This window comes from Actinomadura madurae, from assembly GCF_047130825.1.
GTDB lineage: Bacteria > Actinomycetota > Actinomycetes > Streptosporangiales > Streptosporangiaceae > Spirillospora > Spirillospora madurae.
In genome coordinates this window covers 8,761,986-8,874,653 of sequence record NZ_CP083237.1, presented here as the reverse complement: position 1 = coordinate 8,874,653, position 112,668 = coordinate 8,761,986, and the positions used below count along the sequence as shown (strand labels likewise).

The 112,668-nt window shown below is 71.9% G+C and carries 107 protein-coding genes and 4 pseudogenes (2 of these 111 running past the window's edge); 39 read left to right on the top strand and 72 right to left on the bottom strand.

The features are described from left to right. From K8Z49_RS41480 to K8Z49_RS41435, 10 genes are all read right to left on the bottom strand, one after another. Positions 1 to 1,237, bottom strand: partial view of a sugar ABC transporter ATP-binding protein gene (locus K8Z49_RS41480; protein ID WP_021597613.1) — the 5' portion only. Its footprint begins 281 nt before the window's first position; the window shows 1,237 of its 1,518 coding nt (coding positions 1-1,237); the start codon lies at positions 1,235 to 1,237; its stop codon lies off the left edge, out of view. A gap of 17 nt (positions 1,238 to 1,254) precedes the next feature. Beyond that, the gene (locus K8Z49_RS41475) at positions 1,255 to 2,442 is read right to left on the bottom strand and encodes an ROK family transcriptional regulator (RefSeq protein ID WP_021597612.1); all 1,188 of its coding nucleotides are present in this window, start codon (positions 2,440 to 2,442) and stop codon (positions 1,255 to 1,257) included. A gap of 207 nt (positions 2,443 to 2,649) precedes the next feature. Then, positions 2,650 to 3,258 (bottom strand): GTP-binding protein, encoded by a 609-nt coding sequence (locus K8Z49_RS41470; RefSeq protein WP_024936315.1) that lies wholly within the window; start codon positions 3,256 to 3,258, stop codon positions 2,650 to 2,652. Next, positions 3,239 to 3,634 carry a DUF742 domain-containing protein gene (locus K8Z49_RS41465; RefSeq protein ID WP_033333650.1) on the bottom strand — a complete coding sequence of 132 codons (396 nt, stop codon included), beginning with the start codon at positions 3,632 to 3,634 and terminating at the stop codon, positions 3,239 to 3,241. The genes K8Z49_RS41470 and K8Z49_RS41465 overlap by 20 nt, the downstream gene beginning before the upstream one ends. Position 3,635: 1 nt before the next feature. Beyond that, on the bottom strand, positions 3,636 to 4,079 hold the full coding sequence (locus tag K8Z49_RS41460; RefSeq protein ID WP_021597609.1) for a roadblock/LC7 domain-containing protein: 444 nt from the start codon (positions 4,077 to 4,079) through the stop codon (positions 3,636 to 3,638). Continuing rightward, positions 4,076 to 6,661, bottom strand: coding sequence for a nitrate- and nitrite sensing domain-containing protein (locus tag K8Z49_RS41455; protein ID WP_412521268.1), 2,586 nt, complete (start codon positions 6,659 to 6,661; stop codon positions 4,076 to 4,078). The genes K8Z49_RS41460 and K8Z49_RS41455 overlap by 4 nt, the downstream gene beginning before the upstream one ends. A gap of 117 nt (positions 6,662 to 6,778) precedes the next feature. Beyond that, a complete protein-coding gene (locus K8Z49_RS41450; RefSeq protein ID WP_021600262.1) occupies positions 6,779 to 7,453 on the bottom strand; it encodes a GTP-binding protein in 675 nt (224 codons plus the stop codon). After that, complete coding sequence (locus K8Z49_RS41445) at positions 7,434 to 7,817, bottom strand: DUF742 domain-containing protein (RefSeq protein WP_021600263.1); 384 nt, start codon at positions 7,815 to 7,817, stop codon at positions 7,434 to 7,436. The genes K8Z49_RS41450 and K8Z49_RS41445 overlap by 20 nt, the downstream gene beginning before the upstream one ends. A 3-nt stretch (positions 7,818 to 7,820) precedes the next feature. Continuing rightward, positions 7,821 to 8,264 (bottom strand): roadblock/LC7 domain-containing protein, encoded by a 444-nt coding sequence (locus K8Z49_RS41440; protein ID WP_081842652.1) that lies wholly within the window; start codon positions 8,262 to 8,264, stop codon positions 7,821 to 7,823. Further along, complete coding sequence (locus tag K8Z49_RS41435; protein ID WP_412516745.1) at positions 8,264 to 10,786, bottom strand: nitrate- and nitrite sensing domain-containing protein; 2,523 nt, start codon at positions 10,784 to 10,786, stop codon at positions 8,264 to 8,266. Before K8Z49_RS41435 ends, K8Z49_RS41440 begins: the two co-directional genes overlap by 1 nt. Before the next feature lie 349 nt (positions 10,787 to 11,135). On the opposite strand from K8Z49_RS41435, the gene K8Z49_RS41430 reads away from it, so the two are divergent. Further along, a complete protein-coding gene (locus K8Z49_RS41430; protein ID WP_024935427.1) occupies positions 11,136 to 11,978 on the top strand; it encodes a sirohydrochlorin chelatase in 843 nt (280 codons plus the stop codon). A 55-nt stretch (positions 11,979 to 12,033) separates the two neighbouring features. Here the strand turns inward: K8Z49_RS41430 and K8Z49_RS41425 are convergent, their stop codons facing one another. Both K8Z49_RS41425 and K8Z49_RS41420 read right to left on the bottom strand, forming a co-directional pair. Beyond that, entirely contained in the window at positions 12,034 to 12,831 is a 798-nt protein-coding gene (locus K8Z49_RS41425; protein ID WP_021598467.1) for an enoyl-CoA hydratase/isomerase family protein, read from the bottom strand. Positions 12,832 to 12,835: 4 nt separating this feature from the next. Continuing rightward, on the bottom strand, positions 12,836 to 13,738 hold the full coding sequence (locus K8Z49_RS41420; RefSeq protein WP_021598468.1) for an SDR family oxidoreductase: 903 nt from the start codon (positions 13,736 to 13,738) through the stop codon (positions 12,836 to 12,838). Between the two features lie 247 nt (positions 13,739 to 13,985). Here K8Z49_RS41420 and K8Z49_RS41415 point away from each other — a divergent pair, with 247 nt between their 5' ends. Then, positions 13,986 to 15,053 (top strand): hypothetical protein, encoded by a 1,068-nt coding sequence (locus K8Z49_RS41415; RefSeq protein WP_021598469.1) that lies wholly within the window; start codon positions 13,986 to 13,988, stop codon positions 15,051 to 15,053. A gap of 14 nt (positions 15,054 to 15,067) precedes the next feature. Here K8Z49_RS41415 and K8Z49_RS41410 read toward each other — a convergent pair whose 3' ends face one another. Next, positions 15,068 to 15,751 carry a DedA family protein gene (locus K8Z49_RS41410; RefSeq protein WP_075022134.1) on the bottom strand — a complete coding sequence of 228 codons (684 nt, stop codon included), beginning with the start codon at positions 15,749 to 15,751 and terminating at the stop codon, positions 15,068 to 15,070. A gap of 73 nt (positions 15,752 to 15,824) precedes the next feature. On the opposite strand from K8Z49_RS41410, the gene K8Z49_RS41405 reads away from it, so the two are divergent. The 5 genes from K8Z49_RS41405 to K8Z49_RS41385 all read left to right on the top strand — a co-directional run bounded on the left by K8Z49_RS41405 (position 15,825) and on the right by K8Z49_RS41385 (position 22,538). Beyond that, complete coding sequence (locus K8Z49_RS41405; protein ID WP_412516744.1) at positions 15,825 to 16,733, top strand: glutathione S-transferase family protein; 909 nt, start codon at positions 15,825 to 15,827, stop codon at positions 16,731 to 16,733. 61 nt (positions 16,734 to 16,794) lie between these two features. After that, a complete protein-coding gene (locus K8Z49_RS41400) occupies positions 16,795 to 17,466 on the top strand; it encodes an AIM24 family protein (RefSeq protein WP_021598472.1) in 672 nt (223 codons plus the stop codon). A gap of 185 nt (positions 17,467 to 17,651) precedes the next feature. Next, the gene (locus K8Z49_RS41395; protein ID WP_024935426.1) at positions 17,652 to 21,377 is read left to right on the top strand and encodes a multifunctional oxoglutarate decarboxylase/oxoglutarate dehydrogenase thiamine pyrophosphate-binding subunit/dihydrolipoyllysine-residue succinyltransferase subunit; all 3,726 of its coding nucleotides are present in this window, start codon (positions 17,652 to 17,654) and stop codon (positions 21,375 to 21,377) included. 67 nt (positions 21,378 to 21,444) lie between these two features. After that, positions 21,445 to 21,621 carry a DUF6104 family protein gene (locus tag K8Z49_RS41390; RefSeq protein ID WP_021596826.1) on the top strand — a complete coding sequence of 59 codons (177 nt, stop codon included), beginning with the start codon at positions 21,445 to 21,447 and terminating at the stop codon, positions 21,619 to 21,621. 59 nt (positions 21,622 to 21,680) lie between these two features. Further along, the gene (locus tag K8Z49_RS41385; RefSeq protein WP_021596827.1) at positions 21,681 to 22,538 is read left to right on the top strand and encodes a DUF4097 family beta strand repeat-containing protein; all 858 of its coding nucleotides are present in this window, start codon (positions 21,681 to 21,683) and stop codon (positions 22,536 to 22,538) included. A gap of 39 nt (positions 22,539 to 22,577) precedes the next feature. Here the strand turns inward: K8Z49_RS41385 and K8Z49_RS41380 are convergent, their stop codons facing one another. Further along, positions 22,578 to 23,774 carry an RNA-guided endonuclease InsQ/TnpB family protein gene (locus K8Z49_RS41380; RefSeq protein ID WP_412516743.1) on the bottom strand — a complete coding sequence of 399 codons (1,197 nt, stop codon included), beginning with the start codon at positions 23,772 to 23,774 and terminating at the stop codon, positions 22,578 to 22,580. 95 nt (positions 23,775 to 23,869) lie between these two features. Between K8Z49_RS41380 and K8Z49_RS41375 the strand changes: the two genes are divergently transcribed. Further along, entirely contained in the window at positions 23,870 to 24,589 is a 720-nt protein-coding gene (locus K8Z49_RS41375) for a PadR family transcriptional regulator (protein WP_021596829.1), read from the top strand. A 34-nt stretch (positions 24,590 to 24,623) separates the two neighbouring features. On the opposite strand, the gene K8Z49_RS41370 is transcribed toward K8Z49_RS41375, so the two are convergent. From K8Z49_RS41370 to K8Z49_RS41355, 4 genes are all read right to left on the bottom strand, one after another. After that, positions 24,624 to 25,592: a zinc-binding dehydrogenase gene (locus K8Z49_RS41370; protein ID WP_021596830.1), complete on the bottom strand. Its 969-nt coding sequence runs from the start codon at positions 25,590 to 25,592 to the stop codon at positions 24,624 to 24,626. Positions 25,593 to 25,657: 65 nt separating this feature from the next. Continuing rightward, positions 25,658 to 26,410 (bottom strand): amino acid ABC transporter ATP-binding protein, encoded by a 753-nt coding sequence (locus K8Z49_RS41365; protein WP_033331957.1) that lies wholly within the window; start codon positions 26,408 to 26,410, stop codon positions 25,658 to 25,660. A gap of 80 nt (positions 26,411 to 26,490) precedes the next feature. Beyond that, a complete protein-coding gene (locus tag K8Z49_RS41360; protein ID WP_021596832.1) occupies positions 26,491 to 27,402 on the bottom strand; it encodes an amino acid ABC transporter permease in 912 nt (303 codons plus the stop codon). Between the two features lie 4 nt (positions 27,403 to 27,406). Next, complete coding sequence (locus K8Z49_RS41355) at positions 27,407 to 28,315, bottom strand: ABC transporter substrate-binding protein (protein WP_021596833.1); 909 nt, start codon at positions 28,313 to 28,315, stop codon at positions 27,407 to 27,409. Between the two features lie 358 nt (positions 28,316 to 28,673). On the opposite strand from K8Z49_RS41355, the gene K8Z49_RS41350 reads away from it, so the two are divergent. From K8Z49_RS41350 to K8Z49_RS41340, 3 genes are all read left to right on the top strand, one after another. After that, positions 28,674 to 29,864, top strand: a complete 1,191-nt coding sequence (locus K8Z49_RS41350) for an NAD(P)-dependent malic enzyme (RefSeq protein WP_021596834.1) — start codon at positions 28,674 to 28,676, stop codon at positions 29,862 to 29,864. A gap of 440 nt (positions 29,865 to 30,304) precedes the next feature. Beyond that, positions 30,305 to 31,045 carry a protein-L-isoaspartate O-methyltransferase family protein gene (locus tag K8Z49_RS41345; RefSeq protein WP_024935424.1) on the top strand — a complete coding sequence of 247 codons (741 nt, stop codon included), beginning with the start codon at positions 30,305 to 30,307 and terminating at the stop codon, positions 31,043 to 31,045. A gap of 107 nt (positions 31,046 to 31,152) precedes the next feature. Continuing rightward, positions 31,153 to 31,677, top strand: coding sequence for a GNAT family N-acetyltransferase (locus K8Z49_RS41340; protein ID WP_412516742.1), 525 nt, complete (start codon positions 31,153 to 31,155; stop codon positions 31,675 to 31,677). 101 nt (positions 31,678 to 31,778) lie between these two features. Here K8Z49_RS41340 and K8Z49_RS41335 read toward each other — a convergent pair whose 3' ends face one another. From K8Z49_RS41335 to K8Z49_RS41310, 6 genes are all read right to left on the bottom strand, one after another. Beyond that, complete coding sequence (locus K8Z49_RS41335) at positions 31,779 to 32,435, bottom strand: response regulator transcription factor (RefSeq protein WP_021596837.1); 657 nt, start codon at positions 32,433 to 32,435, stop codon at positions 31,779 to 31,781. Beyond that, positions 32,432 to 33,577, bottom strand: coding sequence for a sensor histidine kinase (locus K8Z49_RS41330; protein ID WP_412516741.1), 1,146 nt, complete (start codon positions 33,575 to 33,577; stop codon positions 32,432 to 32,434). The genes K8Z49_RS41335 and K8Z49_RS41330 overlap by 4 nt, the downstream gene beginning before the upstream one ends. An 80-nt stretch (positions 33,578 to 33,657) precedes the next feature. Beyond that, positions 33,658 to 34,176: a hypothetical protein gene (locus K8Z49_RS41325; protein WP_412516740.1), complete on the bottom strand. Its 519-nt coding sequence runs from the start codon at positions 34,174 to 34,176 to the stop codon at positions 33,658 to 33,660. A gap of 128 nt (positions 34,177 to 34,304) precedes the next feature. Continuing rightward, positions 34,305 to 35,273, bottom strand: coding sequence for an ABC transporter permease subunit (locus tag K8Z49_RS41320; RefSeq protein WP_412516739.1), 969 nt, complete (start codon positions 35,271 to 35,273; stop codon positions 34,305 to 34,307). Then, positions 35,270 to 36,160, bottom strand: coding sequence for an ABC transporter ATP-binding protein (locus tag K8Z49_RS41315; RefSeq protein ID WP_111832299.1), 891 nt, complete (start codon positions 36,158 to 36,160; stop codon positions 35,270 to 35,272). The genes K8Z49_RS41320 and K8Z49_RS41315 overlap by 4 nt, the downstream gene beginning before the upstream one ends. A 96-nt stretch (positions 36,161 to 36,256) precedes the next feature. Continuing rightward, complete coding sequence (locus K8Z49_RS41310) at positions 36,257 to 36,646, bottom strand: ATP-binding protein (RefSeq protein WP_177287755.1); 390 nt, start codon at positions 36,644 to 36,646, stop codon at positions 36,257 to 36,259. Positions 36,647 to 36,766: 120 nt separating this feature from the next. On the opposite strand from K8Z49_RS41310, the gene K8Z49_RS41305 reads away from it, so the two are divergent. Continuing rightward, complete coding sequence (locus K8Z49_RS41305) at positions 36,767 to 37,624, top strand: helix-turn-helix domain-containing protein (RefSeq protein ID WP_412516738.1); 858 nt, start codon at positions 36,767 to 36,769, stop codon at positions 37,622 to 37,624. A gap of 4 nt (positions 37,625 to 37,628) precedes the next feature. Next, positions 37,629 to 37,748 (top strand): DUF397 domain-containing protein, encoded by a 120-nt coding sequence (locus K8Z49_RS41300; protein ID WP_412516737.1) that lies wholly within the window; start codon positions 37,629 to 37,631, stop codon positions 37,746 to 37,748. On the opposite strand, the gene sodX is transcribed toward K8Z49_RS41300, so the two are convergent. Further along, the gene (gene sodX, locus K8Z49_RS41295) at positions 37,745 to 38,131 is read right to left on the bottom strand and encodes a nickel-type superoxide dismutase maturation protease (protein ID WP_021596964.1); all 387 of its coding nucleotides are present in this window, start codon (positions 38,129 to 38,131) and stop codon (positions 37,745 to 37,747) included. The two genes, K8Z49_RS41300 and sodX, sit on opposite strands and share 4 nt — an antisense overlap. A gap of 185 nt (positions 38,132 to 38,316) precedes the next feature. On the opposite strand from sodX, the gene sodN reads away from it, so the two are divergent. Beyond that, positions 38,317 to 38,718, top strand: coding sequence for a superoxide dismutase, Ni (sodN, locus tag K8Z49_RS41290; RefSeq protein ID WP_024935419.1), 402 nt, complete (start codon positions 38,317 to 38,319; stop codon positions 38,716 to 38,718). 52 nt (positions 38,719 to 38,770) lie between these two features. Here sodN and K8Z49_RS41285 read toward each other — a convergent pair whose 3' ends face one another. The 12 genes from K8Z49_RS41285 to K8Z49_RS41230 all read right to left on the bottom strand — a co-directional run bounded on the left by K8Z49_RS41285 (position 38,771) and on the right by K8Z49_RS41230 (position 52,696). Then, positions 38,771 to 39,241, bottom strand: a complete 471-nt coding sequence (locus tag K8Z49_RS41285; protein WP_075022143.1) for a GNAT family N-acetyltransferase — start codon at positions 39,239 to 39,241, stop codon at positions 38,771 to 38,773. A gap of 10 nt (positions 39,242 to 39,251) precedes the next feature. Beyond that, on the bottom strand, positions 39,252 to 40,487 hold the full coding sequence (locus K8Z49_RS41280; RefSeq protein WP_412516736.1) for an enolase C-terminal domain-like protein: 1,236 nt from the start codon (positions 40,485 to 40,487) through the stop codon (positions 39,252 to 39,254). 17 nt (positions 40,488 to 40,504) lie between these two features. After that, complete coding sequence (locus K8Z49_RS41275; protein WP_412516735.1) at positions 40,505 to 43,579, bottom strand: glycoside hydrolase family 38 C-terminal domain-containing protein; 3,075 nt, start codon at positions 43,577 to 43,579, stop codon at positions 40,505 to 40,507. A gap of 30 nt (positions 43,580 to 43,609) precedes the next feature. Continuing rightward, positions 43,610 to 44,437, bottom strand: a complete 828-nt coding sequence (locus tag K8Z49_RS41270) for a carbohydrate ABC transporter permease (RefSeq protein ID WP_021596970.1) — start codon at positions 44,435 to 44,437, stop codon at positions 43,610 to 43,612. Continuing rightward, positions 44,434 to 45,357: a carbohydrate ABC transporter permease gene (locus K8Z49_RS41265; RefSeq protein WP_244938694.1), complete on the bottom strand. Its 924-nt coding sequence runs from the start codon at positions 45,355 to 45,357 to the stop codon at positions 44,434 to 44,436. Before K8Z49_RS41265 ends, K8Z49_RS41270 begins: the two co-directional genes overlap by 4 nt. Positions 45,358 to 45,406: 49 nt before the next feature. Further along, positions 45,407 to 46,678, bottom strand: a complete 1,272-nt coding sequence (locus K8Z49_RS41260) for an ABC transporter substrate-binding protein (RefSeq protein ID WP_111832300.1) — start codon at positions 46,676 to 46,678, stop codon at positions 45,407 to 45,409. 144 nt (positions 46,679 to 46,822) lie between these two features. Next, positions 46,823 to 47,539 (bottom strand): FadR/GntR family transcriptional regulator, encoded by a 717-nt coding sequence (locus K8Z49_RS41255; RefSeq protein ID WP_021596973.1) that lies wholly within the window; start codon positions 47,537 to 47,539, stop codon positions 46,823 to 46,825. Between the two features lie 32 nt (positions 47,540 to 47,571). Next, on the bottom strand, positions 47,572 to 48,525 hold the full coding sequence (locus K8Z49_RS41250) for an alpha/beta hydrolase (protein ID WP_063747770.1): 954 nt from the start codon (positions 48,523 to 48,525) through the stop codon (positions 47,572 to 47,574). Between the two features lie 134 nt (positions 48,526 to 48,659). Then, a complete protein-coding gene (locus K8Z49_RS41245) occupies positions 48,660 to 49,973 on the bottom strand; it encodes a DUF4185 domain-containing protein (RefSeq protein ID WP_412516734.1) in 1,314 nt (437 codons plus the stop codon). 115 nt (positions 49,974 to 50,088) lie between these two features. Then, positions 50,089 to 50,880 (bottom strand): SDR family NAD(P)-dependent oxidoreductase, encoded by a 792-nt coding sequence (locus K8Z49_RS41240; RefSeq protein ID WP_075022145.1) that lies wholly within the window; start codon positions 50,878 to 50,880, stop codon positions 50,089 to 50,091. Next, a complete protein-coding gene (locus tag K8Z49_RS41235; protein WP_075022146.1) occupies positions 50,877 to 51,923 on the bottom strand; it encodes a DUF4432 family protein in 1,047 nt (348 codons plus the stop codon). The genes K8Z49_RS41240 and K8Z49_RS41235 overlap by 4 nt, the downstream gene beginning before the upstream one ends. Then, complete coding sequence (locus K8Z49_RS41230) at positions 51,923 to 52,696, bottom strand: phytanoyl-CoA dioxygenase family protein (RefSeq protein ID WP_181663322.1); 774 nt, start codon at positions 52,694 to 52,696, stop codon at positions 51,923 to 51,925. The genes K8Z49_RS41235 and K8Z49_RS41230 overlap by 1 nt, the downstream gene beginning before the upstream one ends. Positions 52,697 to 52,788: 92 nt before the next feature. Between K8Z49_RS41230 and K8Z49_RS41225 the strand changes: the two genes are divergently transcribed. From K8Z49_RS41225 to K8Z49_RS41215, 3 genes are all read left to right on the top strand, one after another. Then, positions 52,789 to 53,727: a sugar kinase gene (locus K8Z49_RS41225; RefSeq protein WP_412516733.1), complete on the top strand. Its 939-nt coding sequence runs from the start codon at positions 52,789 to 52,791 to the stop codon at positions 53,725 to 53,727. 351 nt (positions 53,728 to 54,078) lie between these two features. After that, positions 54,079 to 54,507, top strand: a complete 429-nt coding sequence (locus tag K8Z49_RS41220; RefSeq protein ID WP_024935412.1) for an anti-sigma factor — start codon at positions 54,079 to 54,081, stop codon at positions 54,505 to 54,507. A gap of 65 nt (positions 54,508 to 54,572) precedes the next feature. After that, complete coding sequence (locus K8Z49_RS41215) at positions 54,573 to 55,331, top strand: RNA polymerase sigma factor SigF (protein ID WP_024935411.1); 759 nt, start codon at positions 54,573 to 54,575, stop codon at positions 55,329 to 55,331. A 62-nt stretch (positions 55,332 to 55,393) separates the two neighbouring features. On the opposite strand, the gene K8Z49_RS41210 is transcribed toward K8Z49_RS41215, so the two are convergent. After that, positions 55,394 to 55,942, bottom strand: coding sequence for a hypothetical protein (locus K8Z49_RS41210; protein ID WP_177287756.1), 549 nt, complete (start codon positions 55,940 to 55,942; stop codon positions 55,394 to 55,396). An 89-nt stretch (positions 55,943 to 56,031) separates the two neighbouring features. Here K8Z49_RS41210 and K8Z49_RS41205 point away from each other — a divergent pair, with 89 nt between their 5' ends. Together K8Z49_RS41205 and K8Z49_RS41200 are read left to right on the top strand one after the other, a co-directional pair. Then, complete coding sequence (locus tag K8Z49_RS41205; protein WP_024935410.1) at positions 56,032 to 56,973, top strand: diacylglycerol/lipid kinase family protein; 942 nt, start codon at positions 56,032 to 56,034, stop codon at positions 56,971 to 56,973. A gap of 292 nt (positions 56,974 to 57,265) precedes the next feature. Continuing rightward, the gene (locus tag K8Z49_RS41200; RefSeq protein ID WP_021598588.1) at positions 57,266 to 57,520 is read left to right on the top strand and encodes a WhiB family transcriptional regulator; all 255 of its coding nucleotides are present in this window, start codon (positions 57,266 to 57,268) and stop codon (positions 57,518 to 57,520) included. A 60-nt stretch (positions 57,521 to 57,580) separates the two neighbouring features. On the opposite strand, the gene K8Z49_RS41195 is transcribed toward K8Z49_RS41200, so the two are convergent. Then, on the bottom strand, positions 57,581 to 59,266 hold the full coding sequence (locus K8Z49_RS41195; RefSeq protein WP_024935409.1) for a sensor histidine kinase: 1,686 nt from the start codon (positions 59,264 to 59,266) through the stop codon (positions 57,581 to 57,583). Between the two features lie 75 nt (positions 59,267 to 59,341). On the opposite strand from K8Z49_RS41195, the gene K8Z49_RS41190 reads away from it, so the two are divergent. Further along, positions 59,342 to 60,517 carry an 8-amino-7-oxononanoate synthase gene (locus K8Z49_RS41190; protein ID WP_412516732.1) on the top strand — a complete coding sequence of 392 codons (1,176 nt, stop codon included), beginning with the start codon at positions 59,342 to 59,344 and terminating at the stop codon, positions 60,515 to 60,517. Between the two features lie 144 nt (positions 60,518 to 60,661). After that, a pseudogene (locus tag K8Z49_RS41185) lies at positions 60,662 to 61,359 on the top strand (GntR family transcriptional regulator). 230 nt (positions 61,360 to 61,589) lie between these two features. Here K8Z49_RS41185 and bioB read toward each other — a convergent pair. After that, positions 61,590 to 62,585, bottom strand: a complete 996-nt coding sequence (gene bioB / locus K8Z49_RS41180) for a biotin synthase BioB (RefSeq protein ID WP_250373674.1) — start codon at positions 62,583 to 62,585, stop codon at positions 61,590 to 61,592. Then, a complete protein-coding gene (gene bioD / locus K8Z49_RS41175) occupies positions 62,582 to 63,313 on the bottom strand; it encodes a dethiobiotin synthase (RefSeq protein WP_024935407.1) in 732 nt (243 codons plus the stop codon). The genes bioB and bioD overlap by 4 nt, the downstream gene beginning before the upstream one ends. A gap of 102 nt (positions 63,314 to 63,415) precedes the next feature. On the opposite strand from bioD, the gene K8Z49_RS41170 reads away from it, so the two are divergent. Continuing rightward, a complete protein-coding gene (locus K8Z49_RS41170; RefSeq protein ID WP_024935406.1) occupies positions 63,416 to 64,195 on the top strand; it encodes a hypothetical protein in 780 nt (259 codons plus the stop codon). Between the two features lie 52 nt (positions 64,196 to 64,247). Beyond that, positions 64,248 to 65,909, top strand: coding sequence for an acetolactate synthase (locus K8Z49_RS41165; RefSeq protein WP_021597367.1), 1,662 nt, complete (start codon positions 64,248 to 64,250; stop codon positions 65,907 to 65,909). A gap of 33 nt (positions 65,910 to 65,942) precedes the next feature. On the opposite strand, the gene K8Z49_RS41160 is transcribed toward K8Z49_RS41165, so the two are convergent. From K8Z49_RS41160 to K8Z49_RS41130, 7 genes are all read right to left on the bottom strand, one after another. Further along, positions 65,943 to 66,143 carry a hypothetical protein gene (locus K8Z49_RS41160; protein ID WP_235206428.1) on the bottom strand — a complete coding sequence of 67 codons (201 nt, stop codon included), beginning with the start codon at positions 66,141 to 66,143 and terminating at the stop codon, positions 65,943 to 65,945. A gap of 27 nt (positions 66,144 to 66,170) precedes the next feature. Next, positions 66,171 to 67,517: an acetyl/propionyl/methylcrotonyl-CoA carboxylase subunit alpha gene (locus K8Z49_RS41155; RefSeq protein WP_412516731.1), complete on the bottom strand. Its 1,347-nt coding sequence runs from the start codon at positions 67,515 to 67,517 to the stop codon at positions 66,171 to 66,173. 69 nt (positions 67,518 to 67,586) lie between these two features. Beyond that, on the bottom strand, positions 67,587 to 68,408 hold the full coding sequence (locus tag K8Z49_RS41150) for an SCO6745 family protein (RefSeq protein ID WP_024935404.1): 822 nt from the start codon (positions 68,406 to 68,408) through the stop codon (positions 67,587 to 67,589). A gap of 89 nt (positions 68,409 to 68,497) precedes the next feature. Then, on the bottom strand, positions 68,498 to 69,286 hold the full coding sequence (locus tag K8Z49_RS41145) for an XdhC family protein (protein ID WP_412516730.1): 789 nt from the start codon (positions 69,284 to 69,286) through the stop codon (positions 68,498 to 68,500). Beyond that, positions 69,283 to 71,667: an aerobic carbon-monoxide dehydrogenase large subunit gene (locus K8Z49_RS41140; RefSeq protein ID WP_412516729.1), complete on the bottom strand. Its 2,385-nt coding sequence runs from the start codon at positions 71,665 to 71,667 to the stop codon at positions 69,283 to 69,285. The genes K8Z49_RS41145 and K8Z49_RS41140 overlap by 4 nt, the downstream gene beginning before the upstream one ends. Next, on the bottom strand, positions 71,664 to 72,140 hold the full coding sequence (locus tag K8Z49_RS41135; protein WP_021597373.1) for a (2Fe-2S)-binding protein: 477 nt from the start codon (positions 72,138 to 72,140) through the stop codon (positions 71,664 to 71,666). The genes K8Z49_RS41140 and K8Z49_RS41135 overlap by 4 nt, the downstream gene beginning before the upstream one ends. Next, positions 72,137 to 73,003, bottom strand: a complete 867-nt coding sequence (locus tag K8Z49_RS41130) for an FAD binding domain-containing protein (RefSeq protein ID WP_021597374.1) — start codon at positions 73,001 to 73,003, stop codon at positions 72,137 to 72,139. Before K8Z49_RS41130 ends, K8Z49_RS41135 begins: the two co-directional genes overlap by 4 nt. A gap of 114 nt (positions 73,004 to 73,117) precedes the next feature. Between K8Z49_RS41130 and K8Z49_RS41125 the strand changes: the two genes are divergently transcribed. Continuing rightward, positions 73,118 to 74,041, top strand: a complete 924-nt coding sequence (locus tag K8Z49_RS41125; protein ID WP_111831873.1) for a LysR family transcriptional regulator — start codon at positions 73,118 to 73,120, stop codon at positions 74,039 to 74,041. A gap of 52 nt (positions 74,042 to 74,093) precedes the next feature. On the opposite strand, the gene fusA is transcribed toward K8Z49_RS41125, so the two are convergent. Together fusA and K8Z49_RS41115 are read right to left on the bottom strand one after the other, a co-directional pair. Then, entirely contained in the window at positions 74,094 to 76,103 is a 2,010-nt protein-coding gene (fusA, locus tag K8Z49_RS41120; RefSeq protein ID WP_412516728.1) for an elongation factor G, read from the bottom strand. A gap of 118 nt (positions 76,104 to 76,221) precedes the next feature. Continuing rightward, a complete protein-coding gene (locus K8Z49_RS41115; protein ID WP_021597377.1) occupies positions 76,222 to 76,842 on the bottom strand; it encodes a GntR family transcriptional regulator in 621 nt (206 codons plus the stop codon). A gap of 81 nt (positions 76,843 to 76,923) precedes the next feature. Between K8Z49_RS41115 and K8Z49_RS41110 the strand changes: the two genes are divergently transcribed. Continuing rightward, on the top strand, positions 76,924 to 77,685 hold the full coding sequence (locus K8Z49_RS41110) for a DUF1932 domain-containing protein (RefSeq protein ID WP_412516727.1): 762 nt from the start codon (positions 76,924 to 76,926) through the stop codon (positions 77,683 to 77,685). A 224-nt stretch (positions 77,686 to 77,909) separates the two neighbouring features. Here K8Z49_RS41110 and K8Z49_RS41105 read toward each other — a convergent pair whose 3' ends face one another. The 4 genes from K8Z49_RS41105 to K8Z49_RS41090 form a co-directional block, all read right to left on the bottom strand. Next, positions 77,910 to 78,953, bottom strand: a complete 1,044-nt coding sequence (locus K8Z49_RS41105; RefSeq protein ID WP_021595078.1) for a 4-oxalomesaconate tautomerase — start codon at positions 78,951 to 78,953, stop codon at positions 77,910 to 77,912. Further along, positions 78,950 to 79,648 (bottom strand): 4-carboxy-4-hydroxy-2-oxoadipate aldolase/oxaloacetate decarboxylase, encoded by a 699-nt coding sequence (locus K8Z49_RS41100; RefSeq protein ID WP_021595077.1) that lies wholly within the window; start codon positions 79,646 to 79,648, stop codon positions 78,950 to 78,952. The genes K8Z49_RS41105 and K8Z49_RS41100 overlap by 4 nt, the downstream gene beginning before the upstream one ends. After that, positions 79,645 to 80,385, bottom strand: a complete 741-nt coding sequence (locus K8Z49_RS41095) for a PIG-L deacetylase family protein (protein WP_024935403.1) — start codon at positions 80,383 to 80,385, stop codon at positions 79,645 to 79,647. The genes K8Z49_RS41100 and K8Z49_RS41095 overlap by 4 nt, the downstream gene beginning before the upstream one ends. 133 nt (positions 80,386 to 80,518) lie before the next feature. Further along, positions 80,519 to 81,727: a YncE family protein gene (locus tag K8Z49_RS41090; protein WP_412516726.1), complete on the bottom strand. Its 1,209-nt coding sequence runs from the start codon at positions 81,725 to 81,727 to the stop codon at positions 80,519 to 80,521. Between the two features lie 140 nt (positions 81,728 to 81,867). Between K8Z49_RS41090 and K8Z49_RS41085 the strand changes: the two genes are divergently transcribed. Then, the gene (locus tag K8Z49_RS41085; protein ID WP_412516725.1) at positions 81,868 to 82,551 is read left to right on the top strand and encodes a TetR/AcrR family transcriptional regulator; all 684 of its coding nucleotides are present in this window, start codon (positions 81,868 to 81,870) and stop codon (positions 82,549 to 82,551) included. Here K8Z49_RS41085 and K8Z49_RS41080 read toward each other — a convergent pair. The 8 genes from K8Z49_RS41080 to K8Z49_RS41045 all read right to left on the bottom strand — a co-directional run bounded on the left by K8Z49_RS41080 (position 82,478) and on the right by K8Z49_RS41045 (position 94,335). Further along, positions 82,478 to 83,323 (bottom strand): VOC family protein, encoded by an 846-nt coding sequence (locus K8Z49_RS41080; RefSeq protein WP_412516724.1) that lies wholly within the window; start codon positions 83,321 to 83,323, stop codon positions 82,478 to 82,480. The genes K8Z49_RS41085 and K8Z49_RS41080 overlap by 74 nt on opposite strands. Positions 83,324 to 83,421: 98 nt before the next feature. Next, positions 83,422 to 83,976, bottom strand: a complete 555-nt coding sequence (locus K8Z49_RS41075) for a hypothetical protein (RefSeq protein WP_075022159.1) — start codon at positions 83,974 to 83,976, stop codon at positions 83,422 to 83,424. Positions 83,977 to 83,983: 7 nt separating this feature from the next. Continuing rightward, positions 83,984 to 85,231, bottom strand: a complete 1,248-nt coding sequence (locus K8Z49_RS41070; RefSeq protein WP_021595071.1) for an alpha/beta hydrolase — start codon at positions 85,229 to 85,231, stop codon at positions 83,984 to 83,986. 133 nt (positions 85,232 to 85,364) lie between these two features. After that, positions 85,365 to 86,624 (bottom strand): TIGR02679 family protein, encoded by a 1,260-nt coding sequence (locus K8Z49_RS41065; RefSeq protein ID WP_412516723.1) that lies wholly within the window; start codon positions 86,622 to 86,624, stop codon positions 85,365 to 85,367. Further along, on the bottom strand, positions 86,621 to 90,676 hold the full coding sequence (locus tag K8Z49_RS41060) for a TIGR02680 family protein (protein ID WP_412516722.1): 4,056 nt from the start codon (positions 90,674 to 90,676) through the stop codon (positions 86,621 to 86,623). The genes K8Z49_RS41065 and K8Z49_RS41060 overlap by 4 nt, the downstream gene beginning before the upstream one ends. Continuing rightward, positions 90,673 to 91,857: a TIGR02678 family protein gene (locus tag K8Z49_RS41055; protein ID WP_412516721.1), complete on the bottom strand. Its 1,185-nt coding sequence runs from the start codon at positions 91,855 to 91,857 to the stop codon at positions 90,673 to 90,675. Before K8Z49_RS41055 ends, K8Z49_RS41060 begins: the two co-directional genes overlap by 4 nt. Then, entirely contained in the window at positions 91,854 to 93,395 is a 1,542-nt protein-coding gene (locus K8Z49_RS41050; RefSeq protein WP_412516720.1) for a TIGR02677 family protein, read from the bottom strand. Before K8Z49_RS41050 ends, K8Z49_RS41055 begins: the two co-directional genes overlap by 4 nt. Positions 93,396 to 93,498: 103 nt before the next feature. Further along, on the bottom strand, positions 93,499 to 94,335 hold the full coding sequence (locus tag K8Z49_RS41045) for a hypothetical protein (protein ID WP_412516719.1): 837 nt from the start codon (positions 94,333 to 94,335) through the stop codon (positions 93,499 to 93,501). Between the two features lie 404 nt (positions 94,336 to 94,739). On the opposite strand from K8Z49_RS41045, the gene K8Z49_RS41040 reads away from it, so the two are divergent. From K8Z49_RS41040 to K8Z49_RS41030, 3 genes and pseudogenes are all read left to right on the top strand, one after another. Further along, complete coding sequence (locus K8Z49_RS41040; RefSeq protein WP_412516718.1) at positions 94,740 to 95,009, top strand: hypothetical protein; 270 nt, start codon at positions 94,740 to 94,742, stop codon at positions 95,007 to 95,009. 326 nt (positions 95,010 to 95,335) lie between these two features. Beyond that, positions 95,336 to 95,673: pseudogene (locus tag K8Z49_RS41035) on the top strand (DUF7008 domain-containing protein). A gap of 163 nt (positions 95,674 to 95,836) precedes the next feature. Next, a pseudogene (locus K8Z49_RS41030) lies at positions 95,837 to 96,294 on the top strand (DUF7008 domain-containing protein). 14 nt (positions 96,295 to 96,308) lie between these two features. On the opposite strand, the gene K8Z49_RS41025 reads toward K8Z49_RS41030, so the two are convergent. From K8Z49_RS41025 to K8Z49_RS41015, 3 genes are read right to left on the bottom strand one after another with little or no spacing between them, the layout of a single operon-like run. Further along, positions 96,309 to 96,509, bottom strand: a complete 201-nt coding sequence (locus tag K8Z49_RS41025; RefSeq protein WP_075022162.1) for a hypothetical protein — start codon at positions 96,507 to 96,509, stop codon at positions 96,309 to 96,311. Continuing rightward, a complete protein-coding gene (locus K8Z49_RS41020) occupies positions 96,506 to 96,820 on the bottom strand; it encodes a hypothetical protein (RefSeq protein WP_412516717.1) in 315 nt (104 codons plus the stop codon). Before K8Z49_RS41020 ends, K8Z49_RS41025 begins: the two co-directional genes overlap by 4 nt. After that, on the bottom strand, positions 96,817 to 97,017 hold the full coding sequence (locus tag K8Z49_RS41015; RefSeq protein ID WP_143118561.1) for a hypothetical protein: 201 nt from the start codon (positions 97,015 to 97,017) through the stop codon (positions 96,817 to 96,819). The genes K8Z49_RS41020 and K8Z49_RS41015 overlap by 4 nt, the downstream gene beginning before the upstream one ends. Positions 97,018 to 97,222: 205 nt before the next feature. On the opposite strand from K8Z49_RS41015, the gene K8Z49_RS41010 reads away from it, so the two are divergent. Together K8Z49_RS41010 and K8Z49_RS41005 are read left to right on the top strand one after the other, a co-directional pair. Next, entirely contained in the window at positions 97,223 to 98,020 is a 798-nt protein-coding gene (locus K8Z49_RS41010) for a helix-turn-helix domain-containing protein (RefSeq protein ID WP_412516716.1), read from the top strand. Continuing rightward, positions 98,017 to 98,220: a DUF397 domain-containing protein gene (locus tag K8Z49_RS41005; RefSeq protein WP_021595060.1), complete on the top strand. Its 204-nt coding sequence runs from the start codon at positions 98,017 to 98,019 to the stop codon at positions 98,218 to 98,220. The genes K8Z49_RS41010 and K8Z49_RS41005 overlap by 4 nt, the downstream gene beginning before the upstream one ends. 488 nt (positions 98,221 to 98,708) lie before the next feature. On the opposite strand, the gene K8Z49_RS41000 is transcribed toward K8Z49_RS41005, so the two are convergent. Beyond that, a complete protein-coding gene (locus K8Z49_RS41000) occupies positions 98,709 to 100,037 on the bottom strand; it encodes a helix-turn-helix domain-containing protein (protein ID WP_412516715.1) in 1,329 nt (442 codons plus the stop codon). 66 nt (positions 100,038 to 100,103) lie between these two features. On the opposite strand from K8Z49_RS41000, the gene K8Z49_RS40995 reads away from it, so the two are divergent. The 4 genes from K8Z49_RS40995 (at position 100,104) to K8Z49_RS40980 (ending at position 104,057) form a co-directional block, all read left to right on the top strand. Then, a complete protein-coding gene (locus K8Z49_RS40995) occupies positions 100,104 to 100,541 on the top strand; it encodes a DUF397 domain-containing protein (RefSeq protein ID WP_412521265.1) in 438 nt (145 codons plus the stop codon). Between the two features lie 178 nt (positions 100,542 to 100,719). Beyond that, the gene (locus tag K8Z49_RS40990) at positions 100,720 to 101,073 is read left to right on the top strand and encodes a hypothetical protein (protein ID WP_024935399.1); all 354 of its coding nucleotides are present in this window, start codon (positions 100,720 to 100,722) and stop codon (positions 101,071 to 101,073) included. Continuing rightward, positions 101,070 to 103,466, top strand: a complete 2,397-nt coding sequence (locus tag K8Z49_RS40985; RefSeq protein ID WP_021595056.1) for an NB-ARC domain-containing protein — start codon at positions 101,070 to 101,072, stop codon at positions 103,464 to 103,466. Before K8Z49_RS40990 ends, K8Z49_RS40985 begins: the two co-directional genes overlap by 4 nt. 24 nt (positions 103,467 to 103,490) lie before the next feature. Further along, positions 103,491 to 104,057, top strand: coding sequence for a DEAD/DEAH box helicase (locus tag K8Z49_RS40980; RefSeq protein WP_412516714.1), 567 nt, complete (start codon positions 103,491 to 103,493; stop codon positions 104,055 to 104,057). A 6-nt stretch (positions 104,058 to 104,063) separates the two neighbouring features. On the opposite strand, the gene K8Z49_RS40975 is transcribed toward K8Z49_RS40980, so the two are convergent. Beyond that, a complete protein-coding gene (locus K8Z49_RS40975; protein ID WP_181663326.1) occupies positions 104,064 to 105,002 on the bottom strand; it encodes a helix-turn-helix transcriptional regulator in 939 nt (312 codons plus the stop codon). Positions 105,003 to 105,131: 129 nt separating this feature from the next. Here K8Z49_RS40975 and K8Z49_RS40970 point away from each other — a divergent pair, with 129 nt between their 5' ends. Next, a complete protein-coding gene (locus K8Z49_RS40970; protein ID WP_412516713.1) occupies positions 105,132 to 107,417 on the top strand; it encodes a PA domain-containing protein in 2,286 nt (761 codons plus the stop codon). An 83-nt stretch (positions 107,418 to 107,500) separates the two neighbouring features. Here the strand turns inward: K8Z49_RS40970 and K8Z49_RS40965 are convergent, their stop codons facing one another. The 5 genes and pseudogenes from K8Z49_RS40965 to K8Z49_RS40945 form a co-directional block, all read right to left on the bottom strand. Next, the gene (locus tag K8Z49_RS40965; RefSeq protein ID WP_021595052.1) at positions 107,501 to 107,983 is read right to left on the bottom strand and encodes a hypothetical protein; all 483 of its coding nucleotides are present in this window, start codon (positions 107,981 to 107,983) and stop codon (positions 107,501 to 107,503) included. Positions 107,984 to 108,328: 345 nt separating this feature from the next. Continuing rightward, positions 108,329 to 110,005: a serine/threonine-protein kinase gene (locus K8Z49_RS40960; RefSeq protein WP_412516712.1), complete on the bottom strand. Its 1,677-nt coding sequence runs from the start codon at positions 110,003 to 110,005 to the stop codon at positions 108,329 to 108,331. Between the two features lie 88 nt (positions 110,006 to 110,093). After that, complete coding sequence (locus K8Z49_RS40955; protein ID WP_021598729.1) at positions 110,094 to 111,062, bottom strand: TIGR03557 family F420-dependent LLM class oxidoreductase; 969 nt, start codon at positions 111,060 to 111,062, stop codon at positions 110,094 to 110,096. Position 111,063: 1 nt separating this feature from the next. Continuing rightward, complete coding sequence (locus K8Z49_RS40950; RefSeq protein WP_284454831.1) at positions 111,064 to 111,228, bottom strand: ferritin-like domain-containing protein; 165 nt, start codon at positions 111,226 to 111,228, stop codon at positions 111,064 to 111,066. 104 nt (positions 111,229 to 111,332) lie between these two features. After that, positions 111,333 to 111,443: pseudogene (locus tag K8Z49_RS40945) on the bottom strand (bacterioferritin); the annotation flags it as partial. A gap of 373 nt (positions 111,444 to 111,816) precedes the next feature. On the opposite strand from K8Z49_RS40945, the gene K8Z49_RS40940 reads away from it, so the two are divergent. From K8Z49_RS40940 to K8Z49_RS40930, 3 genes are all read left to right on the top strand, one after another. Then, the gene (locus K8Z49_RS40940) at positions 111,817 to 112,038 is read left to right on the top strand and encodes a hypothetical protein (RefSeq protein ID WP_021598731.1); all 222 of its coding nucleotides are present in this window, start codon (positions 111,817 to 111,819) and stop codon (positions 112,036 to 112,038) included. Between the two features lie 97 nt (positions 112,039 to 112,135). Beyond that, entirely contained in the window at positions 112,136 to 112,375 is a 240-nt protein-coding gene (locus tag K8Z49_RS40935; protein ID WP_021598732.1) for a hypothetical protein, read from the top strand. Further along, positions 112,372 to 112,668: the 5' portion of a hypothetical protein gene (locus tag K8Z49_RS40930; RefSeq protein ID WP_075022172.1), read on the top strand. It continues 1,053 nt past the right edge of the window; only the first 297 of its 1,350 coding nucleotides appear in the window; it begins with the start codon at positions 112,372 to 112,374; its stop codon lies off the right edge, out of view. Before K8Z49_RS40935 ends, K8Z49_RS40930 begins: the two co-directional genes overlap by 4 nt.

Sequence of the window (112,668 nt, the reverse complement as noted above, 5' to 3'; positions counted from 1 at the left end):
CCAGCACGACCTTCTGCTGGTTGCCGCCCGACAGCGTCACGACGGGGCGTCTCGGATCGGGCGGCCGGATGTCGAGCGCCTCGATCTGGCGGCGCACGTCGGCGACCTCGCGGCGGCGGTTGAGCCAGCCGAACGAGGCGTACCGGGTGAGCCCGGCGACGCTGACGTTCCCGGCGACGGTCTCGTTCATCAGCAGCGCCTGGCTCTTGCGCTCCTCCGGCGCCATGCCCATACCGTGCCGGACCGCCGCGCCGGTGTCGCCGGGACGGACGGGCCGCCCGTCGACGAGCACCCGCCCGCGGGCGGCCCGCCGGGCGCCGTAGACGGTCTCCAGGATCTCCGAGCGCCCGGAGCCGACGAGCCCGGCGAGGCCGACGATCTCGCCCGCGCGGACGGTGATCGACACGTCCTCGAAGGCGCCGGGCAGCGTGAGGTGCTCGACGCGGAGCACCTCCGGCCGGTCGTCCGCGGGCTCGGGCCGCTCCGGGAACACGTACTCCACGTCGCGCCCGGTCATCAGCGACACGATCTGGTCCGTCTTCGTCGTCCGCGCGGGCAGGCCGCCCGCGACGGACCTGCCGTCCTTCAGCACCGTGACCCGGTCGCCGATCTCGCGGATCTCCTCCAGGCGGTGCGAGATGTAGACGACGGCGACGCCGGCGGCGGTCAGCTCCCGGATGATGCGGAACAGGTTCCCGACCTCGTCGTGGGCGAGCGCGGCCGACGGCTCGTCCATCACGATGAGGCGGGCGTCGTGCGACAGGGCCCGGGCCATGCTGACGACCTGCTTGCCCGCGGCGGGCAGCCGCCCGACCTCGCGCCGCGGCGGGATCTCCCCGTGCCCGAGCCGCCCGAGCAGCTCGCGCGCCGCCCGCTCGGTCTCGGCGCGCCGGGTGAACCCGTAGGCCGCGCGCTCGTGGCCGAGGAAGATGTTATCGGCGACCGACAGGCCGTCCACCAGGTCGAGCTCCTGGTAGATGGTCGCGATCCCGGCCCGCATCGCGGCGGTCGGCCCGGCGAGCCGCACCGGCGCCCCGGCGAAGACGATCTCGCCCGCGTCGGGCTGGTGCGCACCGGCGAGCACCTTGATGAGCGTCGACTTCCCGGCGCCGTTCTGGCCGAGCAGGCAGTGCACCTCGCCGGGGCGGACGTCGAGGTCGACGCCGTCCAGCGCGCGGACGCCGGGGAACTGCTTGACGATTCCGCGCATCAGCAGCAGCGGTTCGGGCGTACCCATCGGGCCTCCTCGGGGGGTCAGGACGCGGAGAAGACGTGGTCGCTGATGAGGCGGGCGCCGCCGACCACGCCGGCCGCGCCGGCGAGCTCGGACAGCACGATCGGCAGGTTGCCGGTCGCGAGCGGCGCGGACCGGCGGTAGACGACGCTGCGGATCTCGGCGAGCAGCGCGTGGCCGAGGCCCGCGACGCCGCCCGCGATGATGACGAGGCCGGGGTTGAAGAAGCTGACCAGCCCGGCGAGCACCTGCCCGACGTGCCGGCCGCCCTCCCGGATGATCTGCACGGCGACCGGGTCGCCCGCGGCGGCCGCCTCGCCGACGTGCTCGGCCGTCAGCTCCCCGTGGGTCTCCAGCAGCGCGGCGAGCTGCGCGGACTCCCCCGACCGGGCCGCGGCCTCGGCGTCCCGGGCGAGCGCGGCGCCGCCGAAGTAGGCCTCCAGGCAGCCGGCGTTGCCGCAGGCGCAGATCGGCCCGTCGTCGTCGACGCGGATGTGCCCGATGTCCCCGGCGCTGCCGGACACGCCGCGGTAGATCGCGCCGTCCACCACGATGCCGCAGCCGATGCCGGTGCCGATCTTGACGAGCAGGAAGTCGTCCACCGCCCGGGCGAGCCCGGCGTGCAGCTCGCCAAGCGCCATCAGGTTCACGTCGTTGTCGACCAGCACCGGGCACCCGAGCTCCTGCCCGATCGCGTCCCGCACCGGGAACCGGTCCCAGCCCGGCATGATCGGCGGGACGACCGGCATGCCGTCGCGGAAGCTGACCGGCCCGGGGACCCCGATGCCCGTCCCGTGCACCTGCGGGATGAGCCCCTCGTCCCGGAGCTTGCCGAGCAGGTCCAGCGCCCGGTCGAGGACCACTGTCGCGCCCTGCCGGACGTCGCACTGCTCGCTGACGTGCCCGAGCACCTCCAGCGCGCCGTCGGTCACCGCGACGTCGATCGAGGTGGCGCCGATGTCGAAGGCGACGAACCGCAGGCTCGGCGCCAGCCGGACGATCCCGGACCGCCGCCCGCCGCGCGAGGCGGCCAGCCCCGCGCCCTCGACGAGCCCCAGCTCGACGAGCCGGTCCAGCTCGACGGCCAGCTTCGAGCGCGACAGCCGGACGACGTCGCCCAGCTCGGCGCGCGAGCGCGGGCCCTCGTCGCGCAGCAGCCGCAGCAGGCGTGCCTGATGCACGTTCTGCGGACGAGCCGACATGCGCATCACGCCGTCCTCTCGGGATCGCTCCCGGGGCCGTGTGACCCCGGTCTCATGGCCGAGACCGTAACCCGCTTTCGCCGCTTTGAGAAGACCTTTTCCCTAGATCATCCAGACTTTCTCCACCCAGAGGACAAAGTAACGAACAAGCAACGGCCCCGGCCACCGCGCGGAACGCGGCGGCCGGGGCCGTGAGAGGTTGAGGGGTTCGGGTTAGTAGCTGACCGTCTGGCGGCCTGCGGCCATGGTGCGCATGATGTGTTCGACGAGGGTGATGAGGACGCGCTTGGCGTCCTCGCGGTCGCGGACGTCGCAGGAGATGACCGGGATGTCGGGGGACAGGTCGAGCGCGTCGCGCACTTGGTCGGCGGAGTGCCGGCCCGCACCGTCGAACCGGTTCACGCCGATGATGAACGGGACGCCGCGGCGTTCGAAGTAGTCGACCGAGGCGAAGCAGTCGGCGAGGCGCCGGGTGTCGACCAGGACGACCGCGCCGAGCGCGCCCTTGGCCAACTCGTCCCACATGAACCAGAAGCGGTCCTGGCCCGGGGTGCCGAACACGAACAGCACCAGGCCGTTGGGCAGGGTGATCCGCCCGAAGTCCATGGCCACGGTCGTGGTCGTCTTGGACGCGACGGCGGTCGTGTCGTCGACCCCGATGCTCTTCTCGGTCAGCGCCTCCTCGGTGCGCAGCGGCCGGATCTCGCTCACCGCACTGACCAGGGTGGTCTTGCCGACACCGAAACCGCCGGCCACGAGGATCTTTACCGTCAGCGCCGAGTCGCCCTGATGGGCGGCCGGCTCAGAGCGCACGGATTCCATCGATCACTTCCTTGAGTACGCGCTCGCTGGGGAACTGCGCCACCGGCGCGGGTCGCCGGACCTGTATCAGCGAGTGGTCGAGCAGGTCACCGAGCAGGACACGGACGACCCCGAGGGGAAGTTCCAGATCCGACGCTATCTCGGCGACCGACAACGGGGTGCGGCAAAGCTCCAGGATCATGTCATGTTCTGGCTCCGGCGCCCATGGGTTCGCCGGAAGGGCATGGGCGTCGTCCGCGGGCTCCGGCGGGTCCGCGACGGCGATCAGCGCGACGAGGTCGAACTCGACCCCGTCGTAGTGCGTCCGGCCTCCGGTGAGGGCGTACGGGCGCACGACGGGGCCCGCCGCGTCGTCGTACCATCCCGCACCGCTCATCTCACCGGCCACCGGTCTCGGAGCCGACGCGCGGGTTCGCCGACAGGTGCTGGCCGACCCGGGAGACCAGCATCGCCATCTCGTAGGCGATGATGCCGAGGTCGGCGTCGGCGGCGGCGAGGACGGCGAGGCAGGCGCCCCGGCCGGCGGCGGTGACGAACAGGAACGAGGACTCCATCTCCACGATCGTCTGCCGGACGGGGCCGCCGCCGAACGACTCGCCCGCCCCCCGCGCGAGGCTCTGGAAGCTGGCGGCCACGGCGGACAGGTGATCGGACTCCTCGGCGGAGAGCCCGCTCGACGCGGCCATCCGCAGCCCGTCGCTCGACAGCACCACCGCGTTCTGGACCGGGGCGACGCGCTGCACGAGGCTGTCGAGCAGCCAGTTCAGCTCACCTCCGGCCGCGCCTGGGAGCTCGGCGCCGGAGTGCTGGGGCTGTGTCATGGGGTGTCGTCCTCCTGGTGAGGTGGGGTGTCGGCGGGGTCCGTGCCGGCCGCGTCCTGCCTGCCGCGCTGCCAGCCGCGCTGCATGGCGGACATCATCGATCGCATCGTCTCGGGCGAGCGGCCCGCGAGGTCCTCCGGTGCCTCGCCCGTGGGAACGGTCCCTTCCGGTGCGCCGCCGCCCTCCGGGGGCGGCACGTCCGTCGGGACGGGCGCGGCGAGCGGCACCGCCGGCTCGGGAGCGGGCGGCGGGGCGGCCGGTTCGTCCGGCGGGGCCTGGCCCCGCTCGGCGAGATGGGCGTCGACCCGCTGCTTGAGCTGGGGTGCCAGGTGGGTCTGCCGCCTGCGCTTCGGCAGGTCGCCGTCCTTCAGCGGCGGCGCGGGCTCGGGCGGCGCCTCTGCCCGCGCGGGTTCCGGCGCCGGGGGCGGGGGCTCCGCGGCGGGCGGTGCCGCCTCCGGGGGCAGGGGCTCGGCCTCGGCGACGAGCCGGACCACGCCGCCGGACTCGGCCGGGCCCGCCTCGACCGCCGCCCGGCCCGGCGCGGACAGCGCCGCGTTCTGGTCGGACAGCACCTCCATCGGCCCGGTGGAGCGGCGCACGGCGGATTCCGCCTCGGCGCTGTCCACGATGAGCGACCCGGGGATCAGCGCGATCGCGGTCGTCCCCCCGTACGGGGACGGGCGGAGCGTGACGGTGATGTCGTGCCGCTGGGCCAGCCGCGCGACGACGAACAGCCCGAGCTGGGCGCTGTCGGACGGGTCGAACTCGGGCGGGTTGGCGAGCCGCTCGTTGGCCGCGCGCAGCGCCTCCTCCGTCATCCCGAGGCCGCGGTCCTCCACCTCGATCGCGAACCCGCTGGCCACCGGGTGGCCGCTGACCCGCACCGGCGACTGCGGCGGCGAGAACGTGGTGGCGTTCTCCACCACCTCGGCGAGCAGGTGGATGACGTCGGCGACGGCGGAGCCGAGCAGCGCGATGCGCGGCAGCGGCTGCACCCGGACGCGCGGGTAGTCCTCGACCTCGGCGACCGCGCCGCGGACCACGTCCACCAGCGGGACGGGACGGCGCCAGCCGCGCCCGGCGCTTTTGCCGGCGAGGATCACCAGGCCCTCGGCGTGCCGCCGCATGCGGGTCGCGAGGTGGTCGAGGCGGAACAGGTCCGACAGCTCCGAGGGGTCCTCGGTGCGGCGCTCCATGCTGTCGAGCAGGCTGAGCTGCCGGTGCAGCAGCGCCTGGTTGCGGCGCGCGAGGTTGACGAACACCTCGCTGATCCCGCGCCGCGCCGCGACCTCGCCCTCGGCGGCGACCAGCACCGCCTCGCGGGCGCGGTCGAACGAGTCGGCGATCTGCCGGATCTCGGTGATGTGGTACTCGACGTCGGGAACGGGCTCGGGTTCGGGGGGACCGCCGGCGCGGATCTGCTCGGCGAGCATCGGCAGCCGCTTCCTGGTGAAGTCCACGACGCCGGCCGCGAGCGTGCGGCACTCGCGCAGCAGCCGCCGCGACACCCGCGCCGCGATCAGGGCCGACAGCAGGATGGCGAGCAGCCCGAGCCCGCCGGCGACGGCGAGCCGCCCGAACGTGTCGATGGCGACGCCCTGGGCACGGCCGACGACCTCGTCCAGGGTCCTGTTCTCGAACTTGTACAGGCGGCCGTTGGCGGTGTCGGCGACGGACCGCCACACGGCCGGCTCCAGGGTGCGGGGGCCGGAGCCGCGCGCGGCGCGTCCCGCTCCGGCGGCGCCGCCCTGCCCGGCGGGCGGGCGGGTCCGGCGCGCGGCGGCCCTGGCCGGCGGGTCGGCGCCGCCGATCACCTCGTCCTCCAGCCGGCGGAGCTGGATGAACTGCGGCGAGGCGACCAGCTTCTGGTAGCCGGCGCGGGCCTCCTCCGGCAGGTTCAGCGCGTTGTCGGCGTACAGCGTCCGCTGCGCCCCGACGAGCTGCGCGAACTCGCCGCGCTCGGCGGCGGTGATGCGGCCGGAGGCGAGCGCGCCGGTCAGCAGGGCGTCCTCGCGGTTCATGAACTCGCGGGCGCGGCCGACCGCGATGAGCGTGCGGGTGTCGGCGACGATCCGCCCGTCGCCGGGCGTCGCCGACAGGTAGACGGCGAAGGCCGCGTCGACGATGGCGTTGTAGCGCCGCAGCACGTGGGCGCGGTCGGCGACGCGCTCGTCCACGCTGCTGCGGATCCCCTCCAGGGCGCCGATCTGCTGCACGAGCGCGTCGATCCGCCGGACGGTCTCGGGCAGGATCGAGTCGCGCAGCCCCTCGTCCCGGCCTCCCGCGCGCACCTCCTCGGCCGCCTTGTCGGTGGCCTGCCGCTGCGTCCGCATCACCCCGAGGTCGACGGTCTGCGCGCCGCCGAGCTCCGCCGTCGACAGCCGCCGCTCCTTCTGCACGGCGTCGATGAGCCGCTGCGCGGGCAGCACCGTCTTCTCCTGGAACTTGCGGCTCTGCAGGAGCACGTGCGCGTCCCCGTAGGTGATCCCGGTGAGGAACGCCCACAGCGACGCGAGCGCCAGCAGCGGCACGACGACCAGCAGGCTGATCCTCGCCCGGATGGAGGAGAAACGGGGTCTCATCACGGCCGGCGGACCCTGCTCACCGGCGCGCGCGCCGGCGTCGCCTTCGGCATTGGGGGGCGGAACATGCGGGGGAAACCTCCCGATGCGTGGAGTACGGGGGTGTGCGGGAGCCTACTACGTCGCGGGTTCACGATGATCGAGGATCCGATCACCGTCCGCCACCTCCCCCGGATCGGATTCCTCGTCCGGCCAGGTCAGCACGTGCTCCATCAAAGCCACGAGCACTTCCTTCGACGATTCGCGGCGGCGGACGTCGCAGAGCACCACCGGAACGCCCGGGTCGAGGTCGAGCGCGATGGCGATGTCCTCGGCCCGGTGCGTGCGCCGCCCGCCGAAGCAGTTCACCGCCACCACGAACGGCAGGCCCCGGCGCTCGAAGTAGTCGATCGCCGGGAAGGAGTGCTTCAGCCGGCGGGTGTCGGCCAGCACGACGGCGCCGATCGCGCCGGACGCCAGCTCGTCCCACATGAACCAGAACCGCTCCTGGCCCGGGGTGCCGAACAGGTAGAGCAGCAGCTGGTCCGACAGGGTGATGCGGCCGAAGTCCATGGCGACCGTCGTGGTGCCCTTCGCGCCGACGCCGGAGACGTCGTCCACCCCGACGCCGCGGTCGGTCAGCGGCTCCTCGGTGTGCAGCGGCCGGATCTCGCTGATCGAGCCGACCATGGTGGTCTTGCCGACGCCGAACCCGCCGGCGATGAGGATCTTCGTCGTGACGAGCGGGCGGGCCGCGGCGCCGAAGGGCGTCCGGCCGGCGTCCGCGGTTCCCTCAGAGGGCGCGGAGGCCATTGAGCACCTCCCTCAGCACGCCCTTCGGGGGGCGGCGGCCCGCGGTGGCCGGCTGCGCCTCGGCGACCACCGCGACGAGTCCCTCGTCCCGCAGGTCGCCGAGCAGCACCCGGACGACGCCGATCGGCAGCCCGAGATCGGCGGCCAGGTCGACGACCGGCACGGGCCGCGCGCACCCGCGCAGCACCCGCGCGTGGTCGGGGCTGTAGCGCAGCCGGTCACCGGCGGGGACGCCGGTGGCCGACACCACCGCGATGAGCTCGAAGCCGGCGCCCTCGGGACGGGTCCGGCCCCGGGTCATCGCGTACGGTCGCACGACCGGACCGGCCTCCCGGTCCAGCCACCGTTCTGCCGGCGGGGTCATCGGTCAAAAGCCCCGCGACCCGGGCCCTCCGAACCCCTGGCCGCCCGGCTCGCCGGCGAACCGCGGGCTCGCCTGCAGATGCTGACCGACCCGCTTGACCAGGACCGCCATCTCGTAGGCGACGAGGCCGGCGTCGGCCTCCGCCTCCGCCAGCACGGCGAGGCAGGTGCCGTCGCCCGCGGCGGTCACGAACAGCAGCAGCGCGTCCATCTCGATGATGGTCTGCCGGACGTTGCCGCCCGCGAAGTGCCGGCCCGCGCCGCGGGCGAGGCTCTGCACGCCGGACGCCAGCGCGGACAGGTGCTCGGCGTCCTCGCGCGCCAGCTCGTTGGACGCGGCCACGGCCAGCCCGTCACGTGACAGGATCACCGCCTGCCGCACCGTCGTGACCCGCTCTGCGAAGTCGTTGAGCAGCCAGTTCAGCTCACCGGTCACGGTGTTGTGCATCATCGGGTTCCCTCATCCCCCACATCGGACGCGCGTCCGCGCCGCCATCCCTGCTGTATCGATGCCATCAGCGAGCGTGCCTCCTCGGGCGAGCGTGCGACACCCCCGGCCGTGACTCCGCCGATCCTGGGCGGTGCCGGGGGGCTCTTGCGCAGTTGCGGGGCCAGGTTCTCCTGCCTGACCCGGCGCGGCAGGCCCGCGTGGGTTCCCGCGGGCTGCCAGTCTTCGTCCTCCTCGCCGGGCCCGTCCGCGTCCGCCGGCTCGTCGTCCGGCGGAGGGACGGCGTCGTCCGACCAGGGGTTCGGGGCGGGACGCGGCGGGGAGGCTTGCGCCGGCCGGTCCGGCGCGCCCCATGGCACCGCGGGCCCGGTGAGCTCCGGCAGCGCGGGCGGCGCCTCCAGGTGGCCGCCGGCGCCCTCCAGGTGGCCTGGTGCGGCGGCGTCGCGCAGCGGGACGACCGCGTCGGCGCGGGGCGCGGGCACCAGCACCGCCTCCTCCACGTCCTCCTCGTCGAGGCCGTCGGTGACGGTGTCGAGCGGGGACCGCCCGTCGTCGGGTAGGGCGGCGTCCTCGCCGGGACCGGAGGCGGGCGGCAGCGTCCCGGCGACCATCTGCTCGGCCGGCACCACCAGCTCGTGCGGCAGCAGGACGATCGCCGTCACGCCCCCGTACGGGGACCGCTGCAGCGTCACCGAGATCTCGTGCCGGGCGGCGAGCCGCGCGACGACGAACAGGCCGAGCTGGTCGGTGTCGACCAGGTCGTACTCCGGCGGCTCGGCGAGCCTGCGGTTGGCCTCGGCGAGCAGCTCGGGCTTGACGCCGAGGCCGCGGTCCTCGATCTCGATGGCGAACCCGGTGCCGACCCGGTCGGCCATCACCCGGACCTCGGTGTTGGGCGGGGAGAACGCCGCGGCGTTCTCGATCAGCTCGGCCAGCAGGTGGATGACGTCGGTGACGGCGGCGCCGACCAGGCCGTCCTCGGTGTCGGTCAGGACCGTGGCCCGGGTGTAGTCCTCGATCTCCGAGACGGCGGCGCGCAGGACGTCGGCGATCCGCACGGGCTCCCGCCAGCCGCGGCCGGGGGTGGCGCCGGACAGGATGATCAGGCTCTCCGCGTGCCGCCGCATGCGGGTGGTGAGGTGGTCGATCCGGAAGAGGTCCTCCAGGTCGTCGGCCTCGGCGCGGCTCTCCAGGCCGTCCAGCATCGTCAGCTGGCGGTGCAGGAGCGACTGGTTGCGGCGGGCGATGTTGAGGAAGATGCGGCTGACGCCGGCGCGCAGCTCGGCCTGCCCGACGGCCGCGTCGACCGCGGTCCGCTGCACCTTGGCGAACGCGTCGGCGAGCCGGGCGACCTCGGTGGTGCGCCCGGACTCCAGGGGCGGCGCCTCCGCGGCGACGTCGACGGTCTCGTTGCGGCTCAGCCGCCGCACGACGTCCGGGAGCCGCTTGTCCGCGACCTCCTCCGCGGACCCGCGCAGCCCGACCAGCTCCCGGACGAACCCGCGCGCGAAGCGCAGCGACAGCAGCACCGAGGCGAGGATCGCCAGCAGGCCGAGGCCGCCGACGACGCCGAGCCGGATGTAGGCCTTCCGGCCGAGGTCGTCGGCGTGCTCGCCGGCGCGCTGGGAGTTGCCGAGCACCATCTTGTTGACCGACAGGACGAGCGGCTCCGCCGTCCGCTGCCAGTCGGCGGCCCGGACGGGGATCGGACGGCGCGGATCGGCGTCGGCGATCCGGTCCTCCATGGCCCTGAAGTTCTGGTACGCCGGGGCGGCGAAGACCTGCGCGGTGCCGGTCCGGTAGACGACGGGGTCGAGCAGGGAGCGCTGCTTGATCCACTGCTGGCGCTGCTCGCCGACCATCTCGGTGAACATCCGGTGCTCGGCGCGGCTCATCCGGCCCTTGGTGATGAACGCCGCCGCGACCAGCGCGTTCTCCCGCTGCAGCAGTTCCATCGCGCGGCCGGCGTGCCGGGTCGACAGGGTCCAGTTGTAGAGCTCGGAGTCGTCGATGACGACGAGCGCGTCGTAGAGCCGGTGCAGGTCGTCGACCATCGTGCTGTAGCCGTTGATCGCGGTCAGCCGGTCGATGGAGCGGGCGTCCACGGCGGCCCGGATCCCGCCGAGGCCGCCGAGCGCCCGCAGGACGTCGGTGACGCGGCTCTCCATCTCGGCGTCGGTGGCCTCGCGGGCGGCGGCCGAGGTGGCCTCGCGGCGGAAGTGCTCGACGGCCTCGTCCAGGCGGTTGCGCTGGGTCAGCAGGGCCGCGGGCGTGCCGCCCTCGGTGGAGCGCGGGCTGCTGAGGAACACGGCCGACGCCTGGCGCTCCCGGCCCAGCTCGACCAGGACGCCCTGCCCGCTCGGCGCGAACTTCCGGTCGAGCGTGTGGTACTTGCGCTGGGCGAGCGCGTCGCGCCCGGTGACGTTGGCGGCGTATCCCCACAGCGCCACGAGCGACAGCAGCGGCACCAGCAGCAGGGCGGCGACCTTCGAGCGGATCGACCGCGTACGGGGGGATTTCATGTGACCTCGAACGTTCCGGCACGGAGGGTCCCTGGATCATAAAGGCCGTCCGTAACGAACCCGCAACCCCTTTGGCGGCTTTCGGACGCATTGCCGCCATTCCGCGCCACCTGCGGCAATGCCCGCGGGCCAAGCGATCTTGAGGAACTGAGGGAGGAAGATAGCGGCAAATCCGGACAACTTACTTCATTTCCCCCTGTCCCTCGGGAGCATTGCGCCATACTCTGCTTCTTCACCCACCGCTCGCGTCGCGGCCGGCACGGGAAGGAGAGCGGCGATTCATACAGGCAACGACGACGGCCGGACCGGGAGGACGGTTCCCGGGCCGGAGGGCGTTACGATGCCCGCCGTGAGTCCCGAAAGCCAGGCACCCGAGGCACTGCCGTCGCGACGGCGCCGCACACCCCGCGGCGGCCGGCACCGCGGCGACGAATCCTTCCTGCTGCCCCCCGGATCCCCCACGCTCGTCCTGGCCGTCCCCGGTCCCGCCCGGCGCGCCGGCACCGAGGTCGCCGCCGAGCTCGCCCGGCTGGTCGAGATCGAGCACACCGGCCAGCCCGCGCGCGTCGCGCACCTGGAGGGCGACGAGGCCGGCCTGCACGGCGTCCTCGCCGGCCTGCGCCGGCAGGACGACGAGCTCGCCGCCGTGGTGGTACCGCTGTCCACCGGCCCCGACCGGGCCCTGGACGCCGCCGTGCACGCCGCCGTGGCGAACTCCCCCGTGCGCGCCGTCGCCGCCGAGCCGCTCGGCCCGCACCCGCTGATCGCCGAGGCCCTGCACGACCGCCTCGCCGACGCCGGCCTCGCCCGCGCCGACCGGATCAGGCTGATGACGATGGTGACCGCCGCGTCCGGCGTCATCATCGCCACGCCCGGCGACGCGACCGCCGTCCGGCAGGCCGAGGTCACCGGCGTCCTGCTCGCCTCGCGCCTCGCGGCCCCCGTCTTCACCGCCTCGCTGAACGACGAGTCGTCCGTCAAGGGCGCCGCCGAGCAGCTGCGCATGGCCGGCGCCACGTCGATCGCCGTCGCCCCGCACCTCATCGGCCCGGAGCAGGAGGCGGCCCTCGTCCCGGCCGCGGCCGCGATGGTGGGATCCGCCCACTCCGCCCCCCTGGGCGCCCACCCCGCGCTGGCCCGCCTGACCGCCCTCCGCTATGTCGAGGCGCTCTCCACGGCGCTGGCCGACTAGCCCTCCGCTCGCCGCTGCCGCGAGCCCAGGGGCCGGCCCTGGGCTCGCGCCGGCGTCAGCGGTTCTTGAATCGGGGCGTGCGCTTCTCAAGGGTGGCGGTCATGCCCTCTGCGAGGTCTTCGGTGAAGAAGGCCAGGGTCTGGACGGCCGTTTCCGCCTGGAGCTGCCGCCGGAGGCCTTGGACGTCCAGGGACGCGTTGAGCAGCTCCTTGGTGCGCCGCAGGCCGTAGGGCGACTTGGCGAGCAGTTCGTCGGCGAGGGCGTGGGCGGCGGCCAGGTCCCCGCCCTCGGGGGCGATCTCGGTGAGGAGGCCGAGCGCGTCGGCGCGGTCCGCGTCCAGGCGCTGGGCCCGGTAGGCGATCTCCGCGGCCTTCGCCGGGCCGACCAGCCGGGGCAGCAGCCACGACAGGCCGCAGTCGCCGGCCGACAGGCCGAGGTTCACGAACGGGACGACGAACCTCGTGGTCGGGTCGGCGACGCGCAGGTCGCCGGCCAGCGCCCAGGAGACGCCCATGCCCGCGACCGGGCCGTGCAGGGCGACGATCACCGGCTGCGGGATCTCCCGCAGCCGGGCGGTGACCTCGCCGCCGCGCGCGATGCCCCGGTAGAGCCGCTGCGCGCGGCCCTCGGCGGTCTCGCCGCCCGGGTCGCCGCCCTGGATGTCCATGCCCGAGCAGAAGCCGCGCCCCTCGCCGGTGAGCACGACCACCTGGGTGTCCGGGTCGCGCGCCAGCTCGTTGAGGACGTCGAGCATCTCCTCGGTCAGCGCCCCGTCGACGGCGTTCAGGCGCTCCGGGCGGGACAGGGCGATGGTGAGCACCCCGTCCCGCCGGTCGAGCTTGATCCCGCCCAACGGCTCAGGAGGTGAGCTGCTGGATCAGCGGGCCCATCTGCTCGCCCACGTTGCGGTACACGGTGAGCGGCTCGCCCGCGTTGATCGCGGTCCAGTTGTCCCGGACGTCCTCGACCGAGAGCGTCTCCTTCTGGCCGTAGCCGGGGCCCTCCGCCACGAGGATCTTCGCGATCCGGCCGCCGCCGACGGTGTAGACCTCGCCGGAGTCCTCGTTGGACTCGTGGACGAGGTAGGCGACGAGCGGGGTGACCTGCTCGACGCCGAGCTTCGCGGCGAAGTCGGCGGGGAGCAGGTCCTCGGTCATCCGCGTCCAGGCGACCGGCGCGATGGCGTTGGCCTTGATGTTGTACTTGGCGCCCTCGTGCGCGAGGGTCTTGGTGAACCCGACCAGGCCCATCTTCGCCGTGGAGTAGTTGGCCTGGCCGAAGTTGCCGAACAGGCCCGCCGGCGACGAGGTGTTCACGATGCGGCCGTAGCCCTGCTCGCGCAGGTGCGCCCACGCGGCGCTGGACACCAGGAACGAGCCGCGCAGGTGCACGGCGATCACCGCGTCGAACTCCTCCGCGCTCATGTTCTTGAACGACCTGTCGCGCAGGATGCCCGCGTTGTTGATGACGATGTCGACCTTGCCGAACGCGTCCAGGGCGGTCTGCACGATCGCCTGCGCGCCCTCGGGGGTCGCGACGTTGTCGGGGTTCGCGACGGCCTCGCCGCCGTTCTTGGTGATCTCGTCGACGACCTCCTGCGCGGGGCCGGCGGAGGCGCCGGCCCCGGACCGGTCGCCGCCGAGGTCGTTCACGACGACCTTGGCGCCGCGCGCGGCGAGCTCAAGCGCGTGCTGCCGGCCGAGGCCGTGGCCCGCCCCGGTCACGACCGCCACGCGGCCGTCGTAGCGCAGTTCCGACATCTCGTGTCTCCTCACATCGCACCGACTACGCCCCCAGGTAATCATCAAGGGGTTACCCAGTGGTACCAGTAAACCGAATCGCGCTCGGCCGCGACCCTCCGGGGTCACGCGTCCCGGCTGGACGCGAGGGCCGTCCTGCGTACGATGGGGCATGGGGGGAAGTTGCGCCGTATGCCGCATTCGGGCGGGGCGGCGGCGTAGTCTCCCCACTCATCGGAGCCGCAGGAGCAACGGAGGTCCTCTCTCGATGAGTTCCGCCGAGCCGTTCACGCCGTCCCCGCGCCGCTACCGCGTCGTGCAGTGGGCGACGGGCACGATCGGCCGCAGCGTGATCCGCGGCGTGATGGACCGCGACGACATGGAGCTCGCCGGCGCGTGGGTGCACACCCCGGCCAAGGTGGGCGCCGACGCCGGGGTCCTGGCCGGGCGCGCCCCGATCGGCGTCGCCGCGACCGGCGACCTCGACGACATCCTCGACCTGGACGCCGACTGCGTCATCTTCGCCGCGAGCCCCGTGCACGACCGGTTCGCCGAGCTGGACACGCTCTGCGCGCTGCTGTCGTCCGGCAAGAACCTGATCTCGCTGAGCGGCCTGGTCTACCCGCGGGCGCACGGACCGCACTTCGTGAACGAGCTGGAGCAGGCCTGCAAGCGGGGCGGCGTGTCCGTGCACGGCAGCGGCGTCAGCCACGGCTTCATGGCGGACGTGATGCCGCTGATGCTGGCGCGGCTGTCCCGGCGGATCACGCACGTCTACGCCCGCGAGTGCACCGACTTCGCCCGGCACCCGTCCTGGCGGATGGTCCACGGCATGCTCGGGTTCGGCAAGAACGAGGAGGCGTACCTGCGCTCCCTGCGGCCGAGGCGCGCCGCGATGCGGACGCTGTACTCCGAGAGCCTGCACCTGGTCGCCGCGGGCCTCGGCGTCGACCTCGACGAGATCGACGTGGACGCCGCCCACCGGCTCGCCCGCACCGACCTCGCCACCGCCGCCGGGCCGGTCCCGCGCGGCACGGTCGCCGCGGCCCGCTGGACGTTCAGCGGCATCGCCGCCGGCCGGCCCGTCATCACCCTGGAGATCGTGCACAAGGCGAACGCCGCGCGGATGTGCGGGGAGTGGGGGCGGCCCGGGTACTCGCTCCGCGTGGACGGCCGCCCGTCGCTCACGCTGGCGGCCGACCGGGACTGGGCCTCCGACGAGATCTCCGCGGCGACCGCGCACGCGCTGAACTCCGTCCCCGCCGTGTGCGCCGCCGAGCCCGGCATCCGGACGTACCTGGACCTGCCCATGATCAGCGGCCGGATGCACCTGTAGCTCCGGCACCGGGGTCACGGAAGAGTGCGCGCCGGCTCCGCTTCGGGCATGCCCGCCGCCGCCTCCGCCGCCTCCGCCGCGGCCTCCTCGCGGGCCTCCAGGCGGCGCTTGCGGACGCTCCACACGGCGAGCGCGACGACCGCCGCCACCGCCAGCCCGATCGCGAGGCCCCGCCCCGCGAGCTTGGCCGCGTGCTCGAACGCGGCGCCCGCGAAGAAGCCGCCGAGCGTGAACGTCACCACCCACGTCACGCCGCCGATGACGTTGAACAGCAGGAACGTCGGATACGGGAGCCGCGAGCTGCCCGCGAGCGCCGGCATGAGCGCCCGCAGCAGCGCGGTGAACCGCCCGATGAACACCGCGAACGCGCCGCGCCGGCGGATCAGGTCCTGCGCGCCCGCGACCTTGGCGCGGTGTCTTCGCATCACCTTGACGTCCAGCAGCCGCGGCCCGTACCGGCGCCCGACCTCGTAGCCGACCGAGTCGCCCGCGACCGCCGCGACCACCGCGATGGCGAGCAGCGCCCACAGGGACAGCACGTGCTGGCTCGCGAGGACGCCGCCGACCACGATCGCGGTCTCGCCGGGGAACACGAACCCGACGAACAGCGCCGCCTCGGCGAACACCAGCGCTGCGACGATCAGATAGATCATGGCGGGTGGGAGCCCGTCCACCAGGGCGTTGAACTGCTCGAGCATGGACCCCCGCATCCCGTTTGACATCGATCGCCGACGGTTATGGTAGCCGCGGGCGACTCGCGGAGGAGACGGCATGAGCGTGCAGGAGGTCGAGGGCGGCCGGTTCGTGCGGCAGCCCAACCGGTTCACCGAGCGGATCACCGCCGACGGGTCGAGCGGCCTGCCCGCCGAGCCCGGCCGGTACCGGCTGTTCGTCTCCTACGCCTGCCCGTGGGCGCACCGGACGCTGATCGTCCGCCGCCTGCTCGGCCTGGAGGACGCGATCTCCGTCGCGGTGGTCGACCCGATCCGGGACGAGCGCGGCTGGCGGTTCCCCGACCGCGACCCCGTCACCGGCGCCGTCTTCCTGTCGGAGCTGTACCTCGGCACCGACCCGTCCTTCGAGGGCCGCTACACCGTCCCGTGCATCTGGGACACGCGGACGGAACGCCTGGTCACCAACGACTTCCCGAACATCACCACGATGTTCGAGACCGAGTTCACCGCGTTGCACCGCCCCGGGGCGCCCGACCTGTACCCCGAGGGGCTCCGCCCGGAGATCGACGAGCTGAACGAGCTGGTGTACACGACGGTCAACAACGGCGTCTACAAGGCCGGGTTCGCCACCTCGCAGGACGCCTACGAGGAGGCCTTCGACGCGCTCTTCGACACCCTCGGCCGGCTGGAGGAGCGCCTCGCGTCCCGCCGGTACCTGTTCGGCGACGCCATCACCGAGGCCGATGTCCGCCTCTACCCGACGCTCGCGCGCTTCGACGCCGTCTACCACGGTCACTTCAAGTGCAACCTGCGGCGGCTGACCGACTACCCGAACCTGTGGGGCTACGCCCGTGACCTGTACTCGGTCCCCGCGTTCGGCGAGACGACGAACTTCGACCACATCAAGCGGCACTACTACGTGACGCAGCGCAACATCAACCCGTCGGGTGTCGTCCCGAAGGGGCCGCTCGTGGACTGGACCAGCCCGAACGACCGGGGACGTTGACGGCGTCCGCCTCGTTATGCTGACAAACCTCCAGTAATCCCACGAGAGGCACGACCCGACCATGCGCAGCCAGTTCTTCGGCAACCTCGATCAGGGGCAGCAGCTCCCCGGCCACTTCGCGCTCCAGAACTCCAAGATGCTCCGGATCCACCTGAACGGGGACGTGCTCGCCCGGCAAGGCTCCATGGTCGCCTTCCAGGGCCAGATGGAGTTCGACTACGAAGGCGCCGGCGGCATCGGCAAGTTCATGAAGAAGGCCCTGACCGGTGAGGGCGTCCCCACCATGCGCGTCAAGGGGCAGGGCCTGCTGTTCGTCGCCAACGACGCCGATGACATCCACCTGTTCTACCTGGAGAACGAGGGCATCACCGTCAACGGCAAGAACATCCTCGCCTACGACCCGCACCTGCAGTCCGACATCCAGCGGGTCCAGGGCGCCGGGATCGCCGCGGGCGGCCTGTTCAACACCACCCTCACCGGCACCGGCTGGGTGGCGCTCACCACGCACGGCACCCCTGTCATGCTCGACTGCGGCCGCGCCCCCACGTTCGCCGACGGCCAGTCCGCGGTCGCGTGGAGCACCAGCCTCCAGGTCGGCGTCAACCGCACCTTCAAGGCCGGGGCCCTGATCGGCCGGGGCAGCGGCGAGGCGATGCAGCTCGCCTACCAGGGCCAGGGCTTCGTCCTCATCCAGGCCAGCGAAGGCCCCACGGTCGCCCCGCACACGCACTGAGCACGCCGGTGACCGATCAGTTGATCTTGCCGAAGGCGCGGCTCCGCCTTCGGCGAGTTCAGCCAAGGTGACGGGCGCGCCCGAGAGGGTTACCACCGCGCTGGCGTGGCGCGGGGGCAAGTGCGAGTAGCCTTGTCTGCGTCTCAGAACCAACCTGCGAGCTGCGGAAGAGGGCGATCTCCGCCGTGTCGACAGAGTCGTCGCAAACAAGTGCCGACCCGAAGACCACAGATTTCGGCGCCAACGAATGGCTGGTCGACGAGCTGTACCAGAAGTACCTCGAAGACCCGAACAACGTTGACGAAGCCTGGTGGAACTTCTTCGCTGACTACCAGCCGGACAGCCGGCCCACGTCCGCGACCCCCGCGTCCCCCCAGGCGCCCGCCGACAGCGCGGCCCCGCAGGCCGGCAACGGCACCGCGGCCGCACCGCCGACACCGCAGCGGCCGGTGACGCCGCCGAAGGCGACCGACGGCAAGGCCCCGGCCGCCAAGGCCCCCGCGCCGAAGGCCGACAGGCCGGCCCCGCCGCCGGTCCCCGCGGGCGCGGAGGAGGTCCGGCTGCGCGGCGTCGCCGCCCGGACGGCCACCAACATGGAGGCCAGCCTCGGCGTGCCGACGGCGACGAGCGTGCGGGCCGTCCCGGCGAAGCTGCTGATCGACAACCGCATCGTCATCAACAACCACCTCAAGCGCGGCCGCGGCGGCAAGGTCTCGTTCACGCACCTGATCGGTTACGCGATCGTCAAGGCGCTCACCTCGATGCCGGAGATGAACGCCGCGTTCACCGAGGTGGACGGCAAGCCGGTGCTGGTCCGCCCCGAGCACGTCAACTTCGGCCTGGCGATCGACCTGCAGAAGAGCGACGGCTCGCGGCAGCTCGTGGTGCCGAGCGTCAAGGCCGCCGAGACGCTGGACTTCCGCCAGTTCTGGGCCGCCTACGAGGAGATCGTCCGCAAGGCCCGCGGCGGCAAGCTCACCCTGGAGGACTTCCAGGGCACCACGATCAGCCTCACCAACCCGGGCACGATCGGCACGGTCCACTCGGTTCCGCGGCTGATGCCCGGCCAGGGCACGATCATCGGCGTGGGCGCCATGGAGTACCCGGCCGAGTTCGCGGGCGCGTCCGGCGAGACCCTGTCGCGCATGGGGATCAGCAAGGTCATGACGCTGACCTCCACCTACGACCACCGGATCATCCAGGGCGCGCAGTCCGGCGACTTCCTGCGCCGCATCCACCAGCTGCTCCTCGGCGAGGACGGCTTCTACGACGAGATCTTCGAGGCGCTGCGCATCCCGTACGAGCCGGTGCGCTGGGTCAAGGACATCTCCGCCACGCACGAGGACGACGTCGCCAAGGTCGCCCGCGTGCACGAGCTGATCCACGCCTACCGGGTCCGCGGCCACCTGATGGCCGACACCGACCCGCTGGAGTACAAGCAGCGCCGCCACCCCGACCTCGACATCCTCAAGCACGGCCTCACCCTGTGGGACCTGGAGCGCGAGTTCGCGACCGGCGGGTTCGGCGGCAAGCCGACGATGAAGCTGCGCGAGATCCTCGGCGTGCTGCGGATGGCGTACTGCCGGACGGTCGGCATCGAGTACATGCACATCCAGGACCCGGAGGAGCGCGCCTGGATCCAGGAGCGCGTGGAGGTCCCGCACGACAAGCCGTCGCGCGAGGAGCAGCTGCACGTGCTCCGCCGCCTGAACAGCGCCGAGGCGTTCGAGACGTTCCTGCAGACCAAGTTCGTCGGGCAGAAGCGGTTCTCGCTGGAGGGCGGCGAGTCCGTCATCCCGCTGCTGGACTCGGTGATCTCGGCGGCGGCGAAGGACAGCCTCGACGAGGTCGTCATCGGCATGGCGCACCGCGGCCGGCTGAACGTCCTCGCCAACATCGTCGGCAAGTCCTACGGGCAGATATTCGGCGAGTTCGAGGGCAACCTCGACCCGCGCAGCGCGCAGGGCTCCGGCGACGTGAAGTACCACCTCGGCGCGTCCGGCGACTTCGTCGCGAGCGACGGCTCCAAGATCCACACCGAGCTGGTCGCGAACCCGTCCCACCTGGAGACGGTCGACCCGGTGCTGGAGGGCGTCGTCCGCGCCAAGCAGGACCTGCTGGACGTCGGCGAGGCCGGGTTCAGCGTGCTGCCGGTGCTCATCCACGGCGACGCCGCGTTCGCCGGGCAGGGCGTGGTGGCCGAGACGCTGAACCTGTCGCAGCTGCGCGGCTACCGCACCGGCGGCACCGTGCACGTGATCATCAACAACCAGGTGGGCTTCACGACCGCCCCCGAGTACTCGCGGTCCAGCGTGTACTCCACGGACGTGGCCCGGATGATCCAGGCGCCGATCTTCCACGTCAACGGCGACGACCCGGAGGCGTGCGCGCGGGTGGCGCGGCTGGCGTTCGAGTACCGGCAGACGTTCAAGAAGGACGTCGTCATCGACATGGTCTGCTACCGGCGGCGCGGCCACAACGAGGGCGAGAACCCCTCGTTCACGCAGCCGCTCATGTACGACCTGATCGACGCGAAGCGGTCGGTGCGCAAGCTGTACACCGAGGCGCTGATCGGCCGGGGCGACATCACGGTCGAGGAGGCCGAGCAGGCGCTGCGCGACTACCAGGAGCAGCTGGAGCGGGCCTTCACCGAGACCCGCGAGGCCGTGAAGAAGCCCCTGGAGCCGGGCTCGGTCGTGAAGCCGGACGTCGAGGAGCGCATCCCGATCGACCACGGCAAGGCCGGGTCGGCGATCCCGCAGGAGACCGTCAAGCGGCTCATCGAGTCGCAGGTCGCCCTGCCGGAGGGGTTCACCCCGCACCCGCGGCTCCAGCCGATCCTGCAGCGCCGCGCCCAGATGATCGAGGACGACGCGATCGACTGGGCGACCGGCGAGCTGCTGGCGATGGGCTCGCTGCTGATCGACGGCCACCCGGTGCGGCTCGTCGGGCAGGACACCCGGCGCGGCACGTTCGGCCAGCGGCACGCGGTCCTGGTCGACCGCAAGACGGGCGAGGAGTACACGCCGCTCAAGCAGTTCGGGCAGGGCGTGTCGAAGTTCTACGTCCACGACTCGCTGCTCAGCGAGTACGCGGCGATGGGCTTCGAGTACGGCTACTCGATGACCCGCCCGGACGCGCTGGTCTGCTGGGAGGCCCAGTTCGGCGACTTCGCCAACGGCGCCCAGTCGGTGGTGGACGAGTACATCTCCTCCGGCGAGCAGAAGTGGGGCCAGCACTCCGGCGTCGTGCTGCTGCTGCCGCACGGCTACGAGGGCCAGGGGCCCGACCACTCGTCCGCGCGGATCGAGCGGTACCTGCAGCTGTGCGCGCAGGACAACATGACGGTGGTGTACCCGACCACCCCGGCGAACTACTTCCACCTGCTGCGCTGGCAGGTGCTGTCCAACCGGCACAAGCCGCTGGTCGTGTTCACGCCGAAGTCGCTGCTGCGGCTGAAGGCGGCGACGTCCCCGGTCGCGCAGGTCACCGCCGGCGCGTTCCAGCCGGTCATCCCGGAGAGCGACCCGGCGATCGACCCGGCGGGCGTGCGGCGGGTGCTGCTCACCACCGGCAAGATCTACTACGACGTGGTGAAGGCCCGGGAGGCCGCGGGCGCGAACGACACCGCCGTGGTCCGGATCGAGCGGCTGTACCCGCCGCCCGTGGACGAGATCAAGGCGGAGCTGGCCAAGTACCCGGCGGACGCCGAGGTCGTCTTCGTGCAGGACGAACCGGCGAACATGGGCGCCTGGCCGTTCATGGCGCTGAAGCTGCCGCACCACATCGAGGGGCTGCGGATGTCGCGGGTCTCGCGCCCGGCGTCCTCGTCCCCGGCGGTGGGCTCGGCGAAGCTGCACCAGGCGGAGCAGGAGGCACTGCTGGCCCGGCTGTTCGGCGAACAGAAATAGGACGCGACGATCCGAGGGCTCCGGTGCGCCGCGCCGGGGCCTTCGGCGTCCATGGAGAGAGAACGCCATGTACTTCACGGATCGGGGCATCGAGGAGCTGACGGACCGGCGCGGTCCGGAGGAGGTCAGCCTGGCGTGGCTGGCGGACCGGCTGCGGGAGTTCGTCGACCTGAACCCCGAGTTCGAGACGCCGGTCGACCGCCTCGCGACCTGGCTGGCCCGGCTCGACGACGACGAGGACTGACCCCCGGTAAACGCGATACATCTTGACTTTCAGATGACGCGACATATCGTGTTTACTGGATGTGGGTCCGCTCCGACGAAGGGCACATCGCGATGTCGCGCTGGACGATCGACGAACCGACCACCCTGGACTTCGACGGCGTGGTCGCGCTGCGGGTCACGCTGATCGCGGGCAGCGTCTCGGTGCTCGCCTCCGCCGAGCGGCCGTCCATCATGGTCGGCGACGTCGAGGGCCCGCCGCTGGTCGTCACGCACGAGGCCGGCATGCTCACCGTCACCCACGAGAAGCTGTGGGAGGGCGTGCTGAGCTGGCTGCGCACCAACCGGGTCCGCGCGGCGATCACGGTCACCGTCCCGCACGACTGCCCCGTCACGCTGAACCTGGTGTCGGCGGACGCGGTCGTGACCGGCACGACGTCCCGCACGTCCATCAAGAGCGCCTCCGGCGATGTGACCCTGGACGGGGTGGCGGGCAAGGTCGACGCCAACACCGTGTCCGGCGACATCGAGGCGCAGGGGCTGGACGGCCGGGTGTCGTTCACGTCGGTCTCCGGCGACCTGTCGCTGGCCGGCGCGTCCGTGGACCACCTGGCGGCCCGCGCCGTCAGCGGCCGCATCGCCGCCGACCTCAGCCTCGGCGGCGACGGCGGGGTGGACGTCAACACGGTCTCGGGCGAGGTGGCGCTGCGCGTCCCCGAGTCCACGAACGCGCAGATCACGCTGAACTCCGCCGCCGGGCAGATCGACTCGTCCTTCCCCGAGCTGTCCCGGCAGGAGCGCACCGTCTCGCGCAGCGCCTCAGGCAAGATCGGCGACGGCTCGGGCCGCATCACGGTCAACACGGTCTCCGGCCGCATCACCCTGCTCGGCCGCGACGACGACGCCCCCGAGATCACCACACCCCGAATGGAGAATTGACATCCTCCCCCACCCGGAAGCAGGGGATTTCAACCGTTCCTACGCTGGGAGGGGGTCCGGTTGAGGTTCGCGGTTCACAGCCCCGCCCGTCGGCTGGAGGGCTCCCCGCGCTGCCACCGTGCGTCCCACGGCGGTCGTTCGGATGTTGCATGCGGCATTGACGTCGGCGTTGGCCCGATGCCCGCAGGCCACACACCGGAAGACCGCTTGGCTCTTGCGGTTGTCCGGGGCGCGGTGCCCGCAGGCATGGCAGGTCTGCGAGGTGTAGCGCGGATCGACCTTGACGACGCGTCCGGGCGCCTTGTGCTGCAGCCGTGTCACCAGCCGTCCCCAGCCGTTGGCGAGGATCGCCCGGTTGAGTCCGGCCTTCTGCGCAACACCCGTGCCAGGGGCGCCGACGGTGCCGCGCGCCGAGCGGGTCATGGCGCGCACATTCAAGTTCTCGACCGCGATGACGTCGAAGCCCGCGGCGAGGCGGGTGGTGGTCTGCTCCACCCAGTCGCGGCGCCGGTCGGCCTCCCGCGCCTTGAGGCGGGCAATGGCCGCTTTGAGAGGGACGCGGCGGGTCGACCCCCGGCGGGCGCGGGCCAAGCGCCGTTGCAGCCTGCGGAGCCGCTCGGCCTCCCGGACGGTGAGGCCGGGCGCACGCAGCTGGTCACCGGTCGACAACGCCGCCGACACGGTCACCCCTCGGTCCACACCCACCACGGCTCCGTTGCCCGGCGCCGGGATCGGGGCCGGGACGTGCGCGAACGCCACGTGCCAGCGCCCGGCGCGATCACGGGTCACCCGGTACGACTTCACCCCGTCGGGGACGGGGCGGGACCAGCGAAACCGCACCCACCCCACCTTCGGGATCTTCACTTCGCCCGTCTTGCGGGACAGGCGCCGCACATCGGCGGGCTTGACCGCGACGATCCGGAAACCCTCATGGAGGCCGGCTTTACGCCACGTCGGCCGCCCATGCGTGCGGGCGAAGAAGTTCGCCATGGCTTGGGCGAAGTCCTTGAGCGCCTGCTGCTGAACGATCACCGATCCGGCGCGCAGCCACGCGAACGCGGCCCGGGCCTCGGTGAGCTGGCGGCACTGCTCGGCGAATCCTGGCGCGCCCTTGCGGCCGGGCGTCCAGTGCCGGTGCTGCTCGACGGCGAGGTTCCACACGTACCGAGCGTGCCCGCAATGTTCCAGCAGCCCGGCCTCCTGGGCGGACGTCAGCTGCAGACGGTAACGGGACACGCACAAGAAGCTAGCGGAGAGGACCGACAGAACATGACCAGACGGAGGACCTCCCTCCTTACCCTGAAGGACGGGGCTCCGGCCCCAGAAGATCGGTGAGCCCCGTCTTCGGCCACGGTCGCCTGCGGCTCTACCTGCTGAAGCTGCTGGAGGAGAGCCCGCGGCACGGGTACGAGGTGATCCGGCTCCTGCAGGACCGGTTCCTCGGCGTCTACTCGCCCTCCCCCGGCACCATCTACCCGCGGCTGGCCCGGCTGGAGGCCGAGGGGCTGGTCACGCACGAGGTGATCAAGGGCAAGAAGGTGTACTCGCTGACCGACAAGGGCCGCGAGGAGCTGGAGCGCCGGATGGACGAGCTGGCCGACCTGGAGGAGGAGATCGCCGCGTCGGCCCAGGAGTTCGCCCGCGGCGTGCAGGAGGACGTCCGGCAGACCGTCCGGTCGCTGCGCGAGGAGCTGACGCAGGCCGCGCGGACGATGCGCGACCAGGGAAAGGCCACGTCCAAGGAGGCGTGGAAGGAGACAACCCATCGGCAGAAGGACGAGTGGCGCCGGCAGAAGGAGTACTGGCGCGAGCAGAAACAGGCGTGGAAGGAGGAGTGGCGGCAGAACTGGGACGACGCCTGGAAGACGGCGACCGGCACCCGCGAGGACGTCGCCCGCCTCAAGCTGGAGCGCCTGCTGCGCCGGTTCGTCGAGGACGTCCGCAAGAACGCCAAGAAGTCGGATCTGGACGACGACGACCTCGCCGCCGCGCAGGACGTCCTGGACGAGGCGTGCGAACGGCTGAGCGTGATCTTCCGCCGGGAGCCGTGACCCGCGCCGGAGCGGGGGCCACGGCCCCGCGGCGTCACGGGGTGAAGATGATTTTGCCGAAGAGGTCGCCTTCCGCCATCGCGGCGAAGCCCTCCCGGGCCCGGTCCAGCGGGAGCGTCCGGTCGATCAGCGGCCGGGTGCCCGTCTTGACCAGGAACCGCGCGAGCCGCTCCAGCTGGTCGCGGGTCCCCATGGTGGACCCGATCGCCTGCACCTGCAGGAAGAACAGCCGGTTCAGCTGCGCCGGCGGCATCTGGCCGCTGGTGGCGCCGGACACCACGACCCGCCCGCCGGGCCGCACCGACCTCATCGAGTGCGACCAGGTCGCCTGCCCGACGGTCTCGATCACGGCGTCCACCCGCTCGGGCAGCCGCGCGCCCGGCTCGAACACGGCGTCCGCGCCGAGTTCCTGCGCGCGCTTGCGCTTGGCCTCGCTGCGGCTGGTCGCGTAGACGCGGAAGCCGGCGGCGGACGCCAGCGAGATCGCGGCGGTCGCGACCCCGCCGCCCGCGCCCTGCACGAGGACGGACGCGCCGGGCTCCAGCCCCGCCTTGTCGAACAGCATCCGGTAGGCGGTGAGCCACGCGGTCGGCAGGCAGGCCGCCTCCGCGAAGGACAGCTCGGCCGGCTTCGGGACGAGGTTGCGGCGCGGCACCGCGACCTTCTCCGCCATCGTGCCCGGGTGGACCTCCGACAGCAGCGACCGCTTCGGGTCGAGGGTCTCGTCGCCGCCGCCGCGGGCCGGGTCGCCGATGACCGCGTGGACGATGACCTCGTTGCCGTCCTCGTCCACCCCGGCCGCGTCGCAGCCGAGGATCATCGGGAGCCGGTCCGCGGGCATGCCGACGCCCTTCAGGGACCACAGGTCATGGTGGTTGAGCGCGGTCGCCTTCACCGTGACGGTCGTCCAGCCGTCCGGTACCTCGGGGTCGGGCATCTCCCCCAGCGTGAGCCCGTCCAGCGGATTGTCTGTGTCGATCTGCGTGGCCGTGACAGCGAACATGAACGCACACTAGCCGTCCGGACGGCGCGCAAACGGCCCGCCCCCAGGCGAAGGGGCGGGCCGCGTCACAGGACCTTGGACAGGAAGTCCTGCGTACGCCGGTGCCGCGGGTTGGTCAGCACCTCCCGCGGCGTGCCCTCCTCGACGACGACACCGCCGTCCATGAAGACCAGCGAGTCGCCGACCTCGCGGGCGAACCCCATCTCGTGGGTGACCACGACCATGGTCATGCCGTCGAGGGCGAGCTGCTTCATGACCTCCAGGACCTCGCCGACGAGCTCGGGGTCGAGCGCGGACGTCGGCTCGTCGAACAGCATCAGCGCGGGTTCCATGGCGAGCGCCCGCGCGATCGCCACCCGCTGCTGCTGCCCGCCGGACAGCTGCGCCGGGTAGCTCCGCACCTTGTCGCCGAGGCCGACCCGGGTCAGCAGCGCCACGGCCCGCTCCCGGACCTCCGCCTTCGGCTGCTTCTTGACCCGGCAGGGCGCCTCCATGACGTTCTCCAGCGCCGTCATGTGCGGGAACAGGTTGAACCGCTGGAACACCATGCCGATCTCGCGGCGCTGCGCGGCGACCTCCCGGTCGCGCAGCTCGTACAGCTTGCCGCCCGACTCCCGGTAGCCGACCAGGTGGCCGTTCACCCACAGCCGGCCCGCGTTGATCTTCTCCAGGTGGTTGATGCACCGCAGGAACGTCGACTTCCCGGACCCGGACGGCCCGACGACGCACATCACCTCGCCCGGCTTGACCTCCAGGTTGATGCCCTTCAGCACCTCCAGGCGCCCGAACGACTTGTGCACCTCCTCGGCCTTCACCATCAGGCCGCCGCTCTCGGACGCGGGCGGGGGCGCCCCGGGGTCCTTGGAGAGGGAGTCGCTCACGATGTCCTCACCTCCGCTCACGGGGCACCGCCTCCGGCGCGGAAGCGGAGCCGCTGCCTGGCTTCGGCCCCCTTGCTGGTGCCCTTGCTGTAGTGCCGCTCCAGGTAGTACTGCCCGATCATCATCACCGAGGAGATGAGCAGGTACCACAGGCAGGCCATCACCAGCATCGGAATGATCTTGTAGGTGGTGGCGTAGATGGTCTGGGCGGTGAAGGTCAGCTCGGAGTACGGCACGGCCGCGACCAGCGAGGTGTTCTTCAGCATCGAGATCGACTCGTTGCCGGTCGGCGGGACGATCACGCGCATCGCCTGCGGCAGCACGATCCGCCGCATGGTCTGCATCCTGGACATGCCGAGGGCGCTCGCGGCCTCCTGCTGCCCCTCGTCCACCGAAAGGATCCCGGCCCGGACGATCTCCGCCATGTAGGCGGCCTCGTTCAGGATCAGGCCCAGCGAGGCCGCGATGGCGGCGTTGACCAGCTCCTGCGTCTTCCACGTCTCGAACTCGGGCCCGAACGGGATGCCGATCCCGACGGTCGGGAACAGGGTGCCGATCGCGCCCCAGATGAGCAGCTGGGTGTACAGCGGGGTGCCGCGGAAGAACCACAGGTACACCCAGGCCGCCCCGCTGAGCAGCGGGTTGGCCGACAGCCGCATCAGCGCCAGCACGATGCCGAGCACGATGCCGCCGACCATCGCGGCCAGGGTGAGCCAGACGGTGTTGCGGACGCCCTTGAGGACCGGGTCGGAGTACAGGTACTTCCACTGCTCCGACCATTCGAGCGCGTTGCTGGTCAGCAGGAAGTTGATGAACATCGCGACCAGCACCAGGATGACGGCCGCGCCCAGCCAGCGGCCCGGATGCCGGACGGGGACGGCCTTGATCGCTTCAGGCCGTCCCTTACCGGCGTCGTTGTCGACCGTCATGCGATCAGCTCTGCGCGGCGTTGATCGCCGGCTCGGTGATCGCGCCGCTCTCCACCCCGGCGTCGGTGAGGATCTTCTTGTAGGTGCCGTCGGCGATGAGGGCCTTCAGCGCGCCCTGCAGGGCCTCCTTGAACTGCCCGGAGTTCTTGCCGATCGCGTAGCCGTACGGCGCGGTGTCGTACACCTGGCCGAGGATCTGCAGCTTCCCGCCGGTCTTCTTCACCGCGTCGCCGACGATCGGGGAGTCGGCGGCCATGCCGTCCACCTTGCCCGCGACGAGGTCGTTGTTGACCTCGGTCTGCTGCTTGCGGACGACGGCCTTGATGGCCGGCTTGCCCGCGTCGGTGCACTTCTTGCTGCGCGCCTTGAGGTCGTCGACCTGCACGGTGCCCTGCTGGACGCCGATGCTCTTCCCGCACGCGTCGTCGGGGTTGACGCCCTTCGGGTTGCCCTTGAGCGCCGCCCAGGACGTCCCGGCGGAGTAGTAGGTGACGAAGTCGACGGCGCCCTCGCGCTCCTTGGTGTCGGTGAAGGAGGAGACGCCGGCCTCGTACTTGCCGGACTGGACGCCCGGGATGATCGTGTCGAAGCCCGCGTTGCTGTACTGGGTCTTCAGGCCGAGCTTGGCCGCGACGGCGTCGAACAACTCGACGTCCCAGCCGACGATCTTCTGGGAGGCGGGGTCGACCGACTCGTTGGGCGGGTAGGACGCGTCCGTGCCGATCGTGATCTTGCCATCGCTCTTGATCGCGGCCGGGACCATGGCCGCGAGCTTGCTGTCCACACTGGTGTTCGAGGCCCCGGAGTCGTTGGAGTCGCCCGAGTCGTCGCCACAGGCCGAGAGGGCGAGGGCGCCCGTCAGCACGAGCGCGCCCGCCGCAACGGCGTGACGGCGCAGAGAACCGGTGATCACGGGTCCCCCTTCGATGGTTGCGTCGGATCCGTGGAGATCCGAAGGTCAGGTGCACATTTTGGCGCACAAGGTCCCTGATCTGGATAAAGGGTCCGAAACAATCACGCAACGAGGAAGCTCCGGATCGGTACGGACCTGGCGTCCAGCCCCAACACGGAGCAATCGGTCGGCCACGTGTGGGCACGGTCACGTGATGGTCACCACCACCCCGGCCCCAGGGGCGGCCGGACGCCGTGTGGCACAATCGGACAACGGGTGACCCCCGTGCGTCGCGAGATGACCACCAGGTGACGGCCACCACACCACCACCACCGCGGCGGCATCGCAAGAAAGCCAACTTTCACTGACAGGGGTCGCTGTGGCTGCTGAGCCCATTCAAACCGAACCGCCCTCACTGGACGAGGATCCGGCCTTTCCGCTGCACCGCGGCGGCAAGCTTGAGATGCGGTCGACCATTCCCGTCCGCAACAAGGACGACCTTTCGCTGGCCTACACCCCGGGCGTCGCCCGCGTGTGCACCGCGATCGCCGAGAACCCCGACCTGGCCTACGACTACACCTGGACGTCCAAGGTCGTTGCCGTCGTCACCGACGGCACCGCCGTGCTCGGCCTCGGCGACATCGGCCCCGCCGCGTCCATGCCGGTCATGGAGGGCAAGTCCCTGCTCTTCAAGGAGTTCGCCGACGTCGACTCCGTGCCGATCGCGCTGAACTGCACGGACGTGGACGAGATCGTCGACACGGTCAGCCGGATGGCGCCGAGCTTCGGCGGCATCAACCTGGAGGACATCAGCGCCCCCCGCTGCTTCGAGATCGAGGACCGGCTGCGGGCCGCGCTCGACATCCCGGTCTTCCACGACGACCAGCACGGCACCGCGATCGTCGTGCTCGCCGCGCTCACCAACGCCGCCCGGCACGTCGGCAGGCCGCTGTCGGAGCTGCGCGCGGTCGTGGCGGGCGCGGGCGCGTCCGGCATCGCCGTCTCGCAGATGCTGATCGAGGGCGGCATCGGCGACATCGCCCTGTCCGACAGCAAGGGCCTGATCTACGAGGGACGCGACGGCCTGAACCCGATCAAGGAGCGCATCGCCTCGATCACCAACCGGTCGCATCTCAAGGGCTCCACCGAGGAGGCGCTGCGCGGCGCCGACGTCTTCATCGGCCTGTCCGGCAGCACCGTCCACGAGTCGTGCGTCGCCACGATGTCGGAGAACGCGATCGTCTTCGCCCTCTCCAACCCGACCCCCGAGGTCCACCCGGAGATCGCGCGCCGGCACGCCAAGGTCGTCGCGACCGGCCGCAGCGACTTCCCGAACCAGATCAACAACGTGCTGGCGTTCCCCGGCATCTTCCGCGGCGCGCTGGACGTCCGGGCCCACTCCATCACCGAGGGCATGAAGCTGGCGGCGGCCAACGCCCTCGCCGGCATCGTCGGCGACGACCTGACCGCCGACTACGTCATCCCCGGCCCCTTCGACGACCGCGTCGCCCCGGCCGTCTCCACCGCCGTGGCAGACCAGGCCCGCAAGGAAGGCGTCGCCCGCATCTGACCCACGAGCGGCCCGTGCTCCGCAGCGAGCACGGGCCGCCGGGCCGTCAGACGGTGAAGAGCCGCCGCCCCCTCCCTGAGCCGGGCCGATTCCGGTCGCGGCTCCGTCACGACCGCCACCTCACCTCTCCCGCACCAAGATTTCCAGCCTCCGTGTCGCGTCGATTCATGGGATTCAGTGCGAGACCAAAGGCTAGGGCCGCTTACCAGGCCCCATACCGTCGCATGACTCGCTCTGCAACGACCTCGCTGATAATCACACTCCGTTGACCATGCGGTGCTTACCGTTATCTCGACTGACGAATCGGTGAGGTGATTTATGGGTAAGCACGGCAAACCGGTCCAGTGCACGGGCTGCAACGGATCAGGGAAGCAAGACCAGTGGGACGACGGGAAGAAAAAAGAGGTGACGTGTCCCCTCTGCAACGGTTCGGGGCAGGCGTGAACAGGGCCGACTTCATCCCCGAGCGGATCTGGATACGACCGGAAGGAGAGCAGCTACGGCCGCTCGACCGTGCGGACGATCCGGAGTTGTGGGCGGAGCACGTTGCCGCTGAGGAGTCGGTGGTCACCCAGGTCAGCAAGGACGCGAACGGCATGCTCTGGCCGACCTCCTCGTCCTCGGCCCTCCACACCATGCGGCAGATGGTCGATGCGGCAGCGCTGGAGCCGGACCTGAACGTGCTGGAGATCGGCACCGGCACCGGCTACAACGCAGCGCTCATGGCCGACCTCGGCGTCCGCGTCACCACGATGGAGATCGACCCGGAACTGGCCGCCGCCGCATCGGCCGCACTGGAGCGGACGGGCTTCGCCGACCGGGTCACTGTCATCACCCGTGACGGCGAGCGGGGCGCATCCGAGCAAGCACCCTTCGACCGCGTGATCGTAACAGCAGCGGCTCGCACGATCCCGTACACGTGGGTCGAGCAGACTCGCGATGGTGGCCGTCTCGTGGTCCCCTACTCGGGCCCCGAATGCGCGGGGGCGCTCCTCGTGCTCGATGTCGCGGGAGGGACGGCGACCGGACGCGCGGTAGGCGACGCGTTCTTCATGCCGCTGCGGGGTCAGAAGCAGCCGCAATCGGTACTCCGGGCAGAGCGCGCACCCGACGCACGTCGCAGGCTCCGCATCACCGTCACCCAGACCGGCCAGAACGTCGCCTTGGTCCCCACCACGTAAGAAGGCCGTGGCCGACCAGGCCCGCAAGGAAGGCGTCGCCCGCATCTGACACCCACCGGCCCGTGCTCCCCTCAGAGCACGGGCCGGCGAGTGGCATCCTGCGGGCCATGGAACTGAGAACCCGACGGCTCCTGCTACGCGAGTTCCACACCGGTGACCACGCGGCGGTCCACGCCTTCGCCAGCGACGCCGAGGTGACGCGCTACACCGACTGGGGCCCCAACAGCCCGCAGGACACCACCACGTTCCTCGCCGAGGTCGTGCAGGACTCCAACGCCCTCCCCCGCCACAGGTTCGGGCTCGCCGTGGTCGAGCAGGAGCACGGCACGCTCATCGGATCGATCGAACTCCGGGTCACCAGTACTTCCCATCGACGTGGAGAGTTGGGCTACGTCCTGCACCGCCAATGGTGGGGACTCGGGTATGCCGGCGAAGCCGCCACCGCCCTGCTCGGCTTCGGATTCGACGACCTGGGCCTGCGCAAGATCTCGGCCACCTGCAACCCCGCCAACGCCGCGTCGGTCCGCGTCCTGACCAAGATCGGCATGCGCCGCGAGGGTCATCTACGCGACCACCTTCATCTGCGGGGCCGATGGCACGATCGCCTGCTCTACGCGGCCCTGTCCCGATAGCCACGCACCCACCGTTCTCCGGCGGGATCATCGGACGCCCGTCGCCGGCGTCCCACACCTCCACGACCCGCCGCGGAATACGGGCCGGTGGCCGTGCGGCGTCATGACGGGTCGACGAGGTGGTTCTCCCACGCCCAGGTGACGATTCCGACGCGGTTGCGGACCTCTAGTTTGGCCTGGATGCCCGACAGATGGCTCTTGACGGTGCTGAGGGAGATGAACAACTCCGCGGCGATCTCCTGATTGGTGCGGCCGCGCGCCAGGGCCCGGACGACCTGGAGTTCGCGGTCCGACAGGGGCGGGGGCCGCTCGGCGCGCGGCGGTGCCGAGGCGGCCGTCAGGTGGCGCAGCAGCCGGACGGTGACGGAAGGCGAGACCAGCGCCTCACCGTTGTGGGCGGCACGGACCGCCTCGACGAGCAGGGCGGGCCCGGCGTCCTTGAGGACGAAGCCGACGGCCCCGCCGCGCAGCGCGCCGTACACGTACTCGTCCAGGTCGAAGGTGGTGACCACGACGACCCGCATCGGGTCGGGCACCCGCGGTCCGGCCAGCGCGCGGGTCACGTCGATGCCGTCGAGCCGGGGCATCCTGATGTCCACCAGGCACACGTCCGGGCGCAGCCGTCGCGCCAGGGCGACCGCATCGGCCCCGTCGGACGCCTCGCCGACGACGCTGATGTCGGGCTGGTCCTCCAGGATCAGCCGCAGCCCGCGGCGCACCATCGCCTGGTCGTCGGCGAGCAGGACCGAGATGGTCATCGGGGCTCCCCGGTGGGGACGGGCAGGGTCGCCAGCACGGACCAGCCGGCGCCGGGCCTCGGCCCGGCCCGCAGCGTGCCGCCGAGCGCCTCGACGCGTTCGCGCATGCCGATCAGGCCGTACCCGCCGCGCTGGGGATGCCGGGCCTGGGTCGCCGGTGCGTCGTCGGCGATCTCGACGGTGACGCACTGCGCCCCCTGCCCGACGGTGACCGTGACGGACCGGGCCGTGGGGGCGTGCCGCAGGACGTTCGTCAGGGCCTCCTGGGCGACGCGGTACACGGTGTTGGTCACCTCAGGCGGCCACTCGTCACCGTCCGGAATGCTCAGCCGCACCTCCCGGCCCCGCCCGCGGAAACGCTCCACCAGAGCGTCCAGGCCCTCCGGCCCGGGGGACGCCGGCGCCGCGTCGCCGGTGTCGCGCAGCAGCCCAACGACCCGTCGCATCGCGGCCAGGGCGTCGGTCCCCGCGGCCTCCAACTCGCCGAGGTACCCGCTCACCTGCTCCGGGTCACGCCGCGCGACCACCTGGGCGCCCTGCGCCTGAAGCAGCATGCCCGTGATGTGGTGGGCCACGACGTCGTGCAGTTCCCGGGCCAGCTCCAGCCGCTCCGCCCTCCGTACCTCCTCGGCGGACGCGCGCGCCCGGGCGTCCAGGACCCGCAGCGACAGCCCGGCGCCGACGGCGACCAGCCAGACCAGGCCGTCCAGCGCCGTCACCGCCGCGAGGCCGCCGGACGGCGGCCCGGCGGCGAACTGACCGGCGATGATCAGTGCCGGCCCGGCGCCCGCGACCGCGGCGGCCCGGACCGGCGCGAGGGTCCGGAGCGCGGAACCGGTCAGCACGGCCAGCCCCAGCGTCATGGCCGGGCTGGGCTCGGCGGGGAGATCGAGGCCGGCCAGGCCGGTGGCCACGATGGCCGCCGCCGCAAGACCGAGCCCCGCGACCGCCGCCCGGAGCGGCCTGCGCAGCCCCAGCAGCGCCGGGAGGCACACCGCCGCCGCGGAGACGCTGCCCGGCACCCAGTACCAGGCACCCCAGGTCTGCGCGATGGCGGCGGCCTGCACGGCGATCGCCGCGAGGAACACGGCGCCGAGCCCGGCCATGGAGACGCCCCGGACCCATCCACCCGGAACGGTCACGCCGGTCAGGCTATCGATGCTCTGTCCGGAGTCACACGCGGACGGATCCTCGCCCGGCGCGTCTTGGGCGCGTCCCGCCCCTACCACGGTGGCCGCCCGGTCGGCGACGCCCCGGCGCCCGGGGTGCTGGACCGCCGCCGGACGAGGTCGGCCGCGCGCAGCAGCGCCCCCGCGACGAACCCCCCGGCCACCAGCAGCGTGGCCAGGGTCATCAGGCCGCTGAGCCCGGCGAACCAGCCGAGCGCGGTCACCGCGACGCCGCCCGCGGCGACGGCGACCGCCGACGGTACCGGCAGCGATCTGAGCGCGGAGCCGACGAGCACGGCCAGGGCCAGCGCCGTCATGGGCGACGGCTCCTGCGGCAGGTCGGCCGCGTGGAACACTCCCACGGCACCGGCCGTCACGGCCAGGCCCGCGACCGCGGGCCACGCCCCCCGCCGCCCGCGCAGCAGCGCCAGCCCGCACACCACCGCCGAGACGGCGGTGGTGCAGATCCAGTAGGCACCGCCCCAGCTGACGAGGAGCATGTACGCCGTGAAGGCGATGCCCAGGGCGAACACCACGCCCAACCCCGCATTGACCAGCAGGTCCGGCCTCACTGGAGACCCACTGGCATCATTCTGATGGCCGTTGGCAAGCGACATTGAGGGACCTCGGTATCGGGAGTGGTGGCCGTGTCAGGCACGCCTGACGCGGCGCAGGGCGATGACGCTGAGGAACGCGCCGGTCAGCAGATAGAGCCCCGTCTCGGCAAGCTGGAACGACCAGTAGCGGCCGCCGGGCTGGTACTCGACGTCAACGTGCAGATCGAGCGCGGACAGGCACACCGCGGCGTCACCGAACGTGCCGCCCGCGCCGGTCTTCGGCGGGGTGTCGAGACACTCGTTGAACGCCTTCTCGCTGAGCGTCCGCCCGTCCCGGGTGCGCAGCGGGCTGTCTCGCTGATCCACGCGTCGGGGGCTCCGGGCACCTGCAGGCCGCCGACGACGGGGGCCCCGGTGATGCTGCCCAGGCTCCTGGCCTGGTTGATGGCCTGCGCGGTCATCGGCAGGGTCGTCTTCTCCGGCGGCATGAGGTGCGGCCGGACCAGGTTCGGCACCGTGAACTGGACGACGAGGAAGACGGCGCCTGTGACGGCCATCGCGGGCAGCGTCCGGCGCACGAACAGGCCGACGGTGGTGCCGAGGGCGAAGGCAAGGAAGGCGTAGCCGATCGGTGCGATGTTGCGCGCCCCGAACTCCACCGTCCCGAACCGGTCGGAGGCGACCTGGTCGTACGGGGAGGCCGCCCAGGTGAGCAGGAGGCCCGCCGCGCCCGCCACGACCATCGCGGCAAGGCCGACGAACGCCATCCTGCCGATCAGCCAGCGGCGGCGGGTCACGCTCTGGTTCCACACCAGCCGGTGGGTGCCGAGCTCCAGTTCCCGGGCGATCAGCGGCGCCCCCCAGAACGCGCCGATCACCACCGGGATCAGCCCGAGTCCGGCGGCCAGGAACAGCAGCGTGTTCCGGTAGGTGCCCTGGAACTGGATCTCGGCTTGGGCGCAGGCGGCGGCGTCGCCGCACCGGGACCGGTAGGCGTCGTGAGCGTCCCGGATGTCCATGCCGAGATACAGCAGGTAGCCGGCGATCAACACGAGTCCGGCGGCACCGGCGAGCGCCTGGAAGCGGAACTGCCGCCAGTTCAACCAGATCATCGTGCTTCCTCGCCTGCCATGGCGACGGGCGCGTTCGCCCGGGACATGTACGCGAGCACCAGCTCTTCGAGCGTGACCGGCCGGGTTCGGTACGGGAGCTCCGAGGGCGGGAGACCGGTGCGCACCATCGCGCCGCCGTGCTCCGCCCGGACGACCTCGACACCCGCGGGCGGCCGGCCGGGATCGCCGTGCGGCGCGACCAGCCGGTGATGGCGGGCCAGCAGTTCGCGGACGTCACCGGCGACCTGGATCCGCGCGCCGCACAGCACGATGAGGTAGTCGCAGACCTGCTCGATGTCACCGAGCAGGTGCGAGGACAGCACGGCGCTGGCGCCGAGTTCCGCGACGAACTCCATCAGGTTCGCCAGGAATCCCTGGCGCGCCAGCGGGTCCAGCGCGGCGGCCGGCTCGTCGAAGATCAGCAGTTCGGGGCGCTTGGCGGCGGCGATCGTCAGCGCCAGCTGCGCGCGCTGCCCGCCGGACAGCCGTCCGGCCTTCTGGCCCGGGCTCAGCCCGACCTGCGCGATGCGCCGCTCGGCCAGCCCCTGGTCCCATGACGGGTTCAAGTGCGCGCCCAGGCGCAGATGGTCGGACACGCTGAACGAGGGGTACACCGGAGTGTTCTGCGCCACGAAGCCGACCCTGGCCAGGTGCGCGGCGCTCGCCGCCGGCCTGGAGCCCAGAACGCGCAGCGAGCCCGACGTCGGCTCCAGAAGCCCGCAGGCCAGATTCAGCAGTGTCGACTTGCCGGCCCCGTTCGGACCCACCAGCCCCACGACGCGACCGGCTGGAATGCGCAGATCGACTCCGCTCAGCGCCCGCCGGCGACCGTACCTTTTTGTCAATCCCTCTGCCTGCAGCACGGGGACCGGATCTTCATGTGCCATGACGACATCGTCGGTACCGGCGCCGCCCCAGATCACCGGCCCAAAGCACGGTTCGCTCCGACGGCCGTCGTACTTTCGGCCGGTTTCGCCCGGCCGTCAGAGGAGTTTCGCCCAGGTGACCTTGCCGCCCTCGTTCAGGGGGCGGACGCCCCACGCTCTGACCAGCTCGGCCATGAGCATCAGGCCGCGGCCGGTCGTCGCCGCGTGGTTCTCCGGCGGGATCATCGGGCGCCCGTCCCCGGCGTCCCACACCTCCACGATCGGATGCCCGTCGCGCTCGTCGCGGAACAGCCGCACGATGATCGGCCCCTCCCCGTGCTTGAAGCTGTTCGTGACCAGCTCGCACACCACGAGCCGCGCGACGTAGTCGTCATCGATCCCCCACTCGGCGAACCGCTCGGCGAGAAACCGCCGCGCCAGCCAAGGCGCACGATCAGTCGGATCGAGGACGAGTGTGGGGACCTCGGGGGCCATGGCAGTAGGCATCGGCAAGACCTTCGGCATCGCGAGCTGTGTGTGAACCACGACACAGAGTCACACCACGACGCTAGATTTGGGCATGTACAGAACGCATCCGCGACAACACGGAACGCGAGGTCACCCCCCATGACCACGAACGCCTCGCCGGATCCCAAGACCGGACTCTGGGCCTTCACCGCCTACTACCTGCGCTTCTGCCGCAATCAACGTGGCCTGTCGGGCGAGGCCGTGGGACGCCTCATCAACGCCAGCAAAGCGACCGTTTCACGCATCGAGAACGGCGTGGACCGCCTGGACGGAAGCCGCGCCGCCCTCCTGGACAGGGCCTGGGAGACCGGCGGCCTCTTCACCCTCTTGGTCTGGTACGCCAGCATCGGCCACGACCCGCAATGGCTCGCGGAGCTCAGGACCTTCGAACAGCGAGCCCGAATCATCCGGGTCTTCGAACCCCTCCTGTTCTCCGGTCTCCTCCAGACCGAGGAGTACGCCCGAGCCCTGTTCACCGGCGGCGGCATGCCCGACCCCGAGCCGTTCGTCAAGGAGCGGATGGAACGGCAGGACGTCCTCGACCGGGCCTTCGTCATGGTCCTGCTCAGTGAGGCCGCACTGCGGTGGCCGGTGGGCAACCCCCAGATCATGCGGGAGCAGCTCGCACATGTCCTCGAAATAGCGAAGCGCCCGAACGTCGTCCTCCGAGTGATCCCGCGGACCTTCGAGACGGGCGCCTACCCGGGCCTGGACGGCGGTCTGAAACTCGTCACAGGTGACACCTTCGGAGAAGTGGCCTATACCGAATCGAGTGGAGGCGGGCGGCTTGTATCGTCACCGACAGAGGTCGCGGAGTACGCGATCCTGTTCGCGCGGATCAGCGCGAAGGCTCTTCCGGAGCATCGGACCAAAGAGCTGGTCGAGCAGGCGATGGAGGCGTTCGGTGACGACGACGTGGCGCAAGAGCAGTCACAGCGGAACCCAGGGCGGAAGTGACTGTGTGGAAGTCGGCCGCCTCCCCCGGGCGATCGCCTTCCGGGACTCCAAGGACCCCGACGGGCCCAAGCTGGCCGTCAGCCGTGGTGCCTTCGCGGCGCTGGTCGCGGAACTGAAGCGCTAGCGGCCCACCCGGGGGCGAGGCCAGTAGCGCGCGATCACCCTGCCCTTGATGAGGGCGTCGGGGACGGGGCCGAAGTCCCAGCTGTCGCGGCGGCCTCGGGCGCGCTGGTTGTCGCTTTCCAGCCACCAGCCGTCGCCGGAGCGGTGCGTGACGCGTTTGACGATCAGCAGGTCGCGGCGCTCCGGGTGCTCGGCGACCACGACGGCGCCGGGGGCGGGGCGGGCGCCGGTGTGGACGATGAGCCAGTCCCCCGGGCGCAGGCCCGGGAGCATCGAGTCTCCGGTGACCTCCACGGTCCGCAGCCTCCGGGCCGCGGCCAGCGCGCACACGGCCGCGCCGGCGAGGACCCAGAGGACGGGGTGGCGGGGGGTCCGGATCCGCATGATCCTCCTTGCTGGCCCGCATACTTCGGCGGGCGGCGGTCACAACCACTGCTGGAAGGGTTCCGGACCGCTGCCGGTCCGGGTCTTAGGCCGAAATACCGAGTGCCCTGGCCGGACGGGCCCAGGGGCACAAGAGTAATGTCGGTGACCTGAGCATGATCCGCAACGAGGGAAGGGATTCGCAGGTGTTGCTCAAGCTTCTGCGCCCGAGGACGACGGTCTCCGCGCACTGCGACCTGCCGTGTGGTGTCTACGACCCGGCGCAGGCCCGGATCGAGGCCGAGTCGGTCAAGGCGATCGCCGAGAAGTACGCGGCGAACGAGGACCCCGAGTTCCGCGCCCGGGCGATTCTGATCAAGGAGCAGCGCTCGGAGCTGGTCAAGCACCACCTGTGGGTGCTGTGGACCGACTACTTCAAGCCGCCGCACTTCGAGAAGTACCCCCAGCTCCACCAGCTGTTCAACGAGGCGACCAAGCTGGCCGGGGCCGGCGGCACCAAGGGCAGCATGGACGTCAAGGTGGCCGAGGAGCTGCTCGCCAAGATCAGCGAAATCGACAAGATCTTCTGGGAGACCAAGCAGGGCTGACCTGCACTGGTGACCGCGAGGGCCGTCCGGTTCCGGCGGCCCTCGCGGCATGTCAGGAGCGGGCGGCCTTGGTGAGGGCGTCGCCGGTCAGGCGGTAGACCGTCCACTCGTCCTGGGGGCGGGCGCCGAGGGCTTCGTAGAAGCCGATCGCGGGCGTGTTCCAGTTGAGGACGGCCCATTCGACGCGTTCGTAGCCTCGGTCGTCGGCGATGCGGGTCAGCTCGGTGAGGAGGGCCTTGCCGTGGCCGCCGCCGCGGCACTCGGGGTCGACGAAGAGGTCTTCCAGGTAGATGCCGTGGGTGCCGTTCCAGGTGGAGAACGTGAGGAACCACACGGCGAACCCGACGACCCGTCCGTCGTGTTCGGCGACGTGGGCGAAGACCTTGGGGTCGTCGCCGAAGAGGCGCTCGCGCAGCTGGTCCTCGGTGACCTTCACCTCGTGCAGGGCGCGCTCGTAGTCGGCCAGCTCCCGGATCAGCCGCAGGATGGCCGGGACGTCGTCAGGGGTCGCGTAGCGGATCACAGCAGGCAGGCTAATCGAGCGGCGCCAGTGCCGCGTCCGGGTCGGCCCACCGGTCGTTGGGGACGAGCGGGTACCAGCCCGGCCGGCCCGGGTCGCGGTCGTAGGCGTAGCCGCCCAGCCCCTTGTACAGCTCGGCGTACTCGGCGAGCTTGTCACGATCCAACCGGACGCCTAGGCCGGGGCCGGACGGCACCGCGATCCTGCCGTCCGCGTACCGCATCAGGCCGCCCTCGATCACGTCGTCGGCGAGGTGGTGGTAGTGCGCGTCGGCGGCGTAGGTGAGGTTGGGCAGGACGGCGCCGAGGTGCAGCATGGTGGCGAGCTGGATGCCGAGTTCGCCGGACGAGTGGACGGCGACGCCGATCTGGAACGTCTCGCACACGCCGGCGGCCTTCACGCACGGCCGGATGCCGCCCCAGAACGTGGTGTCGAGCAGGACGACGTCCGCGCTGCGGCGCAGGACGTTGGCGGCGAGCTGCTCGAAGTTGACGACGACGGTGTTGGTGGCGAGGGGGATGTTCACGCGTTCGCGGACGAGCCGGAGCCCCTCCAGGCCGAGGACGGGGTCTTCGAGATAGTCGTTGGGGAGGTCCTCGATCGCCTTCCCGAAGCGGAGGCCCTCCTCCAGTGACAGCACGGAGTTCGGGTCGTAGCGGAACCGGTCGTCGGGGAACGCCGCGGCGAGGGCCTTGTAGCACTCCAGCTCGTGGCCGGGCGGGAAGACGCCGCCTTTCAGCTTGTGGACGGAGAAGCCGTGCGCGTCCTTGAGCGCGCGGGCGTGCTCGACGAGCTGCTCGGGGGTGCGGACCTCGGTGGAACCGCCGGCGCCCGGGTAGCGGTAGAAGAGGTAGGACGCGAACGGGACCGAGTCGCGGATGCGGCCGCCGAGCAGGTCGTGCACCGGGACGCCGAGGTGCTGCCCGACGAGGTCGAGGCAGGCGAACTCGATGGCGGCGAGCATCTGGGTGCGGTTGTTGTAGAGGCTCGCCGTCGGGTTGGCGATCTTGAAGCGGAGCGTCTCCAGCGCGAACGGGTCGTGCCCCTCCAGGTGCGGGGCGAGGGCCTCGAACGCGGCCTCGGCGCTCTGCCCGCCGCCGCCCATCTCGCCGAGCCCGACGAGGCCGTTGTCGGCCTCGACCTCCACGATCGTCCGGACGAAGCGGCCCCAGTGGGCGCCGTTGCTGTGCAGGAGCGGCGCCTCCAGCGGCACGGTGACCGTGGTGGCGCGGATGCCTGTGATCTTCATGTGTCCCCGATCCGTGGTCAACGCCGAACCGTGACGGTGGCGACGCCGCACGCGGGCAGCCGTACCGTCATCGTGCCGTCCCGGACGGGCAGGTCCGCCGGGTCGCGCTCCAGGCCGCCGCTCAGCCGCGCGCTGGTCACGCCGGGCATGTGCAGGTCCGTCTCGACCGCGCCGGACGCGAGCGACTGGAGCCGGACGGCCAGGCCGTCGCCGTCGCGGGCGCGCCCGACGGAGGTGACGAGGACGTCCGGGTCATCGACGCGCAGGAACGTCCCGGACGCGGCCGGGGACGCGGTGCCGGTGGCGAGGGTGGCGACGAACGGGTCGGTGAGGCCGGCGGCGGTGCGGGCGCCGAGCCGGCGGCCGGACCCGGCGGCCGCCGACGCGAACGCGTACCGGAAGGTGGTCTCGCCCTGCTGCTGGGACGGGAAGTTGGTGTCCCAGATGTTGTTCAGGGCCCAGGAGTAGACGGTGCCGTCCTCGTTGTCGAGGGTCGGCGGGAACGGCGCGTAGGGCATGTGGATGGAGCCGAACTGGACGAGCGGCGCCTCCAGCGTCGCCCACGCGACGGTGATGTCGGGGTCCTCGAACGCGACCCAGTGCCGGATGGGCCGCATGTGCTCGGCCGATCCCGGCACGCTCGGGACGGCGGTGCCGCCGACGCCGCCGGTGAGCTCCCAGGCTGCGGGCGGCCCGTCCACGGCGAACGGGAACGCGAAGAACACCGCCTCCTTGACCGCGGTCGGCTGCTTGCCGAGCTGGTAGCGGACGTCCACACGCGGCACGCCCGCGTACAGGTCGATCGTGGTGCGCAGCCAGTCGACGCCCTTGCCGTGCAGTTCGACGACGAGGCGTTCACCGGCCGGGGTGCGCTCGCACCTGGTGACCGTCGCGTGGGTGGCGATGGCCCGGTCGCCGAGCATCGTCTTGTCGTGGACGAGCATGTGCCCGGACATGTGGTTGAAGTGCGGCGCGGTCGCGTACCGGTCGTAGACGTACTGGCCGAACCCGGCGGCGGCGTCGGCGTTCACGAGCTCGCGGCCGGTCGTCTTGTCGAAGACCGAGCCGATGTGGCCTTCCTTGAGGTCGTAGGTCACGCGGTAGAACTCGTTCTCGATCGTCCCCTCGATGCCGAGGTCGACGGGCTCGGGCGCCCGCTCCGCCGATCGGACGACGTCGACGCGGACGTGCCCGTGGCCGGGGACGTCCGGCAGCACCGCCTCCAGGTGGCGGCCGATGGGGCGGGTCGGCCACTCGTCGGGGTCGACCTCCTCCTCGCGGTGCGGGACGGGCTCGCCGGTGCGGGCGTCCACGAGCGTGATCGGGACGTCCACGGCGACGACGTCGCGGGGCAGGAACGCGCGGGCGACGTCGGTGCGGGCGGCCGTGCCCGGGTTGACGACGAGGAAGGAGGCGAGCGCGTCCGGTGCCGCTCCGAAGGTGTCGCCGAGCCGCCGCGCGCCGGCCTGGAGCAGGTCGAGCGCGTCGTCGTGGGCCTGGTAGCCGACCTGGGACTTGCGGGTCCACTGGAGGCCGCCCGAGTCGGTGCCCTCCTCGGCGTCCTCCCACGGGTTGGCGGCGCCCCAGGTGTGCTCGTCGAACAGGGCGGCCAGGTCGTAGGCGTGGTCGATGGCCTCCGGCGCGCCGGTCCGGTCGCCGCCGCGCTCGTCGGCGAGGGCGTGCAGGGTCTCGGCGGACCGCAGGATGTTCTGCGCCCGCCGGACGTAGCCGAGCGGGCGGGCGCCGGAGCCGAGGCCGTCGGCCCACCAGTCGGTCCAGTCGCCCTCGTGGACCTGGAGCCGGTCGCCGTGGTGCTCCTCGACGTAGTCGAAGAAGTCGGCGTTGGTGGCCATCCGCAGCCGCGGGTAGGCCCATGTCGCGTTCCACCGGTGCGCGATGTCGGCGGGGACGATGGACGGCCCGGCGTTGTCGGCGTGGGCGCCCTGGACGCGCAGGTGGACGGCGTCCAGGAAGTCGGGGTCCTTGGCGGCGCCGACCTGGCCGGGCGCGGCGTACCAGCCGAAGGTGCCGGGCCCGTAGGGGTAGGGGCGGTCGGCGAGGGAGCCGAGGTAGCGGGGCAGCAGGTCCTCGGCGAGGTCATAGCCGTCGACGAGGCCGACGGTGTTGCCCTCCATGTAGGCCATGCCGTGGGGGGTGTCGGTGAACCAGACCAGCAGCTCGCCGCCGCCCGGGGACCGCCAGCGGAAGGGCCGGGCGAGCCGGTCGCCACCCGTGATGTACGGGACGGACCGCCCCGCCCAGTTGTGCGCGGCGGCGAGGTACCGAACGCCTGCCGCGTTGAGGGCGTCGACCGTCCCGGCGACCGCGCCGGGGATGTCGGTGTGCATGGCGGACCGGACCTCGATGCCGTACTTGTGCCGCAGGTCCTCGACGAAGCGGAGCTGCCGGTACAGCTCCTCCGTCGAGCACGCCTCCGTGTGCAGCTGCATCGGGAACGCGGTGACCTCGATGTTCCCCGCCCGGACCCGCTCGGTGAACTCGGCGACCTGGTCGTCGGAACGGGTCGCGAGCCAGCGCAGCGCCGGCATCGACGACTCGACCGACCAGCGGAACCGCGCGTCGTCCGGCCACCCGTCGGTCTCCCGCGCCAGCCGCAGCGCCGCGTCCAGGTAGTCGAGGTGGTGGCGCAGGACGGTGCCCTGCGTGTCGGTGTAGCCGATGTCGAGGTGCGAGTGGTGGACGACGAAGACGTTCCACTTGCGCTGCGGGGTGATGTCGAGGGGGGCGGCGCCGACGAGGCCGTCCGCGTCCCGGACCTCCAGGGTGACGCGGCGCGTCCCGTCCACCTCGGGGACGAGCAGCGTCAGCGTCTCGCCCTCCCCCGTCGCGGACGCCAGCACGGCGTCGCCGTCCTTGAGGGCGACGTCGACCCGCCCGCCGCCGGACAGGGTCAGCCGGACGGCCTGCCGCAGCGCGCCGTCCCCGTCCCGCTTGAACAGCGGCAGCACGGCGGCGCGGACGGACAGCCCGCGCACGGCGAGCACCTCGGCGGACGTGTCCTCGCGCAGCGCGGCGCGGATCCCGTCATAGTCGGGCGAACCGAGGCTCGCCTGAAGCAGACGACTCGTCATTTCTAATGGGTGCTCTTTCTGTGGGGAGCGTCAGAACTGGGCGAGGGTGAGGCCGCGGGTGAACAGGCGTTGGGTGGCGAGGAACAGGACGACGGTCGGGAGCGAGACGACCAGGCCGGCCGCCAGGGCGATCGGAACGGGGGTTCCGGCGTAGACGTCGGTGGTCAGCGCGGACAGCTCGGCCCACACCGGCCGGACGGTCTCCGACTGGGAGAGCGTCAGGCCGAACAGCAGGTCGTTCCAGACGAAGGTGAACTCCAGGATGAACACGGCGGCGAGGGCCGCCGCCGACAGCGGCAGGTAGATCCGCCAGAAGATCCGGAACGTGGACGCGCCGTCCAGCCGCGCCGCCTCGAAGATCGACACGGCGACGTTGCCGAAGAAGTTGCGCATCACCAGCGCCGCCAGCGGCACGTTGATCGCCGAGTAGACGACGATCAGCCCGAGCTGGTTGTCGTAGAGCGACACCTTGCTGTAGCCGACGAACAGCGGGACGAGCAGCATCTGGAACGGCACGACGGTCCCGGCGAAGATCACGATGAACCAGGCGAAGCCGTGCCTGAGCCGCAGCACCACGATCGCGTATCCGGCGAGCGCGCCCATGAGGACGGCGAGCGCGGGCGAGACGACGCTGTAGAGCAGGGTGCTGAGCAGCGTGTCGCCGACGGCCGTCCGGTCCCACGCCTCGGCGATGTTGCCGAACAGGCCGATCGAGGACGGCGGCTTCACGGCGTCCGACGGGTCGTAGTCGCCGGCCGGGCGCAGCGCGTTCGCGACGATCAGGTACGTGGGGAACAGCCACACGACCCCCAGCACCGCCAGCACGAGCCGTCTGGCGTTGAGCGTCAGCCGGTTCACCGGGCCTCCTCCCTGCCGACTTGCCGCCGCAGGTACACGTACGACGCCAGGCCGGTGATCGTGGTGAGCAGCACCGCGACCGCCGAGCCGTAGCCGTACTCGTTGGCGACGAAGACGTCCCGGTACATGGTCACGGCGAGGGTCTCGGACGACCGGCCGGGCCCGCCCTGCGTCATCACCCACACGATGTCGAAGTTCTTCAGCCCGGCGACGAGCGCGAGGCCGAGCACGACCGTGGTGATCGGGCGCATCAGCGGCCAGATGACGTGCCGGAACATCGCCCATCCGGACGCGCCGTCGATGCGGGCGGCCTCGATCGGGCCCCTCGGGATCGACTGCAGGCCGACGACGAACAGCAGCATGTTGACGCCGAGCTGCTGCCACGCCCACACGACGATCATGGCGATGGTGTTGCGCGGGCCGTCCTGGAGGAACGCGGTGTCGCCGCCGGGCATCCCGAGGAACGTGAGGATCTGGTTCGCCATCCCGTCCGGCTGCAGGATGAAGCCCCAGATCACGCCGAGGCCGGCGCCCGACATCGCGTACGGCAGCAGGAACGGCAGCCGGAACCAGGCACCGCCCTTGAGGTCGTAGGACAGAACGGCGACGAGCAGCCCGAGCCCCACCGGCAGCACGACGGTGCCGACGACCCACAGCAGCGTGTTGCGGATCGACGTGACGAGCGCGTCGTCCTCGATGAGGCGCCGGTAGTTGTCCAGCCCCGTGAACTCGGGGGACGCGAGCCCGTCGTAGCTGGTGAAGCTCAGGTACGCCGTCCACAGGAACGGCAGGTAGAGCAGGACGGCGACGAACAGCACCGCCGGCGAGACGTAGACGTGCCGGAACCGGCCGTGCAGGGCGAACGCCTTCCCGGGCCGGTCGCCGCGCCCGCCGCGGCGACCGGTGCCCGAGGCCTTCACCACCGTGAGCCTCGGACGTTCGGCAGTGGCCTTGTGCGACATGGAGGGGTCAGCTTCCGGCCTTGTGGTTCTTCCAGTAGTCCTCGTTCGCCTTCTGGATGGTCTTGAGGACGTCCATGTAGGTCTCCGGCTTGTTGAGGAACTTGTCGAACCCGCTGAGCGCCTCGGTGAGGACGGGCGCCGGCGCGGCCTCGAAGTAGCGCAGGACGAGCCGGTTCCCGCCCGACGCGGCCTCCTTGGTGACCTTGTCCAGCTCGGGGTCGGCGACCTTCACCTTCGGGTTGCCGGACACGTCGCCGCGGGCGTTCGCCCACTTCTCCTGCGCGGTGGGCGTGATCCACCACTTGAGGTACTTGGTGCTGGCGTCCGGGTCGGGCGCCTTGCGCAGCGAGCACAGCGGGCCGCTCTCGAACACCAGCGACCGCTTCGGCAGTGCCGGGTTCACGTTGGGGATGAAGAAGAACCCGTAGTCCTCGCCCTGCTTGAGGCCGCGCTGGGTCATGCTCGTGTTGAACCACGTGCCGTTGATGACCATGGCGGCCTTGCCCGACTTGAAGTGGTCGGCGGGGTCGGCCTTGTCGCCCGGCTCGGTGAAGTAGCCGGCGTCGATCATCGACTTCCAGCGCTCCATGACCTTCACGACGCCGGGGTCGGTGTAGGACGCCTGGCCCTTCGACAGCCGCTCGTACAGGTCGGGGTCGGTGCCGGCGAGGATCTGCTCGAACCAGGCGAAGGAGAACAGCGACGTCGGCGTCGTCTGGTGGAAGGGCACCTGGCCCTTCGACTTCAGCGTCTGCGCGGTCTTCTCCAGCTCCGCCCACGTCGTCGGCGGCTTCAGGTCGTACTCGGCGAAGATCTTCTTGTTGTAGAACATCCCCCAGTACGCGGTGTTCAGCGGGACGCAGTACTGCTTGCCGCCGACCGTGTAGTAGGTCTTCAGGTCCTCGGTGAGGTCGCCGCTCTTGATGGCGTCCCGCCAGATCGCGGTGGTCTCGGCGACCTGGTTCTGCTTGACGATCTCCTCAAGGCGCCCGCCGGTCGTCCAGGTGAACAGGTCGGGCTTGACCTTGGTGCGGAACGAGGTCTTGATGAACGCCGTGTAGGTCGGCTCGTCGGTGTAGCCGACGGGCGTCATGCCGAGCCCGGTCTGCTGCTTGCCGAGGGCGGCCATCTGCTCGAAGAAGGGCTTCCAGGCGCCCTTGTCGTTGTACAGCTTGAGCTCGGACTTGCTCCCGCCGGAGTCGCCGGACCCGCAGCCGGCGGCGAGCAGCAGCGCGCTCACGGTGAGCGCGGTCGCCCGCAGTCGCGTGGACGGCACCATGGTGGCCTCCTTCATCGGGCGTCGTCGCCCGATCGGGGTGTCGAAGGATGTCGAAGGATGTCGAGGATCAGGAATCGGCTGGGTCGGGGAAAAGGGTGAACCGGCCGCGCGGCCTGTGGCCGGGCGGCGGGGGGGCGGCTCGGCTCAGGTGAGCCGCTGCTCGATCACGTGTTTGATGTCGGCGAGGTGCGACCGCATGAGGGACTCGGCCTCCTCCTCGGCGCCCGCCTCGATGGCGGCGAGGATCGCGGTGTGCTCCTCGAAGTCGCGGACGCGGTCGTCGAAGATCCGCTGTATCTCGCGCTGCTCGGACGCGTGCACGGTCAGCAGCGAGTCGATGACCTCGCAGAGGACGGAGTTGCCCGCGACCCCGGCGACCTCGCGGTGGAAGGTCATGTTGGTCTTGTGCAGGCGCGCCTCGGCGTCGCGCGCCTGCGCCCCCTGCGCGTCGCCGAGGTCCGCGCCCGCCCGGTCGAGGATGGCGCGGAGCAGGTCGACGTCGGCGGGGCCGGACAGCCGGGCGGCGCGGCCGGCCAGCGGCGGCTCGATGAGCAGCCGGGCGTCCAGCAGCTGGAGCAGCCGGTCGGCCTCCAGCTCCCCGACGTTGGGGTTGGGGATCACCACCCGTTCGAGGTCGGCGCCCACGTAGATCCCGGAGCCGTGCCGGAGCTGGATCGCCCCGGTCGCCTCCAGCCGGCGCAGGGCCTCGCGCAGCGTCGGGGTGGTCACCGCGAAGCGCTGCGACAGCTCGCGCGCCGACGGCAGCCGGTCGCCGGGGCGCAGGCCGTCCGACCTGATCAGCTCCAGCATCCGCTCCGTGAGCGCGTCCGCCAGGCTCGGCCGGGCCACATCCTGGGACATCGACACCTCGTTCCGCCAAGAAGTAAAGTCATCTAATCACTTAGCGACTGGGCTGTCCAGCCTCCGGTGAGACATCTCCGCAGGACGGCGCGCTCCTCCTCGAACGCGAGCCGTCCCAGCCGCGCCGACATGATGCCGTCGAAACCGTGGCAGGCGCCCGGCACATGGTGAAGCTCAGTGGGGACGCCCGCGCCGATCAGGCGGTGCGCGTGGGTGAGCCCCTCGTCCCGCAGCGGGTCGTACTCGGGCACCAGCACGTAGGCCCGCGGCAGGCCCGACAGGTCCTCGGCCCGCGCGGGCGCCGCGTAGGCCGGGACGGCCGTCCGGCCGCCCAGGTAGTGGCGCCACATGTGCTCGACGTCGGTGCGGTTGAACAGCGGCGGCCGGGTGAACGTCCGCATCGACGGGGTGTCCATCCGGTCGTCCAGGACGGGGTAGAGCAGCATCTGGAAGACGAGCGGGGGGCCGCCCTCGTCCCGCGCCCGCAGCGCCACGGCCGCGGCCAGCGCGCCGCCCGCGCTGCCGCCGCCCACCGCGACGCGCTCCGGGTCGCCGCCGAACTCGCCCGCGTGCTCGTGCGCCCACACCGTGGCCGCGTAGCAGTCGTCGAACCCCGCCGGGAACGGATGCTCGGGCGCGAGCCGGTAGCCGGCGGACACGACCGCGATGCCGTCCTCTGCGGCGAACGTCACGCACCGCTCGTGCTCGTTGTCGAGGGACCCGGTGACGAACCCGCCGCCGTGGAAGTAGACGAGCACGGGCACGGGACCGGACGCCTCACGCGGCCGGTACACGCGCACCGGGACCGGCGGCGCACCGGGCGGCCCCGGGATCGTCCTGTCCTGGATGTGCACGCCGTCGTCGTCGGCCGGACGGGACAGGGCGGAGACCAGGTCGCGCATGGCGGCGCGCGCCTTGAGCGGATCCTCCAGGCCGACGTAGGGCATGCCGGCGACCGCGGCGGCCAGTTCGGCGTCCAGGGTCATGGTCCGGACCTCCTGCTGTCGTGGACGCTGTGTCGTGGACGGGGACGCGCCCCCGGGCGGGAGGTCCCGGGGGCGCGTGGGAAGCGGTACCGCCGTGGACGGAACGGCGATTCCGCTGCTTCAGGGCCTCCCCGTCAGCCGGAGACCGGGAGGTTGATGTAACGCGCCCGGTAGATGGTCACGTCGCGGTAGTTGTCGTTCGCCGGGCCCTTGGTGGCGTCCAGGCTGTTGACGTTGTACGAGATCACCAGGTTGCCGCCGGACGACAGCGACGCGTGCTGGTGCGCGTTGTAGGTGAAGACGTCCGGGTCGCCGTAGGAGCCGAACGGCCCGGTCTCGGGCGTCCGGTAGACGGTCTGCTCACCGGTGAACGGGCCGTCCGCCGAGCACGACAGCAGGACGTCGATCTCGGCGCCGAACGCGATGCTCGCGTCCTGGTTGACCATCACGTAGTGCGAGCCGCGCCTGGCGACGCTGAACTCGTTCGACACGCCGCTCATCAGCCGCGCCGAGGCCATCTCCGAGGTGGACCAGCCGCCGGCCGTCCGGTACTCCCACGCCCCGCGCAGGTCGGTGCCGTCCACGCGGGCGATGTGCAGGTACTTGGTGTTCACCTGCGTGTCGGGATCGGTGTAGTCCTCGGTGCCGTAGATGTAGGTGTGGCCGCCGTCCCGGAGCAGCGCCGACCCCCACTGGACGCCGGACGCCGACGGCATCGCCTTCACCTGGGTCGGCGCGGACAGGTTGCCGGCGGAGAAGCGGGCGAGGACGTTGTCCTTGAACTTCATGTCCCACCCGGTGCCGTTGTTCGGGTCCGGGTCGTAGTACTCGCGGTAGAGCTGCTGCACCTCCGAGCCGCTCTGGGTGAGGTCGCCCGCCCAGTACCAGTGGGCCGCCTGCGCGGGCGGCATGACCGCCTTCGGGGCGGCTGCCGTCCCGCCGTGCACGGTGGTGAGCGCGCCGCCCGTCCCCTGGACGACGAACGAGTTGTTGAGGAACGGGGTCGTCCCGCCCTCCTCGATCACGACCGGGCGGGAGCCGTCGGCGTTGACCCGGCCGAGGAAGGTGTCGGAGTAGGCGTAGACGATGCGCCCGTCCGACAGCTTCAGCGAGTACGTGGTGTCGGCGCCGGTCCAGTCGTCGAGGAGGGCGTTGCTGTTGCCGTAGGACGTGAACTTGCCGTTGAGCGCGGCGTTCTGCGTGGCGGTGCCGAACGTCGGCGGGGCGTGCCCGGAACAGGTGGGCGCGTCCGCCTCGGCCGCGTGGCCCTTGCCCCGGGCCTTTTCATGGCCGGCGCCATAGCTGGGGCCGTGCCCGTGGGTGTCGGCCGCCGCCGGGACGGCGGGGGCGGCGAGGAGCAGCGCGGAAGCGAGGGCGGCGGCGCGCGACCACCTCCGGGCGTGAAGGCGAGAGGGCCGTTCGGTTGACGAGGGACGGGACTCCTGCATGGAAACCTCCGCGAGCACGCGGCGAACCTGACGGATGGGGTGGGCGGTTCGCACGGGGCTCGTGCGTCCCACATCATGAGTCATCAAATGACTTGTTGTCTAGATCTTTTCCGGTCTAGGTCTCGGGAAGTGCGGCCGGGTTCCGCGCCAGCAGGCCCCCGTCCACGCGGTGCTCGGCGCCGGTCACGAAGGACGACCGCGGCCCGGCGAGGAACGCCACCACCTCCGCGACCTCGTCCGCCGTCGCGACGCGCCCCAGCGGATGGGCCCGCCCCCATTCCTCGACCTGCGCGTCCTGCCCCTTCTCCCCGCGGAACAGGTCGGCGGCCCAGCGCAGCATCGGCGTGTCCACCGACCCCGGGCAGACCACGTTCGCGCGGATGCCGTCGGCGGCGTGGTCGAGCGCCATCGCCCGCGTCAGCGCGTTGATCGCGGCCTTGCTCGCGCTGTAGGCGGCGACCCGGTCCTGGGACACGAACGCCTGCACCGACGACATCGTGACGATCGTCCCGCCGCCCCTCCGGCGCAGCTCGGGCACCGCCGCGCGGCAGGCGAGGAAGACGCCCTTCACGTTGACGCCGAGCACCTCGTCCCACAGCTCCTCGGACGTCTCCTCGACCGTCCCGTACCGCTGCACGCCCGCGCACGTCACCAGCACGTCGAGGCCCCCGTACCGGGACACGGCGTCCGCGACCAGCCCGTCCATCGCCGCCGCGGCCGTCACGTCGGCGACGGTCCCGGCGACCTCCAGACCGTCCGCGCGCAGTTCACGCTCCGCCCGCCCAACGTCACCAAGCCCGCAGAACACGACCGAGGCCCCATCGCGTGCGAGCCGTTCCACCACGGCCCGGCCGATCCCGAGGGACCCGCCGGTCACCACCGCGACCTTGCCTTCGAACTCCGTCATAGCTCCCCTCCGATGACCCCCGCGCGCAGCCACAGGCTCCGCCGGGCATGCGGTCCGAGCCTGAGCGCGCTCCCGTTGGCCGCCGCGGCGGCCAGCCCGTCCGTCGGATACCCGGCGAACGGCTCCAGGCCCACCACGTAGGCGCGGCCCCACCACGGATGCCCGCTGGTCGCGCCGAGCTCCTGCCACAGCCACAGGTGCGGCAGGACGGCCACGTCCCAGCGCACCCGCATGCCGAGGCCGTCCGGGTCGACGACCTCGTAGCGCCCCTCCTCCAGGCCGGTGACGTAGACGATGTCGCTCGGCGCACCACGGTCCGGGACGACACCGAGGTCGACGGTCCCGCCCCCGTCCGCCGGCACGTGCGGCCACGCGTACGGCCCGCCGGCCCGGACCCGCCGCCCGCCCGGCGCGATCGCCGTCTCGTGCGGGACGACCCGGGCGCCGTCCGGCAGCCTGATCCGGTGCCCGGGACGCAGGAAGGGCGCGCCGAACACGATGTGGTGCCCCCACATCGCGTCCAGCGGCACCCCCGACTCGTTGACCAGCTCCTCCTCGACGACCAACTCCGCCTCGCCGGACCGCAGCCGGAACGTCTTGGCCACCCGCAGCGGCATCCGCCGCGCCCGCACGGTCAGCCGGGCCGCCACCTCCCCGGCGTCGTCGGCCACGACGGCGACGTCCCACGGCAGCCCCGCCACCTCGCCGTGCTGCGCGAACGCGGCGCCCCGGTAGGTGCTGGGCGCGCCGCCGTTCGGCAGCACCTCCTGCCAGCCGCCCTCGTAGGAGTCGAGGAACAGGGCGGTGTCGTCGGCCGCTCCCCCGGCCACGTCGCGCGGGTCGCGCGGCCCGTCCGGCGACAGCCACACGAAGTCCATGTCGCGCGGCTTGTAGCAGAACTCCGCGACGTCGCCGCCCTTGCCCGCGAGGACGGTCACCCGCAGCAGCTCGTTCTCCAGCACCACCGCGTCGATGCCGGCCCAGGCGGTCTCGTGGACGCGAGCGCCCCAGTTCCGGGACGGCCGGTGCCTGCGGGCGCCCATCAGCTCCAGTTCTCCGCGCCGCTGAAGGCGAAGTGCTCCCCGGGGACGTAGGCGGGCCGCGGTTGGTACTCGTTCACACCCGGCTCGCCGCGCAGCAGCAGCGCGGACGGCCACGGCGACGGCTCCTCGGTGATCCTGGTCGAGGTCGGGATGTACCGGATGGTCAGCCCGCAGCGCCGGTAGGGCGAGTCGTTGGCGTTGCTGCCGTGCATGATGTTCGGGTGGTGGACCTCGACGTCGCCGGGTTCGAGGACCAGGTCCACGGCCCGCGACTCGTCGACGCCGGCCGCGCTCTCCACGCCGAAGACGGCCCCGGCGTCCTCGCGCTCGCGGACCTCGTGCAGGTCCTCCTTGTGACTGCCGGGGATGACGCGCAGACAGCCGTTCTCCGGCGTCGAGCGGTCGACGGCCAGCCACAGCGTCACCACGCGCATCGGATCGAGCGGCCAGAACGCGCCGTCCTGGTGCCAGAGAACGGCCTTGCCCGTGTAGGGCGGCTTGGAGATGTAGGCGGACGCGAACAGCGCGATGTCGGGGCCGATGAACCGCTCGGCCACGTCGAGCAGCCGATCATCGGACACGAGCCGGACCCAGAACGGGTCCTTGGCGACCAGCTCCGTGGACAGATCCTCGCCGCTCCGCTCGGGATACCGCCGCTGCAACCACCGGACGTGCTGGTCCGCCTCGGCGATCAGCGCGGGGTCCAGCACGTTCTCGAAGATCGCGTACCCGTCCTCGTCATAGCCTCGCATCGGGTCCTCGTGCATGGGCATCCCTTCTCCGTGAAGCGCGACATTCCGAAGTCTTAGTCATCAGATGACTTGCTGTCTAGATGTATCGTCGCCCGGGACAGAGAGGAATCGCCGTGCGCACCCTGGACAGTCCGCGTCCCCGTCCCGCCCGCATCGCCCTGATCGGCGAGTGCATGGTCGAGCTCAGCCACGTCTCCGCGGACCGGCTCGCGCTCGGCTACGCCGGTGACGTCTTCAACACCGCCGCGTACCTGGCCAGGAGCGCGTCCCCCGGCACCGCCGACGTCCAGTTCGTCACGCTCGTCGGCGACGACCCGTACAGCACCCAGATGAGGGCCGCGTGGGCGGCCCACGGAGTCGGCTCCGACCACACCCGCGCCGTCCCCGGCGGCCGGGCAGGCCTCTACCTCATCCGCACCGACGCAGACGGCGAGCGGACGTTCCACTACTACCGCTCCCAATCAGCGGCCCGAGGGCTCTTCGGCCCCGCCCACCCCCTGGAACTCGACGAAGCCATCGCGGCCCACGACCTCGTCTACCTCTCCGGCATCACCCTCTCGATCCTGCCCCCCGAAGCCCGCGGGCGCCTGCTGACCGTCCTGGACGAGACCCGCCGGCGCGGCGGCCTGGTCGCCTTCGACGGCAACTACCGCCCGGCGGGCTGGCCGTCCCCCGAAGCCGCCGCGTCCGCCATGCGGGCCGTCCTGGCCCGCACCGACGTGGCCCTGCCCACCCTCACCGACGACCGCGCCGTCTTCGGCGACGAGACCCCCACCGACGCCATCAAACGCCTCCGCGAAGCCGGCGTAACCGAGATCGCCGTCAAGCTGGGCGCCCAGGGCAGCGTGATCGCCGACCCCACCACCGAGGAACACGTCCCCGCCCTCCCCGCCGTAAAGGTGATCGACACCACCGCCGCCGGCGACGCCTACAACGGCGCCTACCTGGCCTCCCGCCTGTCAGGAACGTCCCGCCGCAAAGCCGCCGAAGAAGCAACCACCCTGGCCGCCAAGGTAATAACCCACCGAGGAGCCCTACTCCCGACCACCTGACCGGAACGGACGCACCACCAGCACCCCCCGTTCCGCACGAACCCCAACCACCACCGCTACCCCGCAACAACCCCAATGGTTGCGATCGCGTCCGAAGGCAGGTTCAAGCGAAGCGAGAACCTGATCGCGAAGCGAGCCGCAAGGCGAGTCGGAGCGATGCAGCGATCGCCCGCAGTGCCCGACGATGGAGGGCCGCCAGGCCCGAAGGAGGAGGGCACTGCAATAAACACAGGAGGGCGCCCAGCGCCCGAAGGAGGAGAGAAATGCCAGCAAACACCGCGCCGGAGTCTCGTAGCACGTCGTCTAGGCGGTAGTTTCGAAGGCAGCGGGACCATCCTGCGAGGGAGTGACGTGACCGAGGAAACCGCTGCAATGCCGGCAAGTACGAAGCTGTCCGTCCGCGACGTGGTGACGGTGAGGCTGCCCGCCGCGAGCGCCTACCTGTCCGTGCTGCGGACCGCTACCGCGGGGCTGGCGGCCAGGCTGGACTTCACGCTGGACGAGATAGAGGACCTGCGCATCGCCGTCGACGAGGCGTGCGCGATGCTGCTCGCGCAGGCGGTGCCAGGTACGGATCTGACCTGCGAGTTCGAGTTGACCGGTGACGCGATGCGGATCTCCGTGTCGGTCCTCACGGTGGACGGCGAGGAGCCCAGCCGCGACACGTTCGCCTGGACCGTCCTGTCGTCGCTCGCCGGTGAGGTCGACGCCCGGGTGGGCGCCGACGACCGGGTCACGGTGACACTGCAGAAGCGGCGCGGTGCGGCGGGGGCCCCGTGACGGAGAAGACGACCACGGAGCAGACGACCGTCGCCGGCGCGAGTACCGAGCGGTCGGAGAGCGCCGTGCCCGACCGGGCGCGGGCGCGCGCCCTGTTCGAGCGGCTCACCGAGCTCCCGGAGGGCGACCCGGAGCGCCAGCGCATCCGCGACCAACTCGTGGAGCTGCACCTGCCGCTGGTGGAGTACCTCGCCCGCCGGTTCCGCAACAGGGGCGAATGGCTGGACGACCTGATCCAGGTCGCCACCATCGGCCTGATCAAGTCGATCGACCGGTTCGACCTGGAGCGCGGTGTGGAGTTCTCCACCTACGCCACGCCCACGATCGTCGGTGAGATCAAGCGGCACTTCCGCGACAAGGGCTGGGCGGTGCGGGTCCCGCGCCGGCTCCAGGAGCTGAAGCTGTCGCTGACGAAGGCGATCAGCGATCTCGCCCAGCGCGAGGGCCGCGCGCCGACGGTCAGCGAGCTGGCCGCGCACCTGCAGATGAGCGAGGAGGAGGTGCTGGAGGGCCTGGAGTCGGCGAACGCCTACTCCACGGTGTCCCTCGACGCCCCCGACTCCGGCGACGAGGACGCCCCCGCGGTGGCCGACTCGCTCGGCATGGTGGACGAGTCGCTGGAGGGCGTGGAGTACCGCGAGTCCCTCAAGCCACTGCTGGAGAAGCTTCCGGCGCGCGAGAAGAAGATCCTGCTGCTGCGGTTCTTCGGCAACATGACGCAGTCGCAGATCGCCGCCGAGCTCGGCATCTCCCAGATGCACGTGTCCCGGCTGCTCGCCCGCACGCTGGCGCAGCTCCGGGAGGGCCTGACCGCCGACGAGTGAGGGCGGGCGAGGAACGTCACGAGGGCCCCGGAGCGTTCTCCGGGGCCCTCGGCCGTTTCCGGTCAGTCCTTGGTGGGCTGCTCTTTCAGGCGGTCCTTGAGGCGCTGCCCGAGGGAGCGCGGCTCCTTCGCGTCCGTCTCGTCCGCGGCGGGCGCCTTCCCCGCCTTCGACGCGGTGGCCGGGACGGCGGGCTCACCGCCCTCTCCGTCCTTCTCCTCGTCCCCGTCCTCGTCGTGGTCGTAGACGAGCCAGGCGGTGCTCGGCGGGCTGAGGACGGCGATCAGCGCGAGGACGGCGACGACCGCCATCGGGAGCGCGATCGCGGGACGGTCGCTCTGCCACAGCGACCAGGCGATCGGCAGCGCGAACAGCTGGGTCAGCACCGTGGGGGCGCGGCTCCACTGGTCGGCGCGCAGCAGGCCGCGGGCGCACGCCAGCATGCCGAGCCCGCCGGCGAGCGCGAGGACGGTGACCCCGATCGCGCTGGCCGGGTCGACGGCGGCTCCGACGGCGGTCTCGACGCCGGTGAAGACCCCGAAGCCGGCGGCGGCGAGCCCCTCCGCGGCCTCGAGGGCGGCGGCGGCCCGCACGGTGAAGGGACGCTTGGTCACACCCCGAAACCCTACTCGCACCCGGCCGCGGCCCGTCCCGGAGGGAAAGGGCCGCCGAACGCGTCCGGAACGATCGATACCCTGGCGCCGTGCGCGCTGTGCTCATCGCCAACCCCAAGGCGACCTCCACCTCCCGGCGGGCCCGCGACATCCTGATGCGGGCCTTCACCGGCGACCTCGACCTCGTCCTCGCCGAGACCGGCCACCGCGGCCACGCGACCGAACTGGCCCGGCAGGCCGCGGTGGACGGCTACGACGTCGTGATCGCGCTCGGCGGCGACGGGACGGTCAACGAGGCGGTGAACGGGCTGCTCGCCGAGGGGCCGTCCCCGGACCTGCCGGCGCTGGCGGTGCTGCCGTCCGGGAGCGCGAACGTGTTCGCCCGCGCGCTCGGCCTGCCCGACGACCCGATCGGCTCGACGAAGGCGGTGCTGGAGGCGCTGCGGGCCGGGCGGCACCGGACGGTCGGGCTCGGCACGGCCCGCCACCCGGGCGGCACCGAGCGGTACTTCACGTTCTGCGCGGGGGTGGGGCTCGACGCGGAGGTCGTCCGGGAGGTGGAGCGGCGGCGCGCGGCCGGGGTCCGGGCCGACCCGTCGCTGTACGTGCGCACGGCCGTCCGCCATTTCTTCTCCGGCACCGACCGGCGGCGTCCCGCGCTGACTTTGGAGCAGCCGGGCCGCCCGCCGAAATCGGGGCTGTTCCTGGCGTTCATCTCCAATACGTCGCCGTGGACTTTCATGGGCCGGCTGCCGGTGAATCCGAGTCCGAAGGCGAACTTCTCTCGAGGCCTGGACGTGTTCGGGATGCGTTCCCTGGAGGTGGGCCCGACGGTCGGGGCGCTGGCCCAGATGCTGACCGCGCGGCACCGCCCCGTGCAGGGTAGGCAGGTGGTGAACGTGCACGACGCGGCGGAGGTCACCCTGTGCGCCGACCGCCCGGTGGCCTTCCAACTCGACGGCGACTACCTCGGCGAGCACAGGAGCGTGACGTTCCGATCGGTCCCGAAGGCGATCCGCATCGTCATTTGAGGACGGCGGCGTCGCAAGGTGAGAGCCAAGTAACACGGTCGTCCCGCGTATGTGACACATGCGACACCCATACTTTGAGAATCCTTTCTCAAAGGTCTTGCGCCGTCCGGTACCCCCTGACACGCTCGAAGTGCGCCGATCGACAGAGGGCCCCAACGCCGTAGGTCCCCTGCTCGCAGCGCCGCCGAACAACCACCCCTGGACCTGGCCACCGCCACCCCGGGCGTTCGCGACATGTGAAACCGTTCACAAGTGTGGTGTGTCTCCACCACCTGACGAAGGAGTGGACCGCATGGACTGGCGCCACCGCGCAGCCTGCCGTGACGTGGACCCCGAGCTGTTCTTCCCCATCGGCAACACCGGGCCCGCGATCCTGCAGATCGAGGAGGCCAAGCAGGTGTGCCGGCGTTGCGACGTCAGCGACGCCTGCCTCCGCTGGGCGCTGGAGTCCGGCCAGGACTCGGGCGTCTGGGGCGGCATGGGCGAGGACGAGCGCCGCGCCCTGAAGCGCCGGGCGTCCCGCGCGCGCACCCGCGCCCGCATCTGAACTTCCTGTTCCAAGCGCAGTAACGGCTCGCGCCGTACTGATGACATCGGCCCCGGCCCCTCAGTTCCGGCCGGGGCCGTGGTGATGGTCCAGGGGGATGTCGACGACGACCTCGGTGCCGCCGCCGGGGCGCGGGCGGAAGTCGAGACGGCCGCCGAGCTCCCCGACGATCAGCGTCCGGACGATCTGCAGGCCCAGGCTGTTGCTGCTCTCCACGTCGAAGTCCTCCGGCAGCCCCACGCCGTCGTCGGCGACGATCGTCACGAGGCGCCGCCCCACCGGGGGCGCGTCGCCGGACGCCCGGGGCCCGTCGCCGCCGGTGGTCCGGGGCTCGTCCGCGCCGGGCGCGGGCCACTCGCCCCAGACCGGGACGCCGCCCGGGTCGCGGGGCGTCTCGCCCTCGCCGTAGCGGTGCGCGACGACCTCCAGCGTCCCGAACCGGTGGGTGAGCCCGTGTTCGAGGGCGTTCTGCAGCAGCTCGGTGAGCGCCATCGCCAGCGGGGTCGCGACCTCGGCGGGCAGGACGCCGAAGCTGCCGGTGCGCTTCGGCGCCACCTTCGTCTCCGGCGTGGACACCTCCCCCGCCATCGTGATCACCCGGTCGGCGATGTCGTCGAAGTCGATCAGCTCGTCGGGGGTGTGCGACAGCGTCTCGTGCACGATCGCGATGGACCCCACGCGCCGGACGGCCTCGTCCAGCGCGGCCCGCCCCTCCGGGATGCGCAGCCGGCGGGCCTGCAGCCGCAGCAGCGCGGCGACCGTCTGCAGGTTGTTCTTCACCCGGTGGTGGATCTCCCGGATGGTGGCGTCCTTGGTCATCAGCTCCCGGTCCCGCCACCGCAGCTCGGTGACGTCCCGGCACAGCACCACCGCGCCGATCCGCGTCCCGCCGACGACCAGCGGGATCGTCCGCAGCTGCATGACCGACCCGCGCGACTCGACCTCCACCTCGCGCGGCGCCCGGCCGGACAGCACGACGCTGAGCGCCTCCTCCATCGGCTCGCCGGTGTCGCACAGGTCGGCGGTGACCTGCCCGAGCGCCTCGCCGACCAGGTCCGCGGGGAAGCCGAGCCGCCGGTACGCCGACTGCGCGTTCGGGCTCGCGTAGGTGACCTTTCCGGCCCGGTCCAGCCGCATCAGCCCGTCACCGACGCGCGGCGAGCGGACCAGGTTCGGCTCCTCGCCCGGCACCGGGAACCGCCCCTCGGAGATCATCGTGGCGAGGTCGCTGGCGCTCTGCAGGTAGGTCAGCTCCAGCCGGGACGGCGTGCGCGCCGAGCTGAGGTTCGTGCTGCGCTGGATCACCCCGAGCACCTTGGCGCCGCGCCGGACCGGGATCGACTCCTCCCGGACCGGGATGCCGCTGCCCCACTCCGGGTCGCCCTCCCGCACGATCCGGCGCTCCCGCCACGCGACGTCGATCAGCTTGCGCCGCTCCGTCCGGACGACCTTGCCGACGAGGTCCTCCGGGTAGGCGGTCGGGCCGGTCGTCGGGCGCATCTGCGCGATCGCCACCCAGCCGGGGACGACCTCCCCGGTGTCGAGGGCGGGCCGCTTGCCGCGGCCGGGACGCGACGTCCCGTCGGCGGGCAGCGCGTCCGCCGACCGCAGCGGCACCCACAGCAGCAGGTCCGCGAACGACAGGTCGGCCAGCAGCTGCCAGTCCGAGACCAGCGCGTGCAGCCACTCCAGATCGGTGTCGGTCAGATCGGTGTGATCGCGGACCAGATCGGTCAAGGTAGGCACGCGACCATCATCGCCCATCGTTCCTGGTGCGGGGGCGGGTGCCCCGCGCCCCGCGCGACCTGGCAGGATCCACGCATGACCGCAGGAGCAGACCCCCTGGCGCGGCTCCGGGACGCGGCCGCGCGGCGCGCCGAAGCCGGGCTGCGCCGCACGCTGCGCCCCCGCCCCCGCCCCCGCCCCGACGGGCTCACCGACCTGGCGTCCAACGACTACCTGGGCCTCGCCGGCGACCCCCGGCTGGCCGAGGGCGCGGCGGCCGCCGCCCGCGCGTGGGGCACCGGCTCCACCGGATCGCGCCTGGTCACCGGGACGACCGAGCTGCACGCCGAGCTGGACCGCCGGCTCGCCGCGTTCACCGGGAGCGCCGCCGGCCTGGTGTTCTCCTCCGGCTTCCTGGCCAACCTCGGCGCCGTCACCGCCCTCGCCGGCCCCGGCACGCTCGTGCTGTCCGACCAGGTCAACCACGCCTCGATCGTGGACGCGTGCCGGCTGTCGCGGGCCCGCGTCGTGATCGTCCCGCACCGGGACACCGCCGCCGTCGAGCAGGCCCTCGCCGAGCGCGAGGAGGACGACGCCCTCGTGGTCACCGACGCGGTGTTCTCCGTGGACGGCGACCTGGCCCCGCTGGCCGCCCTGCACGCGGCCGTCCGGGCGCACGGCGCGCTGCTCGTGATCGACGAGGCGCACGCGCTCGGCGTCGTCGGCGACGGCGGCCGGGGCGCCGCGCACGCGGCCGGGCTCGCCGGCGAACCCGACGTGGTCCTCACCCTCACCCTGTCCAAGTCGCTCGGCTCCCAGGGCGGCGCGGTGCTCGGCGCCCCGGAGGTGATCGACACGCTCGTCGACACCGGGCGGTCGTTCATCTTCGACACCGGGCTGAACCCGCCGGCCGCCGGCGCCGCGCTCGCCGCGCTGGACGTCCTCGAATCCGAGCCGGGGCTGCCGGGCCGCGCGCGCGACCGCGCGATCCGGCTGGCGGAGCTCGCGGCCGGTTCCGGCCTGGAGACCACCGACCCGGCCGCGGCCGTGGTCCCGGTGTTCCTGGGCGAGCCGCAGGCCGCCGTCCGGGCCGCCGCGATCTGCGCTGAGCACGGTCTCCGCGTCGGATGCTTCCGTCCGCCGTCCGTCCCGAAGGGCCGCGCGTGCCTCCGCCTCACCGCCCGCGCCACCCTCGGCGAGGCCGACCTCACACGCCTCCGGGCGGCCCTGGCCGAAGTGGCGTGTTCTACCGCCCGTAGTCTTCACACATAACATCGGGAGAACCCGTGATGAACGTGAGGAGATGCCGTGACGGAGGTCAGGGGCGGGCCCCGGCACGGGGGCGGATTCGAGCACGGGTACGACCGGACGTCGCTCGGCGACCTCGGTAAGCGCCACCCGAACCAGGCACCCCGGATCCCCAAGTACTACAAGCTCAAAGAGCTGCTGGTCGAGCTCATCCAGTCGCTGCCGGCCGGCAGCCCGCTGCCGCCCGAGCGGACGCTCGCCGAGAGGTACGAGACGTCCCGCACCACCGTGCGCCAGGCCCTCGCCGAACTCGTCGTCGAAGGACGCCTCCAGCGCATCCAGGGCAAGGGCACCTTCGTCGCCAAGCCGAAGGTCGCGCAGGAGCTCCAGCTCGTCAGCTACACCGAGGACATGCGGCACCACGGCCTGCGCCCCCGAGACCCGCATCCTGGAGGCCGGCTACGTCAGCGCCGACGAGCGGCTGGCCACCCTCCTCTGCATCCGTCCGGGCGGGCGCGTCCTGCGCGTCCACCGGCTCCGCCTCGCCGACGGCGAGCCCATGTCGATCGACACGTCCCACCTCCCGGCCCGCCGCTTCCCCGGCCTGCGCCGCGAGCTCCCCCGCCACCACTCCCCTGTACGAGACGCTCGCCACCGCCTACGACGTCCACCTCACCGAGGCGGAGGAGACGATCGAGACCGTCCTCGCCACCCCGCACGACGCCCAGCTCCTGGGCGTGGACGTCGGCCTGCCGATGCTCCTCCTTTCCCGCCACGCCTTCGACACCACGGGCCAGCCGGTCGAGTGGGCCCAGTCCCTCTACCGGGGCGACCGCTACAAGTTCATCACCCGCCTCAGCCGCTGACCTCCGCGCGAGCCGGAGCTTTCGACCACAGTTTCGAAGGATCCGGCTACGCTGGGTGCACCCCTTCTCTACGGCGACCGCGAGCAGTCCGTGAGGGAGGAGTCACTCGACGTGAAAGTCCTGACAGACGAAGAATGGGATTTCGGAGAGCCGATCCACCTGCCCGAGCCGTTCGACATCGAGATCGACACCGGTCGCTGGAGGCCGTGGAAAGCGTGACCGGCTCTGTCCTAGAGGGTCTGGCTGAGGGCCTTGATGGGCATCTGGAGGTCGGTCAGGAGGTCCAGGTCCTTCTGGGCGGGGCGGCCTAGGGTGGTGAGGTAGTTGCCGACGATGATGGCGTTGATGCCGCCGAGCATGCCGTCGCGGGTGCCGAGGTCGCCGAGGGTGAGCTCGCGGCCTCCGGCGTAGCGGAGGATCGTGCGGGGCAGGGCGAGCCGGAACGCGGCGATCGTCTTCAGCGCCTCCGTGCCCTCGACCAGCGGGCGGTCGGCGAACGGGGTGCCGGGCCGGGGCGCGAGGAAGTTCAGCGGGACCTCGTCGGGTTCCAGCTCGGCGAGCTGCGCGGCGAACTCGGCGCGCTGCTCGACGGACTCGCCCATGCCGACGATGCCGCCGCAGCACACCTCCATGCCGGCGTCCTTGACCATGCGGAGGGTGTCCCAGCGCTCCTCCCACGTGTGCGTGGTGACCACGCTGGGGAAGTGGGAGCGGGCCGTCTCCAGGTTGTGGTTGTAGCGGTGGACGCCCATCGCGGCCAGCTCGTCCACCTGCTCCTGCGTGAGCATGCCGAGCGAGCACGCGATGTTGATCTCGACGGCGTCGTTGATCGCCTTGACGCCCTCGCGGACCTGCGCCATGAGCCGCTCGTCCGGGCCGCGGACGGCGGCGACGATGCAGAACTCGGTCGCGCCGGTCTTCGCGGTCTCCCGCGCCGCCTCGACGAGGTCCGGGATGTTCAGCCACACCGACCGGACGGGCGACTCGAACGTGCCGGACTGCGAGCAGAAGTGGCAGTCCTCCGGGCAGCCGCCCGTCTTCAGCGACACGATGCCCTCGACCTCGACCTCCGGGCCGCACCAGCGCATCCGGACGTCGTGGGCGAGCGCGAGCAGGTCCTGCAGCCGGTCGTCCGGCAGGGTCAGCGCCTCCAGGACCTGCTCCCGGGACAGGCCCCGGCCTTCCTCCAGCACCTGGCGGCGGGCGATGTCGAGGATGTCGGTCACGTGTTCTCCTTGTCGGGGCCGAAGCCGTCGCGGAACGCGGCGGCGTCGAAGCCGCCGCCGAACGAGGGGGCCAGGCCGCGGTGCGCGACCGGCAGGAACTCCGCCGGGTCCAGCGCGCCCGCGCCCGCGGGCAGCGCGCCCGCCAGCGGGCGGGCCGCGATGGTCTCCAGGTCGCGGATGTTGCTGCGCATGGCGAGGTCCGGGTCGTCCGGCCAGGCGCCGATCACCACCCCGGCGAGCTGCACGCCGCGGTGCGCCATCGCCTCCAGGGTGAGCGCGGTGTGGTTGAGGGTGCCGAGGTCGGGGCGGGCCACGACGACCACGGCGGCGCCGAGCCAGCGCGCCAGGTCCGCGATCGTCGTCCCCTCGTCGTCGTAGCGGACGAGCAGCCCGCCCGCGCCCTCCACCAGCACCAGCCGGCGGCTCGCCGCGAGGTCCCGGACGCGCTCGGCCACGTCCGGCAGCCGGACGGGCGGGACCCCGGCCCGGCGCGCGGCGGCGGCCGGGGACAGCGGATCGGGGAACCGGGCGAACTCGTGCACGTCGTCCAGGCCGGCGAGGCGCCGCACCTCGTCCAGGTCGCCGGGATCGGCGTCGCCGGCGCCCGTCTGGCCGGGCTTGACGACGGCGACCGACGCGCCGCGCGCGGCGGCGACCGTGGCCAGAGCCGCGGTCACGACGGTCTTCCCCACGCCCGTGCAGGTCCCGGAGACAACGAGAACGCTCACAACGCGGCACCCTAGCGCGGGGCCCCGGACCGGCCCGCCGCCGGACCCCTCACTTCTCCGGCACGGGCGGAACCCGGGGCGGCGGCGGGGCGTCCAACCGTCATGGCCGGTCCGCACACACGCTCCCACCGGACGCCGGCACTCGCCTGCGCGGCCCTCGCGGCCTGCGCGGCGCTCACCGCGTGCGGGGACGACGGCTCCGGCACCGCCGGGCCCTCGCCCTCGTCGCCCGGCGCCTCGTCCCCCGCCAAGGACTCCCCCGCCGGTGAGCGGCTCGTCCTGCGGCGGCGGCAGACCGGGGGCATCGCGGGCCTCGGCGGCCCGGGAAGCGTCCCCGAGTTCTCCCTCTACTCCACCGGACGCGCCGTCGTCTCCTCCCAGGGCCGGCTGACCGAGTACCGCCTGAAGCCGGACGCGCTGAGGCGGCTGCTGGACGAGGCCCGCGCCGCCGGGCTCGGCCGCTCGCACACGGTCGGCTCCGACCGGATCGCCGACGCGATCATCACCGTGGTCGGGATGGGCGGCGCGACGACCCGGATCATCCAGCCCGAGTCGCAGGCCGGGCCGGAGGCGCGGTTCCTCAAGAGGCTCGACCCGGCCGGCTGGCCCGCGGCCGACCAGGCCGCCGAGCCGCGGCCGTACGCGCCGGAGAGGACGGCCGTCCTCGCCGGCCCGACGACGGGCGGCGGCACCGTCAAGACGTGGCCGCTGGACCCGCTCGGCAAGGGCGCCCAGGTGGCGGGCGCCATCTGCACGCTGGCCCCGCCGAAGAGGATCCCCGCCACCGGGCCCGACATCGCCTGGCGCAGCGAGGGCGAGACCTACTCGGTCCGCCTCCGTCCCCTGCTCCCGGGCGAGTCGTCCTGCCGGGACCTCGCCTGATCGGAACCGCCGCCCTCTGGGCAGCCAAACGACCGCTTGTTACCGTGCGTGCATGAGCGCTCGGCACGGCGGTGACACGGCCATCGCGGAGATCCGCGGGCACGGCGTCGACACGATGTTCACCCTCTCGGGCGGGCACGTGTTCCCGCTCTACGACGGCGCCGTCGGCGAGAACGGCGCCGGAACCGCCGCGGCCGCCGTCCCGCGGATCGTGGACGTCCGGCACGAGCAGACGGCCGTGTTCGCGGCGGAGGCGACGGCCCGGCTCACCCGCCGCACCGGGCTCGCCGTCCTGACGGCCGGGCCGGGCGTCACCAACGGCGTCAGCGGGATCACCACGGCCTGGTTCAACGGGTCCCCCGTCGTCGTCCTCGGCGGCCGGGCGCCGCTCGGGCGGTGGGGGTCGGGCGCGCTCCAGGAGCTCGACCAGCCGCCGATCCTCGCCCCGGTCACCAAGCTCGCGATGACCGCCCGCGGGCCGGACACGCTCGCCGCCGACGTGGCCCGCGCCTTCACGACGGCCGCCGCGCCGCACCGCGGCCCGGTCTTCCTCGACGTCCACATGGACCACCTCTTCGGCCCTGCCGGGCGGGACGCCGCGCGGCGGCCGGCCGAGCCGCCGGAGCGGCCCGCCGACCCCGACGCGCTCGCCCGCGTCGCCGGGCTGCTCAAGGCGGCGCGGCGGCCGGTCCTCGTCCTCGGCTCGGACGTGTGGATGGACGGTGCCGACGAGGCCGCCCGCGCGTTCGCCGAGGAGCTGCGGCTGCCGGTGGTCGCCAACGGGCAGGGCCGCGGCGTCCTGCCGGCCGGGCACGAGCTGCTCGTCACCCGCGCCCGGGGCACCGCGTTCGGCGACGCCGACCTCGTCATCGTCGCGGGGACGCCGCTGGACTTCCGCCTCGGCTACGGCTCGTTCGGCGACGGGACCGCCAAGGTCGTCCATCTCGCGGACGCGCCGTCGGCCCTCGCCGCCCACGTCCGGCCGGCCGCGTCCGCCGCGGGCGACCTGTCGCTCGTCTTCGGGAGCCTGGCCGCGGCCTGCGCGAAGGCGGGCGTCTCCCCCGCCGGATACGCGCCCTGGCGGGACGGCCTGCGCGACGCGACCTGCGCCGCCATCGCCGAGGACGTCGACCTGCTCACCTCCGACGCCGACCCGATCCACCCCCTGCGCGTCTACGGGGAGCTGTCGAAGATCCTCGACGACGACGCCGTGGTGATCGGGGACGGCGGCGACTTCGTCTCCTACGCGGGCAGGTACGTCGAGCCGCGGCGGCCCGGCGGCTGGCTCGACCCGGGCCCGTACGGGTGCCTCGGCACCGGCCTCGGCTACGCGATCGCGGCCCGCCTCGCCCGGCCGTCCGCCCAGGTCGTGCTGCTGCTCGGCGACGGCGCCGCGGGGCTGTCGCTGATGGACGCCGACAGCCTGGTCCGGCACGGCCTGCCGGTCGTGATGATCGTGGGCAACAACGGCTCCTGGGGGCTGGAGAAGCACCCGATGCGGATGCTCTACGGCTACGACGTGGCCGCCGACCTCCAGCCGCACTGCCGCTACGACGAGGTGGTCCGCGCGCTCGGCGGCGCCGGCGAGCTGGTCACCCGCCCGGACGAGGTCGGCCCGGCGCTGCGGCGCGCGTTCGACTCCGGCGTTCCGTACCTGGTGAACGTCGCGACCGATCCCGAGGTCTCCTACCCCCGCAAGACCACCGGTGTCTGACCGGGGCGCCGCGCTCGCGGCGGCGCCGGCGTCCTAGGACGCGTCCTGCAGCGCGCCGTGCCGCGAGCAGCGGGCCGTCCAGCCGAGCGGCGTGACCTGGACGATCATGCGGCGGCGGCAGTGCGCGCAGTAGCGGGGCGGCTCCATCTCGCGGGCGGCGCGGCAGGACGCGTGGGCGCCCTCGGCGGCGGGCTCGCCGCAGCGGTCGCAGTACACGGGCTCGTCTCGGGGCACGGCGCCACTCTACGACGAGCCGGCGCTCTACGACGGGCCGGTCGGGCGCATGCGGCCGACGATCCCGGTGTCGTAGGTCCCGTCCGCGAACCCGGGGACGCCGAGCAGCTCGCGCAGGAAGGGCAGGTTCGTCGGCGGGCCCTCGATGCGGAACGCGTCGAGGGCGGCCCCGGCGCGGGCGAGCGCGTGGCCGCGGTCGTCGCCGTGGACGGTCAGCTTGGCGAGCAGGGGGTGGTAGTGCGCCGTGACGGTGTTGCCCTCGGCGTACCCGGTGTCGATGCGGATGCCGTCGCCGGCGGGCTCCTCCCACACCTTGATCTCGCCGGAGCCGGGGCGGAACTCCCGCGGGTCCTCGGCGTGGACGCGGAACGCGACGGCGTGGCCGCGCGGCGTCGCGTCCGTGAACGAGACGGGCTCCCCGGCGGCGATGCGGAACTGCTGCTCGACGAGGTCGATGCCGGTGACCATCTCGGTGACGACGTGCCCGGACGGCAGCCGGGTGCTCATCTCCAGGAACGCGAAGTCCTGCGCGGCGGGGTCGACGAGGAACTCGACGCTGCCCGCGCCCCGGTAGCCGACGGCCTCGCCCGCGCGGGCGGCGGCGGCCAGCAGGCGGTCGCGGAGGGCGGGGGTGACGCCCGGCGACGGCGTCTCCTCGACGATCTTCTGGTACCGGCGCTGGACGGAGCAGTCGCGCTCGCCGAGCGCGAGGACCGCGCCGTCCGCGAGGCCGAGGATCTGCACCTCGATGTGCAGGGCGCCCGGGACGTACCGCTCCAGGAGCACCGCGCCGTGGCCGAAGACGCGGTCGGCGGCGGCGCGGGCCGTCTCGTAGGCGGGGCGCAGGCCCGCGGCGTCGTGCGCGACGGCCAGGCCGAGGCCGCCGTCGCCCGCGGCGGGCTTCACCATGACGGGGTAGCCGATCCGCTCGGCCTCCTCGGCCGCGGTGCCGGCGTCCGGGACCGGTTCCCAGCCGGCGGGCCCGACGGGGACGCCCGCCTCCCGCATCAGGTTCCGGGAGTTGATCTTGTCGCTCATCCGGGCGATGGCGAGCGGCGGCGGGCCGGCCCAGACCAGGCCGGCGTCCGTGACCTGCCGGGCGAACGCGGCGCTCTCGGCGAGGACGCCGTCGCCGGGATGGATCGCCTGCGCGTTCGTCCGGCGCGCGGCCTCCAGGATCGCGGCGGCGTTGAGGTAGCTGCGAGCCGGGTCGGCGGGCCCGATCAGGACGGCCTCGTCGGCCTCCGCGACGAACGGCAACCCCTCGTCGGCGTCGGAGTGCACCGCGATGGCCTTGAGCCCCATCGCGCGGGCGGTCCGCACGATCCGTCCGGCGATCTCCCCGCGGTTCGCCACGAGCACGGACTCGAACACTTGCGGACACCCCTAGCGCGCCAGACGACCCGATCGGCGCGAGCCTAGCGGAGACCCTCCGGCGGCGCGCTAGGAGAGGCTGAAGAGGCCGCCGTCCACGACGGCCCTGCCGAAGGGGCGGGCCAGTTCGGCGAGGCGCTCGCAGCCGTCCTCGCCCAGGGCGGCGTAGGCGGGGAGCGCGAGCGCGTCGGTGCGGTCCTCGATGCGCTGGCGGAAGGCCTCGCCCTCGGGGCTGAGGGACTCGCCGTCGAGCAGGCCGCGCCCGCGGAGGCTCTCGGCGGTCGCCTCCCATTCCTCGGCGGGCCACGCGCGGGTCGCCGTCAGGAACTTCTTGGGCATGGTGCCGGTGGCCACGTGCAGGACGAGGGCCTCGACCGGGGTGACGCCCTCCGTGGTGAGGACGGCGATGTGCCCGTCCCCGCGGAACTCGCGCAGGAGGGTCTGCGCCCACCAGAGCTGCAGGATCGGCTCGTCCGGCCAGGGCAGTGCCGCGTGCGCCGCGTAGAGGGGCCTGCCCTGGGCGTGGTCGCCGGCGGCCTCGGCCGCGCGGCGGGCCAGGGAGACGGTCTCCTCCAGGCCGGGGAGCCGGTCGACGCCGCCGCGGCGGAGGGCGGCGGCGGCCGCGTCCGCCCGGGCGTCGAGCACCTGCTCGGGGGACGCCTTCTCCCAGGCGGCGGGGATGGCCGCGCGGACGACGTCGGGGTTGAAGTTGTAGAACGTCGCGATGACGACCTCGGCGGAGGCGCGCCCGAAGGCCGCCGCGCGGGACGCGAAGTAGGCGGTCCGGGCGTCCAGGCCGAGGGCGCCGTACCGCTCCGGCGCCTCCGGAACGAAGTAGATCATCGAGTGGACCGGTTCCAGCCGCCGCCATGCCTGCCGTGCCGCTCGCATCCGCCGCCTCCGTCTCTCACCGGGAGCCCGGGCGGCAGGAATGTACCGACCGGTCGGAATGCGAACCTAATTCTAGGCGTGCGCGGCCGTCAACCTCCGTGGTGGCAGCACTCCCCCGTCTCGGCCGACGACACCTCCACCGGCGACACCTCCACCGGGGACACCCGCTGCGCGGGGCGCTCCGCGCGGGGACGCAGCGAGAGGATCTCCGCGAGCACCGACAGCGCGATCTCGGGTGCGGTGCGGGCGCCGATGTCCAGCCCCGCCGGGGTGTGGACCCGCTCGCCGCCCTCCAGGTCCGCGGTCACCGCGGCGCCCCGCTTCCGGCTGGCGATCAGGCCGACGTAGGGGACGGCGGCGTCCAGCGCGGCCCGCAGGACGGCCTCCTCGTCGCGCCCGTGGGTGGCGACCACGACCGCCGCCGCGTCCGGCGACGGCGGGTCGGCCGTCCCCGCCGGGCGGGCGTCGAACCCGGCCGCCCGCCCCACCTCGGTCAGCGCACGCGCGACCGGCCCGTCGCCGTAGACGTTGATCAGCGCGGGCGGGATCACCGCTTCGAGGAACACGTCGACCGTCCCGCCGGACAGGCACGGGTTGCTCACCGTCACCATCCCCTCCAGAGGCGCTGTGTCCGCGGCGGGCGTGATGCGCAGCAGGGTCGACCGGCCCGACCGGAGCAGCTGGAGCGCCTGGTCGCGCACGGCCGACTCGGCGCAGTGGCCTCCGACGAACCCCTCCATCGTCCCGTCCGGCAGGACGAGCGCCCGGTCGCCGGTCTTCGCGCTCGTCGGGCGCTCCGCCCGCACGACCGTGGCGAGGACGTACGGCGTCCGCTCGCCGCGCAGCCGCTCCGCCAGTTCCGCGTTCTCGTTCATCATGGGATCGCCAGGTCAGTGCGGAACGGGCGCCCCTGGATGACGCGCCAGACGTTCGCCGGGGTGAGCGGCATGTCGGCGTGCCGGACGCCGTAGGGCGCGAGCGCGTCCACGACCGCGTTGACGATCGCGGCGGGCGAGCCGACGGTCGCGGACTCGCCGACGCCCTTCGCGCCGAGCGGGTGGTGCGGCGAGGGCGTGACGGTCTCGCCGAGCTCCCACGACGGGCACTCCATCGAGGTGGGCAGCAGGTAGTCCATGAACGAGGCGCCGAGGTGGTTGCCGTCCTCGTCGAACGCCATGACCTGCATGAGCGCCATCCCGACGCCGTCGGCGAGCCCGCCGTGCACCTGCCCCTCGACGATCATCGGGTTGATCCGGACGCCGCAGTCGTCGACCGCGACGAACCGGCGGACGGTGACCTTGCCCGTTCCCGGGTCGACGTCCACGACGGCGATGTAGGCGCCGAACGGGTAGGTGAGGTTGGGCGGGTTGTAGACGGTCGTCGCGTCGAGATGCCCCTCGACCCCCTCCGGGAGTTCGAGGCTGCCGTGCGCGGCCATCGCGATCTCCTGGATGGTGGCCCCGGACGACGGGTCGCCGCGCACGATCCAGCGTCCCGGCGTCCACTCCAGGTCCTCCGGGGCGGCCTCCAGCATCGCGCCCGCGACGATCCGGGCCCGCTCGCGCACCTTCCGCGCGACGACCGCCGTCGCCGCGCCGGACACCGGCGTCGACCGCGACCCGTAGGTGCCGAGGCCGAACGGCGTCTGGTCGGTGTCGCCGTGGACGACCTCGACGTCGTCCACCGGCATGCCCAGCTCCTCCGCCACGATCTGCGCGAACGTCGTCTCGTGCCCCTGGCCCTGCGTCTGGACGGAGATGCGCAGCACCGCCTTCCCGGTCGGGTGGACGCGCAGCTCGGCGCCGTCGGCCATGCCGAGCCCGAGGATGTCCATGTGCTTGCGCGGCCCGGCGCCGACGGCCTCGGTGAAGAAGCTGATGCCGATGCCCATCAGCGGCCCGTCGCCCCTCTCGCGCCGGTCGGCCTGCTCCGCGCGCAGCTTGTCATAGCCCGCGATGTCGAGGGCTTTGCGCAGGGTGCGCGGGTAGTCGCCGGAGTTGTACTCCCAGCCGGTGGCCGTGGAATACGGGAACTGGTCGGCGCGCAGCAGGTTGCGCAGCCGCAGCTCCGCCGGGTCGGTGTCCAGCTCGGCCGCCAGCACGTCGATCATCCGCTCGACCAGGTAGGCGGCCTCGGTGATGCGGAACGAGCACGCGTAGGCGACGCCGCCGGGCGCCTTGTTGGTGTAGACGCCGGTGACGGCGCAGTGCGCGGCCTCGATGTCGTAGGAACCGGTGAACACGTGGAAGAACCCGGCCGGGAACTTGGTCGGCTGCGCGGTGCCGTTGAAGGCGCCGTGGTCGGCGAGCACCTTCACGCGCAGGCCGCGGATGCGCCCGTCCCGCGTCGCGGCGATCTCGCCCCGCATGTGGTAGTCGCGGGCGAAGGAGGTCGTCATCAGGTTCTCCGACCGGTCCTCCATCCATTTGACCGGGCGGCCGGTGACGATCGACCCGACGATGGCGCATACGTAGCCCGGGTAGATGCCGACCTTGTTGCCGAAGCCGCCGCCGATGTCGGGCGAGACGACCCGGATCTTGTGCTCGGGCAGCCCGGCGACGAGCGCGTAGACGGTGCGGTGCGCGTGCGGGGCCTGGGTCGTGGTGTGGACGGTGAGCTTGCCGGTCACCTTGTCCATGTCCGCGACGATCCCGCACGTCTCCAGCGGCGCCGGATGGACCCGCGGGTACAGGACGTCCTGGGCGACGACCACCTCGGCCTCGTCGAAGACGCGGGCGGTCTCGTCCGCGTCGCCCGCCTCCCAGTCGAAGATGCGGTTGTCGGCGCGGCCCTCCACGTCGTCGCGGATGAGCGGGGCGCCGTCGTCCAGCGCCTCGCGGGCGTCGATCACCGGGGGCAGCGCCTCGTAGTCGACGTCGATGAGCTCCAGCGCGTCCCGCGCCGCGTAGTGCGACTCGGCGACGACGAACGCGACCTCCTGGCCCTGGAACCGCACCTTGTCGGTCGCGAGGACCGCCTGCACGTCGCCGGACAGCGTCGGCATCCACGCGAGGTTCAGCCGGGCCAGCGTCTCGCCGGTGATCACCGCCCTGACCTGCGGGTGCGCCTCAGCCGCCGTGGTGTCGACGGAGACGAGCCGGGCGTGCGCGTGAGGGCTGCGCAGCACCGCCCCGTACAGCATCCCCGGCAGCTTGATGTCGTCGACGTAGGTGCCCTTGCCCCGGATGAACCGGGCGTCCTCCTTGCGCGGCACCCTGCCGAACCCGCGGTGCCCGTTCTCGCTCACGACCTCGCTCATGACGTCACTTCCCGGGAGGAGTGCTCGGCGGCCCACCGGACGGACCGGACGATGTTCTCGTAGCCGGTGCACCGGCAGATCTGGCCCGACACCGCCTCGCGGATCTCCGCCTCGGACGGGTCGGGGCTGTGGTCGAGGAGCCACCGCGACGTCATCAGCATCCCCGGCGTGCAGAACCCGCACTGGAGGCCGTGGCACTCGCTGAAGCCCTTCTGGACGGGGTCCAGTTCCCCGTCCCGCTCCAGGCCCTCCACGGTGCGGACCTCCTTGCCGGACGCCATCACCGCCAGGACCGTGCACGACTTCACCGGCACCCCGTCCAGCCACACGACGCAGGCGCCGCAGTTGGACGTGTCGCACCCCCAGTGCGTCCCGGTGAGGTCCAGTTCGTCCCGCAGGAAGTGGACGAGCAGCAGCCGCGGCTCGACGTCGTGGGTGTACGGCTGCCCGTTGACCGTCACGGTGATGTTCACGGCAGGCACCTCTCGTAGGCGCGGCGCAGCGCGCGGGTGGTCAGCTCCCCGGCCAGGTGGCGCTTGTAGTCGGCGGGGCCCCGCTGGTCGGACCCGGGGTCGCAGTGCTCGGCGGCCACCCGCCCCGCCTCGGCGAAGACCTCCTCGGACGGGACGGCGCCGCGCAGCACGTCCTCCGCCTCCGCGGCGGTGAAGTGCTCCGCCCGCACGGCCGTCAGGCCGATCCCGGCCTCGGCGATCCGCCCGTCCGCCAGCCTCAGCACGGCGCCCGCGGCGGCGAGCGGCCAGTCCCCCACCCGCCGCTCGACCTTGACGTAGGCGCTCGAACCTCCGGGGCGGATCGGCACCCGGAGCTCGGTCAGCAGTTCGCCGGGCTCCACGACCGTCTCGTACGGGCCGGTGTGGAACTCCCGGACCGGCACCACCCGCTCCCCGTCCGGGCCCCTGATCACCGCCGACGCCCGCAGCGCGGCGAACGCCGCCGCCAGGTCCTCGGACGGGTCGGCCTGGCAGAGCGAGCCGCCGACCGTCCCCCGGTTGCGCACCACCGGGTCGGCGATCACCCGTTCCGCGTCGTGCAGGATCGGGAAGTGCTCCCCCGCGACGGCGGAGCCCAGCAGCTCGGCGTGCCGGACGAGCGCGCCCACGCACAGGGCGTCGCCCTCGATCCGGATGCGGGCCAGCTCCGCCACGTCGTTGATGTCGACCAGGGCCTCGGGCTGCGCCAGGCGCAGCTTCATCATCGGGAGCAGGCTGTGGCCGCCCGCCAGGACCCTCGCCTCGTCGCCGTGGCGCGCCAGCAGCGCCAGCGCCTCCTCGACGGTCGTCGCCTTCGCGTACTCGAAGTTCGCGGGAACCTGCACGGCGTCCCCCTCGGAGTGGGATGTGACGAGATTCTCACTCCGCCCGCATCCAGGGACAACAGCCGGATAAGCGAAGGGTTAACGCGGGCCGCCCGGAGGTCCAGACTGGGCGGTATGACGCTGACGCAGCTCGGCGCTTTCGTCCTCGTCGCCCGGCTCGGCTCGGTTAAGGAGGCCGCGCGGGCGCTGAACGTGAGCGAGCCCGCCGTGTCGCAGGCGCTCGCCGCGCTGCGCCAGCACCTCGGCGACCCGCTGCTGGTCCGCGGGCCCGGCGGGATGACGCTGACCGAGGGCGGCGCGCGCCTGCTGCCGATCGCGTCGCAGATGGTGGTGCTCGGCGCGGAGGCGGAGGGCGCGGTCCGCGCGGCCCGGGGCGCGCCCGAGGCGCTGCGGGTCGTCGCCGTCCCCGCCATCGCCGAGTTCGTCGCGACCCCGCTGCTGGACGCGTTCGCCGCCCGCTCGTCCCGTCCCGTCGAGGGCAGCGCGGGCGTCGTCGCCGGGCGCGAGATGCCCGTCCTGCTGCACAACCGCCTCGCCGACGTCGCCCTCGGGCCCCGCCTCGCCGACGACCCGGGCCTCGTCAGCGAGCCCGTCTACCGCGCCGCCCTGGTCGCCGTGGGCACGGTCCCCGCCCCGCGCCCGCTGTGGCTGGTCGACCCGTCCGGCACCGACCCGGGCAGCGAGACCGCGCGGCTGCTGCGCCGGCTGAAGGTGCCCGAGGACAGGATCCGGGTCTACCCCAACCAGACCGCGGCCTGGGCCGCCGCAGCGGACGGCGACGGCCTCGCGATCGCCCTCGCCCATCTGGTCGCGCCGCGCGTCCAGCGCGGCGAGCTGCACGTCATCGCGACCCCCGCGACCCCGCTGGAGATCCGCTGGCACGCCACGACGCTGGCGCCGGACCGCCGGCCGCCGCCGGCCGGGGTGTTCCGCCGGTTCCTGGCGACCGCCGAGGCGCTGCACATCATGCGCTCCCCGGGCTCGGGCGTGCCGCCGTCCCGCTTCCGCCCGCCGGTCTACGTGACCATCTGGAGCTGACCGGGGCCGCACCTCGGTACGGCCCCGGTCGCGCCTCAGCCCCGGTCGGGCCTCAGCCGGCCGCGATGACGGTCTCGGCGACCGCCGGCGGGACCTCGGCGTAGGCGGCGAACCGCATGGTGAACACGCCGCGGCCCGACGTCGTCCCGCGCAGGTGCCCGACGTAGCCGAACATCTCCGCCAGCGGGACGAGGGCCTGGACGGTCCACGCGCCCGCGCGCTCGCCGGTCCCCTCGATCCGGCCCCGGCGGGAGTTGAGATCGCCGATCACCGCGCCCAGGTACTCCTCGGGGGTGATGACCTCGACGGCCATCACCGGTTCGAGCAGCGCCGGGGACGCGCGCCGGACCGCCTCCCGGAACGCCAGCGAACCGGCGATCTTGAAGGCGAGCTCGGACGAGTCGACCGGGTGGAAGTCGCCGTCCAGGAGGGTGACGCGCACGCCGGTCATCTCGTGCCCGGCGAGCACGCCGGTCTGCATCGCCTCCTGGCAGCCCGCGTCCACGGACGGGATGAACTCCTTCGGGATCCGCCCGCCGGTGACCCGGTTGACGAACTCGTACCCGTCCTCGATGGGCTCGACGGAGATCTGCACCTTCGCGTACTGGCCCTTGCCTCCCGACTGCTTGCGGTGCGTCAGGTCGACCCGCTCCACCGCCCGGCGGACGGTCTCGCGGTAGGCGACCCGCGGACGGCCGACATTGGCCTCGACGCCGTACTCCTCCTTCATGCGGTCGATGAGGATCTCCAGGTGGAGCTCGCCCATGCCGCCGATGACGGTCTGCCCGTCCTCGTCGTGGACCTGGAACGACGGGTCCTCCTCCGAGAGCCGCTGGACGGCGGCGCCCAGCCGTTCCACGTCGGCCTTGGACCTCGGCTCGATCGCGACCTCGATCACCGGGGCCGGGAAGTCCATGGACTCCAGGACCACCGGATGGGCGGCGTCGCACAGCGTCTCGCCGGTGGTGGTCTGCTTCAGGCCCATGACGGCGACGATGTCGCCCGCCCCGGCCGAGGCGATCTCCTCCCGCGCGTCCGCGTGCATGCGGTAGATCTTGCCGATCCGCTCCTTGCGCTCCTTCACGCTGTTCAGCACCTGCGCGCCCGCCACGAGACGCCCGGAGTAGATCCGGACGAACGTGAGCCGGCCCAGGTGCCGGTCGGCCATGATCTTGAAGGCGAGCGCGGCCAGCGGCCGGTCGTCCGAGACGTCCTGCACGTCCAGCGGTGACGGCAGGTACCGCACGACCGCGTCGAGCAGGGGCTGGACGCCCTTGTTCTTGAACGCGCTCCCGCACAGCACCGGGGTGACGGCGGACGCGACCGTGAGCCGCCGGACGGCCGCGTGCAGCTGCTCCTCGGACGGCTCCGTGCCGGCCAGGTACAGCTCCATGGCCTCCTCGTCGCGCTCGGCGACCGTCTCGATGAGCGCGGCCCGCCACGCGCGGACGTCCTCGGCCATGCCCGGCGGGACGCCGGTGACCGCGTACTCCCCGTCCGACCAGACGCGGGCGCGCTCGGAGACGAGGTCGACGACCCCGGCGAACCCGGCCTCGGCGCCGATCGGCAGCTGCATGACCAGCGGGACGGCCCCGAGCCGCTCCCTGATCATGCCGACGCAGCGCGCGAAGTCCGCGCCCGCCCGGTCGAGCTTGTTGACGAAGCAGATCCGCGGCACGCCGTACCGGTCGGCCTGGCGCCACACCGTCTCCGACTGCGGCTCGACGCCCGCGACGCCGTCGAACACGGCCACGGCGCCGTCGAGCACGCGCAGGCAGCGTTCGACCTCGATGGTGAAGTCGACGTGGCCCGGCGTGTCGATCAGGTTGATGGTGTGCCCGTCCCAGTGGCAGGTCGTGGCCGCGGACGTGATGGTGATGCCGTGGTCGCGCTCCTGCTTCATGAAGTCCAGCGCCGTGTTGCCGTGGTGGACCTCGCCGATGCGGTGCGACACGCCGGTGAAGAAGAGGATGCGCTCGGCGGTCGTCGTCTTCCCGGCGTCGATGTGCGCCATGATCCCGATGTTGCGGACCTTGGTCAGAGCAAGGGTCGTGGTTGTCATCGGGGATCCTCCTCTTCTCTCTGATGACGACCGCCGCCGGGCAAGATCGCCCTGTGCGGCACCGTGACCGTAACGGCCGGGAGAGGAGGACCGCGAAGGGTTTTCCGCTACGGCGCCGCTACGGGGCTATCTCGCGGAGCGTCTCGATGACGCTGCGGAGGTGGGCGCGGGCCGCCTCCTCGGCGGCGGCGGGGTCGCGGGCGGCGATGGCGTCGATGATGTCCAGGTGCTGCGGGAGGGAGACCTGGGGCCGGCCGGGGTGCATGGCCAGCCGGAACTGGTGCCGGACGTTCTGGGCGCGCAGCCGCTCCAGCACCTCCGACGCCGTGGCCTGGCCGCTGACCTCGCGGACGCGGCTGTGCAGGCGCTCGTTGAGCCGGGAGTAGCCGAGCACGTCGCCGGACGCGACCGCGGTCCGCATCGCCTCGCCGATCTCCTGGAGGGCGGCGACGTCGGCCGGGGTGGCGCGCTCGGCGGCCTTGGCGGCGCACAGCCCCTCGATCACCATCCGCACCTCGGAGATCTCCACGGCCTCCTCCAGGGACACGGCGCGGACGCGGGCGCCGCGGTTCTGGACGCGCTCGATCAGGCCCTCGTTGGCGAGCTCGACGAGCGCCGCCCGCACGCCGGCGCGGCTCGCGGCGAACCGCTCGGACAGGTCGGCCTCGATCAGCCGCTGGTTCGGGACGAACTCGCCGCTCAGGATCGCCTCGCGGATCCCGGCCACCACGTCGCTCACGGGGTCCCCCAGATTGTCGCCAATTTTGTCGCTGATCTAGGGTAGCCGGTGACGCGGATGCCGGACGCGAGGGAGGGACGCATGACGGTCATCGCCGTACTGGGGCTCGGTGAGGCGGGCGGCGCGATCGCGCGCGACCTCGTGGCGGCGGGGGCGGTCGTGCGCGGCTACGACCCGCTCGTCGCGGCGTCCGGCGGGATCGTCCAGGCCGGAAGCGAGAGGGAGGCCGCGTCCGGCTCCGACCTCGTGCTGAGCGTCAACAGCGCGCACGACGCGGTCGCGGCCTTCAAGGCCGGGATCGGCGGGGTCGGGGACGGCGCGGTCTGGGCGGACCTGAACACCGGGTCGCCGGGCCTGAAGCGGGAGCTGGACGGCATCGCCCGGCAGGGCGGCGTCCCGTTCGCCGACGTCGCGATCATGGCGCCGGTGCCCGGCCGCGGGCTGCGCACGCCGATGCTGGCCGCCGGGGACGGCGCCGCCCGCGCCGCCGCCCTGCTCGGCCCGCTCGGCGCCCGCGTCGAGGTCATGGACGCCGAGGCCGGCGCGGCCGCGGGCCGCAAGCTGCTCCGCAGCGTGTTCTTCAAGGGGCTCGCCGGGTCGGTCGTCGAGGCACTGGAGGCGGCGCGGGCGGCCGGCTGCGAGGACTGGCTGCGCGGCAACATCGTCGAGGAGCTGTCCGCGGCCGGCGAGCACACCGTGGACCGGCTCGTGGACGGGACGTACAAGCACGCCGTCCGCCGCGCCGCCGAGATGGAGGCCGCGGCGACCATGCTGGACGAGCTCGACGTCCCGCCCACCATGGCCGCGGCCAGCCGCGACCTGCTGAGGCGCCTGTCCGGCTGACCGGCCGCTTCCCTTCACCCCGCTACGGATACTCGACCGGCGGAGTTCCATGGGTGTGGAAGGACTCGCTGGTCTTCAGCCCCCACGCCTGGCCCTCGGCGCGCTCGGCCTGCCGGCTCAGGCGGCGCCTCGTACCACTCCGACTCCCAGTAGAGCTCCAGTTCGTGGCCGTCCGGGTCGCAGCGGCTCGACATGGCTCAGCTGCGCGATCTCGTGCTTGATGGTCACCGGGACCTCCGGGGGAAGACGGTTCCGTCGAAGAGCCTGCGGGCCGTCCGGACGATCCCGGCCCGGCGGACGGCGGTGCCGTCGAGCTCGACCGTCACGTCCAGCCGCCCGGTGGGGTGCTCGATGCCGAGAGGCGCCCCGTTCGGCGGCGGCTCGGCGAGGTCGTGGCCCACCGCGCCGTCGATCAGCACCGCGGTGGCGACGGTGACGGCGCCGAGCACGCCGATCGAGGTGTGCATCTCCAGCGGGATGAACGTGCGGGTGCTGATCAGCCCGCCGTCGCGAGGCGGCGCGACGAGCGTCGTCTTCGGCACCGAGGACCGGCCGACGTCGCCGAGCCCCATCCGCTCGCCGGCCTTGAGCCGGAGCGACCGCACCCGGTCGCGCAGGTGCGACAGGTCGCTCTCGTACCCGGTGGCGCCGAACGAGGACGCGGCGGCGACCACCACCGGCATCCCGTTGTCGACGCAGGTGACCTCGATACCGTCGATCACATCGCGGGGACGGCCGGTGGGAAGCAGCGCCCCGCAGGACGATCCTTCCGTCCCCGCGAAGTCCAGATCGATCCGCGCGGCGGTGCCGGGCACGCCGGAGATCGCGGTGTCCCCGTCGTAGTCCACGGTGCCGCCCGGGGTGGGGAACGTCGCGGTCGCCACGCTGCCGGAGTTGAGCATCCGGATGCGGACGCCCGTCCGGTCCGGGCCCGCCGCGACCAGGCCGCGCTCGACGGCGAACGGCCCCACGCCCGCGAGCAGGTTCCCGCAGTTCTGCCGGTCGGAGACGGTCGCCTCCGCCACGCCGAGCTGCAGGAACAGGTAGTCGACGTCGGCGTCCGCGGCGGCGGACGGAGACACGATCGCGACCTTGCTGGTCAGCGGGTGCGCCCCGCCGATCCCGTCGATCTGCCGGGCGTCCGGGCTGCCCATGATCCGCAGCAGCAGGTCGTCGCGCTCGGCGGCGCCGGGCGGCAGGTCGGCGGCCAGGAAATAGGCCCCCTTGGACGTGCCGCCCCGCATCAGCATGCAGCGGACACCGCTCATGAGGTGCCGTGCTCGCCGTACTCGACGTACTCGATGCCCATCCCGGCGAGCCGGTCGCGGAGCCCGTACCGGTCGATCCCCAGCTCGCCCTTCTGGAACGCCGCCCTGGTCGCGGCCTCCTTCTCCTCGCGCGCCCGCGCGGCGGTCACCGCGTCCGCGACGGACTCGCGCGGGACGCACATCACCCCGTCGTCGTCGGCGAGGACCGCGTCGCCCGGCCGGATCACCTGCCCGCCGATCGTCACCGGGACGTTGACCGCCCCCGGCGTGGCCTTCACCGTCCCCTGCGCGCTGACGGCCGCCGACCACACGGGGAAGCCCATCGCGTGCAGCTCCGCGACGTCCCGCACGCCCGCGTCGATGACCAGCCCCCGCACGCCCCGGTACTGCAGCGCGGTCGCGAACAGCTCGCCGAACATCCCGTCGGTGGACGGCGACGTGGTCGTCACCACCAGCACGTCCCCGGGGCGGCACTGCTCGACCGCGACATGGATCATCAGGTTGTCGCCCGGCCACGACAGCACCGTCACAGCCGTCCCGGCGATCCGCGAGCCGAGGTGGACCGGGCGGATCGACGGGCCGAGGTAGCCCGTCCGCCCGGTCGCCTCGTGGACGGTCGCCACGCCGTACCCGGCCAGCGCGTCCACGGACGCGGCCTCGGCGCGCGGGGGGTTCGTGACGACGACCGTCCTCACGCCAGCTCCCCCGTCGTCTGCGGGTACACCCGGACGTACGCCTCGGCGCGCGTGTCGTGCGGCAGCCCGAGGTTCGGCCCCGCGTTGCGCTTCAGCTGGACGCCGCGCCGCTTGGCGAGGTCGGTGTAGTAGTCCCACATGTGCTGCTGCGCGGGCAGGCACTCCATCGCCTTGCGCTTGCGGTCGAACACCGGCGTGATGTCCAGGAGCACGTCGGGCTTGAAGTCGCACTGCTCCGGCTGGTGCGGCTCGAAGAAGAACACCGGCGGCGCCCCGAGCGGCTCGCCCGGCGCCTCGTAGCCGATCGCCTGGGCGAGCACCCGGGCCTGCAACGCCATCCGCGCCGCCGCCGGATGGTCGCCGTTGTAGGGATCGGCCAGCGTGTGCGTCAGGACGACCGCCGGCTCGAACTCGCGGTACACCCGGACGAGGCGGTCGACCAGCTCGGGCGTCTCGCGCAGGGGGTAGTCGCCGGCGTCCAGGAACTCGATCTCGGCGCCCAGCTCCGCCGCCGCGGCCTCCGCCTCGCCGCGCCGCAGCTCCTTGATCTCCGCCAGGCCCTTGCCCTCCCGCCACGCGCGGGCGGACTCGCCGCGCTCGCCGTAGCTCAGGCAGACCACCTTCGCGCGGTCGCCGCGCGCCGTGGCCAGGGCGATCGCGCCGGCGGCGCGCCACACGAAGTCGCCCGCGTGGGCGCTGACGACGAGGAGAGGACTGGAGGGGGCACTAGTACTCATGCCCCCCACCCTCAGCCTTGTAACCCAAATTGTCAACAATCCTGCGTACATTAGCGGCGCCCGTGCGGGCGCACGCAAAGGTCACCGCGCGGCCCGGCGGGGGAGGCGGGCCGCGCGGTGACTGGTCCCGGGCTCAGCCCCTGGCGGGGTCGAGCGAGGCGACGGCTTCGACGGTGAGCTTCGCGGCCCGCTCCCGCTGCGGGAACCGGCCGACGTCGATGCGGGCGACCTCCCGGGCCGTCCGGTAGTCGACGACGGAGACCTGGTCCTCCTCGGCGAGGGAGACGAAGCAGTCCCGGCCGTTCGGGCTGGTCTGCGTCCAGTACGGCAGCGCGTCCGTCGGGTAGTGGACGGTCCCGTCCGTCGTCAGGCCCGGACGGGAGACGATCGAGACGTAGTCGTCGATGGTCCCCGCCACGCACAGCTTGGACTCGTCGGGGTTCATGGCCATGCCGTGGTGCGCGGAGTTCTGCGGATAGTCGTCCGGCTTCATCTGGGCGGCCTTGTCGCTGAACGGCATCCGCACCGTCCGGGTGATCCGGCCGGCGGTCAGGTCGTACTCGACGAACCCGTTGAGGTAGGACAGCTGCGCGTACATCGTCCGGTTGTCGCGGGTGAACGCGGCCGGGCGGATCCCGTACTCGAAGGTGTAGGTGCGCAGCGGCCGGAACGTCGACGCGTCGACCGCGGTGACGGCCTTCGACCCCTTCAGCCCGTTGAGGAGCTTCGGCAGCGACGTGACGCCGATGCTGGAGTTGTAGACGATCCTCCCGTCCGGCGAGTAGTCGTTGGCGTGCGGGTAGGTGCCGGTGGCGAAGGTCGTCTCCAGCTCGCCGGTGGCGGTGTCGATGACCTCGGCCTTGCTCGCCGTGGTGGCGGAGACGATGAACCGCGTCCCGTCCGGCGACAGCGCGGCGTGGTCGGCCTTGAAGCCCTCGGTCTTGCGCCGCCACAGCATCCGCTTCGAGGCGATGTCGAACGCGACGGCGTCCGACAGGGCGCCCCGGGAGACGTAGATGGTGCTGCCGTCCGGGGAGACGGCCATGTCGTCGACGAGCTTGCGGTAGCCCTGCGCGGCGTTGACGGTCTCGTACCCGATGCGCTCCACCGGCGTCATGGCGTCCAGGCGTTCCTGGAGGTCGGGGACGACGTTGATGGAGCCGAGGTTGGCGTAGGTAGCGGTGTCGATGAAGCTGACGGTGCCGCCCTGGCCGTTGCCGACGGCCATCACGTCCCGGAGCGGGCCGGCCGCCCGCGCGGGGATGGCACCGGTGATCGCCGTCATCGCGAGGACGGCGGCGGCCAGCAGCGCGGTACCACGTCGGAGACTTCGGGAAGGCATCGTGTCCTCCAGGAGGGGGTGGGTCTCCGGTGTGAAAATGGTCGTGTTCGAACCCTGGTTACTGGACAGTAAGGCAGGGTGATGTGCCGCACAAGACCCCATTTGCGGGAAAATGCCGTCCAGCAAGCGGAGGGAGCGACGTGGCGGGCAGGCGCGCGACACCGACCGGCAGGTACGGCGGCCGGTCCGCCGCCGAGCGCCGCGCCGAGCGCCGCCGCCGGTTCCTGGACGCCGGCCTGGAGATGTTCGGCCGCGGCCCCGGCTACCGGGGCACCACGGTCGCGGCGCTCAGCGAGGCGGCCGGGCTGTCCACCCGCCAGTTCTACGAGGAGTTCCGCACCCTGGAGGACCTCCTCGCCGACCTGCACCTCGAAGTGAACGACGCCGCCGAGCGCGACGTCGTCGCCGCGCTCCCGTCCGTCGAGGGCCTCGCACTGGCCGAGCGCACCGCCCGCCTCTTCCGCGCCTACGCCGCCGGCATCACCGCCGACCGCGCCCGGATCCGCATCGCCTTCGTCGAGATCGTCGGCGTCAGCCCCCGGATGGACCGCCAGCGCCTCACCCGGCGCGCCCGCTGGGTCGACTTCATCTGCGCCGAGGCGGCCGCCGCCGCCGACCGCGGCGAGATCGCCGACCGCGACTACCGGATCGCCGCCACCGCCTTCATCGGCAGCATCAACGGCCTCCTGCACGACTGGAGCGCCGGCTGGGTCGACGCCACCCTCGACGAGGTCATCGACGAACTCGTCCTCATGCTCCTCGGCCGCCTCCGCGCCCCGGATCGTCCGGCGGGATCGACGGACGGCGGCCGGGCGCCGGAGTGAAGAGCCCCAGGCGGGCGCCGGTCGGGTCGATGAGGACGGAGAAGCGGCCCGGACCGACCTCGGTCGGCGGGAGGAGGACCCGGGCGCCGAGATCGACGGCCTTCTCCGTGGCGGCGACGGGGTCGGTCACCCAGAAGTAGGGGATCCAGTGGGCGGTGAAGTCCGGCGGGAAGCGGTCGTCGAGCTTGACCATGCCGCCCAGGGACCAGTCGCCGACCCTCCAGTTGGTGTAGGGGGCGCCGCCGGCCAGGTACTGGCGCTCGACCGCGTCCCATCCGAAGACCTTGCCGTAGAAGTGCCGCGCCTCCTCGATGTCCTCGCAGGCCAGCTCCACCCAGCACCGGGCGGACGGCTCGTCGGCCACGCCCGCGCCCACCGACCGGTCGAACGGCAGCCACAGCGCGAACTCGGCGCCCTGGGAGTCCATGCACACCGCGAAGCGGCCCAGATGCGCGACGTCCGAGGGCTCCACCAGCACCCGCCCGCCCTCGGCCTCCACCACGGCGAGGCTGGCGTCGATGTCGTCGCTGCGGAAGAAGCAGGTCCAGGACGGGGGCTGGGTGTCGTCGGCGAGCTCCTGCATCCCGGCGACCTCCGGCCCGCCGACGTCGGCGAGGGTGAACATGAGGTAGTCGTTCCGCCCCGGGATGGCCAGCTCGTAGACGTACCAGCCGAACAGCCCGCAGTAGAACCGCCTGGACGCCTCCAGGTCCGGGGTGCCCAGATCGGTCCACGCCGGGAAGCCGGGAGGGATGGCGGTCACCTCGGGCATCGCCGGTCCCGCATAGCTCGCATGACGTCCACGCTAGGGACGCCCGCGCCATCGACGGTTTCCGGAATGGCCAAGATCGCCCCAACATTTCGGACAGGTCAGACACTCACCACCGTCTGGAGGAGGCCCCAGACGAAATGGGCGACGTAGGTGGTCCCGTCCGGTGCGGTGAGGGTCGCGTGCCAGCGGCTCGGCGCGTCGCCGTCCTGGTGCGCCACCGCACCGAACCGCTCGTCGACGTCACCGACCACGCAGGACCACGGGACGAGGTCGTCGACGGTCTCCAGCCGCGGCACCGGGGCGCCCTCGTCCCGGACGAGCCATTCGTGCACGACCGTCCCGTCCGGGGCCATGAGAATCTCGAAGCGCAGGCCCGGCCAGAGCGGAAACGGCGGCCACCGCGCCACGTCGCAGACGACGTCCCCGATCCGGCGCTCCGCGACGGTCGCGGGCCCGAGGACCGCCTCGTAGCGGCGGCGCCCGCGGGGGAACGTCCGGGACCGGACGATGCGCTGCCAGCGCGCGTTGATCTCGCGCATCTCGGTGCGGTCGGCGCCGAGCGAGCGCATCGCGTCCTCGACGAGCTCCGGCTGGTAGTCGGCCATCCGGCGGAGCAGCACGAGCTGGAACTCCCGCCGCGCGAAGCCCTTCACCGCGGGGTCAGGACCTGCCGGCGCCGATGGTCTTGGCGATGGCGGGCCAGCTGCGCCGCAGCTCGACGCGCCAGTACTTCCAGTTGTGCATCCCCGGCCCGTACAGGTGCGAAGTGACGGGGACGCCCGCCCGCTTGGCGGCGGCGACGAAGTTCTCGTTCATGGTGCCGGCGAGCTGCTCGCCGATCCGCCCCGCGTCGTGCGGCGGCGTGTCGGGCTTGTCGTAGGGGCCGGGCTGGCCGTTGCCGGACGAGACGTAGACGCCGACGCCCTTCAGCCTGGCCACGTTCACGGTCGCGTCGTGCGCCCGCCAGTTCGCCCGCGCGGTGATCGGGTCGCCCCAGATGGCGGTGCCCGCCTCGCGGTTCATCGACGTCAGGATGAGCGGCATGCCGGGGGCGGTGATGTTCAGGGCGCCGCTGTAGGACGCGGCGTACTTGAAGATGCGGTGCCGCTCGGCGTAGGTGATCGCGCCCTGCCCGCCGGACGACAGGCCGATCGCGGCGCGCACCGACCCGGCGTGGAAGTTGCGCTCCATCAGCGGGATGACCTCGCGGATGTGGAAGGTCTCCCACTCGGGGATGCCGCCCTTGCCGCCGTTGTACCAGTTGGTATAGGAGCCGTTCCAGCCGCCCTCGGGCATCACGACCATCGCGTTGTACGGCCCGACGACCTGCTCGATGTTGGAGTCCTTCGTCCACGACGTGTAGTTGTTGTTGCCGCCGTGGTACGCGTACACGACCGGCCACGTCTTGGTGGTGCTGGACTTCCAGCTCTTCGGCACCATCACGCGGGTCTTGACCTGCGCGCCCAGCGCGGGCGAGGCGATCGTGACGTCGAAGATCCGCGAGGCGACCTTCTTGACGCCGGTGATGGTGGCGCCGTCGGGCGCCTTGGCGTACTTGCCCGACCCGGCGCCGGGCGGCATGTGCGGCTTCTTGCCGTGGCTGCCCGTGTTCGAGTCGGGGTCGGTGGGGCTCGGCGACCCGCCGCCGGTGCCGAACGGGTTGCCGTTCAGCGGGACGTTCGGCAGCTTCGGGGCCTTCGGTGACGTCGTCGGCGACGCCGGGCCAGGCGCGGACGGCTGCGTGGCGGGCCCGAACGACGGGATGGGCTTGGCGTTCCCGGAAGCCTCCGACCTGCCCTTCGGCACGCCGACCCCGGCCTGCGCGAGCCCGACCATGATGGTCGGCAGCAGCACGGCCGCCGCCGCGGTGCCCGCGATGGCGATCTTCCTGTCGGTACGCTTCTTCATGGCTCCCCAGCTGTCCGGGCCGCCCCAGGCCCGCCGCTCCGCTCGCCCGACGAAACTACTGTCCCCGCCGCCACACCCGCAAGTATTAACACCAAATGCAATAAACGCGAGATATACCGCCCACAGCGCCACTTCACCCTGGCGGGATATCACCCGCAGAATGCGCGGCTCCACGAATTGCTCCGGAGAGGTCGTCCAGCAGCGTCTCGGCCACCATCTCCTCCAAGACCGCGGCGCCTCGGTCTCTCAGCTCGCGGGCCAACCGGGCATCCCACGGGGCATCGCTGATCCGCCCAGGGTCCGGGAGAGCGCCGTCGACCTCGTCCAGAGCAGCGAGATAGTCGCGCGACGACATGCGCCAGGGTCGTGCCCCGGTCCTGGCCATGACGTAAGCGGCGATACGGAGGCCCTCACCGTCGAAGTCACCGTGGTGGTGCAAGGTCGCACCCGCGCCACCGAGAGCGCGCAGCAGCCGCACGGCGGCGCTGTTCGGCCAGCCCGACGAGCACACCAGCGGTGGGCAGCGGTCACCGAACCGCCGCACCGCCAGGGCGACGACCGTGGGATTCTCGGTCACCCACACATCGGGAGCCTCCACACGGGGATCCTGCAAGTCGCGCAATTGCTGGAGCGTCACGACGGAGGCGTGCCCCGCATCCGCCCACATCCGCAGCGTCCGCGCGAGGACACCGTCGCCCGCCGGCCGGAGCCCTGCGACGAGGACGGTCGTGGAAAGGGCGTCGCACTCCACCCCCGAGCGTTCCCACAGGGCCCTGCGTTCCTGGGCGTCGCGCGGCGGCTCGACGCCAAAGCGGAATGATTGAGCGCGCTGAACGAGTCTGGAGAGGCGCTTGCCGTCGTCCAGCGCATGCGAGTCACCGAACAAGCCGGTCGCGAAGACCTGGAGCGGCGTGCCGTCCGACGGCAGGGCGGCCAGCACCTTGAGCGCACGTTCGAGAAGGTCACGCGTGGACGCCACAGACCCGCCGACGAGGCCCTGACGTCGCACCTCCTCGACCCATCCGGACAATGCCGGCTCTCCGGTGACCACCGGATGCCCTGCGAACCAGTCCCACAGGGCGCCGCGTTCGCGTTCCCGTTCCCGCCTGTCACGCGCCCGGTCACCGATCGGTCCGCAGATCGCCTCCGTGAGGGCCCGCGCATCGGACCCGGTGAGTTCATGCAGGACGGTGTCCAAGCGGGTCAGGGAGAGCGTCACCGTGGACGGCGGATAGCGGTCCATCCCGAGCAGGTCGGCCACGGCCGCCCGCTGGTCGCGGTCCAGCCCTTGGACCGTGATACGGCTGACCGCGGTTCCTGTGGAGAAGCGCTTGTGCAGGGTTGCCCACAAAGGCTTCAGATCCGCGGCGCGGAGCCGTTCCGGAATGTTCACCAGGAGACGCCCTCCTCGTCCACGGGTACGGTCCGGTGGCCGTCCCAGATGAACCGCGCCGTCGTCACGGCGTTGTCGCCATCGCCGTCCGCACCGGTGACGAGCTGGTGGATGGCGATGCCGTCAAGTTCCCGGTAGTCGCACCACTCGTGGTCGGACGTCAGCACCATGTCGAGTTCGAGATTCACCAGCAGGTCGAAGACCTGGCCGCGGTTGGCGGTGTCCACACCGACGAACACCTCGTCCAGCAGGATGAAGCGCGGACAGTGTGGATCGGTCTGGTAGTGGGCGGCGACAGCGGCGAAGAGCGGCAGGTGCAGCGCGATCGCCTTCTCCCCACCGGACAGCGCGCCGTGCAGCTTGCGGGTGAGGTCCTGCCAGCCCTTGCCGTCCCCGCGTTCGAGCCGGACGGTGAACCGGTGCCAGGCGGTGTAGTCGAGGACCTCCATGAGCTGCTCCTCCCAGCTCGCCGCGGTGTTCGCCGCCCGCGCCTCCTCCACCCGGTCCCGGAAGAACCGGTAGAGCGCCTCCCGGTCGGCTGCGCTCAGCCGTGTCGGGTCGCGGAGCAGCAGGTCCCTGGCGGCGCGGATGCCCTGGCTCTGCTGCGGATCGACCTGCCAGACCAGCCGCACCGCCACCCGCGACGCCGTCCGCACCCGTTCGAGACGGCGGTTCATGCCGTCCACGAGCTCTGTGGCGCGCCGGATGCGATCGGCCAGGTGCCTGCGCGTGTCGCCCGCGAGCGTCCGGTCGAACAGGTCGCGTTCCTTGTCGGTGATGTCCTGGCGCCGCTGGTCGCGTTCGGCGCTCAGGGCGCTGCTCAGCTCGGCCGCGCCGACGCGCATCCCGTTCATCGTCGCCGTGAGGATCTGGACGTCCTCGTCCTGGACGAGTTCGAGATCGGCCTGGTCTGCCAGGACATCGCGGGCATGGTGCATCGCTTCGGAGAGCCGGTGCTCCGCGTCTCGGACGTTCTTCGGTTCGTGCGGCGTCCGCTCCAGGGACGCACCGACGGAACGCGCACCTTCCAGCGTGGCTTTGACGCCGCCGTCCACATCGAGCCGAACATCGAGCCCGGCATCGGCCGCCAGGTGCCCGGTGGCCAGATACCGGAACCTGGCCGCCGACTGGTCCCGCACGGCGACCGCGTCGTCCCGCTCCTTCTCCGCCGTCCGGACGTCCGCCTCCAGGCTCCCGATGCGCTTCTCCAATCCGAGCAGCGCCTTGCGGAGCGACGCGCGCCGGAGGCCGGACGTCTCGGCCTCGGCCCTGGCCGTCCGGAGGTTCTCCAGCACCTGCCGGTGCTCCACGCCGATCGAGGCGTCTATGGCCGCGAGCCTCTCGGCCGCCTCCGCGTGCTCCTCAGCCGCCTCGCGGGCGCGGCCGGCGGACTCTCCGGCGGTGCTGCCGTAGTCATCAGCCACCTGTTCCGCTGAGGAGGCGCGGGACTCGGCAGAGCGGAGCGCCTCGATGTGCTGGAGCCAGACGCTCCCGTTCTCGCGGAAGTCCCGCACGGCGCCCGCCAAGGCGTCCAGTGCGTGCTCGCTCACGGGCAGTCCATGCTCGGCGCCGAGCGCGGTCAGCGCGCGGAGTGCCGCGGAGACGGCCGTCTCGTGCTCCCGCAGCCGTCTGCCGTCGCGCTCCAGCTCGTCGCCGCGCTGGGCCACCGTGCGCTCCGCGGCGTCCAGTTCCTCGGCCGCCGTCGTGAGCGGCCGGTGGGACGGACGATCCCCCAGCTCGGCGTCCATGGCGTCGCGGGCCCCACGGAGACGGCCAAGCCCGTCATCGCACGCGGCCTCCTCCCCTTCCAGGGCGCCGATCTCCTCGTCGAGTTCGGCGATGCGGCGGCGCCGGGCACGTTCCCTGGCGGTCGCGCCGATGAAGGCGGGCTCCGACTTCGTCCAGCGGCCCGTCATGGTGCCGAGCCGCCAGGACCCGTCCATTCCGATCACCGCGGGGTGGTCGATCTCCAACGCGGTATGCGCCACGGCGATGCCGGACAGCACGGCATGCAGCACGTCCGGCGGCACCGGTGCGCCCGGCTCGGCGACCAGCACCCCGGCCAGGCTCGAACCAGGGGCGGGACGAGCGAGCAGGGCCGCGGCGAAGGCGTCCTGCTCGTCCCGCAGGAGCCCGCCATCGGGCAGAACCCAGGCGTCCAACAGCCCGGCGGCCTGAAGCGCGGCCTCGATACCGGCCTGGGCGTCCGGTGCGACGTCGCCGGCGAACGCGGCCAGGCGCCAGAGCGGGCCGCCCGGCCGTCCCGCGCGGTCAGCGGGACGGGTCTCCTGCGCGTCCGGTTCGACGACCGCCTCTCCCGCGAGCCGGTCGCGCCGCTCGCTCGTGGCGACCAGCTTCTCCGTGACCGCGTCGCGCCGCGTCCGCCACCGGGCCTCCTCGGCAGCGAACCGGTCGATGGCCTCCATGCGGGCGGCGAAGACCAGCTCGTCACATTCCCTGACGTCCTCGACCGCGCCGGCCAGCACCTCGGCGTCCAGCGAAGACAGCTCGACGCAGTCGCGCGCCCACGCTTCGAGCGCCTCGGCCAGCGTGTCCCGTTCGCGGAGGTGCCGCTCGCGGGCCGCGTCGCGCAGGGCCGTCGCCTCGGCCAGCCGTGCGCGGCTCTCATCACGCTCGGACTCCGCGTCCTGGCGGCGATCCACGGCGGTGCCGTGGCGCTGGAGCGCGGTGCGCAGCGCCCCGATCTGATTCTCGCGGTTCCGCACGGCGGCGCGCAGCAGGCCGCTTGCGCGCTGGAGTCCATCCGCCGTCTCCGCACCGGTGGCCGCGGCGGCCTCCTGGTGGACGGCCGCGAGGCCCGCGCGGTCGGCCGCCCGCTGCGCGTCGGCGAGTGCCTGGCCGGTGAGTGACCGCTGCGTCACCGCGTCCGCGCGCAACCGTTCGGCCTCCTGCCTGCGGTTCCGCGCGTCCGTCCCGTGCTTCTCGGCGGTCCGCCGCGCCTCATCCGCCGTCCTCCTGAACCTGCGGACCCTCTCCTGGAGGTCGGCCAGCTCGTGCCCCGCCCGGTAGGCGTCGCTCTCCTTGAGACCGTCGATCCGGGCGGCGAGGGCACGTCCCCGTTCCTCTTCCTCGTCGAGCCGCCGCGCGGTCTCGGCACGCTCGCCGGACGCCGTCCCGTGCTCCTCTCGGCCGGTCCTGGCCTTGGCGGTGAGACCGTCCATCGTGCTGGTCGCCGAGACGAGGCGCGCGGCGGCGGCGCGCAGGACACGCTGGGCGTAGGCGCGCTGCCGGGCGGCGAGCCTGCCGGCCTCCTGGACGTGCTCGTCCAGCCTCCGCAGGTCCTCGCGTTGCCGGTCGAGCCGCTCGAACCCCTCGGCGATCTCGTGGATCTCCCCCTCGCCGAGCGGCGGGAGCGCGCTGGACAGCAGGTCGGAGAGCAGTCCGGGGTCCAGGCGCTCCGACAGCTTGGGAGTGCGGAGCTGCCGCAGCGCGGTGAGGAGCGAGTCGTAGCGCTGTTCGGTGAGCCCGGTATAGAGCGTCCGCCGGACGGTGGTCCGGTACGCGTCCGCCGAGTCATGGACGTCGCCGTGCGCGCCGATCGCCTCGGCCAGCCGCGCACGCGTGAGCGGCTGCATACCGTCTCCGGTCAGGCTCAGCCCTCCAGGGACACCGACGCGCTGCGCCGTGGTGAAGTAGGCGACGGTGACGTTCTTGGTGTTGGACGTGGCCTGCAACCTGGCCCCGCAGGTGAACCAGCGGGGGCCGTCGGCGACGAACTCGAGCCAGACGTAGCCGACGCGGGTCTTGCCCGTGTGGCCGTCGCCCATGAGGTTCCAGTGCATGGTGCGCTCGCTGCCACCGAACGTCGACAGGCGGCTCGGCTTGAGGCTGGCGTCCAGCAGGTACGGCAGCAGCAGTTCCAGAACCTTGCTCTTGCCGCTGCCGTTGGGGCCGCGCAGCAGCAGCCGTCCCTTGTGGAACTCGAACACCTCGTCGTAGTAGCGCCAGATGTTGAGAATGCCGGCGCGTGCGGGCCGCCACCGCGGGGCCGCCTCGGGTGCCTCGGCCGAGACGAGTTCGGTGACGGTCACGGGGACTCCTCCTCGCGGACGCTGTATCGGTGTGCCGCGGGCATCGCCCGCACGAGGCCGTCCCGCTCCGCCGCGAGCCCGAACCCGCGCAGGACGGCGAGGGCGTCATCGGCCAGGCGCCCGGCGCCTCCCTCGGACTGGTAGGCCATCGCCCAGCGCGGGCGGCGTGCCAGCAGCCGCCCGGCCTCCGTAACGAGGTCGGCGTGCGGCGCCTGCCCGTCCCGCGCCAGCCGGTCGAGGATCAGTAGGGCCGCGACCTTGGCATGGCTTCCGTCGTCTGGGAACTTGGAGTCGGTCGCGAGCGCGTCTGTGTCAATGAGCAGGTAGCCCTCGGCGCGCTCTTCGAATTCCAGCCCGGCCTCCTCCGCGGCGCGGCGGAGAATCTGCCGTCCGGTGAGGGAGCCCGCATAGGCGGCCTCGGCCTGGGACAGGTCCGCCCGGTAGACGACCGGGTCGTCCAGGAGCCTGCGCAGCAGGGAGTGGCGGGCCCACAGGTTCCTCTGCGTCTCCGTGGGCTCGTCGGCCCCGTACCTGCCTTCGACGGTCAGCTCGTCCAGGTCGGGCCAGTCCGTCTCCAGAAGCCGCGAAGGGGCGACCGGAGCGGACAGCAGCCGCATCACCCGGGTCGTGTCCACCCGGTACAGGACCTTGGCCTCAGCGCTGTCCAGGTACGCATCGGTCGCCCCGTCGACGGCCGTCACAGCGCCGTAGTGCTCCAGCAGTTTCAGCGCGTCCACGAAGGCTGCGCGTTCGTCCCCCCGGACGGGATCGAAGGCGGGGATCCGGTCATCGGCGGCGGCGGCCTGCACCACCCTTTGCGCGAGCATCCCGATCGTCGTCACCGGCGCCGCCAGCAGTTCGGCCGCGACCAGGCACATCAGCGTGTACCTGCGCCGGTCGAACGGCGCCTTCGTCGACCGCCTCCGCCTCGCGGGACGCGACGGATCGGCGTCCCCCCGAACCTTGACCAGCCGGGCATAACCCTGGCGCGGCTCCATGAACAGGCGCCAGCCGCAGTAGTAGTCGAACCACCGCGCGAGAGCGGAGTGACGCCGCCGCACCAGGTCGAAACCGTCGAGGTCGGTGTGCAGCGAGACCAGTGGCCGCCCCAGCAGCAGCCGGATCGCCCGTGCCAGCTCCTCTTTCTCCGCCTGGACGAGCTGGTTCGCCAGCCTGCTCACGCGCCGGACGCCTTCCGCGCCGGGCCGGCGACCGTGAAGCGGATGTCGACCAGGTAGTCGGGGCCGTGGAACCGGCCGCGTCGAGTGCGCAGTTCCGCTGTGCGCCCGTCCGGCGGCGGCCACAGCCGGACCTCGATCCGGCCGTCGGTCGTCCCTGCCCGCCGCAGCCCGTCAGCGCCGGGCCGCACGGCGAGTGCCCGTCCGATCAGATCCAGAAGCCGCCGCAACGTGTCGTGCTCCACCCGCCCGAACGACGAGAGCCGCACCGGGCCGTCGGTGGCGAGCCACTGCCAGGCCGCCTCCAACTCCGCGCGCTCACGCCGCGCGCGTTCCCGCCGCTCGGCACGCAGGGCCTGGACATCCCGCACCTTGGCGGTCCGTCCCATCCGCTCTGTGCGTCCGCTGGTGCGAAGCAACGCCGACACCTCCACCGGCGGTGTCTCCTCCCAGCCCGCCGCCGTGGGGATGGGCTCGGCGTCCACGTGACCGAGGTGCGCATGCCGCGCGGACGTCAGCCCGAACGCGGTCCCCCAGAGCCGGTGAGCGTCCTCCTCACTCGGCGCGGCGGCGAACCATCGCGCGAGCGTCCGGAAGTCGGCGGCCGCACTCGACGAACGCCGCCGCGACTCGGTGATCCTGTCCAGGACCTGCAACAGCGACACAATCGCCCGGCGCGCCACGTCGTGCAGGTGCCGTACCCGCGGCGTCCCCTCCTCGGGCCGAAACCACGACTCCAGCCCGTCCCACTTCGTCCTCCGCGCGGCCAGCCAGGCGATCCCCGGGTCGGTTCCCTGCACGGGCGGCAGTTCCGCCCCGTCCAGAGCCCGCCTGTGCAGAACGCTGACCCCGCGCTCCTCCACTTCCCCGAGAGCCGTGCAAATGGCATCGGCCCGGACGTCCAGGTTGGTGACGAACTCCTGAAGGTAGGTGACGGTCGCACTCTTGACGTCGCTGAACGTCGCGAGATCGGCGCCCTCTGCCCGCATCAGCCGTTGCAGCTCACCGTTGAACGACTTGGTGTTGTTACGCAGCGCGTCGAGATGCCCCTCCAATTCCTGAAGGGTGGTGAAGATGCGCCGGTTGACCGCCGGATCATCGTCTTTGAGAAGCTCACCCAGCTCCCCCAGCCGATCGGCGATCGCATCCAACACGGCCGTCTGCAACGCGCCGGACGAACTCAGCACGGCCAGCGCGTGCTGCACCCCCGCGAACGCAGCCTCGCCCCTGCGTGTCAGCGAGTACTGAAGGTTCTTCCGCTCGTACTCCTCGGCAGTCGCATAACTGCCCGCATGGTTCTGCACGACATCCAGCAGCTTCCACGCCACGAGCTGCCCCAGCGCTCGCGTCAGCCCGGGATCGTCCACCGGCGCGAAGAACCCGACTTGCCGCAGCCGGTCCCGCACCTGGTCGATCGTCAGCGACGTCTCCAGCCGTTCGTTCGCCTCACCGAACGCGTACATGACCGCCGTGTGCAGATCGGCGCGCTCGGTCGTCGTGAACGAGAACATCCCCTCCGGCACCCGCGGCAACGCAGTCATACGCCGCCGTCCAGCCCCTTGAGGAACTTGATAAGGGCGGTCAGCGCACGGGTGTGCTCCTTCCTGACGCCCTCCGGGCTGAAATGCATGACGTCGTCAGTCCTCAACCGAGCCCAAGTCCACCGAAAGCCCAGGCCTCAGCCATGTGTTCGCGAACCGCGTCCGGCGCGGCGAGCCGCCGGAAGGCACCGGGCGCCGTGCGATACAGGCAGTCCACTCCATATCGATGAAGAAGTCGCACGGAGGCATCCTCGGGCTGGGCGGGGAACAGACCAGAGAGCTTGTCCACAGGCGTTGGGCTATGCGGGACGTAATCCAGGAGTTGCGCCAAGGCCTCGCGTACATACTGGTGGGTCGAACTACTTTTTGCCTCAACGATCTCCGTACCACCGGGTCCGGTTATATGAAGGTCCGTGATACCCACAGGCGTCCGCAAACGCTGGGTCTCATGACCGCTCAGGCTGGTGACGTACTCCCGAACCAGCATGGCCTCAGCGCGCGTGACATGTATCTTCCGAGCGGACGATTGATAGCTGGTCTGGGTGGTGTGGATTGCTTCGAGGCCTACGACCTGAGTGCGCCGAGTGAGGGCCCGAACAACTTCGGCTTCCCGCAGAAGATCCTCTTGGATGGCGGTGGACGTGGTGATGCCAAGCCCCTGCATCAGATTTTCCGCTTTCCTCCCTGTCAAGATTCGAAGCCCCATGAAGTAATCACCTTTATTGAAACCCGGTAGATCCCAGATTTCCTCGTAGCCGATCTCTACAGCCTCAAAACTCAACACACTGTAGACGTTGTTCCAACTACCCTTGCCGGGGTCGGGCGTCCAGAGGGTGTCAGCAAAGGCTGCATTGTCGAAGAGAAAACCCACCTCACCGATACCACGGACCATCTTCTGGCCAGTGAACAGAACAACGTCACCAAAATGCACGCGGGCCATCTTACCGTCCTGAAAAGAGGTGGCTCCCCAGAACCGGGCTCGCCCGGAAGGGTGCAGGCTTGATAGTGCCTGTCTCTGAGCATGCGTCAGGGCGGAGTCACGCGCGGATACAGTGAACGGAACCTCGCGCCCCAAGGTGTCCGCCCACCGTCGTCGGGAGGCCGGATTGCCATAGGACGGTTGTATCACCACGACCGTCATACGTGATCCCCTTCGCCGGATTCGCCGCCTATGTCTGGTGCGAGTATTTTTGCACCCGCCACGGCTTCCTCCGCAAGTGCCTCCCGCCGGTGGATCGCTCAGTGAGTGAGCAACCTGGCCACCGGCCGTTCACGGGCTACCGGGACCTACGAGGGCCGGCTTGAGAACCTGGTGATCGATCTTGTCGTCACCCAATGCTGAGCATGGTCTTCCAGCAGTCCTGCAAAGACGATCACATCATTGACGACGTCTCCTCTCTGGCCGCGTCGAACGGTCTGGACGCGATCGCCACAGCATCCCGATTCGCCGCCGGGCTCTTCGGCCGCGACCACAACTCGCGCGGAAGATCACGTCGTCGTTCATGGAGCGAAGGCCTACTCGACTTCTCACGCCACGCCCGCCCCGGTCCCTGCCGGGAGGAGGACCTGGACGCCATAGCCGTCCCTGTCCATCACTTCACCGACGTGGAGTGAAAGAGTCCAGCCTCAAGCAGCCTCAGAGCGCGACAAAGCGCTCCACGTTCACCGCACCTCGTATTCGGTGCACTGGGTCGACCAGCGTTCCTTCGCGGTAGGCCATCGTCCGCATCTTCCTTCTCATCGCCACCACGAGGGCCACCGGAGCCAAGCGGCTGAGGGCCGTCCCCGACCTGACCTTGACATCACCGTAGACGACTTACCCATCCGCAGTAAGGGAAAGATCGGGCCTCGACCAGGACCGCCAGAAGTTCGACAAGAATCGGATCTGTTCCTAGATCAGGCTCGATGAGCGAGCCTTTGAGATCGTGTTGGCTCGGAAGATGGCTGCGGGTGAGGTCCAGACCCAGTGGTTCGCGCGACTTGGGTCCACGCCGATCACGGAAGTGCCGGAGCACTGGCCGAAAAAGTACAGCCGTGTAGTCGAGAAGCGGATCGAGACAATCGATCAGCGTCCGCAGACGATCGGGCTGATCCAGAGGCCGGAGTACAAGCGTCCTGGGCGTCTGAGCCTTGGGAGAAGAAGAAGGACGCGCTTCGGAACTGGTTGCTCGAACGGTGTGAGGATCGAGGGTTGTGGTTCGCTCTGGATGACAGCGGCGTCGAGCGGCCGAGGATGATGACGGTCGGGCGGTTGGCTGACCGGCTTCAGGATGGGTGAGGAAGTTGAACTGATCGACCGTCCTTAAAAACATCCTCGATGCTGAGCACGTGCTGTTCATTTCAGCGTTGCGCTACAAGGACTCTGGGCTGCGTAAGCGAGCGCAGTGGGAAAAGACGTGGCGGTTGCAGCGGCTTGAGGACGAGAACGGGGGCGGCTCGATATCAAGGTTCTACCTAAGTACACGAGCGCGGACTTCGTCAAGAACTCATACTGGCGGAATCGGGGGAAGCTCGATGTTCCCAAGGAGCGGTTCATCTCGTATCCGGGGCTGGCCCGGATGGGAACAAGACGCTGCTTCTTGGGTGGGCAGGTTGGGATCACGCGGAGCAGGCTCATGCGCTTGTGACGCTCATTGAGGAGCGGACCACTCGGGATGGGTGGGAGCTTGAGCGGCTTATGCCGTTGCTGGCTGGGCTGGACGAAGTGATGCCCTGGGTTAAGCAGTGGTATAGCGAGGTGGATCCGGAGACCGGGTTGAGCCCGGCCGTCGCCTACGAGGGCTACCTCCAGCAGCAGGTGGAGCGGTACCCCGGCCTGTCTCGGGATGAACTCGCCAAGTGGCGGCCTCCGAAGAAGGGCCGGGGGCGCGGTCCGGGCAAGAAGAAGGCGGATGAGTAGGCGGCCGGCCAGGCTCAACAGTTCGATATCTCCTGGAGCCGCTGGCGGAGGACGAAGGCGTCTGTTGCCCTGATGAACAGGTCGTCGCCTCGGACTGCCATCCAGATCGGGCGTTCCGGGTCGGCGATGATGCCGAAGGTCGGGAACTCTCGCCTCAGTTCGGCAAGGTGCGCGGCCGGGTCGTGTCGCCATGCTCCGTCGTCGGTGGCCTTCACGCGGAGGCTCCCAGGTAGCCCTTGATCATCACCAAGGCGTCGGTGATGCGCTCGGACTCGGCTATGGGCTGCTGCCACGAGGTGAAGAACCAGTACCGGCCCTCGTCCTTGTCGTGCGGGCGGCGGATGATCGTGTCGCCAGAGATCCCCTCGGCGCCGCAGCAGCTCCGCGCCGTGGAGGTCGTGTTGCGGACGACCAACCCCCCGGCCACGTAGTCGACCGTGAAACCGTGCGCCTTGAGATGCATCCCCAGGGCCTTCAGCCTGACGTACGACTCGACGGCCGGGGACTCGTGCTCGGGGACACTCACGGCCACCTCCTCGTGGACTCCGCAAGGGCGATCCGCTCGTACAAGCGCGTCTGGGCGTCGCAGAGCAGCCACAACTCGCCTTCGTCCCGGGCCTGCACCTCGGGAAGGCAGCCGTTGAGGACCTGGTAGTGGCTCAGCTCGGCGAGTCGCCGCGCCACGAAGCCGTCGCGCGATCGCGCACCGCGCCAATCGGGCATTAAGGAAATTCGCGCCATAGCAAAATCGTTCGATACCGACCTCTTGGACACCCCGAGGACCTCACTTTCTGTCGTTTCGCTGAAAAGCTTGCAAACAGCCTCCCTGTCCGGGTAAAAGTGCGGTAGTGACCGTTCCACACCGACGGTCAAGTCGAGCCAAGATCAACTCAACCATGCTCCCCAGGTTGACCCCCGGAGGCTTTTCATGGGTGAAAATCGAGCGCGCATCTTCTTCGGCACCGAACTCCGCGGAAAGCGCGAAGAGGCTGAACTCACGGGCAAGCAACTAGCGGATGCGCTCGGCTGCACACCCCAATGGATCAGCACCATGGAGAGCGGGCGCAAGGTGTCCGAGCAAAGCGCTCACGACCTCGACACCTTCTTCAAAACGGACGGCATTTTCTACCGCCTATGGAAGCTCGCTGGTGACATCGAGATCGAGCCCATTCTCCCCCCTGGCTTCACCGAGTACAACGCGCGCGAGAAAAAGGCCGATTCGATCCACGTCTACAACGCACTCCTGCTCAGCGGACTCTTCCAGACCGAGGACTACGCCCGCTCGATCTTCCGCGACGTCGAGGAATCCGTAGCGGAGGAACTGATTCAGAAACGCATGGAACGACGTGAGATCATGACCGGACAGAACGCACCTCGAATCTGGCTCACTCTCGACGAGAGCGTGCTACACCGTGTGATCGGGAGTCGGGACATCACGCGAAACCAGTTCGCCTACCTGCTGGAGTGCGGCCGCCGTTCCAACGTCATGCTCAACGTGGTTCCATGGAGCGCTGGCTACCACGCTGGCCTTGCGGGAAGCTTCACCATCCTGGGTTTCAACGACGGCACGAACATCGCATACACCGAGTCGGCAGGTGAAGGCATGCTCTTCGAGAAGCCTACGCGTGTGACGAGCTATGTCGTACGGTACGAGTTGCTGAAGGCTTACGCGCTGCCCATAGAGGAGTCGCGAGCCTTGATATCGACAGTGATGGAGAGTCTATGAGTGACATCACACACGTCCAGTGGCGCAAGAGCAGCCGTAGCGCTCACGAGGGCGGTGAATGCGTCGAGGTGGCGGATCTGGCTACCGTGGTGGGGGTACGGGACTCCAAGGATCCCCATGGGCCGAATCTGACCTTCAGTAGCGCAGCCTGGGCCGCCTTCACTAGCGACGTCAAGAGCAGCCAGCACGACCTGGCCTGACGCCCTCTGCGCTTACACCCCAGAGCCCTCGGCCACCTCTCGGCCGGGGGTTCGTCGCTTTCAAGATCTGCTCGGTGATGACTGGCCTGCCCCCATAATCACGGCGTTTGAATCCCACCCATCCCGTCAACGGATGGTCGCCTCATACCCGCCCCACCACACCTGGGACTGCGAGCGTTCCGCCCGGCACGGCCCCGGTGTGCGTTGACGCCCTGCGCCTCATCCGGCTGTCCAACTCCCACTGCCCCTCAGCGTCAAGATTCACTCGGGTGCGGTCGTGTTCGCGTGTCCCTGCATACCGCCTCGGCCAGCGGATGCTTGTCCTGGCAAGCGAGTTGCCGCAGCGCGTGGACGTGTGCACCTTGGTCGGCGCCATCGCACACAGCGGATGCCTCACCTCGGTCTGGATCCCGGCCATGAACGGGGAGCCGGTTAGACGTGGGCCCTCCGCCAGGCAGCAGGCTAGGAAACGCGGTTGGCTGACAGCCTTACCGTGCCCTGGTGTCCGGCCGCACGATCGCGGCCAGTTCGCGGGCGCCGTGTACCCGCGGATGCCGTTGCACCATCTGCACTGCCATCCGACGGATCGCCGGTCGTCCCGCCATTTCCGCCGGTGCTTGGGCGTGCGCGGCCAGCAGCCGCTGAGTCGCCTGTTCCGGGCGACCGCGTAGCCATTCCGCGCGGGCCATGTCGGTGTGCAGCCGGGCTCTGCGCTCGGGGGTCGGGAACATTCCCGGGCGCAGGTCCCGGCCCGCCGCAAGAGCCTCACCCGCGTCACCGAGCGCCCAGCGCACCCCGACCTTGTAGAGGGAGACCTGCGCACGGTCGATGGAGAAACGGGCCGACAGCGCCCATCCAGGGGGCTGCTGCTCAGGGAGGCGGATCACGGCCTGCCAGGCGTCCTCGATCATCTCAAGCGCTCGGTCGCGGTCGTCGGCGAGCGCCGCGTTGTAGGCGGACGTCGCCAGCATCTGCGCGTACGTTCGGGCCTGCGCAGGGTCGGCGAGTCCGGCACGGGCGACCCGCGCGGCCGCCTGCAGGGTGAGTTGCTCGGCGAGCTGGTGCTGCCCTTCGTGCCGCAGCACGATTCCCCGGGTGCGTGCGGCCGCGGCCATCGCGACCGGGTCCTCGGATCGGTCGGCGTGCAGCGCGGCCCAGTCCGCCGCGATGTGGGCCTGCCGGTTCGCGCCGACCTTATTGAGCGCTTCGGCCGCCAGGTCGTAGCAGGCGCCGGCGAGAACGAACCCGGCGGAGTCCTGCGTCTCGCCTGCGGCGTGACCTGCGGTCGCGAGGAGCTCGGGCAGCTCGGACAGCAGCCGGTTCAGCTCACCGGCGTGCCACAACCGCCGGGCCTGCATCAGTTGCCGCATGATCTGCTGCCGGTTCAACGGCAGCGCGGGCGGGGACGCCGCCGCCAGCACCTTGTCCATCGGGACCAAGGCCGACAGCGGAACGGCCAGTCCGGCGGCGACGAATGAGCGACGGCGCATGGGGTCCTCCGGTGCCGCAGTGGCCACATTAGTGACCACCGTAACCGCAGAAGCCTCTGCAAGCCCGAGAAGCTCGGCTAACACGCTGGGTGGAATCTCCAGCGCGCCGACGATCAGCCGTAACTTCGCCATATCGGTGATGGCGGTACGGCTGGTCTCCAATCGCGACACCGTCGACCGGGAGAACCCGGCGGCCTTCCCCAGCTCCTGCTGGCTCCAGCCGCGACGCTCGCGCGCCAGCCGGATCAAAGCGCCGAGATCGTGGGCATCGATCAGCGCCCGCACCATGGCCGAGCGCCAGAACCGGTCTGATTTGACGGGCACCATCACAGGCTCCCCGGGGACACGCCTCGCTCGGCACGGTACGTGACCACGCTTGAGCTGCCCAGAGGAATGTGCACCATCTGCACACTTGCGCGGCCTGCGCACGTCGGCCGCCCAGCCGTGCCGATCGGCGATCCAATGGCCCTGAACCACTCTCCGCCGCCGTTCCGACCGTCTACCGACCCGGTCACGCGGACGACGGTGCGGCAGTGGGTCCTCCTCACGCGCGTACAAGAAAGGCAGGTTCTGATCCCCATGTCCACCCTGGACCCGGCAGGCCGACTCGGCAGAACTGAACGCCCTGCTCCTCTAACGGCCTGGCGTAAGAGCCGCCGGTCCATGAGCGGCAACGATTGCGTCGAAGTGGCCGTCCTGGACCCGGCCGGCCACACCATCGGGATCCGCGACAGCAAGAACGCCACGGGGCCCATCATCGCCGTCCCCCTTCCGCACTGGCATGCCCTGCTCGGCTACATCAGACAGGGCAACGACGACCTCACCGTCTAGGGGGTCACGTTCCAGTCGTGATGCACCGCCTGGAACGGGCCCCATCGGGACGGACCGGAATGACCATGCCGCTCTGTCCATTAGCGGAGACGGCGGAGCTTCGGGGCACCATGGGTTCATGACGGCTCGGACAAGGATCGTTGCAGGGCTGGCCACCGGTTTATGCGGCCTGGTCACGGTGGGCTTGGTCGTCCTGGTCGTCGCGGTGGACCTGGATACCGCCGACAAGACCGCGAGCGTCGTCGGGGCGCTCGCCGGGCTGGCAGGGACGGCAGTGTCCGTCTACGTGCTGTCCCGGACGCCGGAGGACGGCTCCACCGTCGAGGCGTCGGGAGCACGGTCGGTCGCGGCGGGCGGCGGCATCGGACGCGCCGTCACCGGTGACCGCGTCCAAACCGGCCCCGCCCCGGCACCGCGGGCGAGCCCGGGATCCGCAGGACCAGCGGGTCCCGTCCGGGCGAGCGGTGACGGCAGCGTCGCGGCGGGCGGCGACATCCACGAGGCCGTCACCGGCGACGAGACCCGGCCATGACCCGCGGGCGCGGCCGACGACGGCAGGGCACCGGCGCCGACCCGGGAGTCCAGGCCATCGGCGGCAAGTCCGTAGCGGCCGGCGGGGACATCGGCGTGGCGGTCACCGGTGACAACAGCGGAGTGACCGTCCAGCTGCCCGCGCCCGAACCAGCCGTCCCCCGGCAGCTCCCGCCGGCGCCCGCCGACTTCACCGGCCGCGGAGCCGAGCTGCGCGACCTGCTGGCGCAGTGCTCCGACGAGACGGCGAACCGTCCACCCGTGGTGATCTCCGGGCTGGCGGGGGTCGGCAAGTCGGCGCTCGCGCTGCGTCTCGCGCACGACCTCGCCGCCCGTTTTCCGGACGGGCAGCTCTACGGCGCGATGCGTGCTCAGGACGGAGCCCTCACGTCGGAACTGGTGCTCCCCGGGTTCCTGCGCGCGCTGGGCAAGTCCCCGGGCGACGTCCCGGCGGACCCGGCCGAGCAGGCGGCGTCGTTCCGCTCCCTCCTGGCCGGTCGCCGGGTCCTGGTGATCCTGGACGACGTCACCTCCGAAAGCCAGGTACGACCGCTGCTGCCGGGCGGAACGTCCAGCCTGGTCATCGTCACCAGCCGGAACCCGCTGCCCGCGCTGGCCGGGGCCGCCGTCTGCCACCTCGGGCTCCTCGACCCGGAGGAGAGCCTCGAACTGCTCGGTGCGATCGGCGGGACCGCCCGGGTGGCCGCGGATCCGGCGGCGGCCCAGCGGATCGTGGAGGCGTGCGGGCGGCTGCCGCTGGCGATCCGCATCGCCGCCGCGCAGCTGCGGGCCCGCACCGACTGGACGCCCGGCCACCTCGCCGAGCGGCTCTCGGACGTCCGCAGCCGGCTGAGCAGGCTGCGGATCCACGACCTGGACGTCCGCACCTCCTTCGAGCTGTCCTACCGGGACCTGCCCGCCGACGCCGCCCGGCTGTTCCGCCGGCTGGCGGCGACTCCCGGCCCGACGTTCGGGACGGACCTGGCCGCCGCGCTGATGGGCATATCCGCGGCCGACGCCGACGATCTCCTCGGCCGGCTCCTGCTGGACCGGCTCATCGAGTCCGCCGACGAGCCCGGCCGCTACCGCACGCACGACCTGATGCGGCTCCTGGCCATCGAACTGGCCCCCAAGCACGGCGACGACGACCCGGCGCTGGAGGCGATGTTCACCTGGCATCGGGACAAGATGAACATGGTGCTGCGAAGCCTGTTCCCCGGCGCCGTAGCCGGGATGTCCGGCGTTCCCTCCTCGCCGCCGCCGCTGCCGGCGGAGTCCCGGGCCTGGCTGGACGCCGAAGAGGACGCCCTCATCGGCCTGCTCGGCTACAGCGACCATCGCGGTTTCGACCCCTACACGGTATCGATGGCCTACGCGGTCACCGTCATCGCCGAGTCCCGCGCCATGTGGGCCGTCTGGGAGAAGGCGTGCGAGTTCGGCCTGGCGGCGGCCCGGCGCCTGGACGACCGCAACGACCAGGCTCTGCTGCTGGAACGGCTCGGCGACTACCGCGTCTTCAGGGAGTCCGACGGAGACGCGGCGACCGCGGCCTTCACCCAGGCCGCGGAACTCGTGGATGCCGCCGAGGCGCCGGGCCTGGCCTGCAACATCCACTACCGGCTCGCCCAGATGTACCGGCTGAGCGGCCGTCCGGACGACGCCGAACGGGAGATCGCGGCTGCCCAGGCCATCGGCGCCGCCATGGACGACCCGATCGCCGGGCAGGTCGCCGACCAGTTCCACGCTGAGGCGCTGGTGGATCGTGGCCGGTACAGAGAGGCGATCGACCTGCTCTCCCCCATGACCACGGTGTGGGAGAACCTTCCGTCGCTCCAGGAGGTGCCGCTGCTCACACTGCTCGCCAAGGCTCTGACCGGCGCCGGCCGCCACGCCGACGCGGCCGAGCGGCTCGAACGCTGCCGGACGCTGTGCCGGAACGACGAGGTACGCGCCCACGCCCCCAGAACGCTGCTGATGCTCGGCCAGGCATACCGTGCCCTCGACCGCGACGCCGATGCCCAGGACGCCTGGGAGGAAGGACTTCTCCTGTTCGAGAAGACCCAGCACGTCTTCAACCCCGGCATGGCCGGACGCCTCGCGTACGAGCTGGCCGACCTCTGCTCCCGGCGGGAGGAGCACGCCGCAGCCGACGAGTACTTCGCGCTGGCAGCGGAATGCTTCGGCCACGCGGACCAGCCGTTCAACCGGTCCGGTGCCCTCGACCGCCAGGCCCGGGAGAAACTCGCCCTGGACGACCCCGAAGCCGCCACCGCCATCTGGCGGACCGCCCTCGCCGGGCTCCACGACACCGGCGACGAAGCCCACGCCGAGGAGAGCCGCCGGTTGATCAAGATCGAACTCGCGGCGGTGGCCAGGAACCGCAGGCGCCGCTGAACACGCGCCCGAGGTTGAGGGCGGTTGAGCGGGTTGCTCCCGCTGCTGACACGGATGGCGGCGGAGTCGTGGGCCGCGCCGTCCCTGCTGTATCTGGCGCCGCTCAACAACCTTTTGCCGCGACTGGAGACGGAATCACTGGAATCCATGCTGGTCAGCACGAAGGTCGATCAGCGCCGCTGGTTCTCCGGGCTGCGGGCCGTGGTGGTGGACGAGGTTCACGCGTTCGCCGGCGACGACCGGGGCTGGCACCTGCTGGCCGTCCTGGAGCGGCTGGCGCGGCTCACCGGCCGCCCAGTCCAGCGCGTCGGCCTGTCCGCGACCGTCGGGAACCCGGACGCACTGCTGCGCTGGCTGCAAGGCTCGTCCCGCCGCCCCGGCCAGGTCATCGCGCCGGGCGTGAACCTGCCCGCCCGCCCGGACCCGCACCCGGTCTTCACGGACGGCCCCGGGCCCGCGCCGGATGGGGAGGTACAACTCGACCACGTCGGATCGGTCGCCAAGCGGCTCGCGGAGGCGACGCTTTCCGCACGGCTGGCCGACCTGCCTGGTGCCGAGATCGTCCTCGGCGAGCCCTGTCGCCTGCTCTGAGCAATCTCAGGGGTCGAGGTGGTGGGTGTAGAGGGCGCCGGCTTGGAAGCGGGTGCGGGCTCCTAGGCGGTCGCAGAGGTCGCGGACGCGGCGCTGGACGGTGCGGGTGCTGATGGAGAGGCGGCGCGCTATGGCGTCGTCGGTGAGGCCCGCGGCGAGGAGGGTGAGGACGGCGTCGTCCGGGGCGTCCTCGCCGGGGAGCGGGAGGGCGCCGCGCCACAGGGCCTCGAAGAGGGAGACGAGGGCGTCCAGCAGGGCCGAGGGGTGGACGATGAGGGAGCTGTCGACCGAGCTGGCGTGCTCGGAGGTCAGCGGGAGCATCGCGGTGCGGCCGTCGGCGATGGCCAGCTTGATCGGGACGGCGCCGAGGCGGGCCTGCTCGCCGGAGGCGACGGCGCGGCGGACGCGGTCGAGCGCTCCGGGCTCGCCGAACGCCTCGGGGCCGTAGATGCCGCGCACCCGGATGCCGCGGCGCATCGTGCGTTCCTGCTCCTCGCTGGAGACCGTGACGTCGGTGGCGAACGGCGGGTGGACCAGGACGATCAGCTCCTCGCGGGCGCCCTGGAGGAGCTGCAGGTAGCGGCGGGCCACGGCGGCCCGGCCGCTGACGACCTCGACGAGCTCCTCCGGGTGCGGGGCGGCCTCGGCGAGGAGGGGGCCGATGGCGGCGCGGGTGCGGGCTATCTCCTCCTGGCGGCTCGCGACCAGGGCCTCCACGGCGACGTGGGGCGGGGTGGCCAGGAGGCGGAGCGGGCGGCCGGCCAGGCGGGTCACGAGCCCGAGCTCCTCCAGGCGCGGCAGGAGGCGGCGCACGGCGGCGGCCGACGTGCCGAGGCGCGCGGCGAGGCCGGCGAGGGTGGACGGGCCCTCGCGGAGCAGGCCGCGGTAGGCCGTCTCCTCGGCGGCGGTGACGCCGAGTCCCTCCAGCAACGGCGAATCGGACACGTCCCAAATGTAGAGGTCTTCCGTCCGTTTGGCGGGTTCCCGCCATGGCGGAAGCCGCCATCCCCGCCCCTTGGATCTCGGTGATCACCGAAACGACAATCAAGATCCACTTTATGGGGAGGGATGGCCATGTGGCTGAAGACCGCAGCCGCTCTGGGAGCCCTGGGGTTCGGCGTCCTGGTGCCGGTCGCGCCCGCGGAGGCGGACGCCGGTCCGGCTTCCGCCCTGCGAGGGCAGAGCGGAGCCTATGACGTCATGCTGCCCACCGGGGACACCGTCCACGTCGAGGGCAGGGGCACGACGGTGACGCCCGGTCCGGGACGCGATCCCGCGTTCTCGGTCAGGCACGGCGGCGGTGACCTGTACGTCGTCCCGGACGACCGGCTCACCGACGACCCGGAGCGCTACAACGTGACGGCGCTGCACGAGCGCCGCCGCCCGGCCGCGCCGGCGCCGAGGGCGTCCGGTGAGCTCGTCGCCGTGCGCGTGAAGAGCATCGCGCGCGACGGGCGGCCGGGGCTCGGCACGGCCGGCTTCCTGAACGTCGCGGACGCGTCGCTCGGCAACGCGCACCGGCCGCTGCCCGGGAACCCGGACGGGCCGTGCACCGACGCCCGCTGGGAGGACTCCGGCTGCGTCCTGCTGCGGCCCGGCACGTACTCCGTGCTCGGCGTCATCAAGACCATGCCGTCGTGGGCGTCGAGCACCGGTTCCGAAAAGCCGCTCAACTTCAGCCTCGTCGGCTACCCGGAGATCGAGATCACCGGGGACACCGAGATCGTCCTCGACGCGCGCAAGGCGGAGGAGGTGACGGTCCGGACGCCCGGACACGCCACGAAGGCCAACCTCGGCGCGATCAGCCACCTGATGTGGACCCGCGGCACGGAGCGCGGCCAGGCCGTGAACGAGGGCGTCTACATGAACAGCAACGCCAAGCTGGAGGAGCGGGTGTTCCTGCAGCCGACCGCGAAGGTCCGCTCCGGGACGTTCGAGGCGTACACCCGGTGGCGGCTGGAGGCGCCCGCCATCACGATGCGGGCCCGGGGCCGCTCGCTGAACCCGATGTACTACCCCGCGAGCTACTTCAGCGACACCTCGGACCAGTTCCCCCGCCTGGACGGCAGGACGAGCATGCGCGTCGCGGACGGGGACCGGCCCGGCGCCGATCTCCGCGGCCGGCTCGCGCTCGTCCAGCGCAGGGACGGCGTGCCCGTCGCCGAGCTGTCCAACCGGGCCGCGAAGGCGGGCGCCCGCATGGTGGCCGTCTACAACGACAAGCCGGGCGTGAACGACGACCCGGGCGGCTACGGGACGCAGTTGAAGGTTCCGACCGTGCGTCTCTCCCAAGAAGAAGGACGTGCTCTCCTACGCCGGAACAACACCGTCGTGACGGCGGCGGGCGTCGTGGACAGCCCGTACCAGTACGACCTCATGTTCCCGGAGACGGGGCGGGTGTCGAAGAACCTGCACTACGTCGCGCGTACCCGGGACCTGGCGCGGCTCGACAACGCCTACCACGGCACCGGCTCCATGACCACGGCCCGCTACAGCCTGCGTCCCTGGGAGGAGCTCTCGATCGCCTACGCCCAGCCGTTCACCGGCGCCCCCAGGACGCGCGTGGAGTACGTCTCCGCGGACCCGAAGACGACGTGGTCCGCCATGGCCGCCACGCCGGAACAGCCGTACAACCACGCGTTCCCCACGCCGAAGATCCCGCACGTCATGCTGAGCGGAGGTCCGGCGTCCGCGTACAAGCCCGGCTACCGGGGTACGCGAACGTGGTTCAAGGGCCCGCTCGCAGGCGGGGTCAATCCGCAGGCACCGATCGCCCGCAACGGTGACGGGATCCGCTTCAGCATGGGGCTGGTGGACGCCGCGGACAACTTCGCCGGGGCGTACTCCAGCTCGTTCCCGGACGGCTTCGTCACCGACTTCCGCGTCTACCGGGACGGCACGCTGATCGCCCAGACGCCCAACCGCGTGACCGGCACCCTGGCGACGACGCCGGACGACGCCGAGTACCGGGTGGAATGGAACTTCGCCAATACCGCCCTTTGGGCGCGGCAGTCCACGCGCACGAACACGTCCTGGACGTTCCATTCCGCGCACACCACCGATACGACCGTTCTGCCGCTGCTCCAGGTCGGTTATGAAGCCGATCTGGACCTGCGGAACAGAACCCGTTCTCGGACGCTGAAGCTGAAGGTCGACCGGCAGGACGGCTCGCCCGCGCGATTGAAGCGCCTGACGCTTCAGACGTCGTTCGACGACGGCGCCACGTGGACGGCCGTGCCGCTGAGGAACGGCATCGCCCGGCTCCACGGAAAGGGAACGGTGTCGCTCCGGGTCAACGCCGAGGACGCCGCGGGCAGCACGGTCGCCCAGGAGATCGTCCGCGCCTACGAGCTGCACTGAGGGGGCCGTGACCCCGGCGGGGACCGCCGGGGTCACGGCGCGGGGACCGGCTCGGCTGACGTCGGGCCGGCCGGGTCCCCCGGTCAGGCCTGCGCGAAGTCGTAGGCGGCGGTGATGGTGGCGGAGGACGGGCAGAAGAACCCGCTGGTCTTGTTGACGGTCTGCTCGGTGAAGGTGGCGGTGACCGGGAGGTCGGTGCCGGTGAAGCCGCCGGTGATGCTGCCGGCGTAGGTGCAGCCGATGGCGCTCATGGAGAAGCCGCTGATGGTGGCGACCCCGTCGTTCAGGCTGCCGCTCCACGGCAGGTTCTGCGGGGTGACGGTCACGCCGCAGCCCTCGACGGACGCCGAGGTGATGGACAGGGCGCCGTCCTCGGCGATCGTGCCGGACAGCGTGGAGCCGGTGCAGGAGGCGGGGATTCCCGCGTCGATCGTCATGGTCCCGTTGAGGGTGGCCGTGAAGTCGCCGGCGGTCCAGGCCAGGGCGGGGGTGGCGGTCACGGCGACGGCGAGGGCCGCCGCGGCGAAGGCCGAGCCGAGCGCGGCCGTCTTCGTGGTGCGGGACAAGGGAGTCCTCATTTCGAACGGTGGGCGTCGCGCCTGCACCCGAAGGAATGGGGTGGGACGCCCCCGAATCCGCGCGCGGCACCGCCCGTGGCCAATGGACGGCGCTGCGGTCGTGAGTCGAGGGCCGGGAGCCGGGAACCGCCGTGTCCGCGTCGACGCACGGTTCCGACTTCCAAGTAGAACGCGTTCTACTTGGAAGATAGACAACGGCCACCATCCGGTCAATACCTGATCAAAATCTCTCATTCCCTCGACGGCGGACCGGCCGCGGCAATTACCCGAACCTGTCCGTAATTTACCATTAAGGTCGCCGTTTTCCAGCGGCGGCGGTCGCCGTTCCCGGGCTCAGCACACCTTGAAGGTGCGGGTGATCTCCTGGTGGCTGGGGCTGATGAGGACCATCCGGTAGCTGTGGGTGCCCTTGGACTCCGACTGCGCGCCGCCGCTGGAGAAGGACGGCTCCGCGGCCCACGAGATCGGGTGGCCGTCGCCGAGCCGGCCGTCGAAGTAGATGCTGAACTTGATCGGCGTCGGGTTCCGGCTGCCGGTGATCCGGTACCTGAGGTCGACGGGGCTGGGTTCGCAGGCGGCGCCGGTGCCGACCGTGAAGTAGTCGATCCGGGCGGTCGGGCCGCTCGTGCCGCCGCCGGAGCCGGAGCCGCCGCCCCCGCTCCCGCCCGAGCCGCCGTCCGAACCGCCGCCGGAGTTCCCGCCGCCCGAGCCGCTGCCCGAGCCGGAGCCCGAGCCGGGCTTCGAGGGACCGGACGAACCGCCCTTCCCGCGGCCCGGCGTGGACGCGGTGCCCGACGGGGACGGACTGCCCGAGGGCCCGGTCGTCGCCCCGCCGCCGGTGGCATCCACCCCGCCGGGCCCGGTGCGCCCCTGCGGGTTGGTGCCCGTGTAGCCGGCCTGGTCGCGCTCCTCCGCCCCGGACGCGTCCGGCCAGAACGTCCAGACCGCGGCACCCGCGAGGAGCGCCACCACCAGGGCCGCCGCGCCCGCCCCCAGAAGGACGACGGGACGGCGTCCGGCGGACGCCCGTCCCTTCCGGCCGCCGTCGCCGACCGTGTGCGGCGCCCCGGGCATCGGGGCGGCCGCGGGCCTCGCCGCCGGCGCCGCGAAAGCCTGAGCGGGAGCAGGAGCAGGAGCAAGAGCGGGAGCGGGACGCGGCGGGTCGACCACCGTCCGCGCGTCGGCCGGGCCCGTCGCCTGGGTCTGGGCGCCCAGCAGGCGCAGCAGGACCGCCTGCATCGCCGGGCGCCGGGCCGGGTCCTTCGCCAGGCACGCGGTCACCGTGGCGCGCAGGGGCTCCGGCATGTCGCCGAGGTCCGGCTCGCCCTGCAGGACGCGATGCATGATCGCGGGGAAGGTGTCGGCACCGAACGGCGGCCTCCCGGTGGAGGCGCAGGCGATCACCGAGCCCCACGCGAACACGTCGGCGGGCGGGCCCGCCGGGTCGCCGGCGAACTGCTCGGGCGCCATGTACGCGGGCGTCCCGATGATGCTGCTGGTCACGGTGAGCGGCGACTCGACGTCCCGGGCGATGCCGAAGTCGATGACCCGCGGGCCGTCCGGGCCGAGCAGGACGTTGGACGGCTTGAAGTCGCGGTGCACGACCCCGGCCTCGTGGATCGCGGCGAGCGCCGTCGCGGTCGCCACCGCGAGCCGCCGCAGCGCGGCGCCGTCCCGCGGCCCCGCCTGCTGGAGGGCCTGCTGGAGCGACGGCCCCTCGACGTACTCGGTCACGATGTAGGGGCGGCGGTCGTCCAGCGACGCGTCGAGCACCTGCGCGATGCAGAACGGGTCGACCCGGCGGGCCGCGGCGATCTCCTTGGTGAACCGCTCCCGGACGCGCGGCTCGGCGGCCAGCTCCGCGCGGAGCACCTTCACCGCGACGGGAACCCCGTCGGCGCCGTGGCCGAGGTAGACGACGCCCTGGCCGCCCATGCCGAGCCGCCCGGACAGCCGGTAGGGGCCGACGGCGGTGGGGTCGTCCGGGGTCAGGGGTTCGGTCTCCGGCATCGGGGGTGACTCCTGGAGGGGCGGGAGCGGGTTACGCAACCTTATTGGATAAATGATCTCCCTCCCCGCCCCGCCGGGAGACCGGCGGTCAGCCGAAGCGTTCGCGCAGCGCCGGGAGGAGGTCGGCCTCCGCCCACGTCCGGAAGTCCTTCTGGTGGTCGGCGCCGGACTGGCAGAAGGAGATGTGGGTGAAGCCCGCGTCCGCCCACTGCCGGACGGCCTCCAGGTAGTCGTCCACGTCGTCGCCGCACGGCACCGACTCGGCGACGTCCTCGGGCCGGACGGTCTTCGCCGCCGCCTCGAAGTTCACCGGGCCCGGCAGCTCCGCCATGACCTTCCAGGCCGGGACGGAGAACCTCCAGATGCGGTGCGCGCGCTCCTTGCACTCGTCGCGGTCGTGGCCGTAGGAGACCGGGATCTGGCCGTAGACGGGCTTTCCCGCCCCGCCCTCGGCATGGAAGACGCCGACGGTGCCCTCGACGGGCTGGTCGGAGATCAGCAGGTCGGCGTGCCGCGCGGCGAGCCGTCCCGCGCGGGGCCCGTAGGCGGCCATGCCGATGCGGACGGGCTCGCCCGGCAGGTCGTACAGCTTCGCCGAGTCGACGGTGAAGTGCCGGCCCCGGTAGTTGACGTGGTCGCCGGTGAACAGCGCGCGGATGATCTCGACGGCCTCGGCGAACATCTCGTGCCGGACGTCCACCGACGGCCAGCCGCGCCCGACGACGTGCTCGTTGAGGTTCTCCCCCGCGCCGAGGCCGAGCGTGAACCGGCCGTCCGACAGCACGCCCATCGTGGCGGCCTTCTGGGCCACGACTGCGGGGTGGTAGCGCATGATCGGGCAGGTCACGAACGTCATCAGCGGGATGCGGTGGGTGGCCTGGGCGAGGGCGCCGAGCACCGACCAGGCGTAGGCGGAGTGGCCCTGGTCCTCCAGCCAGGGGAAGTAGTGGTCGGAGATGACCGAGTAGGCGAAGCCCGCCTCCTCCGCCTCGACGAGGTCGGCGACGAGCTGCTTCGGCGGTGTCTGCTCGCAGAGCAGCGTGTACCCGAATTCCATGTCAGTTCCCCAGGAGGTCCATGAGGTCGTCGGCGTGCTCTTCCTCCTCGGCGAGGATCTGCTCCATCAGCCGGCGGGTGGTGACGTCGCCGTCGCCCAGCCAGCGGATGATCTCCTGGTAGGACTCGATGACGATCCGCTCCGCGACGAGGTTCTCCTGGAGCATCCCCCGAGGTCGCCGTCGTCGAAGGTCACGTAGGTCGTGTGGGACCGCGCGGCGATCGTCCGGGGGTCGAAGTCGGGGTCGCCGCCGAGCTGGCTGATCCGCTCCGCGGCGCGCATCGCGTGGTCGCGCTCCTCGTCGGCGTGCTCGCCGAACTCGGCGGCCACCTGCGCGCGGTCGATCCCGGTCGCGCTGATCGCGTGCTGCGCGTACCGCATCCAGCAGACGATCTCGGTCGCCAGGACGTCGTTGAGGACGCCGATGACCTCCTCGGGGCTCCTGCCGTACCCCGCGGTCACCGGGCCGTCCGCCATCTTCTGGCGGGCGCGGTCCCGGATCGCCGCGACGTCGATGCTGAAGCTGCTCTCGGCCATTCTCCCACTCCTCCCATCGGGCCAGGACGTAGGCGTCCCTACCCGGCAGGAGCCGCTCATGCCTCCGCCCCCCGCTCGCGGAGCCGCTGATCAACGGGCGCTTGGCTACGGCCAGTGACATCTGCTATACGTAGAGCTACCCGCTCCGATCGGGGCGGGGAAGGACATCCGGTATCCACCTTGGAATCCGGGCGTGACAAGGAAGAAAAGGAACCACATGAAGTCCTACAGCTACACCGAGCTGGCCGAGCTGACCGGCGAGGTCCTGCCGGAGCGCGCCGTCCTGTCCACCCTCCTCGTCGGTGGTGGCAACGGCGGCCACTCGATCGTGCCGAACTGCGCGACCAACGTCGTCAACCAGAGCGGCAGCCTCGGCCAGCTGCTCCTGGCGGGCCCGAACACCACCACCGTCGCCTGCAGCGGCGCCACGGTCGGCTGACTAGACCGAGCATGATCGCGGGCTCGCGCCCGCACGGAAGGGCTGGTGATTCCCGCCAGCCCTTCCCCCTCTTTCCGGACGATCTGAAAGCGAACCGATGAGCACAACGAACCCTCACACCCTCAGCTACGCCGACCTCGACAGGCTGTCGGGCGAGGTGCTCCCCGGGCGGCTGCTGCTGTCGGCCGCCGGCCACGGGGGCGACCTCGACGCGGTGTACGCCTGCCAGTACACCCACTCGGCCGGGACGTCCGGCGTGCTCGACACCGGGCTGCTCGCGGAGGCCGAGCGCACCACGGTGACGTGCTTCCCCGTCGTGGTCCACCACGGGTCATGAGCACCCCCGCGGACCAGGCCACCGGCGGCGCCGGCGCTCCGGCGGCGCTCACCCTTCCCACGATCGCCGACGGCGCCGAGTTCGCCGGCGAGTTCAAGAACTCCGGCTACCGGGAGCCGCCCCAGCTGGTCTGCCTGCCCAACCGCCAGCTCGTCCGGCTGCCGCCGCTGCTGTTCCTGGTCGCGAAGGCGCTGCACGACCACCGCGAGCTGGCCGGGACGAAGGACGTGACGGCCGCGCTCGACACCGTGGCCGCGGCGGTCAGCGAGCAGGCGGGCGCCCGGCTCACCGCC

Bases quoted from the DNA above. Each gene is read 5' to 3' on its own strand.
- K8Z49_RS41475 (WP_021597612.1), bottom strand. From the start codon at position 2,442: ATGCGCATGTCGGCTCGTCCGCAGAACGTGCATCAGGCACGCCTGCTG.
- K8Z49_RS41470 (WP_024936315.1), bottom strand. From the start codon at position 3,258: ATGGAATCCGTGCGCTCTGAGCCGGCCGCCCATCAGGGCGACTCGGCG.
- K8Z49_RS41465 (WP_033333650.1), bottom strand. From the start codon at position 3,634: ATGAGCGGTGCGGGATGGTACGACGACGCGGCGGGCCCCGTCGTGCGC.
- K8Z49_RS41460 (WP_021597609.1), bottom strand. From the start codon at position 4,079: ATGACACAGCCCCAGCACTCCGGCGCCGAGCTCCCAGGCGCGGCCGGA.
- K8Z49_RS41455 (WP_412521268.1), bottom strand. From the start codon at position 6,661: ATGAGACCCCGTTTCTCCTCCATCCGGGCGAGGATCAGCCTGCTGGTC.
- K8Z49_RS41450 (WP_021600262.1), bottom strand. From the start codon at position 7,453: ATGGCCTCCGCGCCCTCTGAGGGAACCGCGGACGCCGGCCGGACGCCC.
- K8Z49_RS41445 (WP_021600263.1), bottom strand. From the start codon at position 7,817: ATGACCCCGCCGGCAGAACGGTGGCTGGACCGGGAGGCCGGTCCGGTC.
- K8Z49_RS41440 (WP_081842652.1), bottom strand. From the start codon at position 8,264: ATGCACAACACCGTGACCGGTGAGCTGAACTGGCTGCTCAACGACTTC.
- K8Z49_RS41435 (WP_412516745.1), bottom strand. From the start codon at position 10,786: ATGAAATCCCCCCGTACGCGGTCGATCCGCTCGAAGGTCGCCGCCCTG.
- K8Z49_RS41420 (WP_021598468.1), bottom strand. From the start codon at position 13,738: ATGTCGGAACTGCGCTACGACGGCCGCGTGGCGGTCGTGACCGGGGCG.
- K8Z49_RS41415 (WP_021598469.1), top strand. From the start codon at position 13,986: ATGAGTTCCGCCGAGCCGTTCACGCCGTCCCCGCGCCGCTACCGCGTC.
- K8Z49_RS41410 (WP_075022134.1), bottom strand. From the start codon at position 15,751: ATGCTCGAGCAGTTCAACGCCCTGGTGGACGGGCTCCCACCCGCCATG.
- K8Z49_RS41405 (WP_412516744.1), top strand. From the start codon at position 15,825: ATGAGCGTGCAGGAGGTCGAGGGCGGCCGGTTCGTGCGGCAGCCCAAC.
- K8Z49_RS41400 (WP_021598472.1), top strand. From the start codon at position 16,795: ATGCGCAGCCAGTTCTTCGGCAACCTCGATCAGGGGCAGCAGCTCCCC.
- K8Z49_RS41390 (WP_021596826.1), top strand. From the start codon at position 21,445: ATGTACTTCACGGATCGGGGCATCGAGGAGCTGACGGACCGGCGCGGT.
- K8Z49_RS41385 (WP_021596827.1), top strand. From the start codon at position 21,681: ATGTGGGTCCGCTCCGACGAAGGGCACATCGCGATGTCGCGCTGGACG.
- K8Z49_RS41370 (WP_021596830.1), bottom strand. From the start codon at position 25,592: ATGTTCGCTGTCACGGCCACGCAGATCGACACAGACAATCCGCTGGAC.
- K8Z49_RS41365 (WP_033331957.1), bottom strand. From the start codon at position 26,410: ATGGTGAAGGCCGAGGAGGTGCACAAGTCGTTCGGGCGCCTGGAGGTG.
- K8Z49_RS41360 (WP_021596832.1), bottom strand. From the start codon at position 27,402: ATGACGGTCGACAACGACGCCGGTAAGGGACGGCCTGAAGCGATCAAG.
- K8Z49_RS41340 (WP_412516742.1), top strand. From the start codon at position 31,153: ATGGAACTGAGAACCCGACGGCTCCTGCTACGCGAGTTCCACACCGGT.
- K8Z49_RS41335 (WP_021596837.1), bottom strand. From the start codon at position 32,435: ATGACCATCTCGGTCCTGCTCGCCGACGACCAGGCGATGGTGCGCCGC.
- K8Z49_RS41320 (WP_412516739.1), bottom strand. From the start codon at position 35,273: ATGATCTGGTTGAACTGGCGGCAGTTCCGCTTCCAGGCGCTCGCCGGT.
- K8Z49_RS41315 (WP_111832299.1), bottom strand. From the start codon at position 36,160: ATGGCACATGAAGATCCGGTCCCCGTGCTGCAGGCAGAGGGATTGACA.
- K8Z49_RS41310 (WP_177287755.1), bottom strand. From the start codon at position 36,646: ATGCCTACTGCCATGGCCCCCGAGGTCCCCACACTCGTCCTCGATCCG.
- K8Z49_RS41305 (WP_412516738.1), top strand. From the start codon at position 36,767: ATGACCACGAACGCCTCGCCGGATCCCAAGACCGGACTCTGGGCCTTC.
- sodX (WP_021596964.1), bottom strand. From the start codon at position 38,131: ATGCGGATCCGGACCCCCCGCCACCCCGTCCTCTGGGTCCTCGCCGGC.
- K8Z49_RS41280 (WP_412516736.1), bottom strand. From the start codon at position 40,487: ATGAAGATCACAGGCATCCGCGCCACCACGGTCACCGTGCCGCTGGAG.
- K8Z49_RS41275 (WP_412516735.1), bottom strand. From the start codon at position 43,579: ATGACGAGTCGTCTGCTTCAGGCGAGCCTCGGTTCGCCCGACTATGAC.
- K8Z49_RS41260 (WP_111832300.1), bottom strand. From the start codon at position 46,678: ATGGTGCCGTCCACGCGACTGCGGGCGACCGCGCTCACCGTGAGCGCG.
- K8Z49_RS41255 (WP_021596973.1), bottom strand. From the start codon at position 47,539: ATGTCCCAGGATGTGGCCCGGCCGAGCCTGGCGGACGCGCTCACGGAG.
- K8Z49_RS41250 (WP_063747770.1), bottom strand. From the start codon at position 48,525: ATGACCCTGGACGCCGAACTGGCCGCCGCGGTCGCCGGCATGCCCTAC.
- K8Z49_RS41245 (WP_412516734.1), bottom strand. From the start codon at position 49,973: ATGCAGGAGTCCCGTCCCTCGTCAACCGAACGGCCCTCTCGCCTTCAC.
- K8Z49_RS41240 (WP_075022145.1), bottom strand. From the start codon at position 50,880: ATGACGGAGTTCGAAGGCAAGGTCGCGGTGGTGACCGGCGGGTCCCTC.
- K8Z49_RS41235 (WP_075022146.1), bottom strand. From the start codon at position 51,923: ATGGGCGCCCGCAGGCACCGGCCGTCCCGGAACTGGGGCGCTCGCGTC.
- K8Z49_RS41230 (WP_181663322.1), bottom strand. From the start codon at position 52,696: ATGCCCATGCACGAGGACCCGATGCGAGGCTATGACGAGGACGGGTAC.
- K8Z49_RS41200 (WP_021598588.1), top strand. From the start codon at position 57,266: ATGGACTGGCGCCACCGCGCAGCCTGCCGTGACGTGGACCCCGAGCTG.
- K8Z49_RS41190 (WP_412516732.1), top strand. From the start codon at position 59,342: ATGACCGCAGGAGCAGACCCCCTGGCGCGGCTCCGGGACGCGGCCGCG.
- K8Z49_RS41170 (WP_024935406.1), top strand. From the start codon at position 63,416: ATGGCCGGTCCGCACACACGCTCCCACCGGACGCCGGCACTCGCCTGC.
- K8Z49_RS41165 (WP_021597367.1), top strand. From the start codon at position 64,248: ATGAGCGCTCGGCACGGCGGTGACACGGCCATCGCGGAGATCCGCGGG.
- K8Z49_RS41150 (WP_024935404.1), bottom strand. From the start codon at position 68,408: ATGCGAGCGGCACGGCAGGCATGGCGGCGGCTGGAACCGGTCCACTCG.
- K8Z49_RS41145 (WP_412516730.1), bottom strand. From the start codon at position 69,286: ATGATGAACGAGAACGCGGAACTGGCGGAGCGGCTGCGCGGCGAGCGG.
- K8Z49_RS41140 (WP_412516729.1), bottom strand. From the start codon at position 71,667: ATGAGCGAGGTCGTGAGCGAGAACGGGCACCGCGGGTTCGGCAGGGTG.
- K8Z49_RS41125 (WP_111831873.1), top strand. From the start codon at position 73,118: ATGACGCTGACGCAGCTCGGCGCTTTCGTCCTCGTCGCCCGGCTCGGC.
- fusA (WP_412516728.1), bottom strand. From the start codon at position 76,103: ATGACAACCACGACCCTTGCTCTGACCAAGGTCCGCAACATCGGGATC.
- K8Z49_RS41110 (WP_412516727.1), top strand. From the start codon at position 76,924: ATGACGGTCATCGCCGTACTGGGGCTCGGTGAGGCGGGCGGCGCGATC.
- K8Z49_RS41105 (WP_021595078.1), bottom strand. From the start codon at position 78,953: ATGAGCGGTGTCCGCTGCATGCTGATGCGGGGCGGCACGTCCAAGGGG.
- K8Z49_RS41095 (WP_024935403.1), bottom strand. From the start codon at position 80,385: ATGAGTACTAGTGCCCCCTCCAGTCCTCTCCTCGTCGTCAGCGCCCAC.
- K8Z49_RS41090 (WP_412516726.1), bottom strand. From the start codon at position 81,727: ATGCCTTCCCGAAGTCTCCGACGTGGTACCGCGCTGCTGGCCGCCGCC.
- K8Z49_RS41080 (WP_412516724.1), bottom strand. From the start codon at position 83,323: ATGCCCGAGGTGACCGCCATCCCTCCCGGCTTCCCGGCGTGGACCGAT.
- K8Z49_RS41070 (WP_021595071.1), bottom strand. From the start codon at position 85,231: ATGAAGAAGCGTACCGACAGGAAGATCGCCATCGCGGGCACCGCGGCG.
- K8Z49_RS41050 (WP_412516720.1), bottom strand. From the start codon at position 93,395: ATGACTGCGTTGCCGCGGGTGCCGGAGGGGATGTTCTCGTTCACGACG.
- K8Z49_RS41045 (WP_412516719.1), bottom strand. From the start codon at position 94,335: ATGGCCCGCGTGCATTTTGGTGACGTTGTTCTGTTCACTGGCCAGAAG.
- K8Z49_RS41040 (WP_412516718.1), top strand. From the start codon at position 94,740: ATGGTCTTCCAGCAGTCCTGCAAAGACGATCACATCATTGACGACGTC.
- K8Z49_RS41015 (WP_143118561.1), bottom strand. From the start codon at position 97,017: ATGCCCGATTGGCGCGGTGCGCGATCGCGCGACGGCTTCGTGGCGCGG.
- K8Z49_RS41010 (WP_412516716.1), top strand. From the start codon at position 97,223: ATGGGTGAAAATCGAGCGCGCATCTTCTTCGGCACCGAACTCCGCGGA.
- K8Z49_RS41005 (WP_021595060.1), top strand. From the start codon at position 98,017: ATGAGTGACATCACACACGTCCAGTGGCGCAAGAGCAGCCGTAGCGCT.
- K8Z49_RS41000 (WP_412516715.1), bottom strand. From the start codon at position 100,037: ATGGTGCCCGTCAAATCAGACCGGTTCTGGCGCTCGGCCATGGTGCGG.
- K8Z49_RS40995 (WP_412521265.1), top strand. From the start codon at position 100,104: ATGTGCACCATCTGCACACTTGCGCGGCCTGCGCACGTCGGCCGCCCA.
- K8Z49_RS40985 (WP_021595056.1), top strand. From the start codon at position 101,070: ATGACCCGCGGGCGCGGCCGACGACGGCAGGGCACCGGCGCCGACCCG.
- K8Z49_RS40970 (WP_412516713.1), top strand. From the start codon at position 105,132: ATGTGGCTGAAGACCGCAGCCGCTCTGGGAGCCCTGGGGTTCGGCGTC.
- K8Z49_RS40960 (WP_412516712.1), bottom strand. From the start codon at position 110,005: ATGCCGGAGACCGAACCCCTGACCCCGGACGACCCCACCGCCGTCGGC.
- K8Z49_RS40955 (WP_021598729.1), bottom strand. From the start codon at position 111,062: ATGGAATTCGGGTACACGCTGCTCTGCGAGCAGACACCGCCGAAGCAG.
- K8Z49_RS40950 (WP_284454831.1), bottom strand. From the start codon at position 111,228: ATGCTCCAGGAGAACCTCGTCGCGGAGCGGATCGTCATCGAGTCCTAC.
- K8Z49_RS40940 (WP_021598731.1), top strand. From the start codon at position 111,817: ATGAAGTCCTACAGCTACACCGAGCTGGCCGAGCTGACCGGCGAGGTC.
- K8Z49_RS40935 (WP_021598732.1), top strand. From the start codon at position 112,136: ATGAGCACAACGAACCCTCACACCCTCAGCTACGCCGACCTCGACAGG.